This window comes from Erwinia sp. V90_4, assembly GCF_029967685.1.
GTDB lineage: Bacteria > Pseudomonadota > Gammaproteobacteria > Enterobacterales > Enterobacteriaceae > Erwinia > Erwinia aphidicola.
In genome coordinates, this window is sequence record NZ_JASCAQ010000001.1 from 171,622 (window position 1) to 285,004 (window position 113,383).

Genomic DNA, 113,383 nt, shown 5'->3' on the forward strand with positions numbered 1-113,383 from the left:
GTGCAGGCAAAAAACAACCTGCTGCTGGCGCAGATCGATCTTTATCGCGCACTGGGCGGCGGCTGGCAGCCTGAATAATTGCCGGGGTCGGGCATGCCCGACCCGCTTTACCCGCCTCTGCTAACCAACAGCTTTAGCTCGCCCGTGAGCTTGCGCCACGCGTTTGCTGGTCAATGAGAGCTGCTATTGCTTAGGATTTTACCGGGGAAAGTATAAGTGAAAGTTGATAATCATTTGCTCTGACTGTTCACGGGCTAAAGCACTGTTTTGCCTGATTCTGCATACCAATACGCTATATCTTATTCCCTTTTCAGCAGCCTGAAATCAATTTATTACGTTAAACAACTGCGCCATTGTGCTACTATTTAGCGCGATAATCAGACAGTTTCTTTCTGCTGGCAAGGTCACCCTTGTGCCTGCGACAAGCTGAGTTTTCGTTAGTATTCCTTATTTTTATTCATGAAATGGATGTCTTTCATATTTTTACTGGCGCCTTTACAGGAACGTTTTGCCGGTATGCTGTGGCTGATAATGAAAAACCGTTCTAAACCCGACCCTGAAAAAGAGAGCCGGGTCCCGTTAGATGATGCACAGTTTGCGATTGTCGTGCTGGCAATCACCTCTTTTACCCTGATCATTTTCGTGCTGACTATCACGCTGTGGATGTCCTGACAGGCTCCTGCTTCAGTTTGATCTGCTGGCTGCGTAACGCCAGGGCAAACGGCTCATTAACGGTGCGGTTGCCGTTGGCATCCGGCAGGCCAAACAGCCCGGCGGGTGAACGGCGGTCATCGTCCCAGGCGGGATAGTCGACCAGCGGATAGATCGATACCCCCTCCAGCGCTACTCCGGCCTCCAGTGCCAGCGCAGCCTCCTGACTGACCCGATTAAACCAGTCCGTACATTTACCGATCTCTGCCCCGGTTTCAGCTATCAGCAATGGGCGTTGATAACGTTGCCAAACTTGCTGTAAAAGATGATGCAGCGGCAGGTAGTCGGGGTGATGGGGTTCCAGCGGGTCACCATTGTGGAACCACTCATTGTCCGGGTACCAGGTGAATCCGATAATATCCAGTAACTCCTCTGAACCTCCCAACTCCGCCGCGCTGCGTCCACTGATCCAGTCCCAGACTTCAAACTGTGCCTGATGCTGCTGCAGTGCCTGCTGCTTTGCGCTGCTGGAGTAACCGGAAGCCGCAACATGGACCAGCGGGTCGGTAATGACGAACCGCACTCCGGGCAGCTCTTCACGCATTGCGCGCATGGCGGCGATACTGGCTGCGACCAGTTGACGCTTCAGTTCAATACGGCGCCCGGTAACAAAGGGGTTAAACCAGGCGATATCGGCGCCTGCCCACGACCAGAAAGAGATTTGATTCATCGGGCTGATAAAGGGGGCAGCCTGTCCTCGCGCGCGCAGCAGGCAGGCAAAAGCGCGGGCGAAGGCGGCAAAGCGCTCAACAAATTCTGGCTGCCAGATATCCAGCCAGTCCGGCCAGCCAAAGTGCGCCAGCTCCCAGATCATTTCGATATGGTATTTTTCGGCTGCTTCCAGCTGCGGCAAGAAACTCTGCCAGTTATATTCACCTGCCTGTTTTTCAACCAGATACCAGCGTGCGCCATCGCGCGCTGTCAGTAGCTGATGCTGCTGTAACAGGGCATAATCTTTCTCCAGCAGGGTATCATGTCCGCTGCTGAGCATCAGATCCGCACGTTTCCCCGGGGTGCGGCAGGCGGTGGAGCAGGCAAAACTGCCCTGATAAAAGCTGTTAAACAGGCTGGCCTGGTGGCGTTTCTGATTGTGCTGGCTGCCAACATGCATGATGCTCTCCTGGTCACTGGGACTGTCGCAGGGCGATGGGCTAAGTCTAGACTATATGTCTGGTCAGACGGGGAGAGATCGTCGGAAGATACCGGATGAACAACCGTAAACCTGTTAAGGATAGTTGATGACCGACACGCTTCACTCGCCGCAGGAAGAGAGCCTGGCCGGCACGCGACTGGCTCATGCCATTACGCCTCTGGTTGAACAACATCCTGAGCACAGCGGGGTTTATCCGCTGGCGGAGGGGCTGGATGCCTTTGCAGCACGCTATCTGCTGATTTCTCTGGCGGAGTGCACGCTGGATATCCAGTACTACATCTGGCAGAACGATATGTCAGGCCGGTTGCTGTTCAGCGCCCTGCTGGAGGCGGCCGCACGCGGGGTAAAAGTGCGCCTGCTGCTGGACGACAACAACACCATGGGGCTGGATAAGACGCTGAGCGAGCTGAATCGCCATGAGAATATTGAAGTGCGTCTGTTTAACCCGTTCTCATTTCGCAGCCTGCGCATGCTCGGCTATCTGACCGATTTTGCCCGCCTGAATCGCCGCATGCACAACAAGAGTTTTACCGTGGATGGCATGGCGACCATTGTGGGCGGGCGCAATGTCGGCGACGAATATTTCGGTGCCGGTGATGAACCGCTGTTCTCCGATCTCGACGTGCTGGCCGTCGGCCCGGTCGTGCATGATGTGGCGCTGGATTTCGACCGCTACTGGCAGAGCCGCGCCGTGGCTCCCCTTAACAGCGTGGTGGAGGATGAGCAGAGCAGCCCTTCAGCTGTGGTGCTGCCCGAGGAGTGGCGCGCCAGCGAGCAGGTGGTGCGCTATCTCGATCGGGTAGAAGCCTCCAGCTTCGTTAGCCAGTTGGAGAGCCGCAGCCTGCCGTTTACCTGGGCTGATACCCGCCTGCTGAGTGATGACCCGCGCAAAGGGCTGGGCCGTGCCCGCAGCAGTACGCTGCTGCCTCAGCGTTTGCTGGAGGTTATTGGCCAGCCGCAGCAGCAGTTCGATATCATCTCGGCCTATTTTGTACCGACCCGGGCAGGGGTGGCGCAGCTGCTGCGGCTGGTGCGCAAAGGCGTCAAAATCTCGATTTTGACCAACTCGCTGGCGGCGAACGATGTCTCTATCGTGCACGCGGGCTATGCCAAATGGCGCAAGAAGCTGCTGCGCCACGGCATTCACCTGTATGAGCTGAAGCCGCACATGGCTGCACGTGAACCGAGCCACGACCGTGGCCTGACGGGGAATTCCGGTTCCAGCCTGCACGCCAAAACGTTCAGCGTCGATAATCAAAAAGTCTTTATCGGATCGTTTAACTTCGACCCGCGCTCCGCCGTGCTGAACACCGAAATGGGGCTGGTCATTGAGAATGAGGGCCTGGCAACGCGAATTCATCAGCGCTTTATCAGCAGCATGCGCGAACGGGCCTGGACGCTGCGTCTGGATAAGTGGGGGCGGGTAAACTGGGTGGAATACCCGGGGGAGGGGGCGAATGAGGTGGTGCACAAGCACGAGCCGCGCACCCGGCTGATGCAGCGGATCCTGGTGCGGCTGGTGTGGCGTTTACCGATTGAGTGGCTGCTGTAGGGGCCGGGCAGGCCCGATCCGGGGCGAGCCGGGCCATCGGCCCGACCACACCCGATGGCTCAGTTTGCTATGTGCGCTGTGGCTTGCCAGAAAACAGGAAGCGCAGCAGCGGAATGCGCAGGTGGATCTCATACAGCAGGAAAGAAATCCCGAAGACAAATAGCAGCCCGGCGAAAAAGCCCAGCGTGTTACTGCCAATCACCGGCACAAAAAGGATGCCGTAGATAATGGTTAACGGATGGTGGACCAGATAAATAAACAGCGATGCGTTCACCAGGTAGGTGACGCGCGGCGAGTGGGAGTTCAGCAGGCGATGCCCAAGGGAGAACACTACGTTAACCATCCACAGCCCCATCAGCATCGATACCAGGGTATCAATCTCATACAGCCAGCCTTCACCCTTGTTCCAGGTTTGGTTAGCCACATAGGCAGCGAAGGCCAGTGCCGAACCGACAAAGGTCCAGGGCACCGGGCGCACAAACAGCGCTTTAATCGCCGGGTACTTAAAGGCCATTCCACCCAGCATAAAGAACGGCAGGTAAACCAGGGTTTGCATCACGGCCATATTGAACAGGGCATCGCCCAGGATCTGCGGCGCAAAGATAAACATCAGGCGGCGGAAAATACCCCAGGCGAGGCCGCAAAGCAGGATCCACAGCGTTAATTTCCCCCAGGTGAGCTCGGAATAGTCTGTTTTTTCCCGCTGGCTATCGCGCAAAATACGGAACAGCCAGTAGCCCGCCACAGTCAGTATTACCAGTACCAGCAGAAACCACAGGTGTGAAATCAGATCCCAAACCAGCGCGTTGTACTTTTGATAGGGCGTTAATTTGCTCCAGTCGCCAATCTTACTGGTCCACTCCTTCAGCAGGAAAAACTGCGGCAGGGTGATGAGCGGGATCGCGGTCAGCATTGGGATGCCAACCCGCTCCAGGCGCACCTTCAGCCAGTCTGACGGGCGGTAGCGCAGGAATAGCATGTAGGAGAAATAGCCTGAAATGACGAAGAACACTTGCATGCGAAACGCATGGATAAAATCATTAAACAGGGTGAGCCATTCAGAAGGGTGCAGGCTGTTTACTGACCACGTCTGAGTGGAATAAATGAGCGAAACATGGAATGGCACGCCTAATAACATCAGATAGGCGCGAATAGAGTCGAGAAAATATTCTCTTGGCTGCGTTTTTTTAGTCATAAATGTCCGATATTCAACATGTTAATGTCTTGATTCACCCTGAACCAGACTAAAGTTTAGCGCTTACTTTAATAGTTGAAACCCGGGTATACTATCAGCCAAATCTGTTTCCGTTAACCGCTTGAGAATAGGGCGCTTAACACGATCGGATTCATGGAACAAAAACGTGGTCAGGCTGTCGGAATGCTGGATTATCCTTTAAGATGGATGCAATTGATTTAAGCACCCGAAAGGGGGGGAAGTGCGGAATAAAATGAACAATAAACCAGAACTGATGAAATTGCGCTGGCTTGGCGCAGCAGTTTTGCTTTCAATGTATGCCAACACCAGTTGGGCGTTTAACATTGATGATGTGGCAAAACAGGCGCAGGAGTTAGCCGGGAAAGGCTTCGAAGCGCCTAAGAGTAACCTGCCATCACAGCTGCGTGATATGAAATATGCTGACTATCAGCAGATCCAGTTCAATCACGATAAAGCGTACTGGAGCAATCTTAAGACCCCTTTCAAACTTGAGTTCTACCATCAGGGAATGTATTTCGATACCCCGGTGAAACTCAATGAAGTCACGGCGACCAGCGTTCGTGAGATCAAGTACTCCCCGGACTATTTCAACTTCGGCAACGTTAAGCACGACCCTGATACCGTCAAAAACCTCGGGTTTGCTGGCTTCAAGGTGCTTTACCCGCTGAACAGTAAAGATAAGAAAGACGAAATCACCAGCTTCCTGGGCGCGAGCTACTTCCGCGTTATCGGTGCCGGACAGGTTTACGGTCTCTCTGCCCGCGGCCTGGCCATTGATACTGCGCTGCCGTCCGGGGAAGAGTTCCCGCGCTTTAAGCAGTTCTGGATTGAACGCCCTAAACCCCAGGATAAACATCTGGTCATTTATGCGCTGCTGGATTCACCACGTGCGACCGGTGCTTACCGTTTCCTGATCACCCCGGGTAAAGACAGCACGGTCGACGTGCAGTCTAAGGTTTACCTGCGTGACAAAGTGGGCAAGCTGGGCGTGGCCCCACTGACCAGCATGTACCTGTTTGGCGCCAACCAGCCATCGCCAGTGCCAAACTATCGTCCGGCGCTGCATGATTCTAACGGTCTGTCGATTCACGCCGGAAACGGTGAGTGGATCTGGCGTCCGCTGAACAATCCAAAACACCTTGCTGTCAGCACCTTCACCGTGGAAAACCCACGTGGTTTCGGTCTGCTGCAGCGGGGCCGCGATTTCGATAAATATCAGGATCTCGACGATCGCTACGATATGCGTCCAAGCGGCTGGATTGAGCCGAAAGGCGACTGGGGTAAAGGCCGCGTAGAGCTGGTTGAGATCCCAACGTCCGACGAGACCAACGATAACATCGTGGCGTTCTGGACCCCGGAAAGTCTGCCAGAGCCAGGAAAAGTGATGAACTTCTCCTACCGCCTGCACTTCACGCGTGACGAAAGCGCGCTGCATTCACCGGAAACGGCGTATGTGAAAAGCACCCTGCGTTCAACCGGTGATGTGAAGCAGTCGAACCTGGTGCGTCAGCCTGATGGCACCGTGGCATTTATCGTCGACTTCGTTGGCCCGGAAATGAGCAAGCTGCCGCAAAACACCCCAGTGACCCCTCAGGTCAGCATCGGTAACAACGGTGAGCTGGTGGAAAACAGCGTGCGCTATAACCCGGTCACCAAAGGCTGGCGTCTGGTGCTGCGCGTGCGCGTAAAAGACAACAAACAGCCGACGGAAATGCGTGCTGCACTGGTTAACGGTGACAAAACGCTGACTGAAACCTGGAGCAATCAGCTGCCTGCCAATGAATAAGTCTACCGTAATACCCGATGAGTATATCGACGCGCTGCCCCTCTCCGCTGAGCGGAAAGGGGAGCTGCGCTCGGCACTGCCGTCTGAATCTGACGACGCCTTTGGCCAGCTGCATCACCTGCTGGCCGAAGAGGGTCCGGTTGAAACGCGTGCCGATGACGCACCGCAGGAGTCGGTAAAAACACGCGTCGAACAGAGCTGGCCGGATTCCGTTGATGACGGCAAGCAGTTCGATAAAGATGCGCTGGACCGTACCACGCTGAAAGCGATGCCGAAGCATACCCGCTCTTCCATGTACCCGGAAGAGTGGCGTACCAACCCGGTGGCGCGCGCGTGGGATTCCGTGCGTGGCCGTAAAACCACCCCGCGTTTTGCCAGCCGCGAAGAGCAGAAAAGTGAAGATAAGTGGCGCCATGTTGGCTCCATCCGCCGTTATATTCTGCTGTTCCTCTCTGTTTTCCAGACGGTTGTCGCCACCTGGTATATGAAGACCATTCTGCCTTACCAGGGCTGGGCGCTGATCGACCCAATGGAGATGATCAACCAGAACTGGCAGCAGTCGGTGCTGCAGATCCTGCCTTACGTGCTGCAGACCGGGATCCTGTTCCTGTTTGCCGTGCTGTTCCTGTGGGTCTCCGCCGGTTTCTGGACCGCGCTGATGGGCTTCCTGCAGCTGTTGATCGGTAAGGATAAGTACAGCATCTCCTACCTGACCAACGGTGACGAGCCGATCAACCCGGATCACCGCACCGCGCTGATCATGCCGATCTGTAATGAAGACGTTGAGCGCGTGTTCGCCGGCCTGCGTGCGACCTGGGAATCCGTGGTGCGTACCGGCGAGCAGGACAATTATGACGTCTACATCCTCAGCGACAGTTACAACCCTGATATCTGCATGGCCGAGCAAAAGGCGTGGATGGAGCTGGTACGTGATGTCGGCGGGGAAGGGCGCATTTTCTACCGCCGCCGCCGCCGTCGCGTAAAACGTAAATCCGGTAACATCGATGACTTCTGCCGCCGCTGGGGTAGCCAGTACAGCTACATGGTGGTGCTGGATGCGGATAGCGTAATGAGCGGCGAGTGTCTCAACGGGCTGGTGCGTATGATGGAAGCGAACCCGAAAGCGGGTATCATCCAGTCTTCGCCGAAAGCATCCGGGATGGATACGCTGTATGCGCGCTGCCAGCAGTTCGCTACCCGCGTTTACGGCCCGCTGTTTACCGCTGGTCTGCACTTCTGGCAGCTGGGTGAGTCGCACTACTGGGGCCATAACGCCATTATCCGCGTTAAGCCGTTCATTGAGCACTGTGCGCTGGCACCGCTGCCGGGTGAAGGCTCATTCGCCGGTTCAATCCTGTCGCATGACTTTGTGGAAGCTGCACTGATGCGTCGTGCGGGCTGGGGCGTGTGGATCGCTTACGATCTGCCGGGTTCTTATGAAGAGCTGCCGCCAAACCTGCTGGATGAACTGAAGCGTGACCGTCGCTGGTGCCACGGTAACCTGATGAACTTCCGTCTGTTCCTGGTAAAAGGCATGCACCCGGTGCACCGTGCGGTGTTCCTGACCGGCGTGATGTCTTACCTGTCTGCTCCGCTGTGGTTTATGTTCCTGGCGCTGTCGACCGCGCTGCAGGTGGTGCATACGCTGATGGAGCCGCAGTACTTCCTGCAGCCGCGCCAATTGTTCCCGGTGTGGCCGCAGTGGCGCCCTGAACTGGCGATAGCGCTGTTCTCAACCACCTTAGTGCTGCTGTTCCTGCCGAAGCTGCTGAGCATCGTGCTGGTGTGGTGCAAAGGGGCGAAGCCTTACGGCGGAGCGCTGCGCGTGCTGGCCTCCCTGTTCCTGGAGATGCTGTTCTCGGTGCTGCTGGCGCCGGTGCGCATGTTGTTCCACACCGTATTCGTGGTCAGCGCGTTTCTTGGCTGGGAAGTGGTGTGGAACTCGCCACAGCGTGATGATGATGCCACACCGTGGAGCGAAGCGTTCAAACGCCACGGCTCGCAGATGCTGTTGGGCCTGGTGTGGGCGGGCGGTATGGGCTGGCTGGACCTGAACTTCCTGTGGTGGCTGTCGCCAATCGTGTTCTCGCTGATCCTGTCGCCGTTTGTCTCGGTGTGGTCAAGCCGTCGCACGCTGGGGCAGGCTTCGAAACGCGGCAAACTGTTCCTGATCCCGGAAGAGTACGATCCGCCGAAGGAGCTGCTGGATACCGACCGTTACGTTGAGCTGAATCGTGAACGTGCGCTGGAGAATGGCTTTATGCACGCCATGTTCCATCCGTCGTTCAACGCACTGGCCAGCGCAATGGCGACCTCGCGTCACCTGAACAGCGATATTCTCGACTATGCCCGCGACCGCCGCATTGAGCAGGCGCTCAGCGAGTCACCTTCTAAACTGGATCGCGATCAGCGCCTGGCGCTGTTCAGTGACCCGGTGACGCTGGCGCGTATGCACTACCGCCTGTGGCAGAATGCGGATAAGTACCACGACTGGTTAGATTATTACCATTCGCTGGAACTGAACCCGAAGGCGCTGAATAACGCCAACTAGTTTGCGGGGCGGGCATGCCGCCCCCGACGACGCGATAAGCCGGAACTCAGGTTCCGGCTTTTTTTTACGTTTAATTTGCAGTTGCCGCTCTGGTCAAAACTGGACCAGACTGTAGAATAGTGCGTTTTTTACTCTGGGGCAGCGATGGTGACAATGATAGTGCGGGGATTAGCGGTGGGGCTGTGCGTGCTGGTGCTGAGCGGCTGCGGCAGTATTATCAGCAGAGCCGTGCCCGGACAGGGGCACGGCAATCAATACTACCCCGGCGTACAGTGGGATATTCGCGACAAGCCGTGGCGTTTTCTCGCCATTATTGACCTGCCGCTGTCGCTGGTGGTCGACACATTACTGCTGCCGGTTGATGCCAGCCACGGGCCTTACGAGTAATTATTGTCGGCGTCGGTGTTATCGTCTTCCCACTCTCCCGCTGCCGCGTCGGCCTCTTCGCTGCCGGCAGGCGGTTCCAGCTGGAATTCGCCCTCATCCCACTCGTACAGCGTCTTCTCCGGCAGCCACTCCTGACGCAGTTCAACCTCATCGAAATCATCTTCAAAGATGGCCTGCGCCGCATCTCCACTGCGGAAGGCCAGTAGCTCTCCTTCATCACTGTCATCGGTGAGAAACTCCGCCTGCCACATAATATCCCCATCCTGCATCACAAACTTCTGCAGATTGAACTGATTAACAGAGGCTTCACCCTCGTCCAGCTCCGGGTTATCAGCAAGGTACTCTTCACGTGCCATCTCAATCGCTTCTTCCAGCGTGGCATACATGCTCATGGCATCTCCTCAGGTCAAAAATGACTAAAGAGTAATTGTTGTCGCTATGGGCAAAGATGCAAGGCGGGGGAGGAGAAATATTTTCGTGGTGATTTATTGCACGGGTATTGTCAGGGTTTATCCCTGAACCCCATCCACTGCTTCAGCTTTGCCACCGAGGCAGGGGCCTGATAAACCAATCCACGCCCATCTTTGAGCGCACGCAATAAGCCGCGAGCTGCCAGTGTCTTCAGGCGACTTCTGGCGGTGTTATCCGAGAGTGACAGACGCTGGCTGACGCCGGCGGCGCTCAGCAGAGAGCCGGGAGCGTTTAGCGCGAGTGCCAGAATATCCTGCGCGGTTTTATCCAGCTCAGGACTGGATAATACAAATTTGGCCAGCTCCAGTCGTTCCTGATGTAGCCGTTCAATGCTGGCCGCAAACTCGTTGACCGCCCGGCTGATAATCTGGCACTGATACTGAATGAAATAGGTCAGGTCCATCTCATCAGTTTCGCTATACAGATACGACATCCCGTATTGCACCGGAGCATTTTTCAGCAGCTTGCTGATCGACATATAGCGAAATGCGCTATAGCCCCGGCGGATCATATGCAGATAAAACAGTCCTCGGGCGGTTCTGCCATTGCCGTTATTAAACGGGTGGATATATCCGACGGAAAAATGGAGGATAGAGGCGACGATCAATGGGTGAATATCCTGCTGTTCCAACTGGATAGTTAAATTGCACAGTGCATCCAGCATCGGTTCAACGCGCGTGAAATCAGGGGGGCGATGGACGATTTCGCCCTCACGCCCGGCAACAAAGACCGCGTTATTGTCCCGCAGCGATCCTGGCCGATACTTTTCATCATTGATGCCGCTACATGCAATGGCGTGGATATCAAGGATATCATCGGTGCTCAGTGGATCATCCGCCATCAGCAGAATATGGTTCATCAGTCGCCAGTTCCCCATAATCATACTTTCGCTGACGTTACGTGGCTGGCGTCCAACTGCCAGCAGCTCCATTGCCACGCGCGAGGTGGTGGCTGCACCTTCTAACTGGCTGGAAGAGATGGCCTCTTCCATGACCAGTTGCGAAGCGAGATAGGTAGAGGCATCCTGTGCGCTGGGGTCACGCCCTGTACCAAATGCCATTTTGTCGACCAGGGAAAGGGTGGCGATTATGGCAGGAGTGAGATTAAAACTGGCAGACGTACCCGCCAGCGAAAAAGCCGTGCAGGTGGTTGCGCGCTTTATCTTCAGTGCTGCCCACGCGCGGGAGCACTCTGCGCGGTCGTTGATACGGCGACGCAACTGGTCGTAATGAAGATATTTACTGTCGCTGGCGCTATGCTGCGCCAGTAGTGCAATAAGCTCCTCAGCGCTAAATTCAGCCTCAGCCACTGAGGGCGGCGTTTTGATTCTCATCTCAGACAATCTCAAAAAGGCTATTATTTGAGATTACTTGAGATGAGCCGCCACCGCAATTCCCTTTACTCTGCTTCAGATAGCGGGCGCTGTTCTTCTTCCCGCACCACCATTCTTGCGGTTCGTTTTCTCAGCGTGTACCAGGTATACCCCACGTTGAACAGCACGATGCAGGCGGTGACCAGAAACACCGCACGGAAACCGTAATGGGCCGACACCGCGGCGCCCATCAACGGGCCACTGACGTTACCGATGTCGCGGAAAGACTGGTTATAGCTGAAGATGCGCCCGGCGACCTGATTGCTGGCGTTGTAGATCAGCAGCGACTGCACCGCTGGCAGTAATGCACCGTCGGCGGCGCCGAGCATAAAGCGCAGGATCCCCAGCTGCCACGCACTCTGCACAAAAGCCATCGGGATCAGTAGCACGACTGAAATCAGCAGCATGGCAACGAGGATTCGCTCCGGGCCGATGCGATCCCCCAGCCTGCCAAGGCGTGGCGCACTCATCAGCGCCGCCACGCCAGGCACCGAGGCAATCATACCGCTAATAAAGGCCAGATTCGCCACGTTGCCCGCCAGCTCGCGCACGTACAGCGTCAGAATGGGGGCAATCGAACCAGTAGCGACCTGGATTATCAGCGTGGTGACGAACAGTGCCAGCACCAGCCGGGGATTTTTCAGCGAGGTGAACACCTGGCGGGCGTGCAGCAGATCTTTTTTCTGCACCGGGGTGAAGCTCTCACGGATGCAGAACAGGGTCATCAGGAAGCAGGAGAACAGCACCGCCGCAGTAATATAAAACACCGGGCGCAGGCCAAAGCTGTCGGCCAGCAGGCCGCCGATTAGCGGGCCGATCAGCGCGCCGCTGACCGCCCCGGTTGACAGCCAGCCCATCGCCCAGCCGGTTTTATTACGTGGCACCTGGGTGGCGATCAGCGCGTTGGCGTTGGGCACAAACCCCCCGAGCAGGCCGAGCAGTGCACGCAGCGCCAGAAACTGCCAGACGGAAGTGGCCATACCCATCAGCATCATCACAATTGCCATGCCCAGGGCGGAGCGCAGCAGCATGATTTTGCGGCCTTTACGGTCGGCAAGTCCGCCCCAGAAAGGGGATGCAATAGCAGAGAACAGGAAAGTGATGCTAAAAACCAGCCCGGACCAGATGTTCAGCGCCTGGGGATCGGTAATGCCCAGCTGCTCGACATACAGTGGCAGAAAGGGCATAACCAGGCTGAAACCGGCGCCGGTGAGGAAACATCCCACCCAGGCGACACAGAGATTTCTCTGCCAGTTGATGACAGTTGAGGGCGTATCGGCCGTAGACATAGCGTGTGCAGTAACCTTAGAAGTTAACGTCGCAAATTAACCATTAGCTGGCTAAGTATGCGCCTTTAAATGCTCACTGCCTAGCCACTGCAGAAATAAATGAAAAACGGTTTCAAATAGTGGAACAGGCCGGATAACCGGCCTGTGGAGAGGGATCAGTAAAGGGAAGGTTGACCTTCCGGGCGGGTCTTAAAGCGGCGATGCAGCCACATATACTGATCTGGCGCCATCAGTACGCCGTGCTCGACCACGCGGTTCATCGCGGCGGCTGTGGCGACTTCATTGTCCAGTGGGATATCCTGAACTTCCGGCAGGATCACCATCTCATAGCCTTTACCCGACGGCAGGCGGCGTGGCACAAAAGGGATCACTGCCGGGTTGCCACTGCGTATCAGCAGATAGCTGCCTTTAGTGGTTGCCGCCTGGTCAACGCCGAAAAACGGTACAAATACGCTGCTGCGCGGACCGTAGTCGTGATCCGGAGCGTACCAGATAATGTCGCCATTTTTCAGGGCGCGGATCATGCCTTTCAGATCCTTGCGGTCCAGCATGCTTTTATTGGAACGCATACGGCCCCAGGTTTGCAGCCAGTCAATCAGCGCGTTGTCGTTGGGGCGGTAAACGCCAATACCCGGGTTGTGGATGCCGAAAATACGCGCGCCCAGTTCCAGGGTTAAAAAGTGCATGCCAATCAGCAATACGCCTTTACCGTCGGCAGCCGCTTTGCTGATGTGCTCCAGGCCGCTGACGCTGAACCATTTTTTGATGCGCCAGTCAGGCCAGAACCATGCCATGCCGGTTTCTATCAGGCCCATGCCGAGCGATTCGAAGTTGCGTGTTACCAGAGCTTCACGCTCGGCGGCAGGCATCTGCGGGAAACAGACTTCCAGGTTGCGCCGGGCAACCTCCACACGGCGCTTCAGTAGGTGCATTGACAGCCGACCCAGCCCGCAACCAATGTAGCGGAGCAGGGGGTAGGGCAGCATCACCAGCAGGTAAAGCAGGGCAATACCCAACCAGGTAAACCAATAACGGGGATGCAGCAATGCGCGACGAAATTGAGGCAGCTGAGTCATGATTTTCCAGATCGCAAAAAAAGGGGGAACATTATAGTGCCCGTTTAAAATGAGTTATGGCCTATTGTGCCATTTTATTCGCATCAGATGAAATAAGCGCCTGTTCAGATTAGGTTTTCACGGGCAGGTAGGTCAGGTGTGCTGCTAATAGCATAGTCATAATGCGCATATTGCGCATCGCTTTTTGCGCCGACTGCTGCTATTTACAGCGTTCATGCACGACAAACCCCGCGTCTCTCAGGTATGATAGCGCCGCAAAATTTTCCCTCTCTTTAGAATTCAGGAACGTACACCATGCCAGTGTTACATAACCTTGTTTCCAATGAAGAGCTGAAGGCACGCATGCTGGCCGAAACCGAGCCGCGTACCACAGTCTCTTTTTATAAATACTTCACTATTGACGATCCGCGTGCGTTTCGCGACGCGCTCTACGTTACCCTCACCAAACTAAACGTGTTTGGCCGCGTTTACGTCGCCGCCGAGGGAATTAACGCGCAGGTCAGCGTTCCCGCCAGCCAGTACGAGCAGATGAAAGCCGCGCTGTACGCTTTCCACCCGGCGCTGAATAACCTGCGCATGAACATCGCGCTGGATGATGACGGTAAATCTTTCTGGGTACTGCGTCTGAAAGTACGTGAGCGCATTGTGGCTGACGGTATTACCGACGACAGCTTTGATGCCAGCGATGTCGGCGCCTATCTGAAAGCGGCGGAAGTGAACGCCATGCTGGACGATCCGCAAGCGGTGTTTGTCGATATGCGTAACCACTATGAGTATGAAGTGGGCCATTTTGAAAACGCGCTGGAGATCCCGGCGGATACTTTCCGCGACCAGCTGCCGATGGCAGTTGATATGCTGCAGCAGGATAAAGACAAAAAAATCGTCATGTACTGCACCGGGGGGATCCGCTGTGAGAAAGCCAGCGCCTGGATGCGTCATAACGGTTACGAGAATGTCTACCACATCGAAGGCGGAATTATTGAGTATGCCCGCCGCGCGCGCGAGCAGGGCTTACCGGTGCGCTTTAAAGGCAAAAACTTTGTCTTCGATGAGCGAATGGGCGAGCGGATTTCAGACGATGTGATTGCCAACTGCCACCAGTGCGGAGCGCCCTGTGACACCCATGTAAACTGCCTGAATGACGGCTGCCATCTGCTGTTCATCCAGTGCCCGATCTGCGCCGAGAAGTTTCATAACTGCTGCAGCCCGCTCTGTATGGAAGAGCTGGCACTGCCGCCGGAAGAGCAGCGTGCGCGTCGTGCGGGCCGTGAAAACGGCAATAAGATTTTCAACAAGTCGCGCGGCCTGTTGAGCACCACCATGCATATTCCTGAAGAGTAACAGGCTGAACTCACCGGGCGCAGGCCCGGTGAGTGTGATGGCTACTGGCGCACGCCTTCCACCGAGATCATCAGCTCCACCTGCTGTGATGCCGGGCCCAAATCCTTCTCAATGTTGAACTCTTTCAGCGCAATAGTTCCCGTCGCTTCAAAGCCAGCACGGTAGCCACCCCACGGATCTTTACCTTCCCCGGTCAGTTTTGCCGCCAGTTTTACCGGTTTTGTCACGCCGTTCAGCGTCAGGTCACCGTCTACGATCAGGCCATCGCCCTGTTTACTGACCTTGGTGGAAACAAACGTTGCCTGAGGGAACTTCCCGGCATTGAGGAAATCAGCGCTGCGCAGGTGCTTGTCACGCTCGGCGTGGTTAGTGTCGACGCTGCCGGTATTGATAGTCACGTTAACTTTGTCTTTGCCAGGGTCGGCCTGATCAAAGGTAAAGCTGCCGTCGAAATCTTTAAACGTGCCGTAAAGCCAGCTGTAGCCCAGGTGCTTGATGCGGAACTGCACGAAAGCATGCTGCCCCTCTTTATCAATTTTGTAGTCGGCTGCGGCGGCTGTCCCCGCCGTCATCAGCAGGGCGGCGGTAGTGATGGCCAGAATACTTTTCTTCAACATGGTGTTCTCCATTCCAGAGGTTAATGGATGCGGCGGCCCAGCATCCTTTTCAAGGTAATATCACGATCGATAAAGTGGTGTTTTAGCGCGGCCAGGGCGTGCAGCCCGGAGAGGATCACCACGCTCCACGCCAGCCAAAGATGGACTTCCCCCGCCAGATCCGCCTGCTCGCCCAGCCCGGAAAACAGCGCAGGAACCGGCAGGATACCGAAGACATTGATCGGTTTACCCTCTGCGGTAGAGATCAGATAACCGGTAATCAGAATGGCGAACAGCACGCCGTACAGCAGCAGATGCGCGGTAATCGCGCTATAGCGTACTAGCGGGGAATAGCTGCTGAGCGGTTTCGGCGGCGGCGAAACAAAGCGCCACACCACGCGTACAATCATTACCGCGAACAGCGTGATGCCGATGCTTTTGTGCAGTTCGGGAGCTTTGTGATACCAGGTATCATAATAACCGAGGGTGACCATCCACAGTCCGAGGGCAAACATTCCGTAGACCGCAGCCGCGACCAGCCAGTGCAGGGTGATGCTCAGTGAGCCATATTTTGCAGCGCTATTTTTTAACGGCATCCTGGGTTCCGCCAATAAGAATTTTAAGTCAGACTGACGGCGACAAGGGTGAAAATCAACAAATAAATTAACTGATTACTAAATTAAATCTCATAATGAAATATTTTGAATAAAATAAAGGCTTATCACCAGTAAATCAGAAAGCGGGTGGCCTGAGATGGCTCTGCGCTCGAGTTTGTGGAGAAGCTTTGCCATGGTGAGGGCAGGATCATGTTCTGTATTTTTGTCTTTAATTTCAATAAATGTCATTTTTTTGTCACGTTATGTCAATAATACCCGCTGTGTAATAGTTATTTTGCTTAATGAATAGGGCGGGCGTAGTAGCCGCCGGGGGCCGCCTGCCAGTGGACTCTATTAACCAGGGCGGAGAGGGTGGCGAATACGGCAGGTTTGCTCGCCAATGGCAGCGATTAGTGTGGTTAACTTGAAAAATCACCGAATCTTGTATAGATTAAATTTGTGTAAGCAACGGCAGTCTAAGATTTACCGTTCATTACCATCCGCATTTTCGCTGCGTTATAGCTTTCTTCCCCTCTGTTATTCCCCACTATTTTTCAGGCGACGAAAGCTATAAGGCTGCTCACTCACTACAACAGGGAGCTGCTATGAGCAATACATCTGAAGGGCAACAGCCGCAGAAGAAGCATTTCTGGAACAAGAACAAAAGCGCGAAGAAGGAGCTGAGCGTCGATGATATTACTATCGTCGATAAAGACATGCTCAAGCGTGCGGTCGGCGCGGCCGCGCTGGGTAACGCCATGGAGTGGTTCGACTTCGGGGTTTACAGCTACCTGGCTGTGACTATCGGTAAAGTCTTCTTCCCCGGCGGCAGCCCGGCAGCGCAGCTGCTGGCGACCTTTGGGGCATTTGCCGCCGCCTTCCTGGTTCGCCCGGTGGGTGGACTGGTGTTTGGCCCGCTTGGCGACCGCATCGGACGCCAGAAGGTGCTGGCGATTACCATGATCATGATGTCGATCGGCACCTTCTGTATCGGGATTATTCCTGGCTATCACTCCATCGGGATTATGGCGCCCGTGCTGCTGCTGGCAGCGCGTCTGCTGCAGGGGTTCTCCACCGGCGGTGAATACGGCGGTGCAGCCACGTTTATTGCTGAGTATTCAACCGATGAGCGCCGCGGCTTTATGGGCAGCTGGCTGGAGTTCGGCACGCTCGGCGGCTATCTGCTGGGGGCGGGGCTGGTAACGGGCCTGACGGCGGCGATGCCGGAACAGGTCCTGCTTGACTGGGGCTGGCGTATTCCGTTCTTTATCGCGGCGCCGCTTGGCCTGTTTGGCCTCTATATTCGACTGAAGCTGGAAGAGACCCCGGCATTCCAGAAGCATATGGAAAAGCAGGAAGCGCTGGAGCACAGCAAACCGCGCCTTGGGTTGTGGCAGATGCTGAAGAAGTACCGTGCCTCAATGCTGAAATGTATTGGTCTGGTGCTGCTGTTTAACGTCTCCAACTATATGCTGACCTCGTATATGCCAAGCTACCTGACCGGGATCCTGGGTCTGAGCGAGCTGAGCAGCCTGCTGCTGATTCTGGTGGTGATGTTTGTCATGATGCCGCTGACCCTGTTCTGGGGCCACTGGAATGACCGTTTGGGCCGTCGTCCGGTGATCTGGGCCGGTGCCATCGGCCTGATCGTTATGGCAGTGCCGTGCATGATGCTGATTGGTACGGGCAACCTGTGGCTGGTGTTCCTGGGGCTTATTATTCTCGGGGTGATCCACACCTGCTTCAGCGGTTCAATGCCGGCGACATTACCGGCGCTGTTTGCCACCGATATTCGCTACAGCGCGCTGGCAATCGGCTTTAACCTGTCGGTTTCACTGTTCGGCGGCACCACGCCGCTGGTGACCACCTGGCTGGTGGAGAGCACCGGCAATCTGCTGATGCCGGCTTATTATCTGATGGGGGCGGGCGTCATCGGGGTGATTACGGTGTTCACGCTGCGTGAAACGGCGCGTAAGCCGCTGCGCGGCTCTGCACCCTCGGTCGGTAGCCGTGCCGAAGCACACCGCCTGGTCAATAAGCTGCGTCTGCGTCGTAAGAAAGAAGACGATGCCGCCAAAGCCGAAACGCTGACCAACAAATAACGGGCACTGACTGCCATTTAAAAAGGCTCATAGTTGAACTGTGAGCCTTTTTTTATTGTTTAACGTTGCTGACGAAGGTCAGGCGAAGCGCGATAAAGAGAACGGGGTTAAGTCGAACTCGCTGCTTTTACCCTGAGCAAACTGTGCGGCGATTTCACCCAGCACGCTGGCGAATTTAAACCCGTGCCCGCTCAGGCCGGTAATGATCATGCGATCGGTTTCACCAGGGAAGCGGTCGATAATAAAGTCTTCATCCGGTGAGTTATCGTAGGTACAGGCTTCACCGCGCAGGCAGACGCCGACCCCGGGTAAGAACTGACGCAGGAAGCCAAACAGTTCGTTGCCGTCCGCCGCCACGCTACCAAACGGCTTGCGGCCTGCCGGGGAGTCGATCGGCTGTCCGCCTTCATGCTTTCCGATTTTAATGGCGTTATTATCCGCCGGGAAGCCGTAATAGTGGGTGCCGTCCGGCATCTGCGCGGTAAATGCCGGGAATGTGTTGTTCTCGCTGTAGCGGCCGTCAGCCTGATGCCAGGCAAAGACCTTGCGCACCGGCGCGACCGGTAGAGAAGGGTAGAGCGTTTTCACCCAGGTGCCGGCACTCAGCAGCAGCTTGCGCCCCTGGTAAATCCCGTCTGCCGTGGTGACGGTTTGCAGGCCGTCCAGCGTGTCGATCTGGCTGACCGGGCAGTTAAACAGCTGCGCGCAGCCGGCTTCTTTCGCCAAGCGGATCCAGCTTTTAATCGCCACTTCGGATTTCAGATAGCCGGAGCCGGGTTCAAAAACGCCGATATAGCCATGCGGCACGCTGATTTGCGGCCAGCGCTGCACGATCTCGTCGCTGTTGAGGATCTGCACTTCAAGCTGGTACTGCTGCGCGCTTTGCATCACGTTCTGAATAAATTCGGACTCCTGCGGCGCGAAGTTGAGCACGCCGCTGCGCTGCATGATGCGCTCACCGCTCTGCTGCTCCAGCTCATCCCACAGCTGCTGGGCACGCAGCACCATCGGTACGTAGCGCGCACCTTCACCGTAAGCGTGACGAATTAAGCGGCTTTCACCATGATGGCTGCCTTCGCGGTGCGGCGGATGGTGACCGTCGATCATCAGTACCTTCAGGCCGGCCTGGGTGGCATACCATCCGGCGGCAGCCCCTACGGAACCACTGCCGACCACAATTAAATCGTAAACCATTTGCAGCACTCTTTTTTTTCAGGAGAGGGCAGCAGAATAGCAAATTATTGCGGGCATGAAAAAGGCACCCTGCTGTGGGTGCCCTTAGGCGAAACGTTGAGCGAATTAGTGCTTCTTGTAATCACGATCCTGGTAATCGGTCGCTTCAATCTTGGCAATGCCAGCTTCGAGAATGGAGATAAATTGTCTGGCAACATCAGTGGTCAGCCAGTAAGTCTGGCCTACATCGGCATCTTCGGCTTGCTGCTGATTAGAAGAGAGCGAATGCAGACGGATCATCATGGCATCATAGCTGTCTACAGTACTGATATCCCATCCGATGAGGGGATGTGTCTGGATGACTTCTTTGCTTCTGTCCATTAAAACCCCCTATAACTCGTGAATAATGACGATACCGGTCATACTTCAAGCTGCAGGTGCCTTGGCTTCTCTGGCTCACCCGAATCACTGACTGATGCAGGCTCATCGGGATTTGCTCATTTTCCGCCTTACTGCAACTCGAATTATTTAGGGTAACCAAGTGATTTTTCGAGGTTCAATGCGGCTTTTTTCCATGGAGCACTGTCATTATAACAGCAATTCTCTCTTTCGCAGGATTAAATTTTAGCCTGGGTTAATATCGGGTGTTATTGGCACGCTTATTAAGCCGGGAGCCTGGTAAATAATCAACGTTAAGAGTAAAAGAAGGATTATTCAGGGCTGACTATCAGATTGTACTGATGGTGAACCCAAACGTTTTTCCAGCTCCAGCGCCAGCCGAATGAAATGCTGCTGTAGCTGTTCATCACGATTCTGGTTTTGCCCTTCAAGGCGTAAGCTGTGGATTAACAGCTGGTTAGCTTTGTCATCAAGGCAAAATGACAGCGTAGAAAATGCATTTTCTAATACGGTCAGGCGGCGCTGTTGATCGGCGATCATTGCCAGCAGCTCACCAAATGTCATTGCCTCTTCTGGATTATCGGCAGCCATGAAAAAAACCTCAGTAATTAATCACCGCCTCAGAATAGGTTATTCTGCCTGCGCCGTCTATCGGTGTTGCGGGGTAATAATTGGGCATAAAAAAGCCGGATAGCGTATCCGGCAAAAACGGCACAAGCGGTCGAAAGCGCAGCGCTTAATCGGTAATAAACCAGTCGTCGGCGCTTTCCCAGGTTTCCTGCAATATATCGGTGATGCGATCTTTGGCTTCTTTACCACCGCCCATCACCGTCAGGTTATTAGCGCTAGCGTAGCGTACCGAAATGGTATTGCTGCCATCCGGAAAATGCTGATCGATTCGTTTGCTAAGCTCCTGCGTCAGCGCGTCAATCGCGCCCGCAGGCAGGGAAGTGGTTTTTGCTACAGTGACTTCAATACGCATGATAGCCTCCGGTTGAATTACTGTAAATATATACAGTAATACCAGCGTAAGCAAACATTATTACTGGAGCAGTGAAATGCTGGGGACGCCCGCTGAGGGATCGCCATAAACATCGATCTGAATATCATCGCGGGATGACAGGCGTCAGGTTCCATGAGGGAGGGCTGCTTTCCGCACCGGCATGAATACATCCCTGTAGCCTGGCCCACGGCCATCCCTGGCCGTGGGCCTGCTGCAATCAGCCCTCCCTCCTGCCACCCAAAGCCGCAGCGTCGCGGTTTAGAACCCACAGCGATCACGATGATAGTGGGGGATGAGCTTGGCCTGAGGTAAGCCGGACGTCACGCGGCAGGGATGCCGCGTGCCGAGGCCCGCAGGGAGCGTCTTTTGCCGTTCCGGCGTGCTCAGGCTGAGCTCAGACCGGTTAGCGGACGATTAGCGATAGCAGTCATTTCAGGGGATCCCCAGAGGACGACCGCTTTTCTGGTCGTCCCGCTGGACAGGTTAACTCTCGACGCGCCAGTTCAGCGTCTCGCCGGCCAGGAACGGCACCAGCGTATGGCCATCGTTACCGACCTGTACGCTTTCCGGCACGGTCCACGGCTGGCGCACCAGCTTGAGGGTGCCTTCATTCAGCGGCAGCCCGTAGAAGTTAGGGCCATTTTCGGAGCAGAAGGCGGCAAAATGCGCCAGCGCGCCGATCTCTTCAAACACCGTGGCATAAGCGCTCAGCATAGACGGGGCGTTGAACACGCCGGCACAGCCACAGCTGGTCTCTTTACGGTCGCGGGTATGAGGTGCGGTATCCGTACCGAGGAAAAAGCGTGAGTGCCCGCTGGCAACCGCATCGCGCAGCGCCTGCTGATGGATGTTGCGCTTGAGGATTGGCAGGCAGTAAAGATGCGGGCGAATGCCGCCAACCAGCATGTGGTTGCGGTTGAACATCAGGTGCTGAGGGGTAATGGTGGCCGCAAGAAAACGATTGCCTTCCAGCACATAAGCAGCGGCTTCTTTGGTGGTGATGTGCTCGCACACCACCTTCAGCTCCGGGAACTGCTGGCGTAGCGGGTCAAGCACGCTTTCAATGAAACGCGCCTCACGGTCAAAGATATCGATATGGGCATCGGTCACCTCGCCGTGGATCAGCAGCGGCATACCGATCTTCTGCATGCGTTCCAGCACCGGAGCAATCGCCGCGATGCTGGTAACGCCATGCGCGGAGTTGGTAGTGGCATGCGCCGGGTAGAGTTTCGCCGCGGTAAACACCCCTTCATGAAAGCCCGTTTCGATTTCGTTCGGATCCAGGCCGTCGGTCAGGTAGCAGGTCATCAGCGGCGTAAAGGCGTGCGCGGCCGGAACGGCAGCCATGATGCGCTCGCGGTAGGCGCGGGCAGCGGCAACGCTGGTCACCGGCGGAACGAGGTTAGGCATCACAATGGCGCGGCCACAGACCTCACTGGTAAACGGCACCACGGCCTCCAGCATCTCACCATCGCGCAGATGGATATGCCAGTCATCAGGGCGGCGAATAATCAATTCTTGAGGTTGTGCGGTCATGCGATCTGCTCCGGCAAAGGGGTGGAATAGCTGTTTTTAGCCGGGTATAAAGATTAATGATAAAGCGCGGTGAATGCACCTGCTTTATACGCAGGCGGAAAAAAAACGCTGCGCGCAAGCCGCAGCGTTATCAGACGATCAGTCAGTAAATGGGATAATCAGCTCACCCGGCTTCACTTCCAGCCCTTTGGCGAAGCGTTTGGCCAGCGACTCGGCCTTACTGCGGTCGGTACTCAGCACGTAAGCGGGTTTCTGGTTGAAGTAACTTTTCAGCGACTCATTAAGATATGGCGTCAGGGTTTTCAGCACGCCCTGCATTTTTTCCGGCTGCACTTGCACATCCACCAGCTCCATATCTTTCAGATAGATAGCCCCTTCCTGCTGGTTAAACACCGGCTGTGCTTTCATTGTCAGCTTCATATCCGCTTTTTGCGGGCCAAACAGGGAAGTGATATTCACTTTGGCATTGCCGATCAGCGTGACTTTATTCGGCTCCTCGCGGCCAATCTGGCTGCTGAGGTCGGTCAGGGTGATATGGGCATCGGCCAGCCCGGCCACGCCAATCTGCTTCTCATAATTGTTGTGTTTCGCCAGCGCCTGATTAATTTCCTGCTCGCTGATGCTGTATTGGGCAATCTGATTACAGCCGGTGACTAAGCCTGCTAACAGCAGCGCACCAAGACCAAAAAGTGTCTTCTTCATGTTATTCCTCTGTTTTATTCACCGGTCGACCCTACCGGGCAGCGAATAGCATGCACCACCGGGCGGCATTCGTCACCAGGACAACGCTTAACCGGCAGGGGGAAAGCACAACGGAATGTGTCGGGCCAGCAAAAACTGGCCCGGCAATATCAGGAAGCGACAGAGGATAACAGGTTGATTTGCGTCTGTTTAGCCATGTTATCGCGGTAATCCGCCACGCGGGAAGGGTACTCAATACCGGCTACCAGCGACAGCGAACGCAGCAGTGGGAACAGATGGATGTCGTCCAGCGACAGCTCGCCGCTGACGGCATTCGGCTTAACGATCAGCTTATCCAGCTTGCGCAGGTCATCATTGACGTTTTTAATCCAGCCCGCCGAGTGTTCGCGCAGCTCGGAAAAATCACCATAAGTGCCCTGCTTTTTGTTTTTGAAGTAGTCGCGCGCTTCCGGCGTGGCGAACTCGGCAAACGGCGCTTCCGCCACGCGCGGGATCAGCAGCTTGTTAACATAGCTGTTGATATGGCGCAGCCAGTCGGTGATGGCCGGATTGGTTTTTCCGGTCAGCAGCGGCTCGCGATCGATACGATCGATATAGTGCACGATATCCAGACTTTCCGGCATGCAGCTGCCGTCTTCCTTCATCAGAATCGGCGCCATTTTCTGACCAATCAGGCGGGTGGGCGTCGCTTCGTCATCGTTCAACATCACCACCAGCTCAACCGGAAGGTTTTTCAGGCCGAAGATCATGCGGGCTTTTACACAGAACGGGCAGTGTTCATAGATATAGAGTTTCACTATCAATTCCTTCTTTTGCGATATCGATGAATTAACATCAATTATCTGAATGTATTATGAAAGTATGGAAGAGAACCCGCAGAAGGGCAACCGCAGGGGCGGGTATGGCGAGGTTTTAAGCTTAATTTCGTGGATTATGCCATTTTTTATGCGGCAGCGTATTACCGGCAAACGGGATGGCGGTTATAGTGAAACGAGTAGAGTGACGCGCCGTGGTGCGCGGTCTCACTCCCCAACTCACAATGCTTTCCAGACACGTGTTTCAGGAGAAATGATGTTTGGCTATCGTACTGCTGCACCTAAAGTGCGCCTGACTACCGATCGTTTGGTGATTCGTCTGGTCAACGAACGTGATGCCTGGCGGCTGGCTGATTACTATGCTGAAAACCGTGCTTTTCTTAAACCGTGGGAACCGGTGCGCGATGAGAGCCACTGCTATCCCTCCGGCTGGCAGGCGCGGCTGGGGCTGATTGCTGAGATGCAGAAGCAGGGCAGTGCCTTCTACTTTGCGGTGATGGACCCGGATGAGAATGAAGTGCGCGGCGTAGCGAACTTTAGCAACGTGCTGCGCGGTTCGTTTCACGCCTGCTACCTCGGCTATTCGCTGGGGGAGAAGTGGCAGGGGCAGGGGATGATGTTCGAAGCGCTGCAAAGCGCAATTCGCTATATGCAGCGGCAGCAGCGCATGCACCGCATTATGGCTAACTATATGCCGCATAATCAGCGCAGCGGCAATTTACTGGCGCGCCTCGGTTTCGAAAAAGAGGGTTATGCCAAAGAGTACCTGCTGATCGATGGACGCTGGCAGGATCATGTCCTGACGGCACTGACCTCCCACGAATGGACGCCGGACCGGCGCGGAGTGTAATTTCACATGATCAAATCCCCTTTTACCGCCGTTGAAGCGCGGGTGATTGGCTGCCTGCTGGAAAAGCAGGTCACCACCCCGGACCAGTATCCCATGTCGCTGAACGGCGTAGTGACCGCCTGTAACCAGAAGTCTAACCGCGAGCCGGTAATGTCGCTGAGCGACAGCGAGGTGCAGAACACACTCGACCTGCTGGTGAAAAAACATCAGCTCACCGCGCTAAACGGCTTTGGTAGCCGGGTGGTGAAATATGAGCAGCGTTTCTGCAACTCGGAGTTTGGTCAGCTCAAGTTCACCCCGGCAGAGGTGGCGGTGGTCGCCACGCTGCTGCTGCGCGGCGCCCAGACGCCGGGCGAGCTGCGCACGCGCAGTTCGCGCATGCATGACTTTGCCGATATGAACGAAGTGGAGCAGACGCTGGAGCGACTGACGCAGCGCGAAGACGGTGCGCTGGTCGTGCGGCTGGCGCGCGAGCCGGGCAAGCGTGAAAGCCGCTATATGCACCTGTTCAGCGGAGAGGTGGATGAGAGCCTGGCCGCCAGCCCGCAGCAGGAAACGGACAGCGGGCTGGAAGCGCGGGTACAGCTGCTGGAACAGCAGGTCGCCACGCTGCAACAGCAGCTATCCGCACTGCTGGCAGAGGGGGAGGGCACATGAGCGGCTTGAAAGTGGGTATCGTCGGGCTGGGCGGCATTGCGCACAAAGCCTGGCTGCCGGTAGTAACCCGCACCGACGGCTGGCAGATTGCCGGGGCATTTTCGCCCAATCAGCAAAAAGCGCGCCCGGTCTGCGACAGCTACCGCATTCCGCTGCACGCATCGCTGGACGATCTCGCCGCCGCCAGCGATGCGGTGTTTGTCCACAGCAGCACCGCCAGCCACTATGAGATCGTTAATCGCCTGCTGCGCGCGGGCGTCGATGTCTGCGTTGATAAGCCGCTCGCCGCTACGCTTAGCGAGGCCGAGCGGCTGGTGGAGCTGGCGGAAAAGCGCGGGCGCAAGCTGATGGTGGCGTTTAACCGTCGCTTTGCCCCGCGTTATCTGCAGCTGCAGGCGGCACTGCAACAGCCTGCGTCACTGCGCATGGATAAACATCGCAGCGACAGCGTCGGGCCCAACGATCTGCTGTTTACCCTGCTGGATGATTATCTGCACGTGGTCGATAGCGCGCTGTGGCTGTGCGGCGGTGAGGGTAAGCTGCAAAGCGGCACGATCCAGACCAACGACAGCGGGCAGATGCTCTACGCCGAACACCATTTTAGCGTGGGGGGGACGCAGGTGACCACCAGTATGCATCGTCGCGCCGGAAGCCAGATGGAGCGAGTGATGGCGGTCGATGATGGCGCGGTCTACCAGCTGAGCGAGATGCGTGACTGGCAGCAGGAGCAGGCTGGCGTCGTGACCATCGACCCGATCCCCGGCTGGCAAACCACGCTGGAGCAGCGCGGATTTGTCGGCGCGGCGCACCATTTCATCCGCTGCGCAGAAAATCAGACAATGCCGCAAACCAGCGGCGAGCAGGCGCTGATGGCGCAGCGGCTGGTGGAGAAATTATGGCGTGAAGCCGAGCGGGAATAGGCTACAACCTGCCTTCCTGTAGGGGCCGACCCTCTTTTCCGGTCGGCCCGAGGCAGGATGGATTCGGGTCGACAGAAAAAAAAGGTCGACCCTTACGCGATCCTCGATATACCCGGTAACAAACCGCTATGGTTATTTCCTTTTACTTCAGTAGACTATCCGCATCAAAAAACGATCGGGGTTCCCCGGTCCGTTATCCAGAACCAGGAAAGACATGAACCTGTTGAAATCACTGGCAGCGGTCAGCTCAATGACCCTGTTTTCACGCGTGCTGGGATTTGCCCGCGACGCGATTGTCGCGCGCGTATTTGGCGCCGGGATGGCAACCGATGCCTTTTTCGTCGCGTTTAAGCTGCCTAACCTGCTGCGACGCATCTTTGCCGAGGGGGCGTTCTCCCAGGCGTTTGTTCCTATTCTCGCCGAATACAAAAGTAAACAGGGTGAAGAAGCCACGCGCGTCTTTGTGGCTTATGTTTCCGGCTTGCTGACGCTGGCGCTGGCGATTGTCACGATTTTGGGGATGTTTGCTGCCCCGTGGGTGATCCTCGTCACTGCCCCCGGCTTTGCAGATACCGCCGATAAGTTCGCACTGACCTCATCGCTGCTGCGCGTGACCTTCCCGTATATCATGCTGATTTCACTGGCCTCGCTGGCCGGGGCGATCCTCAACACGTGGAACCGTTTTTCGGTCCCGGCGTTTGCCCCGACGCTGCTCAACGTCAGCATGATTGGTTTTGCGCTGTTTGCCGCACCGCACTTCCACCCGCCGGTGATGGCGCTGGCCTGGGCGGTCGTCGCCGGCGGCGTATTACAGCTTGGCTATCAGCTGCCGCATCTGAAAAAAATCGGCATGCTGGTGCTGCCGCGCCTTAACCTGAAGGATGCGGGCGTGTGGCGCGTGATGCGCCAGATGGGGCCGGCGATCCTTGGCGTGTCGGTCAGCCAGATCTCGCTGATTATTAATACCATTTTCGCCTCGTTCCTCGTTTCCGGCTCGGTGTCGTGGATGTACTACGCTGACCGCCTGATGGAGTTTCCCTCCGGGGTGCTGGGCGTGGCGCTGGGCACTATTTTGCTGCCGTCGCTGGCGAAGAGTTTTGCCAGCGGCGACCAGGCAGAGTATTCGCGCCTGATGGACTGGGGCCTGCGCCTCTGTTTCCTGCTGGCGCTGCCGAGCGCCGTGGCGTTAGGGATTCTGGCAAAACCGCTGACCGTTGCGCTATTTCAGTACGGCAAATTTACCGCCTTTGATGCCGCAATGACCCAGCGTGCGCTGGTGGCCTATTCAGTCGGTTTGATGGGGCTGATCGTGGTGAAGGTGCTGGCTCCGGGCTTCTACTCGCGGCAGAACATTAAAACGCCGGTGAAGATTGCTCTCTTCACGCTGCTGGCAACCCAGGCGATGAATCTGGCATTTATTGGTCCACTGAAGCATGCCGGACTGTCGCTGTCGATCGGTCTGGCGGCCTGCCTGAATGCCGCGCTGCTTTACTGGCAGCTGCGCAAGCAGGATATTTTCCAGCCGCAGCCGGGCTGGGCGAGTTTCCTGGTGCGTCTGTTCTTCGCCGTTGTGGCGATGGCGGCGGCGCTGGTCGGCGTGCTCTATCTGATGCCTGACTGGGCTACCGGCAACATGCTGTGGCGGTTAATCCGTCTGGCAGCGGTCTGTGCGGTGGGTGGCGGCGTCTACTTTGCCGTGCTGGGCCTGTTAGGTTTCCGCCCGCGTGATTTTGCCCGCCGCACCGTGGCATAAACAGAAAAACCCCGCAGCGCAGGCGCGGCGGGATAAAGTCTGACAATAATTACGCTTTACGGCTGACGGGCGCGCTGTGGATCGCCTGGCCGTCGGGGCCATAAAATTTTTGTGACTGATAAGGCTTCAGTACCTGCAACGCATGCTCGTTATGACTGATTTGATGATTGAGCAGCATACCGTTGTGTAGATTGGTATCGCGTAATTTTACCGTGTGATCCTGAATCGATGACCAGCGTCTCGCCAGTTCCGGGTGGCGGCTGTAGGGCACGTGCAGCCCGGCCGCTTTTTCTTCATCGCGGCGCATTTTTTCCAGGAAGTCCAGGGTGGCAAGCAGCGAGCTTTTATCCTCGGTAATTCGCTGCAATAAGCTGCTGTTGACCTGACCCGCCGAGAGCTGTTCTTGCTCCGCATTCATCACATCGGCCAGCGACGAAAGAACTTCCAGCATTTTATCAAGCGTGTTGAGCAGCTTATCCATTGAGTTAATTACCTTGCAGTGAGTCTTTAGCTTCCTGAATCAGTGCGTCGGCGATTTTGCCGCTGTCCATCTTCAGTTCGCCGTTACGAATAGCGGTTTTCAGCTCTTCCACGCGGGCAGTATTAATGTCCTGTGAGCTGGCCTTGGTCAGCTGTGACTGTGCGCCACTCAGTACCACCTGGGTGCCGGCGGTTTCAGTGGTTTTGCTTTCCGCTGCGCGAGCCTTCGGCTGGGCAACATCATTAGTATCGCGTTGTTGAACGGTGCTGGCCGGGTTCAGTGGCTGGGTTCTGTCGATGCTCATATCTGGCTCCTGTTAACTCAGGTGTAACTACGCCTGATGCTCAATATTCTAATAGTACTACGGCTGTTATTAACACTATCGGCAGAACTGATGCCTTCTTTAGTGGTTTATAGCGATATCAGAATATTCCCATCCGAGTCGACTTTGCCCATCACAATCTGGCCGGAGCTCATGCGTACCCTGACCGACTGCAGGGCCGTTGCGTTGTTCATTGCTTTGCCTTCGCTGCTGATATTGAAGCCGTCGCCGCTGGCGGTCACGGTGACCATCTGCCCGGCTTTTACGCGCCACGGCTGGCGCATCATCATCTGGGTTACCGGCTGGCCGGGATTGATATCGCGCAGGGTAATGGCACCTACCGCATCTTCAGCTTTCATCAGCGTGCGGGCGGGCAGAGTATCTAAGCGGCCCTGCTGCATACGCAGATCGCCAGCGGCGATAGCGGTTCCGCGCGGCACCTGGCGGGTGGCCACCAGATAACTGCCGCTGACCTGCACCTGCACCTGAATATAGCGGCGGTTCTGATCGCAGTTGGCCGCGACGCTGATATTGCCCCACATGCGGCTGTTGCCCGGCAGGGAGAACTGCGGCGTATCACAGGCGGGCCACATATTCTGCGGTGTCTTCACCACCACGCTCAGGTTATCGGCACCCTGGCCGTTTTCCCCATAGCGGTTTTTAAAAAACTGGTTGAGCTGTGCGTTGAGATCGCCAGCAGTGGCGGTGACGCTCGCCAGGCTCAGCAGCGCGCTTAACAGCAGTGTGGCTCCACGCATGGCGCCCCCTCTTTTTTATCAACATGGCAGCGATTCTACCCTCGCGGGTGCGATGTCAAGGCGCAAATTAGCGACCATTTTTAGCGCTATTCAAACGATAGGCCTTCCCACCCCGAGATTATGCTGTCAGCTCTAAATTCTCACTTGCGGAGGACGCATGCTCGACAAACTGGACGCAGCACTACGGTTTAACACCGAAGCTCTGAACCTGCGCGCACAGCGGCAGGAGATCCTGGCATCCAACATCGCGAACGCAGACACGCCAGGCTATCAGGCGCGCGATATCGATTTCGCCAGCCAGATGAACAAGGTGATGGAACAGGGGCGGGCGCAGGGTTCCGGGCTACAGCTTGCGGTCACGTCGGCACGCCATATTCCTGCAGAAACGCTTCAACCCCCATCCATGGATTTGATGTACCGCATTCCTGACCAGCCTGCACTGGACGGAAACACGGTTGACATGGACCGGGAACGTACCGAGTTTGCAGATAACAGCCTGAAATATCAGACCGATCTCACCATGATCAGCAGTCAGATCAAAGGCATGATGTCCGTGCTACAGGGGCAATAAGTTATGGCACTTTTGAACATTTTTGATATTGCCGGTTCGGCAATGGCTGCACAGTCACAGCGTCTGAACGTCAGCGCCAGTAACCTGGCCAACGCCGACAGCGTCACCGGGCCGGATGGTCAGCCCTACGTCGCGAAGCAGGTGGTTTTCCAGACTAACGCGATGCCGGGTTCACCGACCGGTGGCGTGAAGGTCGCTCAGGTGATCGACGACCCGGCGCCCGCGCGCCTGGTGTACGAGCCGGGTAACCCGATGGCGGATGCCAAAGGCTACGTGAAGATGCCGAACGTGGATGTCGTAGGGGAAACGGTGAACACCATGTCAGCTTCGCGCAGCTACCAGGCCAACGTTGAGGTTTTAAACACCGTTAAACAGATGATGATGAAAACCTTAACGCTGGGCCAATAAGGAGCTTCCCAATGAGTATTGCTGTAGGCGTAAACGAAAAACAGGCGACCACCACGCTAACGAACTCTTCATCCAGCTCTGATACCTCAGCAGCGGATCTCCAGAGTAACTTCCTGACGCTGCTGGTCACCCAGCTGCAGAACCAGGATCCGACCAATCCAATGGATAACAGTCAGCTGACCTCTCAGCTGGCGCAGATCAATACCCTGAGCGGGATTGAGAAGCTGAACACCACGCTGGGTTCCATTTCCGGGCAGATCACCAGCGGCCAGTCGCTGCAGGCATCGACCCTGATTGGCCACGGTGTGATGGTAGACGGTTCGCAGATCCTGGTCGGCAGCAGCACCACCACGCCGTTTGGGGTGGAACTGACTCAGGCCTCAACCAGCACCACCGCCACCATTAAAGATGCCAGCGGCGCAGTGGTTCAGACCATTGACCTTGGCGCACAGACTGCAGGGGTTCATACCTTCCAGTGGGATGGCAAAGCGGCAGATGGCACCACCGCGGCAGACGGCAAATATACCGTGTCTATCGCTGCCAGCAACGCCACCGGCCAGCTGGTCGCACAGCCGTTGAACTACGCCTACGTCAGCGGCGTAACCACAAATTCTACCGGTGCGGTGCTCGACCTCGGCACCATGGGCACGACAACCCTGGCTAACGTTCGTCAGATCGTTTAATCCACTAATTTTGCTTCAGGAGTGACAACATGGGCTTTTCACAGGCGGTCAGTGGCTTAAACGCTGCGTCCAGCAACCTCGACGTTATTGGTAACAATATCTCCAACTCCGCCACCGCGGGCTTTAAATCCAGCACTATCGCGTTTGCCGATATGTTTGCCGGTTCTAAAGTCGGCCTCGGCACCAAAGTGGCTGCTGTGGTGCAGGACTTTGGTGACGGTACCACCACCACCACCAGCCGCGGTCTTGACGTGGCGATCAGCTCTGCAGGCTTCTTCCGTATGGCCGACACCAGCGGCGCGGTCTATTACAGCCGTAACGGCCAGTTCACGCTGGACGCGGATCGCAACATCGTGAACATGCAGGGCCTGAAGCTGACCGGCTACCCGGCATCCGGCAACCCGGCCACCGTGCAGACCGGTGCTAACCCGGTGGCGCTGACCATTCCTGAAGCGTCCATGCCGGCCAAGATGACCAGCACCGCGTCACTGACTGCTACGCTGAACTCTTCCTCTGCCGCGACCACCGGTGCGTTTAACGCCTCCGACACGTCGACCTATGACAAAAAAACCTCGCTGACCGCGTATGACTCGCAGGGCAACGAGCACACCATCAACATGTACTTCGTCAAAACTGCGGACAACAGCTGGACCGTTCACGCGCAGGATGCCTCTGCTACTGACCCGTCCACCACCGACACCACCACTAACCTGGTGTTCGATACCAGCGGCGCCCTGACCACCGCCAGCGCCAAAGCGATTAGCGTGACCATGGACAACAAAGGTGGCAGCGTCACCGCCAGCCCGTTCACTGTGGATATCACCGGCAGCCTGCAGCAGAACAACGGTGGGTCCACTTTTGGTAACCCAACGCAGAATGGTTATGCCCCGGGTGACCTGACCAGCTACCAGATCAATGACGACGGTACGCTGGTCGGTAACTACTCGAACGAAAAAACCCAGGTACTGGGTCAGATCGTGCTGGCGAACTTTGCTAACCCGGAAGGGCTGAAGTCGGAAGGCGACAACGTCTGGTCTGCCAGTGCTTCCTCTGGCCAGGCGCTGACCGGTATCGCCGGTACCGGTAACCTCGGTACGCTGACGGCGGGTGCGCTGGAGTCCTCCAACGTCGACCTGAGTAAAGAGCTGGTGAACATGATCGTGGCGCAGCGTAACTACCAGTCGAACGCGCAGACCATCAAAACTCAGGACCAGATCCTCAACACGCTGGTCAACCTGCGTTAATACGGTTAACAGGGGAGTTCAATGGATCACGCGATATATACCGCAATGGGGGCTGCCAGTCAGACCCTCGATCAGCAGGCAGTGACGGCGGCCAACCTCGCCAACGCCTCTACGCCGGGCTTTCGCGCACAGCTGAATGCCGCGCGCGCGGTGCCGGTGGAAGGCTTATCTCTGCCTACCCGTACGCTGGTCACGGCTTCAACGCCGGGATCGGATATGAGCCAGGGCGCGCTGGATTATACCGAGCGCCCGCTGGATGTGGCGATGCAGGGTGACGGCTGGCTGGCGGTGCAGACCGCTGACGGCACTGAAGCCTACACCCGCAACGGCAATATGGAAGTCAGCCCGGCCGGGCAGCTTACCGTGCAGGGCAACGTGGTGATGGGCGACGGCGGGCCGATTGCGGTGCCGCAGGGTTCGGAAATCACCATCGCGGCTGACGGTACCATTACCGCGCTGAATCCGGGCGATGCACCAAATGCCACGGTACAGCTGGGCAAGTTGAAGCTGGTGAAAGCCAGCGGCAGCGAACTTCAGCGCGGTGATGACGGCATGTTCCGTCTCACTGCCGCTGCCCAGACTACCCGTGGCGCAACGCTGCCGCTGGACGCGACGATGAAAGTGATGCCTGGCGTGCTGGAAGGTAGCAACGTCAGCACCACCCAGACCATGGTCGATATGATCGCCAACGCCCGTCGCTTTGAGATGCAGATGAAAGTGATCTCAAGCGTTGACGAGAACGAACAAAAAGCCAACCAGCTGCTGTCAATGGGCTGATCAGAGGAATAAACAGATGATCCGTTCTTTATGGATTGCCAAGACCGGCCTTGACGCTCAGCAGACCAATATGGACGTTATCGCCAACAACCTGGCCAACGTCAGTACCAACGGTTTCAAACGTCAGCGTGCGGTCTTTGAAGACCTGATGTACCAGACCATGCGTCAGCCGGGTGCGCAGTCATCCGATCAGACCACGCTGCCTTCCGGCTTGCAGATTGGTACCGGTACGCGTCCGGTTGCCACCGAGCGCCTGCACAATCAGGGCAACCTGTCGCAGACCGACTCGTCTAAAGACGTGGCGATTAACGGTCAGGGCTTCTTCTCGGTCCTGATGCCGGACGGCACCACGGCGTATACCCGCGATGGCTCTTTCCAGACTGACCAGAATGGCCAGCTGGTGACCAACGCCGGATTCCCGGTGCAGCCAGCCATCACCATCCCGGCTAACTCGCTGAGCATGACCGTCAGCCGTGACGGCGTAGTGAGCGTCACGCAGCAGGGTCAGACGAACCCGGTGCAGGTCGGTCAGCTGACCCTGAGCACCTTTGTCAACGATGCCGGCCTGGAAAGTATGGGTGAGAACCTGTACCAGGAAACTCAGGCCTCCGGTGCGCCAACCGAAAGTAACCCGGGCAACAACGGGGCCGGTACGCTGTATCAGGGCTACGTTGAAACCTCAAACGTTAACGTCGCAGAAGAGCTGGTAAGCATGATCCAGACCCAGCGCGCCTACGAAATTAACAGTAAGGCCGTCAGTACTTCCGACCAGATGCTGGCGAAGCTGACCCAGCTGTAATACGACGGAGAGCTTGACCGTCGCAGGTGCCGGGCTTTACTGCCCGGCCCGTTAATAAAATATTCACGTAATGAAAGGTTCATTTCCATGGCGCAGCAGATCTCATTGCCTGGACGTTTGTTAGTAGCCGCGATGCTGCTGACGCTTAACGGTTGTGCGTTAGTTCCCCGTAAGCCTCTGGTAGAAGGTTCGACAACGGCTCAGCCGCTGCCTGCTTCTCCGCCGGTGGTCAACGGCTCTATTTTTCAGGGTGTGATGCCAATGAACTACGGCTACCAGCCGCTGTTTGAGGATCGACGCCCGCGTAATATTGGCGACACATTAACCATCACGCTGCAGGAAAACGTCAGCGCGAGTAAGAGTTCTTCTGCCAATGCCGGACGTGACGGCAGCAGCAGCTTCGGGCTGACCGCCACGCCGAACGCGCTGGCTGGCCTGCTGGGCGGTGACAAAACCACCTTCGCCGGGGCCGGTAAAAATGATTTCGCCGGTAAGGGTGGCGCAACGGCCAATAACACCTTTACCGGTACGATTACCGTTACCGTCAATCAGGTACTGCCAAACGGCAACCTGAGCGTGGTCGGTGAGAAACAGATTGAGATTAATCAGGGAACTGAGTTTATCCGCTTCTCCGGGGTGGTTAACCCACGCACGATTAGCGCCAGCAACAGCGTAGTATCAACCCAGGTGGCGGATGCGCGCATTGAGTACGTCGGTAACGGCTACATCAATGAGGCACAAACCATGGGCTGGCTGCAGCGGTTCTTCCTGAACATATCACCGATGTAAGAGGTTTTCATGCGTAATGTACTGATTCGATTTGCTTTGCTGCTGACGGTGGGGATCAGCGCCCTGGCGCAGGCCGATCGTATTCGCGATCTCACTACCGTTGGCGGAGTGCGCGATAACTCCCTGATCGGCTACGGCCTGGTGGTGGGGCTGGACGGCACCGGTGACCAGACTACCCAGACTCCGTTTACCACTCAGAGCCTGAGCAACATGCTGTCGCAGTTGGGGATTACCGTCCCCGCCGGCACCAATATGCAGCTGAAAAACGTCGCGGCGGTGATGGTTACCGCCAAGCTGCCGGCCTTTGGTCGCCAGGGGCAGGTGGTGGACGTGGTGGTTTCCTCTATGGGTAACGCCAAAAGCCTGCGCGGCGGTACGCTGCTGATGACTCCGCTGAAAGGCGTGGATAACCAGGTGTATGCGCTGGCGCAGGGTAACGTGCTGATCGGCGGAGCCAGTGCCGCCGCCGGTGGCAGCAGCGTGCAGGTCAACCAGGTGAACGGCGGGCGCATTACCGGTGGCGCCACCATTGAACGTGAGCTGCCAAACAACTTCGGCAGCAGCAACGTGATTAACCTGTTCCTTAATCAGGAAGATTTCAGCATGGCGCAGCGCATCAGCGACGCCATCAACAGCCGCGGCGGCTATGGCATGGCGCAGGCGCTGGATGGCCGCACCATTCAGATCCGCAGCAGCGCTAACAGCACCTCGCAGGTGCGCCAGCTGGCCGATATCCAGAATATCGACGTCTCCGTGCCGATTCAGGATGCCAAAGTGATCATCAACTCGCGCACCGGCTCGGTGGTGATGAACCGCGAAGTGATGCTGAGCCAGTGTGCAGTGGCGCAGGGCAACCTGTCGGTGACGGTGAATCAGACTCAGAACGTCAGCCAGCCGAACACGCCGTTTGGCGGCGGTCAGACGGTGGTGACGCCACAGACGCAGATCGATCTGCGCCAGAGCGGCGGAGCGTTGCAGAGCGTGAATGCCAGCGCCAATCTCAACAGCGTGGTGCGCGCCCTGAATGCGCTGGGTGCAACGCCAATCGACCTTATGTCCATTCTACAGTCGATGCAGAGCGCCGGTTGCCTGCACGCCAAACTGGAAATTATCTGATGAGTGACAACAGCCAGTCGATGATGGGCGCGGCGTATGACAGCCGCTCGCTCAACAACCTGAAGCGCCTTGCCAGCAGCGATCCGAAAGCGCATGCGCTGCAGGTTGCTAAGCAGGTGGAAGGGATGTTCGTGCAGATGATGCTGAAAAGCATGCGTCAGGCGCTGCCGCAGGACGGCATGCTGAGCACCGAACAGACGCGGCTGTACACCTCAATGTATGACCAGCAGATCGGCCAGCAGATCGCCTCGAAGGGGTTAGGGCTGGCCGATATGATCGTCAAGCAGATGGAAACGCAGAAAGCCCCGGACGAAAAAGCCGGAACGGTGCCTATGCCGTTGGATAAAGCCTTTATCAACACGCTGCCGCCGCTGGCGATGGAACAGATGGTGCGTAAAGCGGTTCCGCGCTTCAACGCCAGCGAAATGCCGCTTTCCGGCGATAACAGCGACTTTATCGCCCAGCTGTCGCAGCCGGCAAAAGCCGCCAGCGAGCAGAGCGGAATTCCGCATCACCTGATCCTCGCCCAGGCGGCGCTGGAATCCGGCTGGGGGCAGCGCCAGATCCTGACGCGTGACGGTAAGCCGAGCTATAACGTCTTTGGCATCAAAGCTACGGGCAGCTGGCAGGGCAAAACCACCGACGTAATGACCACCGAATATGAGAACGGCGAAGCGAAGAAGGTGAAGCAGAAGTTCCGCGTTTATGACTCCTACTTCGACGCGCTGACCGACTACGTCAAGCTGCTGAGCAACAACCCGCGCTACGCCGCCGTCACCACGGCAGCGTCACCGGAGCAGGGCGCCCAGGCCTTGCAGGCGGCGGGTTACGCGACCGATCCGAAATATGCACAGAAGCTGGTGGGGATGATCCAGCAGTTCAAAAACATGGGTGAAAAAGTGGTGAAAGCCTATGGTCAGGATATGAAAGATATCTCCACGTTATTCTGATTTTTTTGGCTTTTGGTCTCAAGTTTACCCCGGTTGTACCGATAACCTTTTCAGGCCGGATTTGAGTTAACCCAACTTACCGGCAAACGATTCGTCAATGCTGGCTCTGCAGTTGCCGGTTAACAAGGACCCGAAATGGCAAACTTAATTAATACCGCGATGAGCGGATTGAGCGCCGCCTCCGCCGCGCTGAATACCACCAGTAATAACATCACTAACTATGCCGTTAGCGGTTATTCACGCCAGACCACGGTCCTTGCCCAGACCGCCAGCACCCTGAGCGGCAACAACTACTACGGCAACGGGGCCAGCGTCTCGGCGGTGTATCGCGAATATGACCAGTTCATCACCAATCAGCTGCGTGCCGCCAGCACTCAGGCCAGCAGCATCAGCACGCAGTACAGCCAGATGTCGAATATCGACGATATGCTGTCCAGCACCACTAACACCCTGTCGAGCAACATCCAGGACTTCTTCAGCTCGCTGCAGAGTCTGGTCAGCAATGCCAGCGACTCCTCGTCGCGTACTGCCGTGCTGGGTAAAGCGGAAGGGCTGGTAAACCAGTTCAAGGTCACCGATACCTATCTGTCCAATCTGGACAGCAGCGTCAATACCTCTGTCACCTCGACCGTTGATCAGATCAATAACTACGCTAAGCAGATCGCGAACGTTAACCAGCAGATCGGCAAGCTGAAGGGTGCAGGTGCGGGCAGCGAACCGAATGACCTGCTGGATCAGCGCGATCAGCTGGTAAGCGAGTTGAATAAGCTGGTGGGTGTTACCGTCAGTCAGCAGGATGGCGGCAGTTACAACATCTCCATTGGCAGCGGCGTCTCGCTGGTGCAGGGCAGCAGCTACAGCCAGCTGGCGGCCGTGCCGTCCAGCGCCGATCCGTCGCGTACCACTATCGCTACCGTGGATGCCACCACCGGCGCAAAAAGCGAACTGCCTGAATCACAGGTGACCAGCGGTTCGCTCGGGGGCCTGCTGGCGTTCCGTAAAGAGCTCGACGGCGTGCGTAACCAGATTGGCCAGCTGGCAATGGCGCTCGGCACCAGCCTGAACACCCAGCACCAGGAAGGTGTGGATGCCAACGGCGATGCGGGCGGCGCGCTGTTCAGCCTCGGCAGCCCGGCGGTGGTCTCGAACACCAAAAACAGCGGTGGGGCATCGTTAAGCGCCACCTGGGCGGACACCACGAAGGTACAGGCCTCCAACTACACCGTCAGCTATGACGGTACTAACTGGACGGCAACACGCCTTTCCGACAACAGCAAAGCCGCTATCACCGTTGACAGCACCGCGCAGACGCTCTCTTTTGATGGTCTGACGCTCAGCTACGATAAGCTGCCTGCTGCCAAAGACAGCTTCACGGTCAAGCCGGTTGCCGACACCATTACCGGAATGAGCGTGCTGATCTCCGATGAAGGCAAACTGGCTGCCGCCAGTGCTGTCGGTGGCGCAAGTAACAACGAGAATGCGCAGAAGCTGCTGAATATCCAGACCGCCGGTGTGATTAACGGCAAAAGTACCCTGACTCAGGCCTATGCCAGCCTGGTGGCGGATGTGGGAAACAAAACCAGCACGCTGAAAACCACCAGTACCACGCAGACCGCTGTGGTGACGCAGCTGACCAATCAGCAGCAGTCGGTTTCCGGCGTCAACCTTGATGAAGAGTATGCCAATCTGACGCGTTACCAGCAGTACTACATGGCGAATGCCCAGGTACTGCAGACCGCTTCCACCATTTTCCAGTCGCTGATGTCCGCAGTCAGCTGATTTTTGCAGAGGAATTAAACCATGCGTCTCAGTACCAGCATGATCTATGACCAGCAGGCCCGCGGCATTGCCAACTCGCAGCAGAGCTGGTTGAAAGTCGGTGAGCAGCTGTCCACCGGTAAACGCGTCGTCAATCCGTCGGATGACCCAGTAGCAGCCGCGCAGGCGGTGGTGGTTTCCCAGGCTCAGGCCCAGACTGCGCAATTTTCCACGGCGCGCGTGTTTGCCACGCAAAACCAGTCAACCGAAGACACCACGCTGAAGCAGGTTGCCGATGTGGTGATCAGCGCCCAGACTACCCTGGTGGCGGCATCGAACGGCACGCTGTCTGATGATGACCGCGCCTCTTACGCTACTCAGCTGGAGGGCCTTCGTGCACAGCTGCTGAACCTGGCTAACAGCACTGACGGTAATGGCCGCTATGTGTTTGCCGGCTACAAAAGCGATACTGCCCCGTTTGTCACGGACGCCACCACGGGTGAAACGACTTATGCAGGTGGCACCACGCCTATTACTCAAAAGGTAGATGCCAGCCGTACGTTGACGACCAACCACACCGGTGCACAAATTTTCGACTCCTTGACCAGTAACGCCACGAAAGAGCCGGATGGTTCGACCGGTGAAAGCAACATTTTCACGACGCTGGACACCGCGATTAAAGCGTTGAAAACGCCGCTGGCTGACGCCGATCAGACCACCGTCGATTCCGCCTCCGCCGATATGGAAAAATCGATCCGCGGCCTTAAGAACTCGCTGAATAATGTCTCTACCGTGCGCGCCGAGGTGGGGACCAACCTGCAGGAGCTGACAAACCTCGACTCCAAAGGGGATGACACTACTCTGAACCTGAAAACTCAGCTGAGCGGGCTGGTAGATGCCGATACTACCGAAACTATCTCCAGCTACACCATGCAGCAGGCCGCTTTGCAGGCTTCCTATACCGTGTTCCAGCAGATGTCCAAGCTGTCGCTGTTCAAGCTGAATTCCTGATCCCATATTAAATTTTGAGCATGCTTAAACCGGGTGTGCTCAGTTTCCCCCGCTGTCGGTATTTACCTGCCGACAGCGGGATTTTTTTTGCCTGCCATTTACGCCCGGTGGCGACCTCCCCGAGTGTACCTTGCGCGCGCACCGGGGCAGGTTTGTCGCCTGCGCTGAGCGGGCGGTTGCCGGCGGTGTGCGAGCAGGCGATAGACGACATTATGCGGGTATGGGATTCACTGGCCGTTCAGGCATAAAAAAAGCCCCGGTCATCAGACCGGGGCTTTTTACTCAGCGGGACAGTTACGGACGCGTTGCCGGAGCCGTCGCCTGATGAGTGGCAGCATGACCGCCTGCGGAGCCTTTACCTTCAAAGTTGAAGTCAGGGCGCACCCAGTCGCTTTGGCGAGCAGGTTCTGGCTGGTAAGCCGGAGCCGGCGCTTTAGTCATTGGCGCGGTAGCATGGTGCTTGAAGCTGCTCTGCGCTGGCGCAGCAACGGCGGCAACGGCCGGCTCGTCACGTGCCGGAACCGGTGCGTGCGGCTCGCTGATGGCAGCTGGCTGCTCAGCGGCAGCTTCTGGTGCGTGCAGCACTTCGGCAACCTGCTGTTCAACTTCCGGGCTAACGTCAGCGACAGTTTCATGCGCCAGTTCGCTGGCCGCTTCAGTAACCTGAGGCTGTTCAGCGTGCTGGGCTTCTTCCACCATTTCTGCCACGGCATCAACCGCTTCGAAAGCTGGCGCAGGCTGCGCCGGGACCGCTTCGGCTGCCGTTTCCTGTGCAACAACTTCGTCAGCGCTGGAGATCACCGCCGGCTCTTCGTTCACCGCAGCATCGATAGCTGAAGTGTCCGCCGCTTCCACCGGAGCAATCTCCGGCTGCATTTCCGGCTGTGGTTCTGCGATATGCACAGGTTCAGCTTCTGATACCGGCACCGCTGGCGTTTCCGCAACCGGGGCTTCTGCCACGGCTGCCGGTGCAGTCACTTCCGCCGGAGCCGCTACTTCAGCAGGGGCCTCAACCGCAGCAGGGGCTTCAACCGCAGCAGGTGCTTCGATAGCCGCAACGGTTTCAACAGCGGCAACGGCGGCAGCGGTTTCCACGGCGGCAGGTTCTGCCACATCGGCGTGACCGTAAGCGGGAACCACAGACTGATGCTCAGCATGAGTTTCGTGATCGTTAGCCTGCGCAACCGGATAGGAGACCCACACTTTCCCGGATGCCATCTCTGGCGATGCAGCAGCGTTAGCCAGCGGCATTGGGGATTGTGTTGGGTAACGCTCATCACGGTAACGACGACGACGCTGACCGCTGACGCGCAGGTGGCGCGGCGAACGGCGTGAACGGCGCGGCATGTTGTTGCTTTCGCGATCTTCGCTGTCATCGGCTTCAGCTGCAGCTGGCTCATTCACCGCAGCTGCTGGTGCAGCGGTTTGCGGTTCGAATGAACGCGCGGCAGTCTGCTCGGCGGTTTCGATACGCACTTTCTGATTCAGCTGGCGCGGTTTACGGCGCGGCATCACCTGTACGTTCTCTTCCTGCGCATCCTGATTTTCATCTACCGCGGCGACGATCGGTTCAACAATTGCCTCTTCCTGCACAACCGGGCGTTTTTCTTCCTGGTTCTGAGACGGGCGACGACGCTGACGTTCCTGACGCGGCTGCGGCTGTGAAGGCTCGCTGCGCTCGAATTCGTCCGGCACCATGCGCTCGCTGCGTGAGTCGTTCTGCTGCGAGTTGCGTTTGTTATTGTTGCGACGGTTGTTATCACGGCCTTCACGCGCTTCATTGTTACGCTCGCGCGGGGCACGATCGTTACGTTCAGTACGCTCGCCATTGCGATCCGCATTACGATCGTTACGCTCTGCGTTACGGTCGTTATTACGCTCACCACCGCGCTCGTTGCGCTCACCGCTACGTTCGCTGCGGTCACCGTAACGCTCATTGCGCTCGCCGTTGCGGTCACCATTACGGTCGCGACGGTTATTCTGGCGGCGATTGTTGCGGCGTTCACCACGCGGTGCAGCAGCTTCTGGCGCTTTCTCTTCTACCACCGGCTGTACTGGCTGCGCGGGCGGTTTCTCTTCAGCGGCAAACATTTTCTTCAGCCCGCTGAAGAAGCGGCTCATCAGGCCCGGCTGAGCGGGGGCCGCAGGGGCTTTCGCTTCCGGTTTCGCAGGGGCGGCAGGGGCAACAGCTGCGGTAACTTCTTCTACCGGCGCCGGTGGTGCATCTGGCATCACGAAGGCCGCCAGAGCGGGCTGTTCAGGGCGCTTACGCTCTGAATGCTCTTCCTCAGACGGCAGGGCCATTTCGGCTTCGTGCAGCTTCGGCAGATGGTAGCTCAGGGTCTGAGTCTCTTCGCCGTTACGCACGCGCAGCACGGAGTAGTGCGGAGTCTGCATCTGATCGTTTGGCACGATGATAGCTTTGACGCCACCCTGACGTTTCTCGATGGCGCTGACCGCTTCGCGCTTCTCGTTCAGCAGGTATGACGCTACCTGGACTGGAACAATCGCGTGAACTTCTTTGGTGTTCTCTTTCAGCGCTTCTTCTTCAATCAGACGCAGGATAGAGAGCGCCAGCGATTCGTTATCACGGATGGTGCCGGTACCGCTACAGCGTGGGCACACGTGATGGCTGGATTCACCCAGTGACGGGCTGAGACGCTGACGCGACATTTCCAGCAGGCCGAAGCGTGAAATATGGCTAATCTGAATACGCGCACGATCCTGGCGAACCGCTTCACGCAGGCGGTTTTCAACCGCACGCTGGTGACGTACCGGGGTCATATCGATAAAGTCGATAACGATCAGGCCGCCGAGGTCGCGCAGGCGCAGCTGGCGGGCGATTTCGTCAGCCGCTTCCAAGTTGGTGTTGAAGGCGGTCTCTTCGATGTCGCCGCCGCGGGTTGCGCGCGCGGAGTTGATATCGATAGCGGTCAGGGCTTCAGTGGTGTCGATAACAATCGAGCCGCCGGAAGGCAGACGCACTTCACGCTGGAAAGCGGACTCGATCTGCGACTCAATCTGATAGTGGCTGAACAGCGGGATTTCACCGGTGTACAGTTTAATTTTGCTGCTGAAATCCGGGCGGCCCAGTGCGGCGATATGCTGGCGCGCCAGTTCGAGCACTTTCGGGTTGTCGATCAGGATTTCGCCGATGTCCTGGCGCAGATAGTCACGGAAAGCACGCACAATCACGTTGCTCTCCTGGTGGATCAGGAACGGGGCAGGGCGGCTGTCAGCGGCTTTCTTTATGGCGTCCCAGTGCTTCAGGCGGAAACTGAGGTCCCACTGCAGCGCATCGGCCTGCTTGCCAACGCCCGCAGTACGCACGATCAGGCCCATGCCGTCTGGTAACTCAAGAGCCGAAAGGGCTTCTTTCAGTTCGGTGCGGTCGTCACCCTCGATGCGGCGTGAAATCCCGCCTGCACGTGGGTTATTCGGCATCAGGACCAGATAGCTGCCTGCCAGGCTGATAAAGGTGGTCAGGGCAGCACCCTTGTTACCACGTTCTTCTTTATCAATCTGTACGATCACTTCCTGGCCTTCACGCAGTACGTCCTTAATATTCGGGCGGCCGTGTGCGTTGTAGTTAGCAGGGAAGTATTCGCGGGAGATTTCTTTCAGAGGTAGGAAACCGTGTCTTTCAGCGCCGTAGTCAACAAATGCGGCTTCCAGACTGGGTTCAATGCGGGTGATCTTGCCTTTATAGATGTTGGCTTTTTTCTGTTCGTGTCCAGGGCTTTCAATATCCAGATCGTACAGACGTTGTCCGTCCACGAGGGCAACACGCAACTCTTCCTGCTGAGTTGCGTTTATCAGCATTCTTTTCATCGTAACTTACTCATTATTCTTACATTAGTGACAAAGCTGCGGGCAAAGTAACGCTGGACGTGAAAGACCGATGACCCCGTGTCTCATCGCAAAGCCGTCAACCTCACGGATGTCGGCTGCTCTTGGGGCGCAAATACTCGGTAGCCTGTTTTACATATGGAAAAACAGCGCTTTGATAGGGAGAACCGCCAGTATAATACCAGGTGAACCAATCCCGTTTTCGTCCAGGCTGCAACCCGCAGCCCGCTAAATGCCTGATTGCACAATACGTCTTACGCCATTGCTGCGTGTATGGGCTATCCGGCAAAATTTCGTATTACACCCTTATCTTTCAACTGCCATATAAAGGAAGGCTGAAAGCTATCGGGTAAACGCTTTTTTCTCGCATTCACAAGTCTTAGCGTCAAAACGGAAACATTATTCCATTGCTAAGCGGGTGATCGCAAGATGACTTTCTCCGCGTTGAGAAGTTTCTCTCAGCTTTTAGAGCGAATTGCAGTGCTTTTCAGCAGATCGTCTAAAAACCGATCATAACCTTCTGCGAAACCGTCCAACTCAGTTAAGCACAGAAAAAGAGGTGGCGCTATCACAGCGCACTATTTAGAATCGCCAACCATGAAAACCAATACTCCAGCCGTACATTTTATTGCTATTTCTGCCGATGAGGCAGGACAGCGCATCGATAACTTTTTGCGCACCCAACTAAAAGGGGTGCCGAAGAGCATGATTTATCGCATTTTGCGTAAGGGCGAAGTGCGGGTGAACAAAAAACGCATCAAGCCTGAATACAAGCTTGAGGCCGGGGATGAGGTGCGTATTCCGCCGGTGCGCGTGGCTGAACGTGAAGAAGAGAACGTGTCGCCGAAGCTGACCAAGGTGGCTGCGCTGGAAGGCGCGATTGTTTATGAAGATGACCATATTCTGGTGATGAACAAGCCTTCCGGTACCGCGGTTCACGGCGGCAGCGGTCTGAGCTTTGGCGTGATTGAAGGCCTGCGCGCGCTGCGCCCGGAGGCCCGCTTCCTTGAATTGGTGCATCGCCTGGACCGCGATACGTCCGGCATTCTGCTGGTGGCGAAGAAGCGCTCGGCGCTGCGCTCGCTGCACGAGCAGCTGCGGGAAAAGGGCATGCAGAAAGATTATCTGGCGCTGGTACGCGGGCAGTGGCCTTCGCACGTGAAGGCGGTGCGGGCGCCATTGATGAAAAATATTCTGCAAAGCGGCGAGCGCATCGTCAAAGTGAACAGCGAAGGTAAGCCGTCCGAGACGCTGTTTAAAGTGGAAGAGCGCTACGCAATAGCAACGCTGGTGAAAGCCAGCCCGGTTACCGGGCGTACTCATCAGATCCGTGTGCATACGCTCCATGCCGGGCATCCGATTGCGTTTGACGATCGCTATGGTGAGGCCGAGTTTGACATGCAGCTGAGCGGCACCGGGCTTAAACGCCTGTTTCTGCATGCTGCAGCGCTGCGCTTCACCCATCCAGCAAGCGGCGAAGTGATGCGCGTGGAAGCACCACTGGACGACCAGCTCAAGCGCTGCCTGGATATCCTGCGGAAGCAGTACCCGGCAACGTAACCTGTTATTTAACGGGGTCAGGCATGCCTGACCCGCATCACCGTCGCGCTATCATCCTAGCGGATTCACCCCTGCCTTTCTTAACATCTCACACAGCGCTATCAGCGGCAGCCCGACCAGCGTATTGGGGTCGCGCCCCGATAAACGGTCAAATAGCGTGATGCCCAGCCCCTCACTTTTAAAACTGCCTGCGCAGTTTAGCGGCTGTTCTTTGCCAACATATGCCGCAATTTCACTGTCGCTTAATTCACGGAAATCAACGCTGAATGGCTCACAGATAAGTTGCGTTGTTCCTTCGCGGCTGTCGTGCAGTGCCAGGCCGGTGTAAAACACCACGCTGTGCCCGCTGGCGGCACGCAGCTGGGCGTGGGCATTCTCCTCGGTATGCGGTTTGCCGCAAATTTTGCCCGCGACCACGCAGACCTGATCTGAGCCGATAATCAGGTGATCGGGGTATGCAGCCGCCAGTGCCAGAGCTTTCGCTGCCGCAAGGCGGGCCACCAAATCTGTCGCGGATTCCCCGGCGAGCGGGGTTTCATCAACCTCCGGTGCCGCAGTGATAAACGGCAGCTGAAGCTTGGTGAGCAGCGCCTTTCGGTAGGTGGACGTAGAGGCTAAAACCAGTTGGCGCATAATTTTTTCCAGAATATATAGCGAATCGGTGGCAGGCATTTTAAACTATGCGCCGCACAGGATGCGAATCATGGCTGAAAGATGCCGTTTTACGGCCTTTTTCTTTGACTCTATGTCGTTACAAAGTTAATATGCGCGCCCTATGCAAAAGGTAAAATTACCCCTGACTCTCGATGCGGTCCGAACCGCTCAAAAACGCCTGGACTACCAGGGTGTTTACACCCCTGAACAGGTTGAGCGTATCGCCGACTCGGTGGTTAGCGTGGACAGTGATGTTGAATGTGTGATGTCGTTTGCGATTGACGAACAGCGCCTGGCGGTACTGAAAGGTACGGCTGAAGTTTCTGTGACGCTGTGCTGCCAACGCTGCAATCAGACATTCCCGCATCATGTCCACGTATCGTACTGTTTCAGCCCGGTCGTCACTGACGAACAGGCCGAAGCATTGCCGGAAGCGTACGAGCCGATCAACGTCAACGAGTTTGGCGAAACCGATCTGCTGGCATTGGTTGAGGATGAAATCATTCTCGCCCTGCCTGTCGTTCCGGTGCATGATTCTGAACACTGTGAAGTGTCCGAGGCGGACATGGTCTTTGGCAAGTTGCCTGCAGAGGCAGAAAAACCAAACCCATTTGCCGTATTAGCCAGTTTAAAGCGTAAGTAATAGGAGTAAGGTCCATGGCCGTACAACAGAATAAACCAACCCGTTCCAAGCGTGGCATGCGTCGTTCACACGATGCCCTGACCACTGCAGCTCTTTCCGTAGACAAAGTTTCTGGCGAAACTCATCTGCGTCACCACATCACTGCGGATGGTTACTACCGCGGTCGCAAGGTCATCGTTAAGTAATTCCGCGGCTAGCGGAGCTATTTTGACACGATTGACCCTGGCGATAGATGCCATGGGCGGGGACTTCGGTCCCTGCGTGACAGTGCCTGCATCACTGCAGGCACTGGCATCTAACCCACATCTGCATCTTCTATTAGTCGGCGATCCCGACAAAATCACGTCATTACTTACCACAGCTGATTCTGCCCTCAGGGCGCGTCTGCAGATTATTGCTGCCGAATCGGTTATTGCCAGTGATGACAGCCCTTCAAAGGCGATTCGCGCCAGCCGCGGGTCATCCATGCGAATGGCGCTGGAGCAGGTGAAAGAAGGGCAGGCTCAGGCCTGCATTAGCGCGGGCAATACCGGGGCGCTGATGGGGCTGGCCAAACTATTATTAAAACCGCTGGACGGCATTGACCGCCCGGCGTTAGTGACCGTGTTACCGCATCAGCAGCACGGCAAGACCGTGGTTCTGGATTTAGGCGCTAACGTCGATTCTGACAGTGCTATGCTGGTGCAGTTTGCTGTTATGGGTGCGGTAATGGCGGAAGAAGTGTTAGCCATTACGCGCCCAAGAGTGGCACTACTTAATATTGGTCAGGAAGAGACCAAAGGGTTGATTTCGATTCGCGATGCGTCAGCCAGGCTGCGTGAAACGCCAGAAATTAACTATATTGGATACCTCGAAGGCAACGATCTTCTTACCGGTAAGACAGACGTGCTTGTCTGCGACGGTTTCGTGGGCAATGTCACGCTGAAAACGATGGAAGGCGTGGTAAGAATGTTCCTTTCGCTGTTGAAATCACAGGGCGAAGGTAAAAAGACGGTCTGGTGGTTGCGAGTGCTGGGGCGCGTTCTACAAAAGCGCCTGACGAAGAAATTCGGCCATCTCAACCCCGACCAGTACAATGGCGCCTGTCTGTTAGGATTACGCGGCACCGTGATTAAGAGTCACGGTGCCGCGAATGAACGCGCATTTGCGGTGGCTATCCAACAGGCAGAGCAGGCGGTGCGGCGGCAAGTACCCGAGCGGATTGCTGCCCGCCTTCAAGCTGTATTACCTAAGAGTGACTGAGCGTACATGCATACGAAAATTATCGGTACGGGCAGCTATTTGCCCGAACAGGTGCGGACTAACGCCGATCTGGAAAAAATGGTGGATACGTCAGACGAGTGGATTGTCACTCGTACCGGTATCCGTGAACGTCGTATCGCCAGCCCGGATGAAACCGTGGCAACCATGGGTTTCCACGCCGCAGAACGTGCGCTGTCCATGGCCGGAATTGATAAGAACGACATTGGCCTGATCGTGGTTGCGACCACCTCCTCAAGTCACGCATTCCCAAGTTCCGCCTGCATGATCCAGCAAATGCTGGAGATTGATGATGCGGCATCTTTCGATCTGGCTGCCGCCTGCGCGGGTTTCACCTATGCGCTTAGCGTGGCCGACCAGTACATCAAAAACGGCGCAGTAAAACATGCCCTGGTGATCGGCGCTGACGTGCTGGCGCGCATGCTTGACCCTGAGGATCGCAGCACGATCATTCTGTTTGGTGATGGCGCAGGCGCAGTGGTACTGGGTGCCAGCGAAGAGCCGGGTATTATCTCGACTCACCTGCATGCCGATGGCCGCTATGGCCAGCTGCTGACCCTGTCAAATCAGGATCGTGAGCATCAGGATCAACCGTCCTATGTGACCATGGCGGGTAACGAAGTCTTTAAAGTCGCCGTGACCGAGCTGGCACATATCGTTGACGAAACCCTTCAGGCCAATAATCTTGACCGCAGCGCCATCGACTGGCTGGTGCCGCATCAGGCTAACCTGCGTATCATCAGCGCCACCGCCCGCAAGCTGGGTATGGATATGGATAAAGTGGTGGTGACGCTCGATCGTCATGGCAACACCTCGGCGGCCTCGGTGCCGACGGCGCTGGATGAAGCGGTGCGCGACGGTCGTATTCAACGCGGCCAGTTAATCCTGCTGGAAGCCTTTGGCGGCGGGTTCACCTGGGGTTCGGCGCTGGTGCGCTTCTGATTATCTTTTTTGATTAATAAGAATTTTATTAATAAGTCATCGCGACTAACAGGAAATCACAATGACGCAATTTGCAATGGTTTTCCCTGGACAGGGATCTCAGGCGCTGGGCATGCTGGCCGATTTGGCGAGCGAAAACAAGCTTGTGGAAGAAACCTTTAGTGAAGCCTCTGCTGTGCTCGGTTATGACCTCTGGCAGCTGGTTCAACAAGGACCTGCTGAAGAGTTGAACAAAACCTGGCAAACTCAGCCCGCTTTACTGGCCGCATCTGTTGCCATTTTCCGCGTTTGGCAGGAAAAAGGCGGAAAAGCGCCGTCAATGCTTGCAGGCCACAGCCTGGGTGAGTACAGTGCGCTGGTTTGTGCAGGTGTCATTGCTTTTGCCGATGCGATCAAGCTGGTTGAGCTGCGTGGCAGACTGATGCAGGAAGCCGTTCCTGAAGGAACGGGCGCGATGCAGGCCATTATTGGTCTGGACGATGCGTCTATCGCCAAAGCCTGTGAAGACGCTGCGCAGGGGCAGGTTGTTTCTCCGGTAAACTTTAACTCCCCTGGCCAGGTCGTGATTGCCGGCAACAAAGAAGCCGTTGAGCGTGCGGGTGCTGCCTGTAAGGCCGCCGGCGCTAAACGCGCGTTGCCACTGCCAGTGAGTGTACCGTCGCACTGCGCGCTGATGAAGCCCGCTGCGGATAAGCTGGCGGTAGCGCTGGAGCCACTTACCTTTAACGCCCCCGCCTTCCCGGTGGTGAATAACGTTGATGTGAAGTGCGAAACATCAGGCGAAGCGATTCGCAGTGCGCTGGTTCGCCAGCTGTACAGTCCGGTACGCTGGACAGAATGTGTAGAATTTATGGCTCAGCAGGGCGTCACTTCGCTGCTGGAAGTGGGCCCGGGTAAGGTTTTGACCGGGCTGACTAAACGTATTGTTGACACTCTGACGGCGGCGGCGGTAAACGACCAGGCCAGCCTGTCAGCGGCGCTTGAACAATAAACGAGGATGAACATGAACTTCGAAGGTAAAATCGCGCTGGTCACCGGTGCAAGCCGTGGAATTGGCCGTGCTATTGCAGAAACTCTGGTAGCTCGCGGTGCCAAAGTTGTGGGTACTGCAACCAGCCAAAGCGGTGCCGATGCTATCAGCGCCTATCTGGGTGATAACGGTAAAGGCCTGCTCCTGAACGTTACCGACTCAGCCTCGATTGAGAGCGTGTTGGAAAATATTCGTGCCGAATTTGGCGAAGTTGACATTTTAGTCAATAATGCAGGCATCACGCGTGATAATCTTCTGATGCGCATGAAGGACGATGAGTGGCAGGATATTCTGGACACCAATCTGACTTCCGTATTCCGCCTGTCGAAAGCGGTAATGCGTGCCATGATGAAAAAACGCGCGGGCCGAATTATTACCATTGGCTCCGTAGTTGGAACAATGGGTAATGCGGGCCAGGCAAACTACGCGGCAGCAAAAGCGGGTTTGATTGGCTTTAGCAAGTCACTGGCGCGTGAAATCGCGTCACGTGGCATTACCGTTAACGTCGTGGCACCCGGTTTCATTGAAACCGACATGACGCGTGCGCTGAGCGAAGATCAGCGTGCGGGCATTCTGGCGGAAGTGCCTGCAGGTCGCCTCGGCGGCGCGCAGGAAATCGCCAATGCCGTTGCATTTTTAGCCTCTGACGAGGCCGCGTACATCACTGGTGAAACGCTGCACGTCAACGGCGGAATGTATATGGTCTGATCATCACGAAAGTATTTGCGTTATTTGGGGTAAAAGCCGCAAAATAGCGTAAATCGTGGTCATACCAGCCGGGATTTAGTTGCATCTTTTTCAACATTTTATACACTACGAAAACCATCGCGAAAGCGAGTTTTGATAGGAAATTTAATAGTATGAGCACTATCGAAGAACGCGTTAAGAAAATCATTGGCGAGCAGCTGGGCGTTAAACAGGAAGAAGTTGTTAATACTGCCTCTTTTGTAGATGATCTGGGTGCTGATTCTCTTGATACCGTTGAGCTGGTAATGGCTCTGGAAGAAGAGTTCGATACCGAGATTCCGGACGAAGAAGCTGAGAAAATCACTACCGTTCAGGCTGCCATTGATTATATCAATTCAGCTCAGGCATAAGTGAACATCTCCAGGCGGTCATTCGACCGCCTGAGTTTTATCTGAACTTCCCACACAGTGTCAACTTTTCCCTCCCTGGAGGACGAACGTGTCTAAGCGTCGTGTAGTTGTGACTGGTCTTGGCATGTTATCTCCCGTCGGCAATACCGTAGAGTCCACCTGGAATGCTCTTGTTGCCGGTCAGAGTGGCATCAGCCTTATCGACCATTTTGATACTAGTGCCTACGCAACGCGTTTTGCTGGCTTAGTAAAAGATTTCAATTGTGATGAATTTATCTCGCGTAAAGATCAGCGCAAGATGGATGCTTTCATCCAATATGGCGTCGTCGCTGGCATTCAGGCCATGCACGATTCCGGCCTGGAGATCACCGAAGAAAACGCCGACCGTATTGGTGCCGCTATTGGTTCCGGTATTGGCGGGTTAGGTCTGATTGAAGAAAACCATGCCTCTCTGGTGAATGGTGGCCCGCGTAAAATCAGCCCGTTCTTTGTGCCTTCGACCATTGTGAACATGATTGCGGGTCATCTGACCATCATGTTCGGTATGAAAGGTCCTAGCATCTCTATCGCTACCGCCTGTACTTCCGGTGTGCATAACATCGGTCACGCTGCCCGTATCATCGCGTATAACGACGCGGATGTGATGCTGGCAGGCGGTGCTGAGAAAGCCAGTACCCCGCTCGGCGTCGGTGGATTCGGGGCGGCACGTGCGCTCTCAACCCGCAACGAAAACCCGCAGGCGGCAAGCCGCCCGTGGGATAAAGACCGTGACGGTTTCGTCCTCGGCGACGGAGCAGGGTTAGTGGTGCTGGAAGAGTATGAGCACGCGAAAAAACGCGGCGCGAAAATCTATGCAGAAGTCGTTGGTTTCGGCATGAGCAGCGATGCTTATCATATGACTTCGCCACCTGAAAATGGTGCAGGTGCCGCCCTGGCGATGGTTAATGCGTTGAAAGATGCACAGCTGTCTGCAGAGCAGATTGGTTATATCAATGCGCACGGTACTTCGACGCCGGCCGGTGATAAAGCCGAAGCTCAGGCGGTGAAATCCGTGTTTGGTGCTTCAGCGCAGAGCGTTATGGTCAGCTCGACCAAATCCATGACCGGGCATCTGCTCGGCGCGGCGGGGGCGGTGGAGTCTATCTTCACTATCCTTGCGCTGCGCGATCAGGTTATCCCACCCACCATCAATCTGGATAATCCGGATGAGGGTTGTGACCTGGATTTTGTCCCGCATACCGCACGTCAGGTGAAAGGTATGGAGTACAGCCTGTGTAACTCCTTCGGCTTTGGCGGAACTAACGGCTCGCTGATCTTCCGTAAAATCTGATCCTGCACGTACTTATCTAAGGCCCGCACCCAGCGGGCCTTTTTTATTTGTGGCCGTTGCGGGCCGGTTCTATACGCTTCATTACCTGGAATCAGATGATTCTGGCGCGCCGGACAGGTAATCTGTTCGGGTGAAAATTACGGAGAGCAAGCATGATGTGGGTGAATGGCCTGGCGCAGGAGAGCATTGACGCACGCGACCGTGCCGTGCAGTTTGGTGACGGCTGCTTTACGACCGCCCGTGTCCTGCACGGCAGTATGCTACGACCGCAAGCCCACCTCCAGCGGTTGCAACAGGCCTGCGAGCGCCTGAGGATCGCCGGGGTTGACTGGCAGCTCCTTGCGCAGGAAATCACGGCTATCGCCAGCACGATAGATGATGGCGTGCTGAAAGTGATTATTACGCGCGGTAGCGGCGGGCGTGGCTACAGCGCCAGCGGCTGCCAGCAGCCTGCTCGAATTATTTCACTCTCCGCCTGGCCCGCGCACTACCTCAGGTTGCGCCAGACCGGGGTGCGTCTGGCGCTCAGCACGGTCCGGTTGGGGAAAAATCCGCTACTGGCCGGGATAAAACACCTCAACCGCCTTGAGCAGGTGATGATCCGCACAGAGCTTGAGCAGACCGCCGCGGATGAGGCGCTGGTGCTTGACAGTGACGGCATGCTGGTGGAATGCTGTGCGGCAAATTTATTCTGGCGCGTGGGAAAACAGGTATTTACCCCCGATCTCAGCGCCTCCGGGGTGAATGGCATCCAGCGCCAGCAGGTGATGCAACAGGTCATCGCACTTGGTTATACCCTGAGCGAAGTGCGCCAGGGCTATGAGGTGTTGGCCGATGCGGAAGAAGTGCTGATTACCAACGCGCTGATGCCGATATTGCCGGTCAGCCAGATTGAGGCGTGGCGCTATACGTCACGCGACCTGTTCAGCCAGCTCAACCCTGATAATGAATGATGTGGAAACTTCATGACTAAAATCCGAAAGATACTCGTCGCGCTGCTGGCTATCGCCGTGCTGGCTGCCGCATTCAGCTACTGGAAAACGCATCAGTTTGCCGATTCCGCCCTGACCATTGACAGTGAAACTCTCTTTACGCTGCCGGCCGGTTCCGGGCGAGTGGTACTGGAAGCGCAGCTGGAATCAAAACACATTATCAGCAGCACGCCGTGGTTTGGGATGTTGTTGAAGCTGGAACCGGAGCTGTCGAAATTCAAAGCCGGCACCTACCGCTTTACGCCAGAAATGACCGTGCGTGAAATGCTGCAACTGCTGGCCAGCGGTAAAGAAGCGCAGTTCCCGCTGCGTTTTGTTGAAGGTACGCGCATGCAGGAGTGGCTGAGCCAGCTACGCAGCGCGCCCTACATCAAGCACACGCTGAGCGACGATAAGCTGGCGACGGTGGCCGCTGCGCTCAAGTTAGAGGGCGAGCAGCAGGGCGTGGAAGGCTGGTTCTATCCGGATACTTACCTGTATACCGCAAACACCACCGATGTGGCGCTGCTGAACCGCGCCCATGAGCGCATGGAAAAACGGGTGGATAGCGTCTGGCAGGGCAAAATGGATGATCTGCCGTATAAAAGCAAAAATGATATGCTGACCATGGCCTCAATTGTTGAGAAAGAGACGGCGGTGAGTGAAGAACGCAGTAAAGTGGCCTCGGTATTTATTAACCGGCTGCGCCTTGGTATGCGTCTGCAAACCGACCCAACCGTGATCTACGGGATGGGCGACAGCTATAAAGGCACCCTGACGCGTAAAGATCTGGAAACGCCAACCGCCTATAATACCTACACCATCAGCGGCCTGCCGCCAGGCCCGATTGCGATGCCGGGTAAGGCCTCCCTGGAAGCAGCAGCCCACCCAGAAAAGACCAACTTCCTCTATTTTGTCGCCGATGGGAAAGGGGGGCACACCTTTACGACTAACCTGGCGAGCCATAACAAAGCCGTGCAGGTGTATCGCCTCGCGCTGAAGGAAAAAAATGAACAGTAAATTTATCGTTATCGAAGGGCTGGAAGGCGCAGGAAAAACCACGGCACGCGATGCGATAGTCAGTGAACTGCAGCGCCACGGCATTAACGATATTGTTTTCACCCGCGAACCGGGCGGCACGCCGCTGGCCGAGAAACTGCGCGATTTAATCAAGCAGGGCATTGAGGGTGAGCAGGTCACTGACCAGGCCGAGCTGCTGATGCTGTACGCCGCACGCGTGCAGCTGGTGGAAAACGTGATTAAACCTGCGCTGGCACGCGGTGCATGGGTGGTGGGCGATCGTCACGATCTCTCCTCTCAGGCCTACCAGGGGGGCGGACGCGGTATGAACAGCGACCTGATGAGCAGCCTGAAGCAGGCCGTGCTGGGCGATTTCGCACCGGATTTGACCCTGTACCTTGACGTGACCCCGGAGATTGGCCTGCAGCGCGCGCGCGCGCGCGGTGAGCTCGACCGTATCGAACAGGAGTCGCTGAACTTCTTTACCCGCACGCGTGAGCGCTATCTTGCCCTGGCCGCCGCCGATAGCCGTATCCGCAGTGTGGATGCCACCCAGCCACTGGAACAGGTCAGCGCCGCGCTGAAGGCCACGCTCAACCAGTGGCTACAGGAACAGCAATGAACTGGTATCCGTGGCTGAACCACAGCTATCGCCAGATCCTCAGCCAGCACCAGGCACAGCGCGGGCATCATGCCCTGCTGATTCAGGCGCTGCCCGGTATGGGGGACGATGCGCTGGCCTGGGGCATCAGCCGCTGGCTGATGTGCAAACAGCCGGACGGACTGAAAAGCTGCGGCGAGTGCCACCCCTGCCAGCTAATGCAGGCGGGGACGCATCCGGACTGGTATCGGCTGGAAGCGGAGAAGGGCAAAAGTTCGCTCGGCATTGATGCGGTACGTAACGTGACCGAGAAGCTCTGGCACCACGCGCAGCAGGGCGGGGCAAAAGTCGTCTGGCTACCGGATGCCGGGCAGCTGACCGAAGCGGCGGCCAATGCTTTACTGAAAACGCTGGAGGAGCCGCCGAAGAATACCTGGTTTCTTCTCAGCAGCCGTGAACCGTCGCGCCTGCTGCCAACGCTGCGCAGCCGCTGCCTGTTGTGGCACCTCGCGCCGCCGGATGAAGCACAAAGCCTGCAGTGGCTGCATAAGCAGTGTGCCGCCGGGCTGAATGAGCGCACCGCTGCGCTGCGCCTTGCCTCCGGGGCACCGGCGGCCGCGCTTGAACTGCTGCAAGAAAAAACCTGGCAGCAGCGCCAGCAGGTTTGTCAGGCGTTGCCTGCCGCCCTGCAGGGCGATACGCTGGGCCTGCTGCCTGCACTTAACCATGATGACGCTGCACGGCGCATCGGCTGGCTCTGTTCGCTGCTGGTGGATGCCGTCAAGTGGCAACAGGGCGGCGGGCAATATATCAGCAATGTCGACCGCCAGGCTGAAGTGATTCACCTTGCCAGCCTGCTGCCCTCGGCGGCGATCGATGCCAGCCTGCGCCAGTGGATGCAGTGCCGCGATCGTCTGCTCAATGTGGTCGCGGTTAACCGCGAGCTGCTGCTAACCGAACAGCTGCTGAGCTGGGAAGCTATTGTTAAACCGGCTGCGGCCGCTTCACCGAATTAGAGAGTAATGCGATGTTTTTAGTCGATTCCCACTGCCATCTTGATGGCCTGAATTATGAAACCCTGCATCAGGACGTGTCCGACGTGCTGGCCAAGGCCGCCGCGCGCGATGTGAAATTTATGCTGGCAGTGGCGACCACGCTGCCGGGGTACAAGGCCATGGTTGACCTGATTGGCGAGCGGCCAAACGTGGCCTACTCCTGCGGTGTGCATCCGCTGAATCAGGAAGAGGAGTACGACTTCGCCGAGCTGCGCGCCCTGGCAGCCCATCCGCGCGTGGTGGCGATGGGGGAAACCGGGCTGGACTACTTTTACCAGAAAGAGACCAAAGCGCGTCAGCAGGCCTCCTTCCGCGAGCATATCCGCGTAGGGCGCGATCTGAACAAACCGGTGATCGTCCACACCCGCGATGCGCGTGAAGACACGCTGGCGATCCTGCAGGAAGAGAAGGCCGACGAGTGCGGTGGCGTGCTGCACTGCTTTACCGAAGATCGTGAGACGGCCGAAAAGCTGTTAGATATGGGCTTTTACATCTCGTTCTCCGGCATTGCCACTTTCCGTAACGCGGAGCAGATCCGTGACGCGGCGCGCTACGTTCCGCTCGACCGCATGCTGGTCGAAACCGACTCGCCTTATCTGGCCCCGGTGCCGCATCGTGGTAAAGAAAACCAGCCGGCTTACACGCGCGATGTGGCGGAATATATGGCAGTGGTCAAAGGGGTGAGTATTGAAGAGATGGCCCAGGCCACTACGGAAAACTTCTCACGCCTGTTCCACGTCCCCATGTCGCGCCTCGCCGATTAATGATTGAGCAGCGATTTCTTTTATAGCTCGTAATTAATAGGCAGAAGTCGTAAAGTGCAGCGCCATAAAAGGTTGCTGCACTTTTTTTGTGCCGGAAAACGGCCCTTTTTTGCCGGAGTCTTCTAAAGAAATGGCCCACGTTCAACGAAACGTGATAGCCATCAAACAAATTTTAACGGATTTATTTTACTCTTCGTAATAAATACCGAGAGCGCAAAGCGCTCCACCCGCAGCGGGACCTCCCCCCTCTGCAACGCAGGCCGATCTCTCAGCCTGCGATAAAAAAAGCACTCATACTCAGGAGCTTTACACTATGTTCAAAAATGCATTTGCGAACCTGCAAAAGGTCGGTAAATCGCTGATGTTGCCCGTATCGGTTCTGCCGATCGCGGGTATTCTGCTGGGCGTTGGTTCTGCCAACTTCAGCTGGCTGCCTCTGGTAGTTTCACACGTTATGGCGGAAGCCGGTGGTTCGGTGTTCGCCAACATGCCGCTGATTTTTGCTATTGGTGTGGCGCTGGGCTTCACCAATAACGACGGCGTTTCAGCACTGGCGGCCGTAGTGGCCTACGGTATTATGGTGAAAACCATGGCCGTGGTCGCCCCGCTGGTATTACATCTGCCAGCCGAAGAAATTGCGGCGAAACACCTGGCGGACACCGGGGTACTGGGCGGTATTATTGCCGGTTCCATCGCCGCGTATATGTTTAACCGCTTCTACCGCATCAAGTTGCCTGAGTATCTGGGCTTCTTCGCCGGTAAACGCTTTGTGCCGATTATCTCCGGTTTCACCGCCATCTTCCTCGGCGTGATCCTCTCCTTTATCTGGCCACCGGTCGGTACCGCCATCCAGACGTTCTCACAGTGGGCGGCTTATCAGAACCCGGTTGTGGCCTTTGGTATCTATGGGGTGGTTGAGCGCTCGCTGGTGCCGTTTGGTCTGCATCATATCTGGAACGTACCTTTCCAGATGCAGATCGGTGAATACACCAACGCCGCGGGCCAGGTGTTCCATGGCGATATCCCTCGCTACATGGCGGGTGACCCGACTGCGGGCATGCTGTCCGGCGGCTTCCTGTTCAAAATGTATGGCCTGCCAGCGGCGGCTATCGCCATCTGGCACTCAGCGAAACCTGAGAACCGCGCAAAAGTGGGCGGCATCATGATCTCCGCTGCGCTGACCTCGTTCCTGACCGGGATTACCGAACCGATCGAGTTCTCGTTCATGTTCGTTGCGCCAATCCTGTATGCCATCCACGCTATCCTGGCGGGCCTGGCCTTCCCAATCGCTATCCTGTTAGGCATGCGTGACGGCACCAGCTTCTCACACGGTCTGATCGACTTTATCGTGCTGAGCGGCAACAGCAGCCGCATCTGGCTGTTCCCTATTGTCGGGGTGGTTTACGCGCTGGTTTACTACACCGTGTTCCGCGTGCTGATTGTCAAACTGAACCTGAAAACCCCTGGCCGTGAAGATACCGCCAGCGAGCAGAGCACCAGTTCAGCCAGCGAAATGGCCGGTAACCTGGTGGCGGCATTTGGTGGCAAAGAGAACATCACCAACCTCGATGCCTGCATCACCCGTCTGCGCGTGAGCGTTGCCGACGTCGCAAAAGTTGACCAGGCTGGCCTGAAGAAACTGGGCGCTGCGGGGGTGGTTGTGGCAGGTTCCGGCGTTCAGGCAATTTTCGGCACTAAGTCCGATAACCTGAAAACCGAAATGGATGACTACATCCGTAACATGTAATTCATGACGTGAGTCGGGGACGGGCAATGCCCGTCCTTTTTTTATCTCATTCCTGACGCAATCGGTAGGGGACGGGCATGCCCGTCCCTTTTTTTTATCTACAGCTCGATGAAGCGGCTACAAATAGACCCGCAGATACTCCGTCAGGCACAGCAGCGCCATCGCCTGGCCGTAAGGCATCGAGGTCAGCGGTACCTGGCGATAGTAGTCGAGGTCGTTGCCCATCGCGGTGCCGAATGAGACCTGCGTCAGCTCGCCAGCATCATTAATGCGCTCAATCACTCCCTGTAACGCCCGTTCCGCCACCGGCGTATAGTCGCGGCTGATATAGCGTTTGCGTATCGCTTTCAGTATCCCGTAGGCAAACCCGGCGGTAGCGGAGGCTTCCAGATACGAGTCGCTGTCGTCGAGCAGCGTATGCCACAGCCCGCTTTCATGCTGGCACTGCGCCAGCGCCCTGACCTGAGTCTCCAGCACCTGCAACAGATAGCGGCGCGTGGCGTGCTGTTCCGGCCAGTTCATCAGCTCAATAAAATCGGGGATGGCAATCGTCAGCCAGCTATTGCCACGCGCCCAGCGCGCTTCGGCAAAATTGTGCTGGCCGTCGAAGGTCCAGCCGTGGAACCACAGGCCGCTCTTACGATCCATCAGATACTGGGTGTGCAGCAGGAACTGGTAGGTGGCTTCCTCGACGAATTCGGGGCGGTTCAGCAGCTGGCCGATCTTTGCCAGCGGCATCACGCTCATCATCAGCGTATCATCCCACATCTGCTGGTGGTTCTCATTGTTATAAACCAGATGCTGAATGCCGTGATGTTCGGTGCGCGGCATCTCATACATCACCCACTCCGCCCAGCGCTCCAGCACCGGCAGCAGCGTCGGGTCGCGCGTCTCCTCATAGCGGCAGGCCAGCGTCAGAAACGGGCAGGCGGTGTTGACGTTTTTGGTCGGCGTGCCTTCTGCCAGCCGGGCGCGGAACCAGTCGTCAATACGTTGCAGCGTCAGCGGGTCCCCGGTCTGCTGGTAATAGTGATACATGCCGTACAGCCCGATGCCGTGCGTCCACTCCCAGCCCGCCCAGCCTTTGGTGTCAATCACCCGGCCATCGTCAAGGCGCAGCAGAAACTCGCCGCTTTCGTCGGTAATGCTCACCAGATTGTCGCTGACGCGGGCAATCAGTTTGCTCAGTTCGGGCTTAGGCAGCAGGAATTCGGGCTGGCGCAGCAGCGCGCTGTACTTAACCGGGTAGACTGTCATCATGGTGCTCCTGAGGTCGGATAGCAGGGAAGGTGGGCGCCTGCGGCAGCATTGCTGCCGGAGGTTTATTACGGTTGAGGTAGCCAATATTGTTATTACCCCACAGATTTTCATAGGCCATGCCGGTCAGCGTCTCGACGGTGGCGCGTGCCTGCGCGCTTAACTGCTGAGGTACCGGCCCATCAGCCGCGCGCATTTTCAGCGTCTCTTCGCGCAGCGTGCGGTGCGTGTGCAGGTTGAGCTTAAAGCGCAGTGAGATAACAAAGCCGCAGGTCAGTATTGCCAGCGTGCCGACGCTGAGGATAAAGATAATCGTATGGCTGACCTGCGGCAGCTGCTCTGACCTGCCGGAGACAAAGCCGGAAAGCTGCAGCACGATACCCACCACCATCACGGCACCTGCCTGCGAGGCTTTGCGCGTCAGCGTCATGATGCCGGCAAAAATCCCCTCGCGGCGCTGGCCGGTAATCGCCTCATCGACATCGGCAATGTAGGTGTAAATGTTCCACGGGATGTAATTAATGCCGCCGCGACCCAGCCCGGCCACTGCAGAGATCAGCACCAGCAGCGCCAGGCTGTTGCTCATTCCGGCATACCACAGCAGCGCATAAGAGAGGGAGCTGGCGGCGAACAGCGCCACCACCAGGCGGTAAGCCGGGGCCGGGCCGATACGAATGCACAGCGGGATCATGCCGATCACCGCAATAAACTGCAGAACCGCCATGGTGCCCATCAGATTGGCAGCCAGCTGCGCACCCTGCATCAGCACAAACACCACGTACCAGGTAAACACCGCGTTAAACACGTCCTGCGCAATATAGCCGCCGAGATACATCCCCAGATGCTGGCGGAAGATACGAATGCGCAGCGTGGAAGCCAGTTCCACATACAGCCGTTGCAGGCTCTGACGCAGGTTAAGCTGCTGTTTCTCCGCCATGGCACGCTGCGACTCGGCCGACAGGGCATCTGCCGGGCGCTCCCAGGTGAACGCCCACACCAGTATCAGCACGATGGCGCACAGGGTGGAGAACACCAGGCTGGCATAGAAAAATGACACCGCATTGTCCTTGCCGAAAATCCCCAGCAGAATGCCGGGCAGAAACGCGGCGAGGATGGTTGAGAGCTGGGCCAGTGCGATGCGCGCGCCGGAAAAGCGGGTTTTCTGCTTAAAATCGTCGGTCATTTCCGGTACCAGGGTTTCATACGGCACCAGCACCATGGTGTAGACGATATCAAACGCCAGGTAGGTCAGCAGATACCACAGATAGCTCATCTCACCGACCCACATCAGGCTGTAGCTGAATACGCCGGGAATACCGAGCAGGATGAAGAATTTACGGCGGCCAAAGCGTTTTCCCAGCCGGGTGGTACCGAAGTTGTCGGTGAGAAACCCCATCAACGGACTGATCGCCGCATCCAGCACGCGGGCAAGGGCAAAGATAAAAGTCGCTTCAATCGGCGTCATGCCGCAGAAGGTGGTATAGAAATAGAGCAGCCAGGCGGCAGTCAGCGCCGTGGTCCCGGCACCGAGGAAATCCCCGGAGCCGTAGGCAAGGTAATTCACCAGTCCGATCTTGCGAGTGTGCATCAGGAAAGCTCCTTTGCTGTAGGGTGGCTTCAACCACGTATTCCGGACAACTCAGACGGATGGTGGAAAAGTAGAGTGTTCCCAACCATTCAACCTTGTCGTTTTTGCCAGCAAATTGAGCAGAGTGGCAAAATCACCGTGATTACCTTGCGGCATCTCTAAATTTATAAAACAGTGTTTCGTTTTTATCGAAAATGGCAATTCATTGTGCGAAGCGTCACGCAAAAATAATTTTTTGACGGGCGGGCGGGGGCATAACGTCGTAAAGCCGTGCGATTAGCGAAAGAAAAGTCAGTTGCAGGTTGAAAGAAAAGGATTCTCTCGCTCATACTGCGGTAACTTATATTACGCTCAAGGACATGCAGCATGGCTGAAGAAACCATTTTCAGTAAAATCATCCGCCGTGAGATCCCGGCCGACATCATTTTTCAGGATGAGCTGGTTACCGCATTTCGCGATATCTCCCCGCAGGCACCGACGCATATTCTGATTGTGCCGAATATTTTAATCCCTACCGCCAATGATGTTGGCGCCGCGCATGAAGCTGCGCTGGGGCGCATGATGACGGTTGCGGCGAAAATCGCTAAAGATCAGGGCATCGCCGAAGATGGCTATCGCCTGATCATGAACTGCAATAAGCACGGGGGTCAGGAGGTGTATCACATCCACCTGCACCTGCTCGGCGGCCGTCCTTTAGGCCCAATGCTGGCGTCCTGAACGCCAACGACTACGGACACAAATCTATGCGGGCAAGCGTAACGGCACTCACGTTACTGGTAGCGTTAGCCGGATGCAGCAGCGAGCGCACCACCATCAATACCTCACAGTCGTTAGTGATGGAGTCGGCCGTGCTGTCGGCGGGCATTACCACCGATGAACCGAATATTGGCGAAAGGGAAGGGCAGCAGCGCGCCACCACCGTGCTGTTTAATCAGCAGGAAAAGCCGGTTCAGGTCACTTATCGCTTCTACTGGTATGATGATAAAGGGTTAGAGATCTTACCTTTTGAACGCCCGCGCACGGTGACAGTACCCGCGCATGGTAAAGCCGACATCTCATCCCAAACCGGTAATCTGACGGCGAGCAAAGTTCGTCTCTACCTGTATCTGTAAGGAGTTAAGTGTGAACAGGAATATCTTTAAGCTCTCAGGCGTGCTGCTACTGGCGCTGATTCTGAGCGGCTGTATCAACAATCAACAGCAGCAGCAGCCTGAGCAACCCGCCAAGGTTGAGCCCGTGCAGCCGCCGGTAACCGTGCCGGAGCAGCCAAAACCGGAACCGGGCCAGAACGTACCGCAGCCGCCAAAAATGCAGACCATCAACTGGCCTGCCAGCGTATCACCGCTGGTGGCGCAGATGCTGAAAGCAGACGGCGTCACGGCGGGCAGCGTACTGCTGGTGGATAACGTGAAGAACAGCACTAACGGCAGCCTGCAGAGCGCGAAAGCGACCGCGGCGCTGCAAAGCTCGCTGGCGAACAACGCGCAGTTTACCCTCGTCACCTCGCAGCAGCTGGCGGTAGCGAAACAGACGCTGGAGCTCTCCGCAGAGGACAGTCTGGTGTCGCGCAGCAAAGCGATTGGCCTGGCGCGCTATGTCGGCGCCCAGTACGTGCTGTACAGCAATGCCGAAGGTGACGTGAAGTCACCGACGCTGCAGATGCAGCTGATGCTGGTGCAGACCGGCGAAATCATCTGGTCAGGCAGCGGTGCCGTCCAGCACTGATCCCGCGCTCGACAGGCTGATCGGGCAACAGTTTCCGGCGGCGAGTGCCGCCGGTTCCTTTTCTGCGCTCAGCGGATTGAGCGGCTACAGCGTGCAGGTCTCGCTGGGCGATCGCAAATTTCTGGCACGGCGGGCAGCCAGCGGGCAGACCATGCCGGGGGTTGACCGCCAGCGCGAATATCGTCTGCTGCGTAAACTGGCCGCCAGTGGCCTGACGCCTGGCGTACACGGCAGGAATAGCGACTGGCTGCTGCTGGGGTGGCAGCCAGGCGAAGTGCTGAGCGCCGGGCAGCTGGACAGCTGGCTGGAGGGGCTGGTGGATGAGGTTGTCAGCTTACATCACCAGCCGCTGAGCGGTTATCGCCTGCAGCTGATGCCGCTGCTGATGGATTACTGGCAGCGCAGCCAGCCGCAGCGCCGCACCGTTCAGTGGCTGCGCGCGCTGCGGCAGCTGCAGCGTCAGGGTCAACCGCATCCGCTGCGGCTGGCGGTGCTGCATATGGATCTCCACTGCGGAAATCTGGTCGCCGAAGGCAGCCGGCTGCGCTTTATTGACTGGGAGTACGCAGCGGATGGCGATGTGGCGCTGGAGCTGGCCGCCATCATCAGCGCCAATGGGCTGGACGGCGCGCAGCAACAGCGGCTTATTACCCGTTATGCGACGCGTCAGCAGCTGAGCATTGACGCGCTGAGCGGCCAGATCCAGCGCTGGCAGCCGTGGCTGTCTCTGCTGGCGACCAGCTGGTACGAGCTGCGGGCGCAGCAGAGCGGTGAACAACATTTTTATACGCTGGCAGCAGAAGGCTGGCAGCAACGACAGAACAAGAGGTGAAGTGTGGGACCGGTAATGTTAGATGTGCTCGGCTGCGAGCTGGATGCGGAAGAGCGTGAGATTTTACAGCATCCGCTGGTAGGGGGGCTGATCCTGTTTAGCCGCAACTATCATGACCCGGCGCAGCTGCGTGAGCTGGTACGGCAGATCCGCAGCGCCTCGCGCAACCGGCTGGTGGTGGCAGTGGACCAGGAAGGCGGCCGCGTGCAGCGTTTCCGCGACGGCTTTACCCGTCTGCCGGCGATGCAGGCGTTTGCTGCGCTGAATGATGCGGCCAGCGCGGAACAGCTGGCGCAGCAGGCAGGCTGGCTGATGGCCTCGGAGATGATCGCCATGGACATCGACATCAGTTTTGCCCCGGTGCTGGATATCGGCCACGGTAGCGCGGCGATCGGCGAGCGCTCTTTCCACGAAGACCCGGCAATTGCCCTGCAAATGGCGCGCTGTTTTATTCGCGGCATGCATGATGCAGGCATGAAGACCACCGGAAAACATTTTCCCGGACATGGTGCCGTCAGTGCGGACTCGCATAAAGAGACACCGCGAGATACGCGCAGCGAGGCGGAGATCCGCCATCATGATATGCCGATCTTTCAGCAGCTGATCGCCGAGCAGGCGCTGGACGCTATTATGCCTGCCCATGTTATCTATACTGAAGTCGATCCGCGCCCGGCCAGCGGCTCATCACACTGGCTGAAAACGGTACTGCGTAAGGAGCTGGGCTTTAACGGGGTGATCTTCTCTGACGATTTGTCGATGGAAGGCGCGGCGATTATGGGCAGCTACGCAGAGCGTGGCCAGGCGGCGCTGGATGCCGGTTGCGATATGATCCTGGTGTGTAATAACCGCGCAGGCGCGGTCAGCGTGCTGGATAACCTGTCGCCGATCAATGCAGAAAGGGTCGCTCAGCTCTACCATCGGGGAACCTTTACCCGTCAGCAACTGCAGGAATCGTCGCGCTGGAAGGAGACGAGCAACGCGTTAAATACGCTGCAGGAGCGCTGGCTGGCCCATAAAGCGGCTGCGGGCATCTGACAACAGGCTGCCCGTGGCGAATCACAATGAGGATGACGATGATTATCTATCTGCATGGTTTTGATTCAAACAGCCCGGGCAATCACGAAAAAGTGTTGCAGCTTCAGTTCATCGACCCGGACGTGCGCCTGCTCAGCTACAGCACCCGCCATCCTAAACATGATATGCAGCATCTGCTCAAAGAAACCGACAAGATGCTGCGTCAGAGCGAAGACGATCGCCCGCTGATTTGCGGCGTGGGGCTGGGGGGTTATTGGGCCGAGCGTATTGGCTTTCTCTGCAATGTGCGCCAGGTGATGTTTAACCCCAATCTGTGGCCGAATGAAGTGATGGATGGCAAGATTGATCGTCCGGAAGAGTACCTGGATATTGCCACCAAGTGCGTCAGCCACTTTCGCGAACAGAATCGCCAGCGCGGGCTGGTGTTTCTCTCCCGCCATGACGATGCGCTCGACAGCAGCCGCAGCGCGCAGGCCTTACACCACTATTACGAAGTGGTGTGGGATGAAGTTGAGGGCCACAAGTTCCGTAGCATCTCCCACCATCTGCCGCGCATTAACGCCTTCAAAACACTCGGTTAAATCGCCGCACCCGGCGTCACGTCCAGCCGCTGAAGCCCGCTAAAGTGCGGGCTGATTTTGTGGTCTTTATTCGTACTATTCTTAGTTTTGCTAATAACATTGACCAGGATCAATTTTCTTATAGCAGATGATTTCCTCCGTGTTATTCTGACCCCAGCTCGCGAATTAATATCGCCAACCCTATGTTAATTAAGGTTATTTATTTAACTTTTAATTAACGATTGGTTCACTTTTACAGGGGGTCGTTTGACAACACCTATGAAGAAAATTGTGATTATCGGCGGAGGTGCCGGGGGACTTGAACTGGCTACTCAGCTCGGCCATAAGCTGGGCCGCAAGAAGAAAGCCCAGATTACCCTGGTCGACCGCAACCATAGCCATTTATGGAAGCCGTTGCTGCATGAAGTCGCCACCGGATCGCTGGATGAAGGCATCGACGGTCTGAGCTATCTGGCTCATGCCCACAAGCATGGCTTCAGCTTCCAGCTTGGCACCTTGACCAACCTCGACCGCGAAAATAGCCGCCTGCAGCTGGCGGAAATCCGCGATGCGCAGGGTGAAGTGCTGGTACCGGAACGCGAGCTGGCCTACGACACGCTGGTGATGGCGCTGGGCAGTACCTCAAACGACTTCGGTACGCCGGGCGTGAAGGATAACTGTATCTTCCTCGATAACCCGCACCAGGCGCGCCGTTTCCACAACGAAATGCTGAACCTGTTCCTGAAGTTTTCTGCCAGCGAAGGCACGCAGGAGAAGGTCAATATCGCTATCGTTGGCGGCGGTGCCACCGGCGTAGAGCTGTCAGCCGAGCTGCACAACGCGGTTAAGCAGCTGCACAGCTATGGTTATAAAGGTCTGGATAACCAGGCGCTGAACGTCACGCTGGTGGAAGCCGGTGAGCGCATTCTGCCTGCGCTGCCGCCGCGTATCTCCAGCGCCGCCCACCAGGAGCTGAGCAAAATCGGCGTGCGCGTTCTGACGCAAACCATGGTGACCAGCGCAGACAAGAAAGGCCTGAACACCAAGTCCGGCGAATTTATCGAAGCTGACCTGATGGTCTGGGCTGCAGGCATCAAAGCACCGGACTTTATGAAAGATCTGGGCGGTCTGGAAACCAACCGCATCAACCAGCTGGTGGTTGAGCCAACGCTGCAAACCACGCGCGACCCGAATATCTACGCGATTGGCGACTGCGCTTCCTGTGCGCTGCCGTCCGGGGGTTTTGTGCCGCCGCGTGCGCAGTCCGCGCACCAGATGGCTTCCCGCGTGCTGGCCAACATTCTGGCAGAGATGAAAGGGCAGCCGCAGAAGCCCTACGTCTATAAAGATCATGGCTCGCTGGTCTCCCTGTCCCGTTTCAGCACCGTGGGCAGCCTGATGGGTAACCTGATGCGCGGTTCAATGATGGTCGAAGGGCGCATTGCGCGTTTCGTTTACATCTCACTGTATCGTATGCACCAGGTGGCGCTGCACGGCTACTTTAAAACTGGTCTGATGATGCTGGTGGGCAGTATTAACCGTGTGATCCGTCCACGAATGAAGCTGCATTAATCCCGCCGCTTTCTGTAAAATAAACGGCTTATAGTGCCACCAGCTATAAGCCGTTGTTCTGATAGCGCCGTCTGAACCCCCCGTTAAGAACTCTCTTAAAAGCTTTCTCTTATCATGCGCTGGCCCTTTTTCTTCCAGTATTCTTATTGTCACATTCGCTCACACAACGCAAACTCAAGACTCATTACCACGGCGCGTCGCGCACGCCGGGAATGCCGTAGCTGTTACAGGACGTCTCAGCAGGCAATCATGCGCGGTAACAATTTCAGGAGGTTTTCCTGTGAATAAATCAATGTTAGCGGGTATTGGCATCGGTGTGGCAGCCGCCCTGGGTGTGGCCGCTGTGGCAAGTATGAACGTGTTCGATCGCGGACCGCAGTACGCGCAGGTGCTCTCTGCAACGCCAATCAAAGAGACGCTGAAGAACCCTCGTCAGGAGTGCCGCAACGTTACGCTGACGCATCGTCGCGCCGTGCAGGATGAAAATCGCATTGCCGGTTCAGTGCTGGGCGCGGTAGCGGGCGGGGTACTGGGTCACCAGTTTGGTGGCGGTCGTGGTCGCGATGTGGCAACGGTAGCGGGTGCGCTGGCCGGCGGCTACGGTGGTAATCAGGTGCAGGGCGCCCTGCAGGATCGCGATACTTACACCACTTCCGAGCAGCGCTGCAAAACCGTTTACGACAAGCAGGAAAAGATGCTGGGCTATGACGTCACCTATAAAATTGGTGACCAGCAGGGTAAAATTCGCATGGAAAACGACCCAGGCACGCGCATCCCGCTCGATAATAACGGCCAGCTGGTGCTGAGCGACAAAGCGTAATAGCATCCTGGCGCGCTGTTCTGTAGGGGCGGACCTTTGGTTAAGGTTCGTCCCTACTGTTAGGGCCAACCTGAAAAGCGGTCGGCCCCGACAATATTCAGGTTATCGGCATCCCCTGTAGGGCGGACCCTTTTTTCGGTCCGCCCTTATTGTTGGTAACATGCGTTACGCCGCCGCGTTTTCCAGCATCTTATCCATAAACTCCCGCACCCAAACCATACGCACTTTGCGCTCGCCAAGGTCGCGCATAAACTTAATGCGCGTCGGGCCGTCCAGCCGCCACTGCTGCGGATCTTTCTGCAACAGGCCAATCAGCCAGGCCGGGTCGACCTTATTTTTCTCGGCGAACTCAACGAAGCCGCCTTTCTCGCTGGCTTCAACCTTACGCACGCCCAGCTTCTTCGCCACCAGACGCAGCCCGGCGATATCCAGCAGGTTACGCGCTGCATCCGGCAGCAGGCCAAAGCGGTCGATCAGCTCAACCTTGAGGTCATCCAGCTCGCCGGACTCCTGCGCGCTGGCAATGCGCTTATAGAAGGAGAGGCGGGTATTAACATCCGGGATAAAATCATCCGGCAGCAGCGCAGGCATGCGCAGCTCGATCTCCGTCTGGCTGTTGGTGAGATCCTCCAGCGAGGGTTCACGGCCCTCCTTCAGCGCATCAACGGCATTTTCCAGCAGCTCCATATACAGCGAGAAGCCGATCGTCTCCATCTGGCCGCTCTGACCTTCTCCCAGCAGCTCACCGGCACCACGGATTTCCAGATCGTGCGTTGCCAGCGCGAAGCCCGCGCCCAAATCTTCCAGCGAAGCCAGAGCCTCCAGGCGTTTGTGCGCGTCGGTGGTCATCGCTTTCGGGTGTGGCGTCAACAGCCAGGCGTAGGCCTGGTGGTGAGAACGGCCCACGCGGCCACGCAGCTGGTGAAGCTGCGCCAGACCAAAGTGATCGGCACGTTCGATAATAATGGTATTCGCGGTCGGGATATCGATGCCGGTTTCGATGATGGTAGTACACACCAGCACGTTAAACCGCTGGTGGTGGAAATCGTTCATCACCCGTTCCAGCTCGCGCTCGCGCATCTGACCATGGCCGATAGCGACACGCGCTTCAGGCACCAGTGCGGAGAGACGCTGTGCGGCCTTCTCGATATTTTCGACGTCGTTGTAGAGGTAATAAACCTGGCCGCCGCGCAGCACTTCACGCAGGATCGCCTCGCGCACCACCAGCTCATCGTACTGGCGCACAAAGGTTTTTACCGCCAGGCGGCGGGCCGGTGGCGTGGCAATAATCGACAGATCGCGCATCCCACTCATCGCCATATTCAGCGTGCGTGGGATCGGCGTGGCGGTCAGCGTCAGAATATCCACATCGGCACGCATCGCTTTGATGCGCTCTTTATGCCGTACGCCGAAGCGGTGCTCTTCATCGACAATCAGCAGGCCGAGATCGCGCCATTTGATCTCACTCTGCAACAGCTTGTGTGTGCCGATCAGGATATCAACCTTGCCTTCCTGCGCCTCGCTCAGCACCTGCACCTGCTCTTTGGCGGTACGGAAGCGGGACAGCATCTCAATGCGCACCGGCCAGTTGGCGAAGCGGTCGCGGAAGTTATCGTAATGCTGCTGGGCCAGCAGGGTGGTCGGCACCAGCACCGCCACCTGCTTGTGGTTTTCCACCGCGAGGAAGGCGGCACGCATTGCCACTTCGGTTTTACCAAAGCCCACGTCGCCACACACCAGGCGGTCCATCGCCAGCGGCTGGCACATATCGCTCAGCACGGCATTAATAGCAGCGGACTGGTCAGGGGTGGTTTCGAACGGGAAGCTCTCGCAAAACAGCTGATACTGTTCCCGGTCATGCTTAAAGGCAAAGCCGGTTTTGGCGGCACGCTGGGCATAGATATCCAGCAGTTCGGCGGCCACATCGCGCACTTTTTCTGCCGCCTTCTGGCGCGCGCGCGACCAGGCATCGCTGCCCAGCTTGTGCAGCGGCGCGTTCTCTTCGGCACCGCCCGCGTAGCGGCTGATCAGATGCAGAGACGACACCGGCACATACAGCTTGGCATCGCCGGCATACGCCAGCATCAGATACTCCGCCTGGATACCGCCGGTTTCCAGCGTGGTCAGGCCGATATAGCGCCCGACGCCGTGCTCGAGATGCACCACCGGCTGGCCCGGATGCAGTTCCGCGAGGTTGCGGATCAGCACGTCCGGGTTGATGGTGCGGCGGCTGTCCTGGCGACGACGGCTAACGCGCTCGCCCAGCAGATCGCTTTCGCAGATCAGCGCGCGGTTACGCAGGCCGTCGATAAAACCGTGTTCGCTGGCGCCGATCAGCAGATAGTGGCCTGGCGCCTGCGCATCCGGCAGCGAGTGGATCGCCGTCGGCTTCAGCTTGATGCGCGCCAGCAGCTCCTGCAATGCTTCGCGGCGGCCTTCGCTCTCTACCGAGAACACCACCGGGCCGCTGAAACTCTCCAGAAAACGGCGCAGGGCATCAAGCGGTGCTTTGGCCTGCGCCTGCACCGCCAGATCGGGCAGCGTTTCATAATGCAGATTGGTATTGGCGGCTTTATCGGCCAACAGTTCGGTTTTCAGCTGCACGCGCGGCCACTGCTTCAGTTCGCCAAACAGCTCATCACTGCGCAGCCACAGGGTTGGCGGCGGCAGCAGCGGACGCATCGGGTCGACGCGGCGGTTCTCATAGCGGGCGTTAACATCCTGCCAGAAACGTTCGGCGCTGGCTTCCAGGTCGCCGGAAATGATCAGCAGCGTATTGGCCGGCAGATAGCTGAATAACGGCTGCAGCGGCTGCTCGAAGAACAGCGGCTGCCAGTATTCGATCCCGGCGGGCAGGGTGCCTTTGCTCACCTGCTGATAGATATGCTCGGCTTCACGACGCACGTCAAAATGTTCGCGCCACTGGGTGCGGAACAGCTCAATCGCGGCTTTATCGGTCGGGAACTCATGCGCGGGCAGCAGATTAATCGCCGCGACCTCTTCCTGAGTGCGCTGGCTGTCGACGTCAAACAGCCGCAGGCTGTCGATTTCATCATCGAAAAAGTCAATACGGTAAGGGCGGTCGCTGCCCATCGGGTAAAGGTCAAGCAGTGCGCCACGGGTGGCAAACTCACCGTGTTCCATCACCTGATCCACGCTGCGATAGCCCGCCTGTTCCAGCTGGGCGCGCAGCTTGTCGCGCGACAGCTTTTGCCCTTTTTGCATCACCAGCGCATGGCCGTGCAGGAAGCTGTGCGGGCAGACGCGCTGCATCAGCGTGTTAACCGGCAGGATCAGCACGCCGCGCTCAAGCGTCGGCAGTTGATACAGGGTGGAGAGTCGCGAGGAGATAATTTCCTGATGCGGCGAAAAACTGTCAAAAGGCAGCGTTTCCCAGTCCGCCAGCGCCATCACCGGCTGGTCGGTAAACTGTTTAATTTCATCCTGCAGGCGCAGTGCATTCTGCATATCCGGTGCAATCAATACCACCGGGCCTTGATGACGTTCAACCATTTCGGCACATTCAACGGCACAGGCTGCACCGGTTAATTGCCCCAGCTGGCGCTGGTCGCCTGCTCTGGTCGGCAGGTCGTAGCGGTAGAGTTCTGGCATAATCAGTTAGACGGTCTCTTGGCAAAGGGGAGATCGGAAAACCGCTGTGGTGCCGGGCGGTCCCGATTCAGCTACGCGGAGTATACCTTGATTTTAGCGGCAGTTGGGCATCCTGGCCTATTTTGGTGACTGCTGCGTATAGTGCATGCGCGGGCGGTCAATATTCGCCCAGATCAGCTCATTTTCACTATGATAGCTATGGTTGCCATCGTCCCACTTGACGTAGTAACCGGCGGGCTGGTCACCCTGTTCAAAAACATTCAGCACCACGCCTTTAATCTGTCCGGTTTTATGGCGCACGATACTGCCTTGTGGATATCTGGACATCGTTAACCCCCGCAGATACCGCCAGTAATGGATGCCACCATAGTCGCAGGGTTAACCGTCGGTCATTGTCATTGAGATCAAAAAACCGACAATTAACCCCTTAATTTTGTTCAGACGTCACCGGTATTATCATCCTCAACGGCCTGATAGATACGCTGCAGGATATCCGGGAAGGCTGACTGCACGCGGCTCCAGCTGGGGATAAAGGGTTTCTCATTCGGGCGTTCAATAAACGACTGCCCGGCGTCGAGAATGGCCTGAGTAAACATCTCCACGGCGGCTTCCTCCGCATGCTGGTCGAACTTCAGGCCATTCATCGTCGCTTCATGGTTATAGATCTCCATCATATCCAGCGCGTTACGATAGTAGGTGGCTTTCAGCACGCGGAAGGAGTCGCTGGTGATATTAACGCCCATGGTGGCCATTTTACGCAGCAGCGACTGCACAATGTCGTTACTCATGCGCTTCAGTCCCCCGGTGCCATCCTCTTCGGCCAGCGGCTGATGCTTATGGTCGTAGTTATCGGCAATCTCCACCTGGCAACTCTGCCGCGTGGTGTAGTTGCGATAGATCTCGGACAGCACGCCAATCTCTAACCCCCAGTCGCCGGGAATTTTAATGCCGTTCAGTACATGGGTGCGCATGGCGAACTCGCCGGAGAGCGGGTAGCGGAAGCTGGAGAGATAGTCGAGATACTCCGAATGGCCGTACACCTTTTGCAGCGAGCGCAGCAGTGGGCCAACCAGCAGGCGGCCAACGCGGCCATTCAGCTTGCCATCCGCGACGCGGGCATAGAACCCTTTGCAGAACTCATACTGGAAGCTGGGGTTCGCCAGCGGGTAGAGCAGGCGGGCCAGCATGCCGCGCTCATAGGTGACGATATCGCAATCGTGCAGCGCCACGCAGGCGGTTTTATCGGAAGCAAGGGTGTAGCCGGTGCAGAACCAGACGTTACGCCCTTTACCCGGCTGCGCAGGGGAAAGCCCCTCTTTATCCAGTTCGGCATCCAGCGCTTTCAGGCGCGGGCCGTCGTTCCACAAAATACGATGGCGCTGAGGCAGGCGCGAAAAGAACTCGCGGGCATGCAGGAACTGATCGCGGTCGGCGCGATCCAGCCCAATCACGATCTCGGCCAGGTAAGGGACTTTCGCCAGCTCATCGACGATATGGCTGAGGGCCGGACCTTCCAGTTCCGAATAAAGGGAAGGGAGGATCAGCCCCATTTTGCGCTTGCGTGAGAAGCGCGTAAGCTCTTTTTCCAGCTCCTCCACGCTGCGCCCCGTCAGGTTATGAAAGTTAGTAATGACGCCGTTCTGGTAAAAATCGCTCATCGCTTACCTCGTAAAGGTGACCTCAGCTTACTGAGTGATAAAATGCTCAAGCCCTTCGCACCAGCCTTCCGGGCCAAAATGTTCGGTGTGATAAATAGAGTGCTTATCCTGACGCTGCAAAATAACCGGATTTTTACTGTAGCCCTTAATCACCACCGCATAATCGACGGCATCCAGCATCTCCGCATCGTTAGGGCCGTCCCCCAGGCCAATGGTGAGCGGTGGCCCCGCCGGGTGAGGGTAGTGCTGGAGCAACCAGCGCAGCGCCGCGCCTTTACCACATCCACTGCGCACCACGGACCAGAAGCGCCCGCCCTGGATCAGGGTGAGATCCTGCTGCGCCAGATGCTGGCGGAACTCGGTGAAACGCTTCTCGCTGTCGCGCCAGATAAGGCTTTCCGAGGCCTCGCGCTGGCGTGCTAAAGCCGCCTGATGCGGGGCCAGCCCGGTCCAGTCGGAGACCTCCTTTTCACTGACTTCGGCAAAGCCGATGAACCTGAAGCCGTGCTGCTGTTTCAGGCGCTGCAGCGTGCGGCACAGCGTGGCGTAATCGGTGCCGCCCGACTCCCTGAAAGGGCCAGCGCCGCTGCCGTCATCCCACTGCACTAGCGCGCCATTTTCAGCTATAAACGGCGCACCGGCGATCCCCAGCTGATCTTGCAGCGGGACGATCTCCGCTGCAGTCTTACTGGAGCAGATAACCAGCGGGATGTGCTGCGCATGCAGGCGTGCCAGCCAGGGTTCGGCGGGTTGCCAGCTATAGGTATGGTGGTCCAGTAGCGAACCGTCGAGATCGGTGATAATCATCACCGGGTCCTGCAACGTCGGCATTGGCAATACCTCATAAGTGACGGTGAGCATTGAGTATAGTCCAGAGTTTCACAGGCGCAGGGAGGGCGTAAAGCGCTCGATAGCGGTTCGACAACTCCAGGAATTATCTTAAAAGCAAGTGAGAAAAGTGACGGGAGTGACAGTCGCGGGCGGTGCGAAAGATCAGCAGTGGCGCAGGCTGTAGCCGAGTAGCTTGTACAGGCTGTGGATTTTTGTACAAATTAAACGGAAGTTAGGAGTTGTCTTAGTCAGACAATGCGTTACTCTAATGACGTCAATGAATTACCCAAGTAACGAATTCATTTCCTGTGAGAATACTTTATCCCGGCCAGTCACTGGCTGGGATTTTTTTTGCTCAGGCAGAAATCGCAGGCAAAAAAAAGCCCGCGCTGCGCGGGCAAAATCCTTGTTACTTTTGGTAGGCGGTCTCCACTCACGCTAACATCCAAGGGTGGAGACAGCCTTTCTGCGCCTTTGGGGTTGGTGCAGTGAGAAGATTCTAAGATTAAACCCTGTCAGGAGTCTCACCGCGAAACGTAAAGAAAGCGAAAAAGTGAGACAACAGAAGACTTTACGCAGCTTTACGCGCTAACGACGCGATGATTTTTTTGGCTAGCTATACTGATCAACGGGTTAACCCCTGACAAAAACAGAAAACGGAGAGTGTATGGACTTTTTACGCATTGTGATTGCGATTCTTTTACCCCCACTGGGCGTGTTTATGCAGGTTGGTTTTGGCGGAGCATTCTGGCTGAATATCCTGCTGACGCTGTGCGGCTACATCCCCGGTATCATCCACGCGGTGTGGGTGATTGCACGTCGCTAACTGACCAGACTGCTGCGCGCCATAAAATACTCGGTTAAACTGAAGCAAATCAGGCTTGGGAGAGACCATGAAAGTTAATGAGCGCGTAACGGTAAAAACTGACGGCGGACCACGCCGTCCGGGGACGGTTCTGGCAGTGGAGGAGTTTAGCGAAGGCACCATGTTCCTGGTGGCGCTGGAGGATTATCCACTGGGGATCTGGTTCTTTAATGAATCCGGCCACGAAGACGGCATTTTCGTCGAACCGCACCCGTAACCAAAGAGGTGACAGTCATCGCTGTCACGTTGTGGCGAGGCACGCCTCGCCCGCTTCAGGCCAGCCCTGAATGCGCCGGCACAAAATTTCCTCGCCCGCCCGCAATTCCCCACAAAACGCCGTACCGACCCTTATCAACCCAAAAACTCTCGCCAGCATTGGCCTTACACTGTTTTAAACCGCCAAAAACAGTCAGGGATCCCTATGCTAATGCCGCTTGTGCCTGCCGTTGCCGAATGGCAGCGCGATGACTACCTGTTAAGCAGCGACCCGCAAAAAATCGATATCGCCTGGGTCCACTACCACATCTCCGAACACAGCTACTGGGCGCAGGGGCAAACGCTGGAAATGACCGAGCGCTCCCTCGCGGCCTCAATGCCCTTCGGCATCTATTACCAGCAGCAGCAGGTAGGTTTTGGCCGCCTGATCACCGACTACAGCCGCTTTGCCTATCTCAGCGACGTGATGATCGACGAAGCGCACCGTGGTAAAGGCTTAGGGCGCTGGTTTGCCGCCGCTATTGTCCATCACCCTGAACTGAAAACCATCAAACGCTGGATGCTGGCGACCGATGACGCGCACGACGTATACCGTCGGGCGGGCTGGAAGCCGGTGGCACAGCCACAGCGCTTGATGGAATTTATTCCTACCCCACCAGAGGATCGCACTCCATGACCTACCGCGTTGGCGTCGATATCGGCGGCTCGTTTACTGACTTTGCGCTGCTTGACGAGCGTGATAACAGCATCCGCACCCTGAAAGTCTTGTCGCGGCCCGACAGCCCCGGCAGTGAAATTACCACCGGGCTGGCGGCATTTCAGCAGCGCGATGGCATCAATCCGGCTGATATCCACTACTTCACCCACGGCACCACCGTTGGCGTGAATGCGGTGATCCAGCGCAAAGGCGTCAAGCTGGCGCTGTTCGCCACCGAGGGCTTCTGCGACGTGCTGGAGCTGGCCCGCCTGAAAATCCCTCATATCCACGACCTGTTCTCACGCCGCCCGGCCCCGCTGATCGCCCGCGACCGCGTCTTCGCCATCAAAGAGCGCAGCGACCGCGACGGCAACGTGCTACAGCCGGTCGAGCGCCAGAGCGTGGTAGACGCGGTAGACAGGGCGCGCGCTGCGGGGTGCCAGGGGATAGTCGTCTCGCTGCTGCATAGCTATCGCAACGGCAGTAACGAAGCGCAGGTGCGCGCGATCGTCGCCGAAATTGCTCCCGATCTGCTGATCTCCTGCTCGGCCGAGATCTGGCCGATTATCCGTGAATACGAACGCACCATCACTGCGGTGATCAACGCCTATGTACAGCCAAAAGTGATCCATTACCTTGACTCGTTCGAACGCGCCCTGAAAGAGATGGGCGTGCCGGTGCCGCCGCGCATCACCAAATCCAACGGTGGAGTGATGGCGCTGGCGCAGGCCAAAGCCGAGTGCGTACAGATGGTGCTATCCGGCACCGCTTCCGGCGTGATGGGCGCCAGCTATATTGCCGAAAGCTGCGGCTTTGACCGCCTGCTCAGCCTCGATATCGGCGGCACCAGCGCCGATGTGGCGGTGATTATCGATGGCCGCCCGGAGTACGGCAGTGGCGAAATTATCGGGGATTTCCCAATCTACATTCCGTCAGTGTCGGTCACCTCGGTGGGTCAGGGCGGCGGGTCGATCGCCTGGATCGACAGTCTCGGCGTCCTGCAGGTCGGGCCGGACAGCGCCGGTTCGCTGCCGGGGCCAGTCTGCTTCCGGCGCGGCGGTAGCGAAGCCACCGCGACCGATGCCTTTGCCGCCTGCGGGCTCATTGGTCACGGCGACCTCGGCTATAACGCGGTGCAGGTCGACGTGGCCGGGGCGCGCGCGGCGGTGGAAAAACTGGCGGCACCGCTCGGTATCAGTATTGAGGAGACGGCGGAAAATATTATCGCGCTGGCGATCTCCAGCATGTACAGCGACACCAGTGGGCTGATTTCACGCTTCGGCCTCGATCCCCGTGAGTTCTACTTCCTCGCCTTCGGCGGCGCCGGGCCGATGATGGGCTGCTTCCTGGCGCGTGAGCTGAAGCTGAAAGGCGTCGTGGTTCCCCCTACGCCTGGGGTGCTGTCGGCGCTCGGCGGGCTGGTGGCCGATATAAAAAATGACTTTATCCGCACGCTGTACTGCGAGCTGACGCTGGCGGTCATGGACGATTTGCAGGTCAACGCGAGCGAACTCCGTCGCGACGCCGAAGGCTGGCTGGCGCGGGAATACGGTGCCGATCTGCCGTATCAGCTGAGCTTCTCCGCCGATATGCGCTACCGCGGGCAGTCGTTTGAAATTGACGTGGCGCTGCAGGAAGCCTGGCTACTGGCGGGCGATCTCGCCGCCGTGCGTGCGGCATTTGATGCTCACCACACGCGCCTGTTCGGTCACCACGATCGGCACGCGGCGGTACAGCTGATCAACCTGCGGCTGGTGCTCTCCTCACCGACGCCGAAACCGCGCCTCAGCACGCTGGCGCAGGCCACTGATCCGGTGGCCGTAGTGCGTGAAGTGGACGCGTGGATCGACGGCCAGTGGTGGCAGGTTGGCGTGGTCGCCCGCAGCGCGCTATTGGCCGGGCACCAGCTGGATGGCCCGGTGATTATCACCCAGGACGACTGTACCACCTGTGTTCCACCGCAGATGCAGGTCGACGTCGACCGCTTTGGCAACCTGATTATTACCCCGCAAACCGGAGCGCATCATGGCAATTGATGGTCGTAACCTGCAAATCCTCGCTAACTACTGCGCGGCCGCCGCCGATGCGATGGCGTTTACCCTGATGCGCACCGCCCACTCGACCTTTGTTAAAGAGACGGAGGACTTCTCCTGCCAGATCGTCAGCCGCAGCGGAATGGCGTTTGCCTCACCGCGCAGCTTCGGCGCGCCGTGGTACAGCGGTATCGACTACGGCCCGGTACTGGAACTGATCGACGGCTACCGGGAAGGGGACATCTGCATCACTAACGACGCCTACGCGGGCAATGTGGCCACCCATTCGCCGGATATCCATATCTGGAAGCCGGTGTTTTATCAAGGTGAGATCGCGTGCTTTGTGGTCGGGCATATCCACAATACCGACGTCGGCGGCGCTGTTCCGGCCTCGCTGTCGCGCTCGCTGAGTGAAATTGTGCAGGAGGGGATCCGCATTCCGCCGCTAAAAATCATCAGCGCTGGGGTGCTGAACGAAGAGGTGGCGCGCATAATGCGCCTCAACGTCCGTGCGCCGGATCAGAACTGGGGCGACTTCAACGCGCAGATCGCCTCGGTCAACATCGGCGAACGCAAGGTGCAGGAGATTATCGCCCGCTTCGGCATTGACGATTTCCTCAGCGGTATTGAGGGGATTCTCGACTATGCCGAGCAGCAGGCACGCAGCATAATCAGCACCATTCCCGACGGCGACTATTTTTACGCCGACTATGCCGATGAAGACGGTGAGGGCGGCTATCCGTGCCGCATCGCCGTCACGCTGCGGGTAACGGGCGAGCGGCTGGAGCTGGATTATACCGGCAGCGATCCGCAGCTGATGTCGTCGCTGAATATGCCCACCGGCGGGCGCGAGCGTCATCCGCTGGCGCTGGTCGGCGTCACCTATGTGCTCTCTACCCTTGACCGTTCGCTGCTGCTCAATGCCGGAACGCTGCGCCCGACGCGGGCTATTCTGCCGCCTGGCACCATTATGAACTGCGAAGCGCCAGCGGCGGTGGGAATGCGCTCACTGACCTGCGCGATGTCGCAGATCGCCACCGTGGGGGCTTTCTCGCTGGCGATGCCGGAGCGCCTGCCGGCCAATTCGCCGGGCGGCAATTCCATTATTAATATTCGCACCGTTGACGGGCAGAACCGCAGCGTGGTGGCTTCGCTCGGCCCGGTAGGCGGCGGCGCGGGTGGCACGCCCAGGCACGATGGCCCGGACGGTTCGGGCGGCCTCTCGGCGTTCCTGAAAAATACCCCCATCGAGATTAACGAAGCGGAGGTGCCGGTACGCTTTCATCGCTACGGTTTGGCCGCCGACAGCGCCGGGGCCGGGGAGTTTCGCGGCGGGCTGGCAACGGAGATGGCGTTTGAGGTGTTCGCACCCAATACCACCATTACGGCGCGAAACCGTAACCGCTCGGTGTTCTCTTCGGCGGGCGCCGCCGGTGGCCGGGCGGGCAGCACTTCGTGGTTCCGCACCGAACACGCCGACGGGCGCGTCACTGAACACGGCAATACCGATGTGATCCACTGCGGGCCGGGGGATGTGGTGGCGATCAAGGGGCCGGGCGCGGGCGGCTACGGGCTGGCGAAGAACCGCAGCCTGCAGGCGGTATTGCAAGATGTGCAGTGCGGTTTTGTCAGCGAACAGGCGGCGCGCGAGCAGTACGGCGTGGCGCTGCAGAACGGAGAGATTGACGAGGTCGGCAGCGCCCGTCTGCGCAGCGCGATGGCGGATGCCAGCGGGGAACACTTTGACGTGGGCAGCGCCCGACGCGAGTTTGAAAGCCTGTGGACGCCGCAGCGCTATCAGCTGCTCACCAACTTCCTCGCGCAGCGCCCGGTCGTGTGGCGTCACTTTCTCAAGCACCAGGTGTTTGCGGCGGTGCAGGCAGGTGAAGGCCGTGAATTAGCGCTCGATCAGCAGATGTCTCAGCTGTTTGCGCGCTTATTACAACGCTTCCCGGCGCTGAACGTCCCGCAATCAATGTAACGCTGATGTAGGGCCCTGCTGAATTTTGCGATCCGTGCCGGAAAACAAAATTTGCCGGGTTTTTTTATCGGCTTCATTAATGTTTTTCTATTTTTAACCGGGTAGGATTATCGGATAGATAATAAACAGTGGGTTTATTAGTGGATTAAGTAAGAGAGGTTAAGATGGATTTCAACCTGAAGGATTTTGTCAGTGCGATAGGGGGTGGGCTTGGTTTGGGGTTTGGCCTTTCAAGCCTGGTTCCCGTGCTTGTTCCTTCCGTAATCTACAGCGATTACATCTGGAAGTGTGGCGCTATTTCTGGAGCAGTGGTACTGAGTGCTCTTTATCTCTACTCGGCATGGAGAGCTAAATGATGGAGTCAGCCTGGTATTTCCCGCACAACGGTCAGCAGTTGGGGGTATTCTATTTAACGATTTGCGTTATCTATTTATTAATTCACTTAATATGGGAGAGATATAGTGTGCGCGGACCACTTTTTTCCCTGAAAAATATGCATCTTAAGGCGGCCCTGGTTTTCTCCAGCACGACAATGGCATCCAGCCTGCTTTTTGTGGTGATCGTCTTCGATCTGGAAAATCCGCTGCGCTATTCGGATGCCTTTGTCCTGCCGCTGGTTATTTCAGCGCTGTGCGGGATATTTGTCTCGCTCTCCTCGCTTGATCCGGAAGCGGGGGTCAGATAATTAAAGGTCGGGCATGCCCGACCCCAACATTATTTGACCAGCGCCAGCGAAAAGCCATCCCAGCCTTTGGCGCCCACGGTTTGAATCGCGGTGGCGTCAAGGCGCGGATGGCTGCCCATCATCGACAAAAAATCACGCACGCCCTGCAGGTTCCAGTCGCTGGTGTCGCCGTCGGCCACGCGCCCGTTGCGGATCACGTTATCGCCAATAATTAACGTTCCGGTACGGGAATAGGTAATCGCCCATTCAAGGTAAGCCGGGTTATTACGCTTGTCGGCATCGATGAAAATCATATCGAACGGCGCGGACCCGGCGAGAGTGGGCAGGGTATCCAGCGCTGCGCCGACGCGGATAGTTACCTTACTCTCCAGCCCGGCATGACGGATGTTTTTCGCCGCAATTTCGGCATGATGCGCTTCATATTCCAGGGTGATCACTTTGCCATCCTCCGGCAGCGCACGAGCCAGCCAGATGGTGCTGTAGCCGCCCAGCGTACCAATCTCCAGAATGCGTTTTGCCCCGACCATTCTGGCGAACAGCTGCAGCAGCTTGCCCTGGTTGGGGGCGACATCAATTGCCGGTAAACCCGCCGCCTGGTTCGCCTCCAGCGCCGCAAGCAGTGCCTCATCCTGCACCACCAGCTGCTCCACCAGATAGTCGTCGACCTGCGCCCAGCGTTGTTGATTCATCGTTTGTCCCTGCTGAATGGTAAATCGCTAATTATAGATGGGTTGAGGCGGGCGAGATGCCACAGCAGGGGGATATTTTTGATGTATGCAGGTCTACTGTAGTGGCCGACCTTCTTTTCCGGTCGGCCTTCAGCAAAATAGTGCGGGTTGACCGAAAAAGAGGGTCAACCCCTACGCGTCACCCTGGCAACAAATTGCGGGTCGGCCTTCAGTTAGCGATATCAGTTGCGGCAGGTTTCCTGCTGCGGCGATCGCGCATCGGGGATAAGGGTTAACAGCCCGCAGAACGCCATGCCAACGCCAATCCACAGCGGGGCGCTCAGGCCAAAGCCGTACTCAATGCCCAGCCCGCCGAGCAGCGACCCCAGCATCAGGCCGAGGGTGATCATCGAAGCGTGCAGCGTATTCACCAGCTGACGGTTGCCGGCCGCGCCCATCACCCGCGTCACCATCGCCGGGTTCATCGTTACCCCGGTCAAGCCAACGCCGACCACCGCCGCCACGGCAATCACCGGCTGCGCAATGTAAAGCGCAAACAGCGTCATAAACAGCATCAGGCACAGCAGGCCAAAGATAATCACCGGCAGCGCAAAGCGCTGTGCCAGCCTGCCGACCACCGCATTACCCAGTACCGTAGCGGCGCCGTAAATCACCAGTAGCCAGGTAATGCTCCCGGCGCTAAAGCCAGTCTCGTTGCTCAGGATCGGCGTGAAGTAGCTGAAGCCGGCAAAGGTCGCGCCGATGATCATCATGCTGGTACTGTAAGTGCGCCACAGCAGCGGGTTTTTCAGCGCCCGCAGCTCGTCGCCCAGACTGATATCTTCCGCATGCAACGATTTTGGCAACGTCAGCCGCGTCAGCCACAGCGCCAGCAGCGTAATCCCCACCACCGACCAGAAGCTGACGCGCCAGCCCGCGAGGTTCCCAATAAAGCTCGCCAGCGGCAGACCGATAACCGTGCCGATCATCAGCCCACCCAGCACCACGGTGATCGCACGTGAGATCAGCTCTGGCTTCACCAGCCTGACGCCAGTACTCACCGCGCAGCCAATGAATGCCCCGGCAACCGCCCCGGTCATAATGCGCGCCGCCATCAGCAGCGGGTAGTTGCTGGCAATGGCACCGAGCGCCTGGCTGGTAATAAACAGCCCGAGGAGAATAAACAGCCCGCGGCGCGGCGGCTGCTTCAGCAGCAGCAGGGTTAGCAGCGGGCCGCCGAGCGCCATCGCCAGCGCATACACGGTGATCAAATAGCCCGCCATCGGCAGGCTGATGTTCAGGTCGGCCGTCATGATATTCATCATCGCCGCCACCTGGAATTCGCTGGTTACCATGGCAAAAACGCCGAATCCCAGCGTATACACGGCCGCAGGCAGAGAAGTGGAAGTTGCAGACATAACGTTTCCCAGAGAAGAAGAAGCAAAGAGGCAAAGTGTAGACGTTGTTCTGTGTTTGCTAGTTAGCGCACCATGCTCACCCACTCGCGGCGCTTTTTAAAAACCTTCATCACTCCTTAACCGCACTGTCACACAACCTGGCCATCTTGGTGTGCAACCCGGTGGGGAGCTTAAGGCACATTGCCTCCCCCGCTGAACGGACGGCTTCGCGGAGATTTTTTACATGCTCAACTTATCCAGACATCCGACCACTTTGTATCAGGCCATCGCCGCCCAGCTGGAGGAGGAGCTGCGCAACCGCTATCGCTGCGGGGAGTACCTGCCCTCCGAAAAACAGCTGGCCGCAAACTATGCCGTCAATCGCCACACCCTGCGCCGTGCGGTGGATGAGCTGGTGGATAAAGGGCTGGTTCAGCGCCGCCAGGGCGTGGGTATTCTGGTGCTGATGCGCCCGTATAACTACCCGCTGCATGCCCAGGCGCGCTTCAGCCAGAACCTGCTGGAGCAGGGTAGCCACCCGACCAGCGAGCGCCTGCTGGCGGTACTGCGCCCGTGCAATGCGGAAGTCGCCAGCGCACTGGCGTGCAAAGAGGGCGACACGGTTGTCCACCTGCGCACGCTGCGCCGGGTCAACGGCGTGCCGGTCTGCGTGATTAACCACTACCTGCCCGATCTGAGCTGGTGGCCGCAGCTACAGCAGTTTAACAGCGGCTCACTGCACGATTTCATTCAGCAGCACCTCACCGCCGGGCTGACGCGCAAGCAGACGCGCATCACTGCCCGCCGCGCCCAGGCAAAAGAGAGTGGCCTGCTGGAAGTGGCCCTGCACGCGCCGCTGCTGTGCGTGCGCACCCTGAATACCTGTACCGACAGCGGCAGCATGGCGGAATACTCCGTCAGCCTGACGCGTGCCGATATGATCGAACTGACGCTGGAGCACTAAATGGAAGCAAACAAGGCACGTCAGCACTGGCTCTCCGTGCTGGCCCACAGCCAGCCTGCAGAGTTGCTGGCGCACTGGCCGCAGGATCTGAAGGCGGATTATCAGCTGCTGCGCCCGGCAGAAACCGGCCTGACTCGCCTGCAGGCGCGCATGGGCGGCACCGGTAAACGCTTTATTCTGGGCGATACCACCGTGACCCGTGCCGTGGTGCGGCTGGCAAACGGGCTGTGCGGATACAGCTACATTCTTGGCCGCGATAAAGATCATGCCGAACGCTGTGCGCTGCTGGATGCCCTGCTGCAAAGCGACGGTATGCCGCATCTGTATCAGCACATTATTGCGCCGCTGGCGGCCCTGCGTCAGGAGCAGCAGACGCTGCGCTCACGCGAAGTGGCCAGCAGCCGCGTTGACTTCTTTACCCTTGTCCGGGGAGATAACTGATGACCTTACTTGCCAGCTTTAGCCATCCTGTTGCTGATGCCCAGCGCGCCTTTCGCCGCATTCTGAAAGCGATGAGCGAGCCGGGCGTAATGGTGTCGTTGCCCGCGCTGCCGGCCTGGGGGCGTGCTTCTCCGGCCGCCACGGCGGTATTAATGACGCTGGTCGACCGCGAAACGCCGCTGTGGATCGACCAGGCGCTGAACGATGATGCGCTGCTCAGCAACCTGCGTTTCCATACCGGGGCGCCGGTCACCGCGCGCACCGACGCCCCCTTTGCCCTGCTGCACGCCGCTGACGGCACGGAGATAAGCCAGTTCTCTGCGGGGGATAACGTCGCGCCGGAGAAAAGCACCACGCTGATTATCGACGTGCCTGCCCTGAGCGGCGGACTGACGTTACGCCTGCGCGGGCCGGGCCTGATGGAGCGCCGCGCCATTGCGCCGCAGCTGCCGGAAAGCGTGCTCAGCTACCTGCGTAACCGCGCGCATCACTTCCCGCAGGGCATCGACCTGATCTTTACCTGCGGTGAAAACATGATGGCGCTGCCGCGCAGCACCGTTGTGGAGGTGTGCTGATGTACGTTGCCGTTAAAGGGGGCGAGAAGGCGATAGCCGCCGCCCATCAGCTGCAGGAGAGCCTGCGCCGTGGCGATGCGAACCGGGCTGAAATCCGCTGTGAACAGATTGATCAGCAGCTGGGTCTGGCCGTGGATCGCGTGATGACCGAAGGCGGCATTCACGACCGCCAACTGGCGGCGCTGGCGATCAAACAGGCGAGCGGCGATCTGGTGGAAGCCATCTTCCTGCTGCGTGCCTACCGCACCACGCTGCCGCGCCTGGCGGACAGCCTGCCGCTCGACAGCGCGGCGATGCGCGTCGAGCGCCGCATCTCGGCGGTGTATAAGGATCTGCCTGGGGGGCAGCTGCTCGGGCCGACCTACGACTACACCCATCGCCTGCTCGATTTCACCCTGCTGGCAGAGGGCAAAACGCCGCCCACGCCGCGTGCCGAACAGCCGCTGCAGGCAGAGTGCCCGCATATGTTTGACCTGATGACGCGTGAAGGGCTGGCGCTGCGCGAGGAAGATGACGGCAGTGAACCTGTCGATATCACCCAGGATGCGCCATCCTACCCGATGCCGCGCTCGGCGCGCCTGCAGCAGCTGGTGCGCGGTGACGAAGGTTTCCTGCTGGCGCTGGGCTACTCCACCCAGCGCGGCTACGGGCGTACCCACCCGTTTGCCGGGGAGATCCGTACCGGCTATGTCACGGTGGAGATCTGCCCGGAAGAGTTGGGCTTTCCGCTGGAAATCGGCGAAGTGCTGCTGACCGAGTGCGAGATGGTCAACGGCTTTACCACCCCGGCAGATCGGGCGCCGCACTTTACCCGTGGTTACGGGCTGGTGTTTGGCCGCGCCGAGCGCAAGGCGATGGCGATGGCGCTGGTGGACCGTGCGCTGCAAACCGATGAGCACGGCGAGCGCATTACCAGCCCGGCGCAGGACGAAGAGTTTGTGCTGTCGCACGCCGATAACGTCGAGGCAGCGGGCTTTGTCTCGCACCTGAAACTTCCCCACTACGTTGATTTCCAGGCCGAGCTTGAACTGCTCAAGCGCCTGCGTGCTGAATACCAGGAGAAACACCGTGACTGAACTCAGCGGTTACAACCCCGGCTACCTTGATGAGCAGAGCAAGCGCACCATCCGGCGCGCAATCCTCAAGGCGGTGGCGATCCCCGGCTATCAGGTGCCGTTTGGCGGGCGTGAAATGCCGATGCCTTACGGCTGGGGCACCGGCGGGATCCAGCTGACCGCCAGCGTGATTGGCGAAAATGACGTGCTGAAAGTGATCGACCAGGGCGCGGACGATACTACCAACGCGGTGTCAATCCGCCGCTTTTTCCAGCGCGTCAGCGGGGCAGCAACCACGGAACGCACCGTGGATGCCACGCTGATCCAGACGCGTCACCGCATCCCGGAAACGCCGCTGGTCGAGGATCAGATCCTGATTTATCAGGTGCCGATCCCGGAACCGCTGCGCTTTATTGAACCGCGTGAGACGGAAACCCGCACCATGCACGCGCTGGAGGAGTACGGCATCATGCAGGTGAAGCTGTATGAAGATATCGCCCGCTACGGCCATATCGCCACCACCTACGCCTACCCGGTGAAGGTCAACGATCGCTACGTGATGGACCCGTCGCCAATCCCGAAATTCGACAACCCGAAAATGGATATGATGCCCGCGCTCCAGCTGTTCGGCGCCGGGCGCGAGAAGCGTATCTACGCGCTGCCGCCGTATACCAAAGTGGAAAGCCTGGATTTCGACGACCACCCGTTTAGCGTGCAGCAGTGGTCTGAACCCTGCGCGCTGTGCGGCTCGCGCGACAGCTATCTGGACGAAGTGGTGATGGATGATGCCGGCACGCGCATGTTTGTCTGCTCGGATACCGATTACTGCCATCAGCAACAAGAGAATCAGCCATGAACCGTGAATCCCCGCTGCTGGCGGTCAATCAGCTAACCCATCTTTATGCGCCGGGCAAAGGCTTCAGCGACGTGTCGTTTGAGCTCTATCCGGGGGAAGTATTAGGCATCGTCGGCGAGTCCGGCTCCGGTAAAACTACGCTGCTGAAGGCCATCTCGGCGCGGCTGGCGCCGCAACAGGGCGAGATTATCTATCAGGGGCAGGATCTGTACGCGATGAGCGAAAGCGAGCGCCGCCGTCTGCTGCGCACCGAGTGGGGCGTGGTGCATCAATACCCGATGGACGGCCTGCGCGCGCAGGTCTCTGCCGGGGGCAATATCGGCGAGCGCCTGATGGCGGTGGGGCAGCGCCACTATGGTGAGATCCGCCACACCGCAGGCAAATGGCTGCAGGACGTGGAGATCCCGCTGGCGCGGATTGATGACCTGCCGGGCACCTTCTCCGGCGGTATGCAGCAGCGTTTGCAGATTGCGCGCAACCTGGTGACCCATCCTAAACTGGTGTTTATGGACGAGCCAACCGGTGGGCTGGATGTTTCGGTGCAGGCGCGCCTGCTCGATTTGCTGCGCAGCCTGGTGCGTGATTTGAATCTCGCGGTGGTGATTGTCACGCACGACCTCGGCGTGGCCCGCCTGCTGGCGCATCGCCTGCTGGTGATGAAGCAGGGCGCGGTGGTCGAGAGCGGCCTGACCGACCGGGTGCTGGACGATCCGCATCATCCATATACCCAGCTTTTAGTCTCGTCGATTGTATAAATCGGGCGGACCGAAAAAGCGGGTCCGCCCCTACGGTTCGTGGCCGCCCGGGTCACCCAGGGGACGCCCCTTTTTCCCGGTCGTCCCGTGTTGAAAATGATGGAAATAATCATGAAGCTGAAACTGCGCGTCGAAAATCTGTCGAAAACATTTGTGATGCATAACCAGCACGGCGCGGAACTGCCGGTGTTACGCAACGCCTCACTGCAGGTGGCGGCGGGGGAGTGCGTGGTGCTGCACGGCCATTCCGGCAGCGGCAAATCAACCCTGCTGCGCTCGCTGTATGCCAACTACCTGCCGGATAGCGGCCATATCTGGGTGGATCATCAGCAGCAGTGGGTTGATCTGGTCAGCGCCCCGGCGCGCCAGATCCTCAGCATCCGCCGCGATACGCTGGGCTGGGTCAGCCAGTTTCTGCGCGTCATCCCGCGTATCTCCACGCTGGAAGTGGTGATGCAGCCGCTGCTGGAGCACGGCGTGGATCGTGCCGAGAGCGCCGCGCGCGCGAGCGATCTGCTGGGGCGCCTCAACGTACCGCAACGCCTGTGGGCGCTGGCGCCGTCAACCTTCTCCGGCGGTGAGCAGCAGCGCGTTAACATTGCGCGCGGCTTTATTGCTGAGTCGCCGATCCTGCTGCTGGATGAGCCGACCGCCTCGCTCGACAGCGTTAACAGCGCGGCGGTGGTTGGGCTGATTGAACAGGCGCGCCAGCGCGGTGCCGCCATCGTCGGAATTTTTCATGATAACGCGGTGCGCGATCGCATCGCTGACCGTCTGCACGTGATGCAACCCGCTGCTGTGGAGCACGCCGTATGATTATCAACAACGTTAAGCTAATTCTGGAAAATGAAGTCGTGGCAGGATCGCTGGCCTGCGAGAACGGCATCATCTCCGCCTTCTCCGATACGCCAAGCCAGCTGCCCTGCGCGATTGACGGCGAGGGCGGCTGGCTGATGCCGGGCATGGTCGAGCTGCATACGGATAATCTCGACAAGTTTTTTACCCCGCGCCCCAAGGTTGACTGGCCGGCGCACTCGGCGATGAGCGGCCACGACGCGCTGATTATTGCCAGCGGCATTACCACGGTGCTGGATGCGATTGGCGTGGGCGACGTGCGCGATGGCGGCCACCGTATGGAAAATCTTAACAAGATGATCGATGCGATACGGCACAGCCAGAAGCATGGCCTGAACCGTGCCGAGCACCGCCTGCACCTGCGCTGCGAGCTGCCTCACGACTCCACGCTGCCGCTGTTCGAGCAGCTGATGTGTAACCCGGCGCTGTCGCTGGTGTCGCTGATGGACCATTCGCCGGGCCAGCGTCAGTATGTGTCACTCGACGCCTGGCGCACCTACTTTGGCGGCAAGTACCAGCTCAGCGATGCGCAGCTGGATCAGTATCAGGCCGATCAGCTGCGCCTGGCCGCCCGCTGGTCGCAGCCGAACCGTGAAGCGATCGCCGCATGGTGCCGCCAGTACCATATTCCGCTGGCCAGCCACGACGATGCGACTGACCAACACGTGGTGGAGTCGAAAGGGGTGGGCAGTACCATCGCCGAATTCCCGACCACGGTCGAAGCGGCACGCGCTTCCCATGAGATGGGTTTGCAGGTGCTGATGGGCGCGCCGAACATCGTGCGCGGCGGCTCGCACTCCGGCAACGTCTCGGCGGCGGAACTGGCTTCCCTCGGGCTGCTGGATATTCTCTCCTCCGACTATTACCCCGGCAGCCTGCTGGATGCCGCGTTCCGCATTGCCCGCGATGAGCAGAACGGCATTGCGCTGCCTGCGGCCGTCGCGCTGGTCACGCGTAATCCGGCCCAGGCCATTGGCCTGCACGATCGCGGAGTCATCGCCGAAGGCAAGCGTGCGGATATGGTGCTGGTGCGCCAGCATCGCGAGCAGGTGTATGTGAAAAGCGTTTGGGCGCAGGGGCGGACGGTGTTCTGATGGGGCGGCTGATCTGGCTGATGGGGCCATCCGGCTCCGGCAAGGACAGCCTGCTGCTGGCGCTGCGCGAGTGTGCGCCGCCGCAGGTGGTCGTGGCGCATCGCTATATTACCCGCAGCGCGACGGCAGGGGGCGAGAATCACGTCGCCCTCAGCGAGCATGAGTTTATGCGGCGGCGCGAGTATGGTCTGTTTGCCCTCAACTGGCAGGCGCACCAGTTTTACTACGCGCTGGGTATCGAGATCGACCAGTGGCTGGCAAGCGGGCTGGACGTGGTGGTTAACGGTTCGCGGCTGCATCTGGCCGCCGCGCAGCAGCGCTACGGCGAGCGGCTGCTGGCGGTCTGTTTGCAGGTGTCGCCCAACGTGCTGGCGGCGCGCCTGCGCCTGCGCGGGCGCGAAGATGAAGCGGAGATCGCGCAGCGCCTGCGCCGGGCTGCCGCGGAGCCGGTTGGCGCAGGCTGCCTGACGCTGAACAACGACGGTGAGCCGGGCAGGACATTGCAGGGGCTGTTATGCCTGCTGGATGGTGATAACCCTGGCCATCAGCGCTCTGGATCATCGCTGACGTAGCCGAAAAACAGATTATGCGGATCCCAGGCGGCTCTCAGTTCATTGAGCCGCTGCCACTTTTGATCGGAAAAGCAGAGCTGTGCCAGTTCCGGTGCCAGCGAGAGGTCTATTTCGTTGATGTAGTAGCCGCTGACCCAGGGCTTAACCGCGGCATTCATTTTTTTCATCAGCCGCTGGTTGGCGGCGATCTCCTGCTGGTTTTCACCAATCAGATACCATGAAACGTAGTGGGGGGCCCACCAGGTAAAACTGCAGGGTTCTGGCACGGTAGGGTTGGTATCAATGACTGAAAATCCGAACGAGCGTGAGTCGGGCGCCTCCTGTTCCAGCAGCTGCGCGATAACCGGCAGCACTTCCTCAGGATGCTCAGTAAAAAATGCGCTTTCACTGGTGCGGCTGGTGCTGTAAGCGTCAGTGGCACCCAGCGCGTCGAACAGCTCCAGGTAGTTAAGCGTGCGGTTGTGAGTACTCTGTAATGAGCAGATCTGGGGCAATCTGCTGTGGTTAAAAATTTCAGCCACCTCAGTGGCGGCACTGAGGTTCTCGCCAAAGGAGACAACGTTCAGAACATAGTGCCAGCGCTGTTCTGCCGGGGGAGTACCAGCAGGAGAAAACTTGCCCAGAGCACCAAGAATTTCTGAACGCTGGTTATTTGCGGGTAACAGCCTCAGGATCTCTTCCAGCGCCGGACGCAACTTTTCCAGTGGAAAATAGAAGGTGTTCATCACGGCGGCCGGTGCCGGGTGTAGCTGCAGCTTATAGCGCAGCACCACGGCAAAAAAACCGGGCCCAACGCCGCGCATCGCCCAGTATAAATCGGGATTTTCTGTCGCAGAGGTGGTGACGATACGGCCGTCTGCCAGCATCAGCTCTGCCGCCAGCACGGAGGCACAGCCCATACCATAAGCGGGCATGTTCCAGCCCATTCCGCCCCCCAACAGGAAGCCACCCAGCGCGACAAAACCCGTGTGCGCGCCGGGGAAAACCAGCCCGTACTGGAAGGTAGCCTGATTAAGCTGCTGGCTGAACACGCCCGGACCTGCCCAGGCCGTTTTTGCCCCGGCATCAATGGCGATAGCGCTGAATAATGATAAATCGACGGTGACGGCATTATGGCGTAACGGTGCCAGAGTGATGTTGTGGCCGGAACTGCGCAGTGCAACCTGATGCCCGGACTGAGCTGCCCAGCCCAGCAGCAGCTTAAGATCGTCACTGTCCTGCGGCTGGGCGATAAGCGCGGGGAAACGCTGCGGCTTTTTACTGTACCAGGTCATTGCCCAGAACCAGCGTAACCACTCTGGATCGGTCTGCCATACCAACACGCCTTTGAATGACTGGAGCAGCAGCGTTTTGCTCTCTCTGGCAAAGCCCGCTGCGGGGCGGATCCATCCCGGCAATATCACGCTCAATGCCGTTAACGCTTTAATCAGGCGGCGGCGCAAAAGTGAATGATTGTTCATACCATCCTCAGCTTAACCATCAGTGATTATTAACAGGCAACTTGCTGAAATAGTTCGCCAGCCGTTTCATATCTTCCGCAGTCAGATTTTGGCTAATGTTTTCCATCATTCCATTTTTACGGCGGCCGGCGCGAAATGCCTGGAGTTGACTCTCCAGATAAGGTGCCTTTTGGCCGGCCAGATTTGGCCATTGCGGCGACTGACTGATACCGCCGGGTCCATGGCAGCTCATGCAACCACTGGCTTTGGCCAGCTGTTCAATCGTCCCGGCGGGGTAAGTCATATCACTGTCAGTCAGGTGGGCTTCTGCGGATAAAGTGGCGGCGGTAAGGGCGGCAAACAGCAGGCAGTTAAGCTGGCGGGTTATTCTGACTCTCATAAAAGTTCCTTTTTCGCGATTATCCTGATTCAGGGTTGCGCAGCGGGGAGTGGTTTGCGCAATACGGATACGGCCGTTTCTGGGACCGCTGCCGACTGATTGCCCCAGGATGAACGAATAAAGCTCAGTACGTCGGCAATCTGTCGGTCGTTTAATCTGCCGGCAAAACCCGGCATCGAATAATAAGGGCCGGGCGATGAGCTTGCAGGCTGAGTCGCACCGTTCAGAACAATGCTGATTAACCCTGCCGGATCTGCCGAGTTAACCGCAGAATTTACAGCCAGTGCGGGGAATTTTTTACGGTAGCCAAGGCCGTTAGTTAAATGACACCCTGAGCAGTTTTTTAAATAGACTTCCGCACCCGCTTTTGACAGATCCCCACGGCTAAATGCCGTAAAAGTGCGGGTACTATAGAAAAGTTGAGGTTGTTGAACCGCGGGGGACAATGAGCGCAGATAGTCAGCCATCGCCTGAAGATCCGGCTGAGTCATATATTGGGTTGAGTGGCTCACCACATCAGACATCGGGCCAAAGGTTGCCGCGTTGTCCGTAACGCCGGTCTTTAACAGCTCAACCAGTTCATCCCGCTGCCAGTTTCCCAGCCCGCTGCGCAGCTCTGCACGTAACGAAGGGGCCGCATAGCCGTCAATAACCTGCGCACCGGACAGGTAATGGCGATCGCTGTCGTCATAAGCGACTTCCTGTAAGGTGGCTGCCCGTGGTGTATGGCAGGCTCCGCAATGTCCTAATCCCTCAACATAATAGGCACCCAGTTTTACCGGATCTTCTGGCGCATTCTGTGGGACTGGCCCCGCTTTTGGCGCAAACAGCCAGCGCCACCATGTCACTGGCCAGCGCAACGATAACGGCCAGGGGATGCTATTTTTCGCGCTGGCGCAAGGCACAGCGTCAATGCCGTGGATGAAATAAGCGTAGAGCGCCTGCATATCGTGGTGGGAAATACGACGGTAAGAAGGCCAGGGCATCGCCGGGTAGAGTGTGGTGCCATCCTTGCGAATACCCTGTCTGACGGCGTTGTCAAAATCAGCATAGCTCAGGGTGCCGATGCCAAACTGTTTATCCGGGGTGATATTTGGCGGCACCATGCCGCCAATCGGTGAGGGGATAGGCGCGCCACCGCTGAAAGGGGGCTTACCTGGCTGGCTATGGCAGGCTACACAGTCACCCACGCGAGCCAGATAAGCACCGCGCTGGATCAGTTCAGGCGTTGCGCTGATGGACTGCTTGACTGCAGCAGTTTGGGGGGGCGGAATGACAAGGGTGATACCCCAGGCAATAACGATCAGCGTCAATGGCAGCGCAATCGCGATCTCTTTCCAACCCATTTTATACCAGCGGCCCTGACTGACTAATTCTCGGCGACCGGCAGTCAACATCCTGTTTTTTCTGCACATAATCTTCCTTAATAATAACAAACCTGGCTACCAGGTGAGGCGGAGTAGGCCGCTGTTTTTTGCCCGTAAAGATTATTCGCTGTTGCGCCGTCGGGTTAGCCACAATGTGCCTGGAAAATGTACGATTGTGCTATTTTCGTGACTCGCCGGAAGAATTGTTGTATTAGTTCAGGCTCCAGGGGGAGCCCGGCAACGGGCTGAGAAATCGCAAGCGCAAGCGGCGCGATGACCCTTAACACCTGATCCGGATAATGCCGGCGAAGGGATGGGGCAATTTACCTGACTTTTGCCGGTAGTCTTTCCTCAAGGACTACCCGATGACCGAACGTTTTACCGAAACACTGCGCAGTTTAAGCCAGCCACGCTGGTCACAGGCCGTCTCGCATCGCTTTGTGCACGAGCTGTATCATGGCACCGTCGACCGCCAGGTGATGATCACCTACCTGGTTCAGGATCACCGTTTTCTCGACAGCTTTCTCACCTTAGTCGGTGCCGCCATTGCCAGCGCCGACAGCGTTGACGCGCGGCTGCGCTTTGGCCGCTGCGCTGGAATGGTCTCCTCCGAGGAGAATACCTATTTCCTGCGCGCTTTCGACGCCCTGGACGTCAGCGCGGCGCAGCGTCACAACACGCCCGATAGCGCACCCACCGCCGGGTTTAAGGCACTGATGCTGGAAGCGGCGGATACCCGCAGCTATGCGGCGATCCTCACCGTGCTTAACGTCGCCGAATGGCTCTACCTTGACTGGGCCGCGCAGGCATCACAGCCGCTGCCAACGAGTTTTGTTCATGCCGAGTGGATTACGCTGCACGATAACCCCGACTTCCGCGAATTCGTGGCTTTCCTGCGGCGTGAACTCGATCGCGTCGGGCCAGCCCAGCGTGCGCAGTGCGAGGCGTTTTTCCAGCGCGCAGTCACGCTGGAGCTGGCATTTTTCGACGCTGCTTACGCCTAATCGCTTTTTAACGCTTCTGTGACGTGGCCGATGGCGCGAACGACGTCGTCGGAGCTGTCGCGGATATCGGCAATCACGCCGCCGGCTTCCTGCACCAGCGCCAGGCCGCGGTCGGCACGCTGCAGATTTGAGGTGATGCCTTTCTGCGCCTTGCTCGCCAGCAGGTGATTCTGCTGCACCCTCTGTTCGATTTCGCTGGTGGCGCGATTGATGTTTTGCGCCAGCGTGCGCACTTCATTGGCGACCACGGCAAAGCTGCGGCCGTGCGTGCCTGCGCGCGCGGCCTCTACCGCCGCATTGAGTGCCAGCAGGTTGGTCTGGTCGGCGATGCGGCGAATGCTGCTGACAATCTGCCCGATACTGTCCGAGGAGTCGCCCAGCCCGGTGATATCACCGGAAATGCCGTGCAGTTCACCCGCCAGCTCGTTCATGGTCTGCACGCTGTTGGCAATGACGCTGGCGCCGCGCATGCTGCTCTCGCTGGTTTGCAGGGCGGTTTGATAAGCCTGCTGGGCAGCATCGCGCTCCAGCTGGTTTTTCTCCACCTGGGCGGTGACGTCGGTGGCGAATTTCACCACTTTATACAGCTCACCGCTGTCATCGAACACCGGGTTATAGGTGGCGCGCAGCCAGATAATGGCACCTTGCTTATTCACACGCTGGAACTGGCCGGAAATAAACTCACCGCGGTTAAGCTTCTGCCAGAACAATGTGTAATCCGGGCTGCTGCGCAGCTCGGCAGAGCAGAACTGGCTGTGGTGCGTGCCGATAACTTCGCTGGCGCGATATCCCATGGTTTTAAGAAAGTTGTCGTTGGCTTTCAGCACTTCACCCTTCAGGTTAAAGGCAATCACCGCCATCGAGCGTTCAATCGCATTGGTCATTGCCCGCTGCTCCTGGGCGTCGATAATGCGTGAGGTAATGTCGGTAGCGAGCTTGACGATTTTGAACACGCGACCGTGACGATCCCGCACCGGAACATAGTTGGCTTCGAGCCACACCGGTCGATTGTCTTTCGCCACGCGCAGAAACTTATCGCTGAAACTTTCCCCCCGATTCAGGCGCATCCAGAACTGCTGATACTGGCGCGACTGCAGCAGATCCGGCGTACAGAACATGCTGTGATGCTGGCCAACTATCTCATCTGATTTATAACCCATCTTCTCCAGAAACAGGGCATTAGCGGTGATAATGGTGCCATCGGCCATGAATTCAATCATGGCGATAGAGTCGTTTAACGAGTCGAGCGTGGCAGAAGAGTGTGAGCGTTTCTGCCACGCAAGGCGTGACGTGATTCCTGATGCAATAGTAGAAAACATGGTGAACCTTATTATTAGATTGGGTCTCGTCAGGATTATCGGCGCGACGCGTTAAAGATTCAGTCAATGCGTGCGCTTTGCAGGCCTTTTTTGGCCCTGTCATGTTTTCATCACTTCCGCGTCATTAAACCTTCATCCGCCACATGGTTAATAGGGCGCACAAGCAAAAGCGCTAACCCGATACGGTAAAAAATATGGCACAGGCACTGTTAAAAATTGCCCCCACGCAGCATACGGTTCCGCAAACGGCGCTCCGCCCGAAAGTGCTGGCGGTGAGTGGCCTTGGCAAGTCCTACGGCACGCAGAATCCTGTCCTGCACGATATCAATTTCGACCTGTATGGCGGTGAGCTGGTGGCGGTAATTGGGCGTTCCGGTGCCGGGAAGTCCACGCTGCTACACGTGCTGAACGGCACTATTCCGGCCAGCGAAGGGGAGATCCTTAACTTCCGCGATAATGGACAGCAGCAGAACATCGTTGAGCTGAACTCCCGTCAGATGCGCCAGTGGCGCAGCGACTGCGGCATGATCTTCCAGGACTTCTGCCTGGTGCCGCGCCTGGATGTGCTGACCAATGTCCTGCTGGGCCGCCTGAGCCAGACCTCGACGCTGAAATCATTCTTTAAGGTGTTTCCCGATGCCGATCGCGCTCGTGCGATTGGCCTGCTGGAGTGGCTGAATATGCTGCCGCAGGCGCTGCAGCGCGCCGAAAATCTTTCCGGTGGGCAGATGCAGCGCGTGGCGATCTGCCGGGCGCTGATGCAGAACCCTAAAATTCTGCTGGCCGATGAGCCGGTTGCCTCGCTCGACCCGAAAAATACCCGCCGCATTATGGACGTGCTGCGCCAGGTGAGCGACAACGGCATCAGCGTGATGGTCAACCTGCACTCGGTTGAGCTGGTGAAAGAGTACTGTACGCGCGCCATTGGCATTGCTAAGGGGCGCATTGTGTTTGACGGGCATCCGGGCGATTTGACCAACGATCTGCTCTATACCCTGTATGGCGACGACAACCAGCAACGTAATTAACCTTCACTTTGGGATACGGAACTCAGCAATGAAAAAAATCATTCTTACCGCAGCGATTGCGACAGTTTTTGCCGCTAATGTTTCAGCTGCCGATGCACCAAAGGAACTGAATTTAGGCATCCTCGGCGGCCAGAACGCCACGCAGCAAATTGGTGATAACCAGTGCGTGAAGGCGTTCTTCGATAAAGAGCTGAACGTGGATACCAAACTGCGCAACTCTTCAGACTACTCTGGGGTGATTCAGGGGCTGCTGGGTGGCAAAGTGGATATGGTGTTGAGCATGTCACCCTCGTCTTATGCCTCGGTGTACATCAACGATCCGAAAGCGGTCGACGTGGTGGGCATCGTGGTTGACGACGCCGACAAATCACGCGGTTACCATTCGGTGGTGGTGGTGAAAGCGGACAGCCCGTACAAAACGCTGGCCGATCTGAAAGGGAAATCTTTTGGCATGGCAGACCCGGACTCGACCTCCGGCTTCCTGATCCCCAACCAGAGCTTTAAGAAAGATTTTGGCGGCTCGGTGGATGACAAATATAACGGCCACTTCTCCAGCGTCACCTTCTCCGGCGGCCACGAGCAGGATGTGCTCGGCGTGCTGAACGGCCAGTTTGACGGCGCGGTAACCTGGGCTTCGATGATCGGCGACTACAACACCGGCTACACCAGCGGCGCATTCACCCGCATGATCCGTGCCGGTCAGCCTGACCTGATGAAGAAAATTCGCATTATCTGGCAATCGCCGCTGATCCCGAACGGCCCGATTCTGGTCAGCAACAAGCTGCCGGCTGATTTTAAAGCGAAGCTGATTACCGCCATCAAAAAACTGGATAAAGAGCAGCACAGCTGCTTTGTGAAGGCCGTGGGCGGCGCACAGCACATTGGTCCGGCGACCGTGGCTGACTACCAGGCGATTATCGATATGAAACGCGAGCTGACCAAAGCCCGCTAATTGCCCGCCATTTTCCGCATCTGAGGGCCGGTTTCGCCGGCCCTTCACTCAGGTATCCGCATGACCAATCCCGACTTTGAACGTTACTATCAGCAGATCCGCGGCAGGCAAAAGCGCGACACCCTGCTGTGGTCGCTGACGCTGGCCGCGCTCTATCTGGCCTCCGGCAATATGGCGGAATTTAATCTGCACACCGTGTGGGTGTCGATGCCGCACTTCTTTGATTACCTCGGCGAAACCATACCAGTGCTGCACCCGGACAAGCTGTTTGCCGACAGCCATACCGAAGGGTCGTTCGCTTACTGGGGTTACCGTCTGCACATCCAGCTGCCGCTGATTTGGGAAACCCTGCAGCTGGCGCTGGCGGCGACGCTGGTCTCGGTGCTTATCGCCGGGATGCTGGCCTTCCTTGCCGCCAGCAATACCCAGACTCCGCGCGGATTGAGCTTTGCCATCCGCAGCAGCGTGGCTTTTCTGCGCACCATGCCCGAGCTGGCGTGGGCGGTGATGTTTGTGATGGCGTTTGGTATTGGGGTAATCCCCGGCTTCCTGGCGCTGGCGCTGCACACCATTGGCAGCCTGACCAAGCTGTTCTATGAGGCGATAGAAAGCGCTTCCGATAAGCCGGTACGCGGGCTGGCTGCCTGCGGTGCCTCGTCGCTGCAGCGCATGCGTTTTGCCCTGTGGCCGCAGGTGAAACCGGTATTTCTCTCCTACGGATTTATGCGCCTGGAGGTCAACTTCCGTCAGTCAACCATTCTCGGGCTGGTGGGCGCGGGGGGGATCGGCCAGGAGCTGATGACCAATATTAAACTCGACCGCTACGACCAGGTGAGCATGACGCTGCTGCTGATTATCGTGGTGGTGTCGCTGCTGGATACTTTCTCCGGCAAGATCCGCCAGCGCGTGGTAGAGGGGAAAAACGCATGATTGGACTGATTGGTAATGAACAGCTGGACGGCATGAAGCAGCAGCATCAGGCGCTGTTTGCCGTACAGAAGCGCTACCTGCGCAAAACCGCACTGATTGCCGCCGCCATTTTGCTCTATTACGTTTTCTTTTTTGCTGCGTTCGGTATCAGCTGGCAGCAGCTGACTGTTGGCATGGGGCAGCTGGGGCACTATTTCCTGCGCATGTTTGTCTGGCATGACGTGGCAAACTGGCCGTTTGCCTACTACTTCGGCCAGATCTTTATCACCATTGCCATTGTGTTTGCCGGCACCATCACCGCGACGGTGATTGCGCTTCCGCTGTCGTTCCTGGCGGCGCGTAACGTGATGCATTCGCCCGTGCTGCGCCCGGTGGCGCTGCTGATGCGGCGGCTGCTGGATATTCTGCGCGGGATTGATATGGCGATCTGGGGGTTGATTTTCGTGCGGGCAGTGGGCATGGGGCCGCTGGCCGGGGTACTGGCAATTATCATGCAGGACGTGGGCCTGCTGGGGAAGCTGTACGCGGAGGGGCACGAAGCGGTGGAGCGCTCACCGGGGCGCGGGCTGACGGCGGTGGGCGCCAACAGCCTGCAAAAACACCGTTACGGTATCTTTACCCAGTCGTTTCCGGCGTTTCTGGCGCTCAGCCTGTATCAGATTGAGTCAAACACCCGCTCAGCGGCAGTGCTCGGCTTTGTCGGCGCGGGTGGAGTGGGGCTGGTGTATGCCGAGAATATGCGACTGTGGAACTGGGATGTGGTGATGTTTATCACCGTGATTATGGTGGTGATTGTGATGGCGATGGACCACCTGTCCGCGAAGCTGCGCAAGCGCTATATCAGCGGCCAGGCAGTTCCCCTGTTCGGGCAGCAATAAATAAGGTACTGACGGGTCGACCGGAAAAAAAGGTCGACCCCGACGTTTGAGGCATTCTGGGTTGTGCAGGAGCGGACCCTCTTTTCCGGCTAGACCCCTGCGTTTGAGGCATCCTGGGTTTTGTAGGGGCGGACCCTCTTTTTCGGTCCGCCCGGCATCAATCGCGCACCCGGTCCCACCATAGCTGATGCAGCTCGTAATAGCGGTCGCCCGGCTCGGGCTGTTTTTCCCAGGGTTTATCGATGATGTAATGGATATTCTTCACCCGCGCCAGATCCCAGATTTTCGGGTGCTGGTGCGGCAACGTTTTCAGCGCGTTGTAGAGGTAAGGCAGCGGCTGCCAGCGGCCGTGATAAAACTGATTGAGGAAGTCCTGCTCGGCAAACAGAAAACCGGACAGGTCGTCCAATGCCGCCAGCTGGGCCAGCATCTCGTCAAATACCGTGCGGTCCGGCTTCAGCAGCAGGAAACCGCCATTCAGGTAGTTATCCACCTTGTCCAGTTGCTCAACATGGTCCACGCCTTCACACCAGCTGTAGAAGCAGTTTTCCGGCACCCAGTCGGCCGGATAGCTGGCAATGCGGTTGGGATTGCAGCGGCAGGCGTGGCACGCCGCGATAGTACCGGGCGCCAGCGGCTGGGTGAACAGCTCATCCATGTTCTGCGTCACCAGCATATCCGCATCAAGAAACGCCACGCGCTCAAACTCCGTCAGCGTCCACGCCGCCAGCTTGGTCCACACCTCGGCGAAACGCGCGTTGGCATAGCTATTGGCGAGTGAGGGGTTAGGGCTAAGCGGGGCGACATCACGCAGCAGGCAGCCTTGCTGTTCCAGCACCTGGCGCGAGGCGGCATCAATATTTTCCGTCACCATCACCACCAGCGGATAGCGGCTCTCCACGGCACGCAACGATTTCTGCAGCGCCTCTACGCCAACCACATAGCCCGGCTGCGTCAGCAGGGTAACCCATGCCATCATAGTGAATCTCCCTGATCCAGCAGCTGCTGGGTGAATGCATTACTGAATTTATGCTGCGGGTCCAGCGCTTCACGCACTTCACGGAATGCGGCCATCTGCGGGTAAATCTCATCCCAGCGATACAGCGAGGCATCGAAGTATTTGCCCCAGTGCGGCCTGCCGCCTTCTTCCGCCAGCAGTTTTTCAACTTCACGCAGGAAAGCCACGCCGTCGGCAGAGAGCGAGCCATCTTCCGCGTAATAGACCACAAAGCCAAAGTAGCAGCTGGGCTGCTGCCAGGCGGGGCTGAGCCAGCTCTGCGAGGCGCCGGTACAGCGCAGGATCACCGGGTAGTGCATATGGGGATTGGTGTCGCTGTGCCACTGCTTGATGCGGGCAATTACAGCCGCCGTGCGCGCCAGCGGAATGGCGATCTCCACGTTGATCTGCGGCGTGGCGATGCCGCGACAGAACACCTGATAAACATCGCCGGTCACGTCGGAGAAGTCCTTGAAGCGCGTGACGGTGCGGAACGGTTTGCCGTTATCATCAACGATCTGCGTGTCGTTGCGCATATGTTCCAGCGTCTGGTCGATGGTCTGATTCATCGCGTCGCTGGTCTCTTCCTGCTTCACCAGGTCGCCATGATTCTCACGGTACTGCGCACGCTCTTCATTGGTGGCGCTGCGGGCGGCCCAGACATGAACCTGATTCTCACCGGGGAACCACCAGGCTTTACTCAGCGCGTAGTCGTTGTTCCACGTCAGCAGGTCTTGTTCCAGTGTGTCGGCGCTGACGGCATTTTTAAAACAGGTGTAAATCTCACTGGGGCAGGTACGCAGCGTGACCGCCGTGACCACGCCCAGGCTGCCCAGACCCAGCTGCACCGCCGGGAACCACGGGTGCTGACGATCGAAAGTCTGCACGCTGCCGTCGGCCAGCACCATACGAATACTTAGCGCCTCATCGCCAATGGAGCTCTGCTGTAGCCCCTGGCCGTGGGTGCCGGTAGCCAGCGCACCGGCCAGGGTCTGCGCAGCGATCACGCCGGGGGAGGCGGGCAGCATACGGCCCATCGCAGAGAGCAGTTCATAGACCTCATGCAGCGGCGTACCGCCGGCAAAGGTGGCGCTGTCGGCATCGCTGCTAATCAGTCCGCGCAGGGCGGAGGTATCAATCAGGCGGTCGCCGCGCTGCTGCAGCTTCAGCATGCGCCCGGGCGACATACGGCTGCCCATTACGCGTACTTTGCCGGTAGATTTGGCCAGCATCGCCTGCAGCTCACTTTCACTGGCGGGGGTGGCCACGCTGCTGGTGTCGGCAAGGGTGGCATTTTGCGCCCAGTTCCACAGTTTACTTTCCTGCGGCGATATCTGCGGCTGCCGGCGTGGGTAACCAGCGGATTCACGTGTCATTGACGGCTCCTGTTCAGGACAATCACGGTGTGGTGATAAAATGGCGAGGATACTTACTGAGATTAAGCGTAGACGAAAAGCCCCGTTATTGCTGCATAGCGGGGCGAAAAAATTGTACGTTAAGTTTATTGTTGTACAGATTTAGCTGGCGGGACGCAGGTAGCGCAGCGTGGCATCAACCACCAGCTTGCGGTTGCGGGTGAGGCTCTGCTCCTCACTTTCGTTACCGCCGAACAGGGTTTTAAACGTGTAGTGGTTGGCAACGTTGTGAAAGCTGATGCTGCTAATCAGGCGGTGAACGTCCACCGTGGTGACGTGCGGGTCAAACTCGCCGCTCTGCTTGCCGCGCTGCAGCACGCTGTCCAGTACCGCCAGCGCGCTCTGGTTCAGCGTAATGATGGTGGCCGACTGGCTAATATAGCGGCCGCGCATCAGGTTTTCGCTGCAGATTAAGCGCATAAAATCCGGGTGGCTGATGTGGTAGTCGAAGCTGGCTTCCGCCAGGCGCGCTATCGCCAGCGAGGGCGTCATCTCGGCCAGATTAAGCCCGGTTTCATGCTGGCGAATTTCCCGGTAGACATGGTGCAGGACATCAACGTACAGCTGCTCTTTATTGCTGAAGTGATACACCACCATGCGCTTGGTGGTTTGCGCGTTTTCGGCGATCTGCTCCATACGTGCCCCCTGCAGGCCAAATTCGGCAAAGGTGGCCAGCGCGCTGGCGAGGATACGTTTTTTTAACCCTTCAGGATCGTTCTTGCGTTTGGCGGGGGCTGGCATAACGGCTAAATATCCCTTTAATTTCAGTGGAAACCACCGCCAGATTAACGTCAGCGCGCGCGATTTACAAATCGCGCCGGGTTACATCGCAGAAAACCACGGGTGGGTGCGCTCAATCACGCTGGTCTGATGCTGCCTGATGCGTTTCGCCAGCTTGGCGCTGTCGGGCAGATCGTGGCCGCGCAGCACGGTTTCCGCCGTGGCGCCAAAGGTGATAATGCCGCGGGTGGCAATATCAGCCGCCGCGATATAATCGGTGAGCCGATCCGGATTATCGCGGCTGGCTGCCGCTTTTTCCCGACAGTTGGCCAGCAGTTCCTGCAGCACGCGGTAAAGTTCATGCGTCTCCCCCAGCAGCGCCACGCGGCCGCTGGATTTCTTCAACACCTGCTTCACGCGGGTAAACGCCAGCTGTGTATCCTGGGCGCTGAACAGGGCTTCCAGCGTTTGCTGCCAGCGCTGATAGGTGCGCAGGAACAGGGCGTTTTTCACCAGCGCCGGGCTGGCGTGCTGCCAGTCAAAGCGCTTACTCAGCTTTGCCACCTTGTGCTGAAGCTTGTCGAACTGGCCTTCATCGATCGGCTTTTCTGGCATTAGCGGCGTGAGCTGGTCAATGAACGCCTCAATCTCCGCCTGTGCGTCCGGCGACAGCTTGGGTAGCGTTTTGCGCTGCTGCAACAGCTTCAGCAGGGTGAGATCGTAAAAGGCGGCGCTCACCATTTCACCCGCCAGCAGCGCGCGGTTTACGGCGTGGATCACCTGTTCCGACTGCACGCTTGAGCGCTGTGCCAGTAGGGAGGCGTGCAGTTGACTATAAGCCGGAGAGGGGCTGAGCACTGTATTCATGGTGAGCCTCGCGCTGTCAGGTAGCCCGGCCGTTGCCGGAGAGTGCCACAGAGTATGGCAGATTATCACCCGCAGTTCAGTTTGCATGCGCATTGTCGCGGCGCCACTCGGTGGGCGAACAGTGAAAGTGCTGCTGGAACACTTTGGCAAACTGCATCTGGCTGGCATAACCCAATGAATAAGCGATGATTTTAATCGGCAGACTGCGGTCCATCAGCAGCGAGGTTGCCGCATTCATGCGCAGTAGCAGCAGATACTGTTTCGGACCATAGCCAAACTGTTGCTGAAACAGGCGGCTGAGATAGCTGCGGTCAATATTACAGTAATCAGCTACCGCGCCAATGGTGAAGTGATGATGGTGGTGGCGCTCAATAAACTGTATGGCGTTATCCAGATGACGGTTGCCGCTGCTGACCTCTTCGCTGGCCGTAATACGTGCATTGGCGATGAGCGCATCGAGAAACAGACAGGTCATCCCGGCAATACGCAGCGAGTGTACCGGATCGAGCGCCACCAGCTGCTGCAAATACTGCCCCTCCACGCTGGGAAAACGTGTCTCTTTCGGCCGCCAGAGCGGCATGTCCCGCCGTAATCCGCATTTCTCCAGGCTGCGTTGGGCGATCAACCCGTCAAGCTCAATCCACATATACTCCCACGGCTGCTTTTTGTCGGCGGTGTAGGTAGTGATTTCATGCGGATGAATCAGAAACGCTTCTCCTTTTCCGACCGGCCAGCTCTGTTCGCCGCTGTATAACGTGCCGCTGCCTGCTATCACATAATGTAAAAGGTAGTGCTGGCGTACCGCCGGGCCATAGCTGTGCTGACGTGCGCAGACTTCGTGACCGTACTGATAGATATTCAGGCCGAACTGGGCGATATCATCGGGGTGGATATCTTTTTGCATCTTTTTTTCTCATTGAATTTCAGCTGAGTACAGCATGTTTCCGTTCTCATCGTTTCGCCGCGTATCAGTTATTGTGACCACCTGTCTGTTTTACCTGGCCGTATAACGCTAATTAGCGAGCCAGATCACAGTTCAATTTCGCGGTCATTTTTCACCATATCAATGTCAAAAAATGACATATCAAGCTTTGCCGTACCTGCCTAAAGTGGGTTCACTTCACCTCACAACTGACAGGAATACAGCAATGAAAATTACGTTTCTCGGTGCGGGCAGTACGGTGTTTGCCAAGAATGTGCTTGGCGATATTCTGGCGACCCCGGCGCTACAGCAGGTTGATATTGCGCTGTACGACATTGATGCCGGGCGACTGGAGGATTCGTGGCAGATGCTGAATAACCTCAACGCCAATCTCTGCCAGGGGAAAGCGCGCATTGAAAAATTTGTCGGTGCTGAGCAACGGCGCCGGGCGCTGGACGGGGCGCGCTATGTAATCAATGCCATTCAGGTGGGCGGCTACGATCCTTGTACCATCACTGATTTTGAAGTAGCGAAGAAATATGGGCTGCGCCAGACCATCGCCGATACGCTGGGCATTGGCGGCATTTTCCGCGCGCTGCGCACCATTCCGGTGATGCTGGAGTTTGCCCGTGAAATGGAGGAGGTGTGCCCTGACGCCTGGCTGTTCAACTACACCAACCCGATGGCATCGCTGACGGGTGCAATGCTGCAACATACCGGCATTAAGACCGTCGGGCTGTGCCACAGCGTGCAGGTCTGTGCGGAGACGCTGCTGAAGTCGGTGGATATCAGCACCGAGGGGGTACAGTGGCAAATTGCCGGGATCAACCATATGGCCTGGCTGCTGAATATTACCCGCGATGGCGAAGACCTCTACCCGGAAATTAAGCGCCGCGCCGCCGCGCTCACCCACAAGCACGACGATATGGTGCGCCATGAAATTATGCGGGTGTTCGGCTATTACGTTACCGAATCCTCCGAGCACAATGCGGAATATATGCCGTACTGGATCAAGCGTCATTACCCCGAACTGATCGAACGTTTTAACATTCCTCTCGACGAATACCCACGCCGCTGCATTGAGCAGATCGACCGCTGGCATCAGCAGCGCGACAGGCTGACGCAAAATGAAAATCTCAGCCACGCGCGCAGCCATGAATATGCCTCATGGATGATTGAAGCGATGGAAACCAACGCGCCGTATAAAATCGGTGGCAACGTGATGAACCACGGGCTAATTACTAACCTGCCGCGTGAAGCCTGCGTGGAGGTGCCTTGCCTGGTGGACGGGCAAGGGATTACTCCGTGCTACATCGGCGACCTGCCGCCGCAGCTGGCGGCGCTAAACCGCACCAACATCAACACCCAGCTGTTAACCATTGAAGCGGCGATTAGCGGCAAAAAAGAGCATATCTATCACGCCGCGCTGCTTGACCCGCACACCTCTGCCGAGCTGTCGATTGATGACACGGTGCGCCTGTGCGACGAGCTGATCGCCGCCCATGGCGCCTGGCTGCCAGCCTACCGTTAATCGCCGGAGCGGCCCGGTAAGGGGGCTGCTCTTAACTGCACTATTGATACGGGCCGCAAACGATGAGTGTTTCGCTTAAAACCAAAGTCAGTTACGGACTGGGTGCCTTCGGAAAAGACTTTGCCATCGGCATTATCTATATGTACCTGATGTACTACTACACCGACGTGGTGGGTGTCTCGGTCAGCATGGTGGCTTCGCTGTTTCTGGTGGCGCGCATCCTCGATGCTTTTTTTGACCCGGTAATGGGCTGGATTGTCGAGCGCACCCGCACGCGCTGGGGCAAGTTCAAACCGTGGATTTTGATTGGTACGCTGAGTAACTCGGTGGTGCTGGTATCGGTATTCTGCGCGCACCATTTTGAGGGCGGGGCGCTGATTGCCTGGATTTGGGCCACCTATCTGCTGTGGGGCTTTACTTACACCCTGATGGACGTACCGTTCTGGTCGCTGGTGCCCTGCATTACCCTCGACAAGCGCGAGCGCGAGGCGCTGATCCCGTGGCCGCGCTTTTTTGCCAGCCTCGCCGGGTACACCACCGGGGTGATTGGCCTGCCGCTGGTGAACTATCTGGGGAACGGCAATAAAGGTGAGGGGTTTATGCTGTTCTCGCTGATCCTCGTGGTGTTCTTTATCCTCTCGGCCATCATTACGCTGCGCAATATCGAAGAGAAATACTCCTCCTCGGCGCTGCCAAATGCGCCGGAGCAGACCACCATCAAAGCGGTGCTTGGCATGATTTTCCGCAACCGCCCGCTGTTTGCCCTGCTGCTGATGGCGCTGGCGTGGAATCTCGCGCACAACATCATCACCGCGTTTGCCATCTATTACTTTACCTATGTGGTGGGCAAGGCCGAGCTGTTCCCGTGGTACATGATGTACGCCGGGATAGCTAACCTGATCACCATTCTCTGCTTCCCGAAGCTGGTGGCACGCTTCTCACGGCGGGCTATCTGGATCAGCGCCTCAGTGCTGCCGGTAATCAGCTGCGTGCTGCTGCTGTTTGTCGGGCTGTACGCGCCGCAGAGCGCCACGCTGATCTCGCTATCGGGGATCCTGGTGAATATTGGCAGTGGCTTCTTCTGGGTGATGCTGGTGATCATGGTGGCGGACACCGTGGATTATGGCGATTACGCGCTCGGCGTGCGCATTGAGAGTATCGCCTTCTCGGTGCAGACCATGGTGGTGAAAGCCGGGGCGGCCTTTGCCGGGCTGCTGATTGGCGTGATGCTGGGCCTGGTGGGCTATGTGCCCGGCGTGCAGCAGTCCGCCAGCACCATTATGGGCATGCAGGGGATTATGGTTGGCCTGCCGCTGCTGTTCTTCGTTCTCACCCTGTGGATCTACCTGCGTCACTACAAGCTGGACGGTGAGATCCTTCATCAGATGCAGCGCGCGCTGCAGCTGAAATATCATCCTCAAGCGGGGGAGAGGAGCAAGGTCGCGCCGATGCCGCTGCCGGAAAGCGAACCGCAGTTCAGCGTACGTCAGGCCGCCGACCCGCGCGGCTCCTGAAGCGGTATCCGCATTAAATAAGCGGAAATGTAAGCGCTGATTGCTAATTGTAATGTTATAAGGTAACAGTTATCATCCGCAGCGCGGGCGTAAGCCTGCGCTGTTCCATTTTCTGGATAAAGGACTGATACCTGATGCGCATTTCTGTTTTCTCCCCGCTGCTGGCGCTAATGCTGAGTGCCGCCGCCATCGCCGCACCTGAGCGCGTGGCCTCGCTGGTCGCACCGTTCGAAATCAAAGGCACTGACCCGACGCTCTCCGGCGATATCTTCTTAAAAATGTCGATTGTTGAAACCCTGGTCAATGCTGACTCTGCCGGGCAGCCACTGCCCGGCCTGGCAACCCGCTGGACGGTTGCCGACGATGGCCTGCTGTGGCGCTTTACCCTACGGCCGGGGGTGAAGTTTCACGACGGCAGCCCGCTGACCGCCGCCAGCGTGGTGAATGCGCTGGAGGTGGCGCGCAGCAAGCCGGGCCTGCTGGATAAAGCGCCGATTACGGCGATCCGCGCCGAGGGCGAGCAGGTCGTGATTGCCCTGAGCCAGCCATTTACCCCGCTGCTGAGCATGCTGGCGGAAAACCGCGCGCAGATCCTCGCGCCGGCTTCCTATGATGCACAGCACAAAGTGGTGCAGGTGATTGGCAGCGGGCCGTACCGCCTGACCTCTCTGCAGGCGCCGCAGAAACTCAGCGTGGCGCGCTTTAGCGGCTACTGGGGGGCGCAGCCTGCCATTGCGGAAGCCAGCTATATGGCGGTGGGGCGGGCAGAAACGCGCGCGCTGCTGGCGGAGAGCGGCAGTGCCGATATGGTGCTGAATCTCGATCCGGCCAGCCGCAGCCGCCTGAAAAACAGTGCCAAAATTCAGCTGCTGGCGGTGTCGATCCCCCGCAGCGTGCTGCTGAAGGTGAATGCCGGCAACCCGCTGCTGAGCGAGGTGCGCGTGCGGCAGGCGCTGAGCCTCGCCATTGACCGTGCCGCTATTGCCCGTGCCATTCTGCGCTACCCGGCCGCCGCCGGGCAGCTGTTCCCGCCGTCTGTCACGCAGTGGCACAACGCCAGCCTGACGCCGCTGGCGAGCGATCCCGCGCGGGCCCAGGCGCTGTTGCGCGAGCTGGGCTGGCAGCCGGGAGCCGATGGCGTGCTGCAGCGCGACGGCAAACCGTTCATGCTGACGCTCACTACCTATCCCGACCGCCCGGAGCTGCCGCTGATTGCCGCCGCGATTCAGCAGCAGCTGCGAGAAATCGGTGTACAGGTGGCGGTCAACGCCACCAACTCCGGGGAGATCGCGGCGAAACACCATGACGGCTCGCTGGAACTGGCGCTGGTGGCGCGTAACTTTGCGCTGACCCCCGATCCGCTCGGCACGCTGCTGCAGGACTACCCGCCGCAGGGCGGCGACTGGGGCGCGATGAACTGGAGCAACGCCACCTTTAATCAGACGCTGGCCGATCTGGTACAGGGCCGCGACCCGGCACAGGCTGCGGCCGAACGCCAGCAGCTGACGCGCATTCTGCACAGCGAGCTGCCGACCATTCCGGTGGCGTGGTATCAGCAGACCGCCGCGGTCTCCACCCGCCTGAGCGGCGCGGCGCTGGATCCGTTCGAGCGCAGCTTCGGGCTGGAGAAAATGAGGTGGGCTGAATGATGCGTATGCTGGGCTATCGCCTGTTACAGGCCGGCTTTGTTGCCCTGCTGGTGGGCGGCCTGACGTTTGTGCTGATGCGCTCGCTGCCGGGTGATATGGCTTACCGCATCGCCGCGGGGCGCTACGGCTACGACCGCGTTGATGCCGCCGCTGCCCGTGCGGTGCAGCAGGAGCTGGGGCTGGATCGACCTGCCTGGCAGGCACTGGCTGACTGGTTTATCCAGCTGCTGCATTTTAATCCCGGTAATTCGCTGGTCTCCGGCGAGCCGGTGATGGCCGAGATTGGTCATCAGCTGGGGCAGACCCTGCTGCTGGCGGCCGTGGCGCTGGTGATGTCGCTGCTGCTCGGGCCACCGCTTGGAATCTTTGCCGCACTCAATCCGGGGGGCAGGCTGGATCGTCTGCTGCTGGCGCTCTCCACCGTCCTGCGCGCGCTGCCGCACTTCGTGCTGGGGCTGATTCTGGTGCTGATTTTTGCCCTGACGCTCGGGCTGCTGCCCGCTGCCGGATACGGTGACGTGCAGCATGTGCTGCTGCCCGCTTTAACGCTGGCGCTTGGGCTGGCGGCGGTGTCGAGCCGCGTGGCGCGCAACGCCATGCGTCAGGTCGCTGGCTCGGCCTGGTACAGCTTTGGCCGCACCAAAGGGTTGAAAGAGGGCACGCTGTTCTGGCGTCACGGCCTGCGTAACGTCAGCGTGCCGCTGGTGACTTATCTCAGCGTGCAGTTTATCTATCTGATTGAGGGCGTGATTGTGGTGGAAACCCTGTTTGCCTGGCCGGGAATAGGTCATGCGCTGGTGCATGCCATTTTTGCCCGCGATGTGCCAATGATCCAGGGCAGCGCGCTGGTGATGGGGCTGCTGTTTGTCCTGCTTAACGCGGCCAGCGACGCGCTGTGCTGGTGGCTCGACCCACGGAGGAAAACCGCATGATGAAGCTGTTACGCCGCACTTCGGGCGCACAGCGCACCGGGGCCGGACTGCTGGCACTGCTGCTTATCTTCGCCTTTGTGCTGCCGCTGCTCTGGCCGCAGGACCCGCTACGCCAGAAGCTGACGCTGGCCCTGCAGTGGCCGACTTTTGACGCACCGCTCGGATATGACCATCTGGGCCGTTCGCTGTTTGCCCGCCTGACGGCGGCGATCCGCCTGTCGCTCGGGCTGGCGCTGGTGAGCGTGCTGAGTGCGATGCTCCCCGGCGTGCTGCTGGGAGTGCTGGCCGCCTGGCGCGGCGGCATCGTCGAGCGCAGCGTGTCGCTGCTGGCCGATGCCTTTCTGGCGCTACCGGGGCTGCTGCTGGTGCTGCTGCTGACGGCCGTGGTGCCGGACTCCGCGGTGATGCTGTACGTCGGCATTTCGCTGCTGCTGTGGGTGGAGTATTTCCGCATCAGCCGCGCCATTGCCCGCCCGCTGCTGAGTTCTCCGGCGGTACAGGCCTCCCGCCTGCTGGGTTTTGGCCCCTGGCTGATTTTCCGTCGTCACCTGTGGCCGGAGATGGCCCCGGTGGTGCTGACCGTCGCCGCTTTTGGCGCGGCCAGCGCGGTGATGGCTATTGCCGCGCTGGGTTTTGTCAGCGTCGGCGTGCGTCCTCCCACGCCTGAACTCGGGCTGATGATGACCGAACTGTTGCCATATTACCAGGAAGCCCCCTATGCGCTGCTGCAGCCGGTAATGGTGGTGTTCCTGCTGGTGTTAAGCCTGCTGCTGCTGGCAGGGAAGGAGAAAGCATGATGCTGATGGAAGTTAAACAGGCCGCGGTCAGCGGCGGCGATCTCGCCGTGCTGCCTGTCTCGTTCAGCCTGGCCGCCGGGCGGCCGTTCACGCTGCTGGGGGAGACCGGGTCGGGCAAGAGCCTGCTGGCGCAGGCGGTGACCGGCCTGCTGCCGCGCGAGTTAACCGCCAGCGGAACGCTGCATTTTGAGGGTCAGCAGCTGCCGCTCGCCAGCCGCCCGGCGCGCGCGCTGTGGGGGCATACGCTCGGCATTCTGCCGCAGGAGCCGTGGCTGGCGCTCGACCCAACAATGCGCGCCGGAGAGCAGGTGGCGGAGAGCTATCGCCTGGTGCGCGCCATGAGCAAAACACGGGCGCGCCAGGCGGCACAGGCGGATTTGGCGGCGCTAGGAGTGGCGCATGCGGCCGACCGCCTGCCGCAGGCGCTGTCCGGCGGGATGGCCCAGCGGGTAGCCTTTGCCGCTGCCCGTGCCGGGGGCGCAAAGATTATCGTCGCCGATGAGCCGACCAAAGGGCTCGACGTGGCGCGGCGCGATGAGGTGATTGCGCTGCTGCTGGCGGAGGTTAACGCGGGCGGCGCCCTGTTGACGGTGACGCACGATATCGAACTGGCGCGGCAAATCGGTGGCGACGTGGCGGTGATGCTTAAAGGCGAGATCGTCGAGCGCGGCAGCGCACACCAGGTGCTGAGCGCGCCACAGCACCCTTATACGCAGGCACTGCTGGCAGCGGACCCGTCACGCTGGGCGCCACGCCAGGGCGCTGAGCATCTGGGCAAAGTGGTGCTGGAGGCGCGCAATCTCAGCAAAAGCCGCGCCGGGCGTCAGCTGTTCAGCGGCCAGTCGCTGTGCATCCACGCCGGAGAGGTTATCGGCATCACCGGGCCCAGCGGCTGCGGCAAAAGCAGCTTCGGCGATATCCTGCTTGGCCTGCTGAGCGCCGACAGTGGAGAGGTGCTGCGCGATGCCACGCTGGCTGCGGTGAAGTATCAGAAAATCTTTCAGGATCCGCCATCCGCTTTTGCGCCACGCGTGACGCTGCGCCAGGCGCTGATGGATGTGGTGAAACTCCACGGGCTGGATGAAGGGCGGATTGCGCCGCTGATGCAGCGGCTAAAGCTGCGCCCGGCGCTGCTGCACCGCTATCCCGGGGAGATCTCAGGCGGGGAGCTGCAGCGTTTTGCCCTGCTGCGCGCGCTGCTGCCTGAACCGGTATTTTTGTTCGCCGATGAGCCGACTTCACGCCTCGATCTGCTCACCCAGCAGCAGACCATTGAACTGCTGGTGGAGGTCGCAACGGAACAGAACTGCGCGCTGCTGGTGGTCAGCCACGACGAGGCGCTGATTGAGCATATCAGCCACCGCCGCATACGGCTGGGGTAGAGAGGAGGTCACCATCAAAAGGGCCAGGTATTTACCTGGCCCGTCCGTTTACTGCTCAGGGTGATATTCGAGATTGATCGGCTCATCGGGCAGTTTGGTGAAGTTGCGGATTATGGTGTGATAATCCGCCGTGGGATTGACGTCCTTAAACTGCTGCGGATAGAAGTCCTTCGCCAGCATTTCCATGCCGATAATATTGTACGGATGGTTGTAGAAGTGGTGATAGACCGCCGCGACCTTGCCCGCTTTCACCGCCGGAATATCCTTCACGCCGGTGCGATTGCGCAGGTGGTCAAAGCTGGCTTTGATCTCGCTGACGTTGGTGTTGTAGCCCAGTGGGATCACCGCGTTACCTTTGCCGCCGCGCTTTGAGCCGCTCATCACGTAGTAATCGGGGTTCATGCTGATCACCTTCTCAACGGCTACCGTGCCGCTGGTGCCGGGCAGCAGCTCAGAACCGATGTTTTTCGCGCCGGTTGCCTCAATCAGGCCGCCCCAGCCGTTGTGACCGTGAGTAAAGCAGCAGGACTCGCCGCCGCCGCCCACGCCAGCGATGGGCTCAACGAACACGGTCGGCTTAGGGGTGACATCTTTCACCGCGGCCTGCATGGTGCTCAGCTTGTGCTGATACCAGTCGGTATAGGCTTTGGCGTTGGCTTCCTTGTTCAGCACCTGGCCGAGCAGGGTGACGCTGGCGGCAGTGTGCTCAACCGGGTGCAGTTCATCATCCACGAACAGCACCGGGATGTTCAGGGCGCTGAGCTGGGCCAGCACGCCGGTCTGCTTCAGGGCGGGTTTGGCGCGCAGCTGGGCAATCATCAGGTCCGGCTGCTTAGCGATCACCGTTTCAAGATTCACTTCGCCCTGGTCAGAGAAGCCCATGTCGAGGATCTCCTGCGCCTGCGGCCACTTTTGCTTCAGCATACTCCAGCTGCCGGTATCCTGCTTTTTCATCAGGTTGTTCCACGCCACCACGCGCTGGAACGGATTATCACGGTCCAGCAGCGCCAGGCTGAGGATCTCACGGCCATCCTGCAAAATGACCCGCTTTGGCTCCTGCTTAATTACCACTTTCTGCCCGTCCATATCGGTGACGGTCAGCGGGTAAGTCGTAGCAAAAGCCAGCGAGGGCAGGGTGCAGAGTAGCAGGGCAGGTACAGCGCCTATCGTGGAGCGGATTTTCATGGTGATACGGTCCCGTATGAAATGAGATGATAATCGTTATCATTTTTATTCAGCACATCTTAAACCAAAGTTCAAGGCGTTTCGAGGCATCAACAATATTCTGTTACCGGGTTTCACAATTGGTTTCTGAGTTGCGTGCCGCTTTCCAAAATCGCCCCAACAATCTGATTTTAAAATCCAGCTCAATTACCCTTATCCGCATCTCAGGCAATCAGGCCTGGAACGTGGGTTTAGCAACGCGTGCTTAACGAAATTTCAGGGATTGTGAATATCGCAATTTGCGATAATATCAGGAGGCAGCAATGAGAGTGATCACGGCACGAGCCATAGTTGAGGCGATGAAAAAGCATGGGCAGTGGAAGGCAGGTCTGAAGCTCTGGCTGGATGTGTTCAACACCCCTTCCTTACGCTTCGAGTCTTTACTTCAGCTGCGCGCGACCTGGCTCGAGGTATCTGGCTGGAATCTTGATTGCATACCTTATGCAAGACTAAAGGCAGATAGCCGCAAGGGACCGCTGGATATCTGCGTATTCGATATCCACAAAAATCAGTGCCGGGTTCTGGCGTGGCTGAACCCGAAAACAGGGACGCTGTATATTAAACAGGTCTGTTCTCACGCCGATTACGATAAGTGGTGGCGCGACCAGACCCGCTCAAAGAGGTAAATCATGAGAACAATGACGTTAAACGCCAGCCAGCTTGATGGCCTGATCGCCAGCCTGCCGCTGCTGCTGCAAACCGCTGCCGCACAGCTGGAGC

The 113,383-nt window shown here is 57.8% G+C and carries 113 protein-coding genes and 1 riboswitch (2 of these 114 running past the window's edge); of the genes, 74 read left to right on the forward strand and 39 right to left on the reverse strand.

From position 1 onward, the window contains the following. Positions 1-78, forward strand: the final stretch of a protein-coding gene (locus tag QLG07_RS00780; RefSeq protein WP_282468230.1) for an efflux transporter outer membrane subunit. 1,305 nt of this gene lie to the left of the window's left edge; 78 of the gene's 1,383 nt are visible here — the last part of the coding sequence; its start codon lies beyond the left edge, outside the window; the stop codon is at positions 76-78. A 390-nt stretch (positions 79-468) separates the two neighbouring features. Next, positions 469-672: a hypothetical protein gene (locus QLG07_RS00785; RefSeq protein WP_062818133.1), complete on the forward strand. Its 204-nt coding sequence runs from the start codon at positions 469-471 to the stop codon at positions 670-672. Here the strand turns inward: QLG07_RS00785 and QLG07_RS00790 are convergent. Next, positions 653-1,822, reverse strand: coding sequence for a beta-glucosidase (locus tag QLG07_RS00790; RefSeq protein WP_253538926.1), 1,170 nt, complete (start codon positions 1,820-1,822; stop codon positions 653-655). The two genes, QLG07_RS00785 and QLG07_RS00790, sit on opposite strands and share 20 nt — an antisense overlap. 127 nt (positions 1,823-1,949) lie before the next feature. Between QLG07_RS00790 and QLG07_RS00795 the strand changes: the two genes are divergently transcribed. Then, positions 1,950-3,416 carry a phospholipase D family protein gene (locus QLG07_RS00795; RefSeq protein ID WP_048916438.1) on the forward strand — a complete coding sequence of 489 codons (1,467 nt, stop codon included), beginning with the start codon at positions 1,950-1,952 and terminating at the stop codon, positions 3,414-3,416. Between the two features lie 67 nt (positions 3,417-3,483). Here the strand turns inward: QLG07_RS00795 and mdoC are convergent, their stop codons facing one another. Further along, positions 3,484-4,611: a glucans biosynthesis protein MdoC gene (mdoC, locus tag QLG07_RS00800; RefSeq protein WP_048916437.1), complete on the reverse strand. Its 1,128-nt coding sequence runs from the start codon at positions 4,609-4,611 to the stop codon at positions 3,484-3,486. 271 nt (positions 4,612-4,882) lie between these two features. Here mdoC and mdoG point away from each other — a divergent pair, with 271 nt between their 5' ends. The 3 genes from mdoG to QLG07_RS00815 all read left to right on the forward strand — a co-directional run bounded on the left by mdoG (position 4,883) and on the right by QLG07_RS00815 (position 9,356). After that, the gene (mdoG, locus tag QLG07_RS00805) at positions 4,883-6,418 is read left to right on the forward strand and encodes a glucans biosynthesis protein MdoG (RefSeq protein WP_180276706.1); all 1,536 of its coding nucleotides are present in this window, start codon (positions 4,883-4,885) and stop codon (positions 6,416-6,418) included. Beyond that, positions 6,411-8,969 carry a glucans biosynthesis glucosyltransferase MdoH gene (mdoH, locus tag QLG07_RS00810; protein ID WP_282468231.1) on the forward strand — a complete coding sequence of 853 codons (2,559 nt, stop codon included), beginning with the start codon at positions 6,411-6,413 and terminating at the stop codon, positions 8,967-8,969. The genes mdoG and mdoH overlap by 8 nt, the downstream gene beginning before the upstream one ends. Before the next feature lie 144 nt (positions 8,970-9,113). Then, positions 9,114-9,356, forward strand: a complete 243-nt coding sequence (locus QLG07_RS00815) for a YceK/YidQ family lipoprotein (protein ID WP_048916434.1) — start codon at positions 9,114-9,116, stop codon at positions 9,354-9,356. Here the strand turns inward: QLG07_RS00815 and QLG07_RS00820 are convergent. The 4 genes from QLG07_RS00820 to QLG07_RS00835 form a co-directional block, all read right to left on the reverse strand. Next, positions 9,347-9,748, reverse strand: coding sequence for a MysB family protein (locus tag QLG07_RS00820; protein WP_048916433.1), 402 nt, complete (start codon positions 9,746-9,748; stop codon positions 9,347-9,349). The genes QLG07_RS00815 and QLG07_RS00820 overlap by 10 nt on opposite strands. A 110-nt stretch (positions 9,749-9,858) precedes the next feature. Then, entirely contained in the window at positions 9,859-11,160 is a 1,302-nt protein-coding gene (locus QLG07_RS00825; protein WP_282468232.1) for a Fic family protein, read from the reverse strand. A 65-nt stretch (positions 11,161-11,225) separates the two neighbouring features. After that, positions 11,226-12,488, reverse strand: coding sequence for a multidrug efflux MFS transporter MdtG (mdtG, locus tag QLG07_RS00830; protein WP_282468233.1), 1,263 nt, complete (start codon positions 12,486-12,488; stop codon positions 11,226-11,228). 155 nt (positions 12,489-12,643) lie between these two features. Continuing rightward, positions 12,644-13,564 (reverse strand): Kdo(2)-lipid IV(A) acyltransferase, encoded by a 921-nt coding sequence (locus QLG07_RS00835; protein WP_048916430.1) that lies wholly within the window; start codon positions 13,562-13,564, stop codon positions 12,644-12,646. Positions 13,565-13,858: 294 nt separating this feature from the next. Between QLG07_RS00835 and QLG07_RS00840 the strand changes: the two genes are divergently transcribed. After that, positions 13,859-14,905, forward strand: a complete 1,047-nt coding sequence (locus QLG07_RS00840) for a rhodanese-related sulfurtransferase (RefSeq protein WP_282468234.1) — start codon at positions 13,859-13,861, stop codon at positions 14,903-14,905. A 41-nt stretch (positions 14,906-14,946) separates the two neighbouring features. Here QLG07_RS00840 and QLG07_RS00845 read toward each other — a convergent pair whose 3' ends face one another. The 3 genes from QLG07_RS00845 to QLG07_RS00855 all read right to left on the reverse strand — a co-directional run bounded on the left by QLG07_RS00845 (position 14,947) and on the right by QLG07_RS00855 (position 16,346). Then, positions 14,947-15,522, reverse strand: a complete 576-nt coding sequence (locus QLG07_RS00845; RefSeq protein WP_048916441.1) for a YceI family protein — start codon at positions 15,520-15,522, stop codon at positions 14,947-14,949. 20 nt (positions 15,523-15,542) lie between these two features. Continuing rightward, complete coding sequence (locus QLG07_RS00850) at positions 15,543-16,097, reverse strand: cytochrome b (RefSeq protein ID WP_048916428.1); 555 nt, start codon at positions 16,095-16,097, stop codon at positions 15,543-15,545. 90 nt (positions 16,098-16,187) lie between these two features. Further along, positions 16,188-16,346, reverse strand: a complete 159-nt coding sequence (locus QLG07_RS00855) for a hypothetical protein (RefSeq protein WP_282468235.1) — start codon at positions 16,344-16,346, stop codon at positions 16,188-16,190. 356 nt (positions 16,347-16,702) lie between these two features. Between QLG07_RS00855 and proP the strand changes: the two genes are divergently transcribed. Continuing rightward, entirely contained in the window at positions 16,703-18,199 is a 1,497-nt protein-coding gene (gene proP, locus QLG07_RS00860; RefSeq protein WP_062818134.1) for a glycine betaine/L-proline transporter ProP, read from the forward strand. 78 nt (positions 18,200-18,277) lie between these two features. On the opposite strand, the gene solA is transcribed toward proP, so the two are convergent. From solA to grxB, 7 genes are all read right to left on the reverse strand, one after another. Next, positions 18,278-19,393 carry an N-methyl-L-tryptophan oxidase gene (gene solA / locus QLG07_RS00865; protein WP_282468236.1) on the reverse strand — a complete coding sequence of 372 codons (1,116 nt, stop codon included), beginning with the start codon at positions 19,391-19,393 and terminating at the stop codon, positions 18,278-18,280. 105 nt (positions 19,394-19,498) lie between these two features. Then, the gene (gene bssS / locus QLG07_RS00870; protein ID WP_048916424.1) at positions 19,499-19,753 is read right to left on the reverse strand and encodes a biofilm formation regulator BssS; all 255 of its coding nucleotides are present in this window, start codon (positions 19,751-19,753) and stop codon (positions 19,499-19,501) included. Positions 19,754-20,086: 333 nt separating this feature from the next. Beyond that, on the reverse strand, positions 20,087-20,362 hold the full coding sequence (locus tag QLG07_RS00875; RefSeq protein ID WP_282468237.1) for a hypothetical protein: 276 nt from the start codon (positions 20,360-20,362) through the stop codon (positions 20,087-20,089). Between the two features lie 145 nt (positions 20,363-20,507). Next, complete coding sequence (gene dinI, locus QLG07_RS00880; RefSeq protein WP_048916422.1) at positions 20,508-20,753, reverse strand: DNA damage-inducible protein I; 246 nt, start codon at positions 20,751-20,753, stop codon at positions 20,508-20,510. 504 nt (positions 20,754-21,257) lie between these two features. Continuing rightward, a complete protein-coding gene (pyrC, locus tag QLG07_RS00885) occupies positions 21,258-22,310 on the reverse strand; it encodes a dihydroorotase (protein ID WP_187497817.1) in 1,053 nt (350 codons plus the stop codon). Between the two features lie 138 nt (positions 22,311-22,448). Continuing rightward, positions 22,449-23,012: a lipoprotein gene (locus tag QLG07_RS00890; protein WP_048916420.1), complete on the reverse strand. Its 564-nt coding sequence runs from the start codon at positions 23,010-23,012 to the stop codon at positions 22,449-22,451. A 149-nt stretch (positions 23,013-23,161) separates the two neighbouring features. Beyond that, positions 23,162-23,809 (reverse strand): glutaredoxin 2, encoded by a 648-nt coding sequence (gene grxB, locus QLG07_RS00895; RefSeq protein ID WP_048916419.1) that lies wholly within the window; start codon positions 23,807-23,809, stop codon positions 23,162-23,164. Positions 23,810-24,083: 274 nt separating this feature from the next. On the opposite strand from grxB, the gene rimJ reads away from it, so the two are divergent. The 4 genes from rimJ (at position 24,084) to murJ (ending at position 28,007) form a co-directional block, all read left to right on the forward strand. Next, positions 24,084-24,677, forward strand: a complete 594-nt coding sequence (rimJ, locus tag QLG07_RS00900; RefSeq protein WP_191149470.1) for a ribosomal protein S5-alanine N-acetyltransferase — start codon at positions 24,084-24,086, stop codon at positions 24,675-24,677. 6 nt (positions 24,678-24,683) lie between these two features. Further along, entirely contained in the window at positions 24,684-25,334 is a 651-nt protein-coding gene (locus QLG07_RS00905) for a DUF480 domain-containing protein (protein WP_282468238.1), read from the forward strand. Continuing rightward, positions 25,331-26,254, forward strand: a complete 924-nt coding sequence (locus QLG07_RS00910; protein WP_282468239.1) for a Gfo/Idh/MocA family oxidoreductase — start codon at positions 25,331-25,333, stop codon at positions 26,252-26,254. Before QLG07_RS00905 ends, QLG07_RS00910 begins: the two co-directional genes overlap by 4 nt. A 214-nt stretch (positions 26,255-26,468) precedes the next feature. Further along, entirely contained in the window at positions 26,469-28,007 is a 1,539-nt protein-coding gene (murJ, locus tag QLG07_RS00915; RefSeq protein WP_133623960.1) for a murein biosynthesis integral membrane protein MurJ, read from the forward strand. Positions 28,008-28,056: 49 nt separating this feature from the next. On the opposite strand, the gene flgN is transcribed toward murJ, so the two are convergent. The 3 genes from flgN to flgA form a co-directional block, all read right to left on the reverse strand. Then, positions 28,057-28,488, reverse strand: coding sequence for a flagellar export chaperone FlgN (gene flgN, locus QLG07_RS00920; protein ID WP_191149281.1), 432 nt, complete (start codon positions 28,486-28,488; stop codon positions 28,057-28,059). Positions 28,489-28,492: 4 nt separating this feature from the next. Next, entirely contained in the window at positions 28,493-28,792 is a 300-nt protein-coding gene (flgM, locus tag QLG07_RS00925) for a flagellar biosynthesis anti-sigma factor FlgM (protein WP_048916413.1), read from the reverse strand. Between the two features lie 107 nt (positions 28,793-28,899). Continuing rightward, positions 28,900-29,568, reverse strand: a complete 669-nt coding sequence (flgA, locus tag QLG07_RS00930; RefSeq protein ID WP_282468240.1) for a flagellar basal body P-ring formation chaperone FlgA — start codon at positions 29,566-29,568, stop codon at positions 28,900-28,902. 157 nt (positions 29,569-29,725) lie between these two features. On the opposite strand from flgA, the gene flgB reads away from it, so the two are divergent. The 11 genes from flgB (at position 29,726) to flgL (ending at position 39,674) form a co-directional block, all read left to right on the forward strand. Beyond that, positions 29,726-30,139 carry a flagellar basal body rod protein FlgB gene (gene flgB / locus QLG07_RS00935; protein ID WP_048916411.1) on the forward strand — a complete coding sequence of 138 codons (414 nt, stop codon included), beginning with the start codon at positions 29,726-29,728 and terminating at the stop codon, positions 30,137-30,139. 3 nt (positions 30,140-30,142) lie between these two features. Then, positions 30,143-30,547 carry a flagellar basal body rod protein FlgC gene (flgC, locus tag QLG07_RS00940; protein WP_048916410.1) on the forward strand — a complete coding sequence of 135 codons (405 nt, stop codon included), beginning with the start codon at positions 30,143-30,145 and terminating at the stop codon, positions 30,545-30,547. A gap of 11 nt (positions 30,548-30,558) precedes the next feature. Beyond that, entirely contained in the window at positions 30,559-31,230 is a 672-nt protein-coding gene (gene flgD, locus QLG07_RS00945; protein ID WP_133623959.1) for a flagellar hook assembly protein FlgD, read from the forward strand. Positions 31,231-31,259: 29 nt separating this feature from the next. Continuing rightward, positions 31,260-32,474, forward strand: a complete 1,215-nt coding sequence (gene flgE / locus QLG07_RS00950; RefSeq protein ID WP_282468241.1) for a flagellar hook protein FlgE — start codon at positions 31,260-31,262, stop codon at positions 32,472-32,474. Between the two features lie 21 nt (positions 32,475-32,495). Continuing rightward, on the forward strand, positions 32,496-33,251 hold the full coding sequence (locus QLG07_RS00955) for a flagellar basal body rod protein FlgF (protein ID WP_048916407.1): 756 nt from the start codon (positions 32,496-32,498) through the stop codon (positions 33,249-33,251). 16 nt (positions 33,252-33,267) lie between these two features. After that, on the forward strand, positions 33,268-34,050 hold the full coding sequence (flgG, locus tag QLG07_RS00960) for a flagellar basal-body rod protein FlgG (protein WP_048916406.1): 783 nt from the start codon (positions 33,268-33,270) through the stop codon (positions 34,048-34,050). An 87-nt stretch (positions 34,051-34,137) separates the two neighbouring features. Then, on the forward strand, positions 34,138-34,839 hold the full coding sequence (locus tag QLG07_RS00965; RefSeq protein ID WP_048916405.1) for a flagellar basal body L-ring protein FlgH: 702 nt from the start codon (positions 34,138-34,140) through the stop codon (positions 34,837-34,839). Between the two features lie 9 nt (positions 34,840-34,848). Further along, the gene (locus QLG07_RS00970; RefSeq protein WP_133623957.1) at positions 34,849-35,955 is read left to right on the forward strand and encodes a flagellar basal body P-ring protein FlgI; all 1,107 of its coding nucleotides are present in this window, start codon (positions 34,849-34,851) and stop codon (positions 35,953-35,955) included. Further along, positions 35,955-36,905, forward strand: coding sequence for a flagellar assembly peptidoglycan hydrolase FlgJ (gene flgJ / locus QLG07_RS00975; protein ID WP_048916403.1), 951 nt, complete (start codon positions 35,955-35,957; stop codon positions 36,903-36,905). The genes QLG07_RS00970 and flgJ overlap by 1 nt, the downstream gene beginning before the upstream one ends. 135 nt (positions 36,906-37,040) lie before the next feature. Then, complete coding sequence (gene flgK / locus QLG07_RS00980) at positions 37,041-38,684, forward strand: flagellar hook-associated protein FlgK (RefSeq protein WP_282468242.1); 1,644 nt, start codon at positions 37,041-37,043, stop codon at positions 38,682-38,684. 21 nt (positions 38,685-38,705) lie between these two features. Continuing rightward, positions 38,706-39,674 (forward strand): flagellar hook-associated protein FlgL, encoded by a 969-nt coding sequence (flgL, locus tag QLG07_RS00985; RefSeq protein ID WP_099753393.1) that lies wholly within the window; start codon positions 38,706-38,708, stop codon positions 39,672-39,674. 294 nt (positions 39,675-39,968) lie between these two features. Here flgL and rne read toward each other — a convergent pair whose 3' ends face one another. Then, positions 39,969-43,505 carry a ribonuclease E gene (gene rne / locus QLG07_RS00990; RefSeq protein WP_282468243.1) on the reverse strand — a complete coding sequence of 1,179 codons (3,537 nt, stop codon included), beginning with the start codon at positions 43,503-43,505 and terminating at the stop codon, positions 39,969-39,971. Between the two features lie 615 nt (positions 43,506-44,120). On the opposite strand from rne, the gene rluC reads away from it, so the two are divergent. Next, the gene (rluC, locus tag QLG07_RS00995) at positions 44,121-45,083 is read left to right on the forward strand and encodes a 23S rRNA pseudouridine(955/2504/2580) synthase RluC (RefSeq protein WP_048916399.1); all 963 of its coding nucleotides are present in this window, start codon (positions 44,121-44,123) and stop codon (positions 45,081-45,083) included. Positions 45,084-45,134: 51 nt separating this feature from the next. Here rluC and QLG07_RS01000 read toward each other — a convergent pair whose 3' ends face one another. After that, entirely contained in the window at positions 45,135-45,716 is a 582-nt protein-coding gene (locus QLG07_RS01000; protein ID WP_282468244.1) for a nucleoside triphosphate pyrophosphatase, read from the reverse strand. A 142-nt stretch (positions 45,717-45,858) separates the two neighbouring features. On the opposite strand from QLG07_RS01000, the gene yceD reads away from it, so the two are divergent. The 14 genes from yceD (at position 45,859) to ptsG (ending at position 58,197) form a co-directional block, all read left to right on the forward strand. Further along, a complete protein-coding gene (yceD, locus tag QLG07_RS01005; protein WP_133623949.1) occupies positions 45,859-46,380 on the forward strand; it encodes a 23S rRNA accumulation protein YceD in 522 nt (173 codons plus the stop codon). Positions 46,381-46,394: 14 nt separating this feature from the next. Beyond that, on the forward strand, positions 46,395-46,565 hold the full coding sequence (gene rpmF, locus QLG07_RS01010; RefSeq protein WP_003849870.1) for a 50S ribosomal protein L32: 171 nt from the start codon (positions 46,395-46,397) through the stop codon (positions 46,563-46,565). A gap of 22 nt (positions 46,566-46,587) precedes the next feature. Continuing rightward, a complete protein-coding gene (gene plsX / locus QLG07_RS01015; RefSeq protein ID WP_187496987.1) occupies positions 46,588-47,622 on the forward strand; it encodes a phosphate acyltransferase PlsX in 1,035 nt (344 codons plus the stop codon). 6 nt (positions 47,623-47,628) lie between these two features. Next, positions 47,629-48,582: a beta-ketoacyl-ACP synthase III gene (locus QLG07_RS01020; RefSeq protein WP_048916395.1), complete on the forward strand. Its 954-nt coding sequence runs from the start codon at positions 47,629-47,631 to the stop codon at positions 48,580-48,582. 61 nt (positions 48,583-48,643) lie between these two features. Next, a complete protein-coding gene (gene fabD, locus QLG07_RS01025) occupies positions 48,644-49,573 on the forward strand; it encodes an ACP S-malonyltransferase (RefSeq protein ID WP_282468245.1) in 930 nt (309 codons plus the stop codon). A 12-nt stretch (positions 49,574-49,585) separates the two neighbouring features. Then, entirely contained in the window at positions 49,586-50,320 is a 735-nt protein-coding gene (gene fabG / locus QLG07_RS01030) for a 3-oxoacyl-ACP reductase FabG (RefSeq protein WP_048916392.1), read from the forward strand. A 152-nt stretch (positions 50,321-50,472) separates the two neighbouring features. Further along, the gene (gene acpP / locus QLG07_RS01035) at positions 50,473-50,709 is read left to right on the forward strand and encodes an acyl carrier protein (RefSeq protein WP_048916391.1); all 237 of its coding nucleotides are present in this window, start codon (positions 50,473-50,475) and stop codon (positions 50,707-50,709) included. 88 nt (positions 50,710-50,797) lie between these two features. Next, the gene (gene fabF, locus QLG07_RS01040; RefSeq protein ID WP_187496985.1) at positions 50,798-52,039 is read left to right on the forward strand and encodes a beta-ketoacyl-ACP synthase II; all 1,242 of its coding nucleotides are present in this window, start codon (positions 50,798-50,800) and stop codon (positions 52,037-52,039) included. Between the two features lie 152 nt (positions 52,040-52,191). Further along, complete coding sequence (gene pabC / locus QLG07_RS01045) at positions 52,192-52,992, forward strand: aminodeoxychorismate lyase (RefSeq protein WP_230049067.1); 801 nt, start codon at positions 52,192-52,194, stop codon at positions 52,990-52,992. 12 nt (positions 52,993-53,004) lie between these two features. Next, positions 53,005-54,030, forward strand: coding sequence for a cell division protein YceG (gene yceG, locus QLG07_RS01050; RefSeq protein ID WP_282468246.1), 1,026 nt, complete (start codon positions 53,005-53,007; stop codon positions 54,028-54,030). Further along, positions 54,020-54,652: a dTMP kinase gene (gene tmk / locus QLG07_RS01055; protein WP_099753396.1), complete on the forward strand. Its 633-nt coding sequence runs from the start codon at positions 54,020-54,022 to the stop codon at positions 54,650-54,652. The genes yceG and tmk overlap by 11 nt, the downstream gene beginning before the upstream one ends. Then, complete coding sequence (holB, locus tag QLG07_RS01060; protein ID WP_048916386.1) at positions 54,649-55,647, forward strand: DNA polymerase III subunit delta'; 999 nt, start codon at positions 54,649-54,651, stop codon at positions 55,645-55,647. Before tmk ends, holB begins: the two co-directional genes overlap by 4 nt. A gap of 11 nt (positions 55,648-55,658) precedes the next feature. Next, a complete protein-coding gene (locus tag QLG07_RS01065; protein WP_099753398.1) occupies positions 55,659-56,450 on the forward strand; it encodes a metal-dependent hydrolase in 792 nt (263 codons plus the stop codon). Positions 56,451-56,763: 313 nt separating this feature from the next. After that, positions 56,764-58,197 carry a PTS glucose transporter subunit IIBC gene (gene ptsG / locus QLG07_RS01070; protein ID WP_048916384.1) on the forward strand — a complete coding sequence of 478 codons (1,434 nt, stop codon included), beginning with the start codon at positions 56,764-56,766 and terminating at the stop codon, positions 58,195-58,197. A gap of 117 nt (positions 58,198-58,314) precedes the next feature. Here the strand turns inward: ptsG and QLG07_RS01075 are convergent, their stop codons facing one another. Then, complete coding sequence (locus QLG07_RS01075; protein WP_133625088.1) at positions 58,315-59,454, reverse strand: glycoside hydrolase family 88 protein; 1,140 nt, start codon at positions 59,452-59,454, stop codon at positions 58,315-58,317. Continuing rightward, entirely contained in the window at positions 59,435-61,042 is a 1,608-nt protein-coding gene (locus QLG07_RS01080; RefSeq protein WP_282468247.1) for an MFS transporter, read from the reverse strand. Before QLG07_RS01080 ends, QLG07_RS01075 begins: the two co-directional genes overlap by 20 nt. A 366-nt stretch (positions 61,043-61,408) precedes the next feature. Between QLG07_RS01080 and hinT the strand changes: the two genes are divergently transcribed. The 8 genes from hinT to QLG07_RS01120 all read left to right on the forward strand — a co-directional run bounded on the left by hinT (position 61,409) and on the right by QLG07_RS01120 (position 67,586). Next, positions 61,409-61,759: a purine nucleoside phosphoramidase gene (hinT, locus tag QLG07_RS01085; protein WP_048916381.1), complete on the forward strand. Its 351-nt coding sequence runs from the start codon at positions 61,409-61,411 to the stop codon at positions 61,757-61,759. A gap of 26 nt (positions 61,760-61,785) precedes the next feature. Beyond that, entirely contained in the window at positions 61,786-62,154 is a 369-nt protein-coding gene (locus QLG07_RS01090) for a DUF1425 domain-containing protein (RefSeq protein ID WP_099753402.1), read from the forward strand. Between the two features lie 10 nt (positions 62,155-62,164). Then, on the forward strand, positions 62,165-62,767 hold the full coding sequence (gene lpoB, locus QLG07_RS01095) for a penicillin-binding protein activator LpoB (protein WP_282468248.1): 603 nt from the start codon (positions 62,165-62,167) through the stop codon (positions 62,765-62,767). After that, a complete protein-coding gene (gene thiK, locus QLG07_RS01100) occupies positions 62,751-63,599 on the forward strand; it encodes a thiamine kinase (protein ID WP_282468249.1) in 849 nt (282 codons plus the stop codon). Before lpoB ends, thiK begins: the two co-directional genes overlap by 17 nt. Positions 63,600-63,614: 15 nt before the next feature. After that, positions 63,615-64,634: a beta-N-acetylhexosaminidase gene (gene nagZ, locus QLG07_RS01105; RefSeq protein WP_180276708.1), complete on the forward strand. Its 1,020-nt coding sequence runs from the start codon at positions 63,615-63,617 to the stop codon at positions 64,632-64,634. A 38-nt stretch (positions 64,635-64,672) separates the two neighbouring features. Further along, positions 64,673-65,215: an alpha/beta hydrolase YcfP gene (gene ycfP / locus QLG07_RS01110; RefSeq protein ID WP_282468250.1), complete on the forward strand. Its 543-nt coding sequence runs from the start codon at positions 64,673-64,675 to the stop codon at positions 65,213-65,215. 246 nt (positions 65,216-65,461) lie between these two features. Further along, entirely contained in the window at positions 65,462-66,766 is a 1,305-nt protein-coding gene (locus QLG07_RS01115) for an NAD(P)/FAD-dependent oxidoreductase (RefSeq protein ID WP_048916376.1), read from the forward strand. A gap of 280 nt (positions 66,767-67,046) precedes the next feature. Beyond that, positions 67,047-67,586 (forward strand): glycine zipper 2TM domain-containing protein, encoded by a 540-nt coding sequence (locus QLG07_RS01120; protein ID WP_048916375.1) that lies wholly within the window; start codon positions 67,047-67,049, stop codon positions 67,584-67,586. A 165-nt stretch (positions 67,587-67,751) separates the two neighbouring features. On the opposite strand, the gene mfd is transcribed toward QLG07_RS01120, so the two are convergent. From mfd to QLG07_RS01140, 4 genes are all read right to left on the reverse strand, one after another. Beyond that, positions 67,752-71,198 (reverse strand): transcription-repair coupling factor, encoded by a 3,447-nt coding sequence (gene mfd, locus QLG07_RS01125; protein ID WP_048916374.1) that lies wholly within the window; start codon positions 71,196-71,198, stop codon positions 67,752-67,754. A 117-nt stretch (positions 71,199-71,315) separates the two neighbouring features. Then, entirely contained in the window at positions 71,316-71,525 is a 210-nt protein-coding gene (locus QLG07_RS01130) for a hypothetical protein (protein WP_282468251.1), read from the reverse strand. 110 nt (positions 71,526-71,635) lie between these two features. Next, positions 71,636-72,856 carry a glycosyl transferase gene (locus tag QLG07_RS01135; protein WP_048916372.1) on the reverse strand — a complete coding sequence of 407 codons (1,221 nt, stop codon included), beginning with the start codon at positions 72,854-72,856 and terminating at the stop codon, positions 71,636-71,638. 27 nt (positions 72,857-72,883) lie between these two features. Further along, entirely contained in the window at positions 72,884-73,687 is an 804-nt protein-coding gene (locus tag QLG07_RS01140) for a mannosyl-3-phosphoglycerate phosphatase-related protein (RefSeq protein ID WP_282468331.1), read from the reverse strand. A 667-nt stretch (positions 73,688-74,354) separates the two neighbouring features. On the opposite strand from QLG07_RS01140, the gene QLG07_RS01145 reads away from it, so the two are divergent. The 6 genes from QLG07_RS01145 (at position 74,355) to QLG07_RS01170 (ending at position 80,164) form a co-directional block, all read left to right on the forward strand. Beyond that, positions 74,355-74,513, forward strand: a complete 159-nt coding sequence (locus QLG07_RS01145; RefSeq protein ID WP_048916370.1) for a YqaE/Pmp3 family membrane protein — start codon at positions 74,355-74,357, stop codon at positions 74,511-74,513. A 67-nt stretch (positions 74,514-74,580) separates the two neighbouring features. Then, a complete protein-coding gene (gene dsrB, locus QLG07_RS01150) occupies positions 74,581-74,769 on the forward strand; it encodes a protein DsrB (protein WP_133623940.1) in 189 nt (62 codons plus the stop codon). Positions 74,770-74,973: 204 nt separating this feature from the next. Continuing rightward, on the forward strand, positions 74,974-75,444 hold the full coding sequence (locus QLG07_RS01155; protein ID WP_282468252.1) for a GNAT family N-acetyltransferase: 471 nt from the start codon (positions 74,974-74,976) through the stop codon (positions 75,442-75,444). Continuing rightward, entirely contained in the window at positions 75,441-77,501 is a 2,061-nt protein-coding gene (locus tag QLG07_RS01160) for a hydantoinase/oxoprolinase family protein (RefSeq protein ID WP_282468253.1), read from the forward strand. Before QLG07_RS01155 ends, QLG07_RS01160 begins: the two co-directional genes overlap by 4 nt. Then, positions 77,491-79,479, forward strand: a complete 1,989-nt coding sequence (locus QLG07_RS01165; RefSeq protein ID WP_282468254.1) for a hydantoinase B/oxoprolinase family protein — start codon at positions 77,491-77,493, stop codon at positions 79,477-79,479. The genes QLG07_RS01160 and QLG07_RS01165 overlap by 11 nt, the downstream gene beginning before the upstream one ends. Before the next feature lie 352 nt (positions 79,480-79,831). Then, entirely contained in the window at positions 79,832-80,164 is a 333-nt protein-coding gene (locus QLG07_RS01170) for a hypothetical protein (protein WP_191149291.1), read from the forward strand. A gap of 29 nt (positions 80,165-80,193) precedes the next feature. Here the strand turns inward: QLG07_RS01170 and QLG07_RS01175 are convergent, their stop codons facing one another. Next, positions 80,194-80,853: an O-methyltransferase gene (locus QLG07_RS01175; protein WP_282468255.1), complete on the reverse strand. Its 660-nt coding sequence runs from the start codon at positions 80,851-80,853 to the stop codon at positions 80,194-80,196. A 221-nt stretch (positions 80,854-81,074) separates the two neighbouring features. After that, the gene (locus QLG07_RS01180) at positions 81,075-82,250 is read right to left on the reverse strand and encodes an MFS transporter (protein WP_282468256.1); all 1,176 of its coding nucleotides are present in this window, start codon (positions 82,248-82,250) and stop codon (positions 81,075-81,077) included. 223 nt (positions 82,251-82,473) lie between these two features. Between QLG07_RS01180 and phnF the strand changes: the two genes are divergently transcribed. From phnF to phnN, 9 genes are all read left to right on the forward strand, one after another. Continuing rightward, positions 82,474-83,193 carry a phosphonate metabolism transcriptional regulator PhnF gene (phnF, locus tag QLG07_RS01185; RefSeq protein WP_048918505.1) on the forward strand — a complete coding sequence of 240 codons (720 nt, stop codon included), beginning with the start codon at positions 82,474-82,476 and terminating at the stop codon, positions 83,191-83,193. Next, complete coding sequence (gene phnG, locus QLG07_RS01190; RefSeq protein WP_282468257.1) at positions 83,194-83,634, forward strand: phosphonate C-P lyase system protein PhnG; 441 nt, start codon at positions 83,194-83,196, stop codon at positions 83,632-83,634. Beyond that, the gene (gene phnH / locus QLG07_RS01195) at positions 83,634-84,209 is read left to right on the forward strand and encodes a phosphonate C-P lyase system protein PhnH (protein WP_048918503.1); all 576 of its coding nucleotides are present in this window, start codon (positions 83,634-83,636) and stop codon (positions 84,207-84,209) included. Before phnG ends, phnH begins: the two co-directional genes overlap by 1 nt. Further along, positions 84,209-85,285, forward strand: a complete 1,077-nt coding sequence (locus QLG07_RS01200; protein ID WP_048918502.1) for a carbon-phosphorus lyase complex subunit PhnI — start codon at positions 84,209-84,211, stop codon at positions 85,283-85,285. The genes phnH and QLG07_RS01200 overlap by 1 nt, the downstream gene beginning before the upstream one ends. Beyond that, the gene (locus QLG07_RS01205; RefSeq protein ID WP_048918501.1) at positions 85,278-86,120 is read left to right on the forward strand and encodes an alpha-D-ribose 1-methylphosphonate 5-phosphate C-P-lyase PhnJ; all 843 of its coding nucleotides are present in this window, start codon (positions 85,278-85,280) and stop codon (positions 86,118-86,120) included. The genes QLG07_RS01200 and QLG07_RS01205 overlap by 8 nt, the downstream gene beginning before the upstream one ends. Continuing rightward, positions 86,117-86,875, forward strand: a complete 759-nt coding sequence (phnK, locus tag QLG07_RS01210) for a phosphonate C-P lyase system protein PhnK (RefSeq protein ID WP_048918500.1) — start codon at positions 86,117-86,119, stop codon at positions 86,873-86,875. The genes QLG07_RS01205 and phnK overlap by 4 nt, the downstream gene beginning before the upstream one ends. 111 nt (positions 86,876-86,986) lie before the next feature. Beyond that, positions 86,987-87,691, forward strand: coding sequence for a phosphonate C-P lyase system protein PhnL (phnL, locus tag QLG07_RS01215; protein WP_282468258.1), 705 nt, complete (start codon positions 86,987-86,989; stop codon positions 87,689-87,691). Beyond that, entirely contained in the window at positions 87,688-88,824 is a 1,137-nt protein-coding gene (gene phnM / locus QLG07_RS01220; protein ID WP_048918498.1) for an alpha-D-ribose 1-methylphosphonate 5-triphosphate diphosphatase, read from the forward strand. The genes phnL and phnM overlap by 4 nt, the downstream gene beginning before the upstream one ends. Beyond that, complete coding sequence (gene phnN / locus QLG07_RS01225; RefSeq protein WP_282468259.1) at positions 88,824-89,396, forward strand: ribose 1,5-bisphosphokinase; 573 nt, start codon at positions 88,824-88,826, stop codon at positions 89,394-89,396. Before phnM ends, phnN begins: the two co-directional genes overlap by 1 nt. On the opposite strand, the gene QLG07_RS01230 is transcribed toward phnN, so the two are convergent. From QLG07_RS01230 to QLG07_RS01240, 3 genes are read right to left on the reverse strand one after another with little or no spacing between them, the layout of a single operon-like run. Further along, positions 89,369-90,856 (reverse strand): FAD-binding oxidoreductase, encoded by a 1,488-nt coding sequence (locus QLG07_RS01230; protein WP_282468260.1) that lies wholly within the window; start codon positions 90,854-90,856, stop codon positions 89,369-89,371. The genes phnN and QLG07_RS01230 overlap by 28 nt on opposite strands. Positions 90,857-90,875: 19 nt before the next feature. Further along, entirely contained in the window at positions 90,876-91,235 is a 360-nt protein-coding gene (locus QLG07_RS01235) for a cytochrome c (RefSeq protein ID WP_053110492.1), read from the reverse strand. 29 nt (positions 91,236-91,264) lie between these two features. After that, positions 91,265-92,581, reverse strand: a complete 1,317-nt coding sequence (locus QLG07_RS01240) for a cytochrome c (RefSeq protein WP_282468261.1) — start codon at positions 92,579-92,581, stop codon at positions 91,265-91,267. 237 nt (positions 92,582-92,818) lie between these two features. Next, positions 92,819-92,933: riboswitch (TPP riboswitch) on the forward strand. A 34-nt stretch (positions 92,934-92,967) separates the two neighbouring features. Here QLG07_RS01240 and QLG07_RS01245 point away from each other — a divergent pair. Continuing rightward, positions 92,968-93,606, forward strand: a complete 639-nt coding sequence (locus QLG07_RS01245; protein ID WP_282468262.1) for a TenA family protein — start codon at positions 92,968-92,970, stop codon at positions 93,604-93,606. Here QLG07_RS01245 and QLG07_RS01250 read toward each other — a convergent pair. After that, complete coding sequence (locus QLG07_RS01250) at positions 93,603-94,925, reverse strand: PAS domain-containing methyl-accepting chemotaxis protein (protein ID WP_282468263.1); 1,323 nt, start codon at positions 94,923-94,925, stop codon at positions 93,603-93,605. The genes QLG07_RS01245 and QLG07_RS01250 overlap by 4 nt on opposite strands. Positions 94,926-95,119: 194 nt before the next feature. Between QLG07_RS01250 and phnC the strand changes: the two genes are divergently transcribed. Genes phnC through phnE (QLG07_RS01270) form a run of 4 tightly spaced genes read left to right on the forward strand, consistent with a single transcriptional unit; the run spans position 95,120 to position 98,713 of the window. Beyond that, positions 95,120-95,953, forward strand: coding sequence for a phosphonate ABC transporter ATP-binding protein (gene phnC, locus QLG07_RS01255; protein ID WP_282468264.1), 834 nt, complete (start codon positions 95,120-95,122; stop codon positions 95,951-95,953). A 28-nt stretch (positions 95,954-95,981) separates the two neighbouring features. Continuing rightward, a complete protein-coding gene (gene phnD / locus QLG07_RS01260; protein WP_062818139.1) occupies positions 95,982-96,905 on the forward strand; it encodes a phosphonate ABC transporter substrate-binding protein in 924 nt (307 codons plus the stop codon). Positions 96,906-96,965: 60 nt separating this feature from the next. Then, positions 96,966-97,835, forward strand: coding sequence for a phosphonate ABC transporter, permease protein PhnE (gene phnE, locus QLG07_RS01265; protein WP_099755054.1), 870 nt, complete (start codon positions 96,966-96,968; stop codon positions 97,833-97,835). Further along, positions 97,832-98,713, forward strand: a complete 882-nt coding sequence (gene phnE / locus QLG07_RS01270; protein ID WP_282468265.1) for a phosphonate ABC transporter, permease protein PhnE — start codon at positions 97,832-97,834, stop codon at positions 98,711-98,713. Before phnE (QLG07_RS01265) ends, phnE (QLG07_RS01270) begins: the two co-directional genes overlap by 4 nt. Positions 98,714-98,870: 157 nt before the next feature. Here phnE (QLG07_RS01270) and QLG07_RS01275 read toward each other — a convergent pair whose 3' ends face one another. The 5 genes from QLG07_RS01275 to QLG07_RS01295 all read right to left on the reverse strand — a co-directional run bounded on the left by QLG07_RS01275 (position 98,871) and on the right by QLG07_RS01295 (position 103,616). Beyond that, positions 98,871-99,692, reverse strand: coding sequence for a glycosyltransferase family 8 protein (locus QLG07_RS01275; RefSeq protein ID WP_187498097.1), 822 nt, complete (start codon positions 99,690-99,692; stop codon positions 98,871-98,873). Next, on the reverse strand, positions 99,689-101,086 hold the full coding sequence (locus QLG07_RS01280; protein ID WP_282468266.1) for a D-arabinono-1,4-lactone oxidase: 1,398 nt from the start codon (positions 101,084-101,086) through the stop codon (positions 99,689-99,691). Before QLG07_RS01280 ends, QLG07_RS01275 begins: the two co-directional genes overlap by 4 nt. 141 nt (positions 101,087-101,227) lie before the next feature. After that, on the reverse strand, positions 101,228-101,866 hold the full coding sequence (locus QLG07_RS01285; RefSeq protein ID WP_133623922.1) for a TetR family transcriptional regulator: 639 nt from the start codon (positions 101,864-101,866) through the stop codon (positions 101,228-101,230). A gap of 81 nt (positions 101,867-101,947) precedes the next feature. Continuing rightward, complete coding sequence (locus QLG07_RS01290) at positions 101,948-102,712, reverse strand: hypothetical protein (protein WP_282468267.1); 765 nt, start codon at positions 102,710-102,712, stop codon at positions 101,948-101,950. 76 nt (positions 102,713-102,788) lie between these two features. Beyond that, on the reverse strand, positions 102,789-103,616 hold the full coding sequence (locus QLG07_RS01295; protein ID WP_187498329.1) for an AraC family transcriptional regulator: 828 nt from the start codon (positions 103,614-103,616) through the stop codon (positions 102,789-102,791). Positions 103,617-103,860: 244 nt separating this feature from the next. Here QLG07_RS01295 and QLG07_RS01300 point away from each other — a divergent pair, with 244 nt between their 5' ends. The 6 genes from QLG07_RS01300 (at position 103,861) to QLG07_RS01325 (ending at position 111,439) form a co-directional block, all read left to right on the forward strand. Next, positions 103,861-105,165: an alpha-glucosidase/alpha-galactosidase gene (locus QLG07_RS01300; protein ID WP_133623920.1), complete on the forward strand. Its 1,305-nt coding sequence runs from the start codon at positions 103,861-103,863 to the stop codon at positions 105,163-105,165. Positions 105,166-105,227: 62 nt separating this feature from the next. After that, positions 105,228-106,679 (forward strand): melibiose:sodium transporter MelB, encoded by a 1,452-nt coding sequence (melB, locus tag QLG07_RS01305; protein WP_099754756.1) that lies wholly within the window; start codon positions 105,228-105,230, stop codon positions 106,677-106,679. A 134-nt stretch (positions 106,680-106,813) separates the two neighbouring features. Further along, complete coding sequence (locus QLG07_RS01310) at positions 106,814-108,328, forward strand: ABC transporter substrate-binding protein (protein WP_282468268.1); 1,515 nt, start codon at positions 106,814-106,816, stop codon at positions 108,326-108,328. Continuing rightward, on the forward strand, positions 108,325-109,260 hold the full coding sequence (locus tag QLG07_RS01315; RefSeq protein WP_048915674.1) for an ABC transporter permease: 936 nt from the start codon (positions 108,325-108,327) through the stop codon (positions 109,258-109,260). Before QLG07_RS01310 ends, QLG07_RS01315 begins: the two co-directional genes overlap by 4 nt. Further along, complete coding sequence (locus tag QLG07_RS01320; RefSeq protein WP_048915675.1) at positions 109,257-110,057, forward strand: ABC transporter permease subunit; 801 nt, start codon at positions 109,257-109,259, stop codon at positions 110,055-110,057. The genes QLG07_RS01315 and QLG07_RS01320 overlap by 4 nt, the downstream gene beginning before the upstream one ends. Further along, positions 110,054-111,439 (forward strand): ATP-binding cassette domain-containing protein, encoded by a 1,386-nt coding sequence (locus tag QLG07_RS01325; protein ID WP_282468269.1) that lies wholly within the window; start codon positions 110,054-110,056, stop codon positions 111,437-111,439. The genes QLG07_RS01320 and QLG07_RS01325 overlap by 4 nt, the downstream gene beginning before the upstream one ends. A gap of 48 nt (positions 111,440-111,487) precedes the next feature. Here QLG07_RS01325 and QLG07_RS01330 read toward each other — a convergent pair whose 3' ends face one another. Next, complete coding sequence (locus QLG07_RS01330) at positions 111,488-112,624, reverse strand: ABC transporter substrate-binding protein (RefSeq protein ID WP_282468270.1); 1,137 nt, start codon at positions 112,622-112,624, stop codon at positions 111,488-111,490. 302 nt (positions 112,625-112,926) lie between these two features. On the opposite strand from QLG07_RS01330, the gene QLG07_RS01335 reads away from it, so the two are divergent. Together QLG07_RS01335 and QLG07_RS01340 are read left to right on the forward strand one after the other, a co-directional pair. Beyond that, positions 112,927-113,289: a type II toxin-antitoxin system HigB family toxin gene (locus tag QLG07_RS01335; protein WP_282468271.1), complete on the forward strand. Its 363-nt coding sequence runs from the start codon at positions 112,927-112,929 to the stop codon at positions 113,287-113,289. 3 nt (positions 113,290-113,292) lie between these two features. Beyond that, on the forward strand, positions 113,293-113,383 hold the beginning of the coding sequence (locus QLG07_RS01340; protein WP_282468272.1) for a helix-turn-helix domain-containing protein. Its footprint extends 380 nt past the window's final position; 91 of the gene's 471 nt are visible here — the first part of the coding sequence; it begins with the start codon at positions 113,293-113,295; its stop codon lies off the right edge, out of view.

Bases quoted from the DNA above. Each gene is read 5' to 3' on its own strand.
- QLG07_RS01020 (WP_048916395.1), top strand. From the start codon at position 47,629: ATGCATACGAAAATTATCGGTACGGGCAGCTATTTGCCCGAACAGGTG.
- QLG07_RS00905 (WP_282468238.1), top strand. From the start codon at position 24,684: ATGATCAAATCCCCTTTTACCGCCGTTGAAGCGCGGGTGATTGGCTGC.
- QLG07_RS00890 (WP_048916420.1), bottom strand. From the start codon at position 23,012: ATGAAGAAGACACTTTTTGGTCTTGGTGCGCTGCTGTTAGCAGGCTTA.
- ptsG (WP_048916384.1), top strand. From the start codon at position 56,764: ATGTTCAAAAATGCATTTGCGAACCTGCAAAAGGTCGGTAAATCGCTG.
- flgG (WP_048916406.1), top strand. From the start codon at position 33,268: ATGATCCGTTCTTTATGGATTGCCAAGACCGGCCTTGACGCTCAGCAG.
- QLG07_RS01330 (WP_282468270.1), bottom strand. From the start codon at position 112,624: ATGAAAATCCGCTCCACGATAGGCGCTGTACCTGCCCTGCTACTCTGC.
- phnC (WP_282468264.1), top strand. From the start codon at position 95,120: ATGGCACAGGCACTGTTAAAAATTGCCCCCACGCAGCATACGGTTCCG.
- QLG07_RS00845 (WP_048916441.1), bottom strand. From the start codon at position 15,522: ATGTTGAAGAAAAGTATTCTGGCCATCACTACCGCCGCCCTGCTGATG.
- melB (WP_099754756.1), top strand. From the start codon at position 105,228: ATGAGTGTTTCGCTTAAAACCAAAGTCAGTTACGGACTGGGTGCCTTC.
- QLG07_RS01285 (WP_133623922.1), bottom strand. From the start codon at position 101,866: ATGCCAGCCCCCGCCAAACGCAAGAACGATCCTGAAGGGTTAAAAAAA.
- QLG07_RS01065 (WP_099753398.1), top strand. From the start codon at position 55,659: ATGTTTTTAGTCGATTCCCACTGCCATCTTGATGGCCTGAATTATGAA.
- mdtG (WP_282468233.1), bottom strand. From the start codon at position 12,488: ATGTCTACGGCCGATACGCCCTCAACTGTCATCAACTGGCAGAGAAAT.
- phnE (WP_282468265.1), top strand. From the start codon at position 97,832: ATGATTGGACTGATTGGTAATGAACAGCTGGACGGCATGAAGCAGCAG.
- QLG07_RS00815 (WP_048916434.1), top strand. From the start codon at position 9,114: ATGGTGACAATGATAGTGCGGGGATTAGCGGTGGGGCTGTGCGTGCTG.
- ycfP (WP_282468250.1), top strand. From the start codon at position 64,673: ATGATTATCTATCTGCATGGTTTTGATTCAAACAGCCCGGGCAATCAC.
- QLG07_RS00835 (WP_048916430.1), bottom strand. From the start codon at position 13,564: ATGACTCAGCTGCCTCAATTTCGTCGCGCATTGCTGCATCCCCGTTAT.
- QLG07_RS01180 (WP_282468256.1), bottom strand. From the start codon at position 82,250: ATGTCTGCAACTTCCACTTCTCTGCCTGCGGCCGTGTATACGCTGGGA.
- QLG07_RS01130 (WP_282468251.1), bottom strand. From the start codon at position 71,525: ATGTCCAGATATCCACAAGGCAGTATCGTGCGCCATAAAACCGGACAG.
- tmk (WP_099753396.1), top strand. From the start codon at position 54,020: ATGAACAGTAAATTTATCGTTATCGAAGGGCTGGAAGGCGCAGGAAAA.
- QLG07_RS01300 (WP_133623920.1), top strand. From the start codon at position 103,861: ATGAAAATTACGTTTCTCGGTGCGGGCAGTACGGTGTTTGCCAAGAAT.
- solA (WP_282468236.1), bottom strand. From the start codon at position 19,393: ATGGTTTACGATTTAATTGTGGTCGGCAGTGGTTCCGTAGGGGCTGCC.
- murJ (WP_133623960.1), top strand. From the start codon at position 26,469: ATGAACCTGTTGAAATCACTGGCAGCGGTCAGCTCAATGACCCTGTTT.
- dinI (WP_048916422.1), bottom strand. From the start codon at position 20,753: ATGCGTATTGAAGTCACTGTAGCAAAAACCACTTCCCTGCCTGCGGGC.
- mfd (WP_048916374.1), bottom strand. From the start codon at position 71,198: ATGCCAGAACTCTACCGCTACGACCTGCCGACCAGAGCAGGCGACCAG.
- fabD (WP_282468245.1), top strand. From the start codon at position 48,644: ATGACGCAATTTGCAATGGTTTTCCCTGGACAGGGATCTCAGGCGCTG.
- acpP (WP_048916391.1), top strand. From the start codon at position 50,473: ATGAGCACTATCGAAGAACGCGTTAAGAAAATCATTGGCGAGCAGCTG.
- QLG07_RS01160 (WP_282468253.1), top strand. From the start codon at position 75,441: ATGACCTACCGCGTTGGCGTCGATATCGGCGGCTCGTTTACTGACTTT.
- flgJ (WP_048916403.1), top strand. From the start codon at position 35,955: ATGAGTGACAACAGCCAGTCGATGATGGGCGCGGCGTATGACAGCCGC.
- flgM (WP_048916413.1), bottom strand. From the start codon at position 28,792: ATGAGCATCGACAGAACCCAGCCACTGAACCCGGCCAGCACCGTTCAA.
- QLG07_RS01280 (WP_282468266.1), bottom strand. From the start codon at position 101,086: ATGACACGTGAATCCGCTGGTTACCCACGCCGGCAGCCGCAGATATCG.
- dsrB (WP_133623940.1), top strand. From the start codon at position 74,581: ATGAAAGTTAATGAGCGCGTAACGGTAAAAACTGACGGCGGACCACGC.
- holB (WP_048916386.1), top strand. From the start codon at position 54,649: ATGAACTGGTATCCGTGGCTGAACCACAGCTATCGCCAGATCCTCAGC.
- QLG07_RS01235 (WP_053110492.1), bottom strand. From the start codon at position 91,235: ATGAGAGTCAGAATAACCCGCCAGCTTAACTGCCTGCTGTTTGCCGCC.
- flgK (WP_282468242.1), top strand. From the start codon at position 37,041: ATGGCAAACTTAATTAATACCGCGATGAGCGGATTGAGCGCCGCCTCC.
- rne (WP_282468243.1), bottom strand. From the start codon at position 43,505: ATGAAAAGAATGCTGATAAACGCAACTCAGCAGGAAGAGTTGCGTGTT.
- flgL (WP_099753393.1), top strand. From the start codon at position 38,706: ATGCGTCTCAGTACCAGCATGATCTATGACCAGCAGGCCCGCGGCATT.
- QLG07_RS00825 (WP_282468232.1), bottom strand. From the start codon at position 11,160: ATGAGAATCAAAACGCCGCCCTCAGTGGCTGAGGCTGAATTTAGCGCT.
- yceD (WP_133623949.1), top strand. From the start codon at position 45,859: ATGCAAAAGGTAAAATTACCCCTGACTCTCGATGCGGTCCGAACCGCT.
- QLG07_RS01165 (WP_282468254.1), top strand. From the start codon at position 77,491: ATGGCAATTGATGGTCGTAACCTGCAAATCCTCGCTAACTACTGCGCG.
- flgC (WP_048916410.1), top strand. From the start codon at position 30,143: ATGGCACTTTTGAACATTTTTGATATTGCCGGTTCGGCAATGGCTGCA.
- QLG07_RS01310 (WP_282468268.1), top strand. From the start codon at position 106,814: ATGCGCATTTCTGTTTTCTCCCCGCTGCTGGCGCTAATGCTGAGTGCC.
- QLG07_RS01080 (WP_282468247.1), bottom strand. From the start codon at position 61,042: ATGCACACTCGCAAGATCGGACTGGTGAATTACCTTGCCTACGGCTCC.
- rimJ (WP_191149470.1), top strand. From the start codon at position 24,084: ATGTTTGGCTATCGTACTGCTGCACCTAAAGTGCGCCTGACTACCGAT.
- QLG07_RS01290 (WP_282468267.1), bottom strand. From the start codon at position 102,712: ATGAATACAGTGCTCAGCCCCTCTCCGGCTTATAGTCAACTGCACGCC.
- QLG07_RS01145 (WP_048916370.1), top strand. From the start codon at position 74,355: ATGGACTTTTTACGCATTGTGATTGCGATTCTTTTACCCCCACTGGGC.
- pabC (WP_230049067.1), top strand. From the start codon at position 52,192: ATGATGTGGGTGAATGGCCTGGCGCAGGAGAGCATTGACGCACGCGAC.
- QLG07_RS00840 (WP_282468234.1), top strand. From the start codon at position 13,859: ATGCCAGTGTTACATAACCTTGTTTCCAATGAAGAGCTGAAGGCACGC.
- pyrC (WP_187497817.1), bottom strand. From the start codon at position 22,310: ATGACCGCACAACCTCAAGAATTGATTATTCGCCGCCCTGATGACTGG.
- flgA (WP_282468240.1), bottom strand. From the start codon at position 29,568: ATGCGTGGAGCCACACTGCTGTTAAGCGCGCTGCTGAGCCTGGCGAGC.
- QLG07_RS00875 (WP_282468237.1), bottom strand. From the start codon at position 20,362: ATGGCTGCCGATAATCCAGAAGAGGCAATGACATTTGGTGAGCTGCTG.
- QLG07_RS01155 (WP_282468252.1), top strand. From the start codon at position 74,974: ATGCTAATGCCGCTTGTGCCTGCCGTTGCCGAATGGCAGCGCGATGAC.
- QLG07_RS01075 (WP_133625088.1), bottom strand. From the start codon at position 59,454: ATGACAGTCTACCCGGTTAAGTACAGCGCGCTGCTGCGCCAGCCCGAA.
- phnG (WP_282468257.1), top strand. From the start codon at position 83,194: ATGGAAGCAAACAAGGCACGTCAGCACTGGCTCTCCGTGCTGGCCCAC.
- QLG07_RS01335 (WP_282468271.1), top strand. From the start codon at position 112,927: ATGAGAGTGATCACGGCACGAGCCATAGTTGAGGCGATGAAAAAGCAT.
- phnN (WP_282468259.1), top strand. From the start codon at position 88,824: ATGGGGCGGCTGATCTGGCTGATGGGGCCATCCGGCTCCGGCAAGGAC.
- phnF (WP_048918505.1), top strand. From the start codon at position 82,474: ATGCTCAACTTATCCAGACATCCGACCACTTTGTATCAGGCCATCGCC.
- QLG07_RS01135 (WP_048916372.1), bottom strand. From the start codon at position 72,856: ATGAGCGATTTTTACCAGAACGGCGTCATTACTAACTTTCATAACCTG.
- hinT (WP_048916381.1), top strand. From the start codon at position 61,409: ATGGCTGAAGAAACCATTTTCAGTAAAATCATCCGCCGTGAGATCCCG.
- QLG07_RS00850 (WP_048916428.1), bottom strand. From the start codon at position 16,097: ATGCCGTTAAAAAATAGCGCTGCAAAATATGGCTCACTGAGCATCACC.
- yceG (WP_282468246.1), top strand. From the start codon at position 53,005: ATGACTAAAATCCGAAAGATACTCGTCGCGCTGCTGGCTATCGCCGTG.
- QLG07_RS01315 (WP_048915674.1), top strand. From the start codon at position 108,325: ATGATGCGTATGCTGGGCTATCGCCTGTTACAGGCCGGCTTTGTTGCC.
- bssS (WP_048916424.1), bottom strand. From the start codon at position 19,753: ATGGACAGAAGCAAAGAAGTCATCCAGACACATCCCCTCATCGGATGG.
- QLG07_RS00795 (WP_048916438.1), top strand. From the start codon at position 1,950: ATGACCGACACGCTTCACTCGCCGCAGGAAGAGAGCCTGGCCGGCACG.
- QLG07_RS01295 (WP_187498329.1), bottom strand. From the start codon at position 103,616: ATGCAAAAAGATATCCACCCCGATGATATCGCCCAGTTCGGCCTGAAT.
- QLG07_RS00955 (WP_048916407.1), top strand. From the start codon at position 32,496: ATGGATCACGCGATATATACCGCAATGGGGGCTGCCAGTCAGACCCTC.
- QLG07_RS01275 (WP_187498097.1), bottom strand. From the start codon at position 99,692: ATGATGGCATGGGTTACCCTGCTGACGCAGCCGGGCTATGTGGTTGGC.
- phnD (WP_062818139.1), top strand. From the start codon at position 95,982: ATGAAAAAAATCATTCTTACCGCAGCGATTGCGACAGTTTTTGCCGCT.
- flgD (WP_133623959.1), top strand. From the start codon at position 30,559: ATGAGTATTGCTGTAGGCGTAAACGAAAAACAGGCGACCACCACGCTA.
- QLG07_RS01140 (WP_282468331.1), bottom strand. From the start codon at position 73,687: ATGCCGACGTTGCAGGACCCGGTGATGATTATCACCGATCTCGACGGT.
- rpmF (WP_003849870.1), top strand. From the start codon at position 46,395: ATGGCCGTACAACAGAATAAACCAACCCGTTCCAAGCGTGGCATGCGT.
- QLG07_RS00970 (WP_133623957.1), top strand. From the start codon at position 34,849: ATGCGTAATGTACTGATTCGATTTGCTTTGCTGCTGACGGTGGGGATC.
- flgE (WP_282468241.1), top strand. From the start codon at position 31,260: ATGGGCTTTTCACAGGCGGTCAGTGGCTTAAACGCTGCGTCCAGCAAC.
- QLG07_RS01170 (WP_191149291.1), top strand. From the start codon at position 79,832: ATGATGGAGTCAGCCTGGTATTTCCCGCACAACGGTCAGCAGTTGGGG.
- phnK (WP_048918500.1), top strand. From the start codon at position 86,117: ATGAACCGTGAATCCCCGCTGCTGGCGGTCAATCAGCTAACCCATCTT.
- QLG07_RS01325 (WP_282468269.1), top strand. From the start codon at position 110,054: ATGATGCTGATGGAAGTTAAACAGGCCGCGGTCAGCGGCGGCGATCTC.
- QLG07_RS00910 (WP_282468239.1), top strand. From the start codon at position 25,331: ATGAGCGGCTTGAAAGTGGGTATCGTCGGGCTGGGCGGCATTGCGCAC.
- proP (WP_062818134.1), top strand. From the start codon at position 16,703: ATGAGCAATACATCTGAAGGGCAACAGCCGCAGAAGAAGCATTTCTGG.
- QLG07_RS01090 (WP_099753402.1), top strand. From the start codon at position 61,786: ATGCGGGCAAGCGTAACGGCACTCACGTTACTGGTAGCGTTAGCCGGA.
- rluC (WP_048916399.1), top strand. From the start codon at position 44,121: ATGAAAACCAATACTCCAGCCGTACATTTTATTGCTATTTCTGCCGAT.
- mdoH (WP_282468231.1), top strand. From the start codon at position 6,411: ATGAATAAGTCTACCGTAATACCCGATGAGTATATCGACGCGCTGCCC.
- QLG07_RS01240 (WP_282468261.1), bottom strand. From the start codon at position 92,581: ATGGGTTGGAAAGAGATCGCGATTGCGCTGCCATTGACGCTGATCGTT.
- phnE (WP_099755054.1), top strand. From the start codon at position 96,966: ATGACCAATCCCGACTTTGAACGTTACTATCAGCAGATCCGCGGCAGG.
- QLG07_RS01175 (WP_282468255.1), bottom strand. From the start codon at position 80,853: ATGAATCAACAACGCTGGGCGCAGGTCGACGACTATCTGGTGGAGCAG.
- QLG07_RS01320 (WP_048915675.1), top strand. From the start codon at position 109,257: ATGATGAAGCTGTTACGCCGCACTTCGGGCGCACAGCGCACCGGGGCC.
- QLG07_RS00855 (WP_282468235.1), bottom strand. From the start codon at position 16,346: ATGACATTTATTGAAATTAAAGACAAAAATACAGAACATGATCCTGCC.
- QLG07_RS01230 (WP_282468260.1), bottom strand. From the start codon at position 90,856: ATGAACAATCATTCACTTTTGCGCCGCCGCCTGATTAAAGCGTTAACG.
- QLG07_RS00790 (WP_253538926.1), bottom strand. From the start codon at position 1,822: ATGCATGTTGGCAGCCAGCACAATCAGAAACGCCACCAGGCCAGCCTG.
- QLG07_RS00820 (WP_048916433.1), bottom strand. From the start codon at position 9,748: ATGAGCATGTATGCCACGCTGGAAGAAGCGATTGAGATGGCACGTGAA.
- flgB (WP_048916411.1), top strand. From the start codon at position 29,726: ATGCTCGACAAACTGGACGCAGCACTACGGTTTAACACCGAAGCTCTG.
- phnM (WP_048918498.1), top strand. From the start codon at position 87,688: ATGATTATCAACAACGTTAAGCTAATTCTGGAAAATGAAGTCGTGGCA.
- mdoC (WP_048916437.1), bottom strand. From the start codon at position 4,611: ATGACTAAAAAAACGCAGCCAAGAGAATATTTTCTCGACTCTATTCGC.
- nagZ (WP_180276708.1), top strand. From the start codon at position 63,615: ATGTTAGATGTGCTCGGCTGCGAGCTGGATGCGGAAGAGCGTGAGATT.
- QLG07_RS01245 (WP_282468262.1), top strand. From the start codon at position 92,968: ATGACCGAACGTTTTACCGAAACACTGCGCAGTTTAAGCCAGCCACGC.
- QLG07_RS01200 (WP_048918502.1), top strand. From the start codon at position 84,209: ATGTACGTTGCCGTTAAAGGGGGCGAGAAGGCGATAGCCGCCGCCCAT.
- flgN (WP_191149281.1), bottom strand. From the start codon at position 28,488: ATGGATAAGCTGCTCAACACGCTTGATAAAATGCTGGAAGTTCTTTCG.
- QLG07_RS01000 (WP_282468244.1), bottom strand. From the start codon at position 45,716: ATGCGCCAACTGGTTTTAGCCTCTACGTCCACCTACCGAAAGGCGCTG.
- QLG07_RS01250 (WP_282468263.1), bottom strand. From the start codon at position 94,925: ATGTTTTCTACTATTGCATCAGGAATCACGTCACGCCTTGCGTGGCAG.
- QLG07_RS00965 (WP_048916405.1), top strand. From the start codon at position 34,138: ATGGCGCAGCAGATCTCATTGCCTGGACGTTTGTTAGTAGCCGCGATG.
- phnL (WP_282468258.1), top strand. From the start codon at position 86,987: ATGAAGCTGAAACTGCGCGTCGAAAATCTGTCGAAAACATTTGTGATG.
- phnH (WP_048918503.1), top strand. From the start codon at position 83,634: ATGACCTTACTTGCCAGCTTTAGCCATCCTGTTGCTGATGCCCAGCGC.
- QLG07_RS00785 (WP_062818133.1), top strand. From the start codon at position 469: ATGTCTTTCATATTTTTACTGGCGCCTTTACAGGAACGTTTTGCCGGT.
- fabG (WP_048916392.1), top strand. From the start codon at position 49,586: ATGAACTTCGAAGGTAAAATCGCGCTGGTCACCGGTGCAAGCCGTGGA.